This window comes from Citrobacter sp. Cpo103 (assembly GCF_030332605.1).
GTDB classification, from domain to species: domain Bacteria; phylum Pseudomonadota; class Gammaproteobacteria; order Enterobacterales; family Enterobacteriaceae; genus Citrobacter; species Citrobacter portucalensis.
Map to the genome: position 1 here is coordinate 115,344 of NZ_JAOWHO010000021.1, position 109,820 is coordinate 225,163.

127 protein-coding genes and 3 pseudogenes (2 of these 130 cut by a window edge) are annotated in these 109,820 nt (G+C 51.4%); 46 read left to right on the forward strand and 84 right to left on the reverse strand.

The window, feature by feature from the left end:
• Window positions 1–921, forward strand: partial view of a SpoVR family protein gene (locus tag OGX89_RS04735; protein WP_126957293.1) — the 3' portion only. It extends 612 nt beyond the left edge of the window; the window shows 921 of its 1,533 coding nt (coding positions 613–1,533); the start codon falls outside the window, past its left edge; its stop codon occupies window positions 919–921.
• A gap of 102 nt (window positions 922–1,023) precedes the next feature.
• Here the strand turns inward: OGX89_RS04735 and fadR are convergent, their stop codons facing one another.
• Window positions 1,024–1,743, reverse strand: coding sequence for a fatty acid metabolism transcriptional regulator FadR (gene fadR, locus OGX89_RS04740; protein WP_003833559.1), 720 nt, complete (start codon window positions 1,741–1,743; stop codon window positions 1,024–1,026).
• A gap of 236 nt (window positions 1,744–1,979) precedes the next feature.
• On the opposite strand from fadR, the gene nhaB reads away from it, so the two are divergent.
• From nhaB to OGX89_RS04755, 3 genes are all read left to right on the forward strand, one after another.
• On the forward strand, window positions 1,980–3,524 hold the full coding sequence (nhaB, locus tag OGX89_RS04745; RefSeq protein WP_126957295.1) for a Na(+)/H(+) antiporter NhaB: 1,545 nt from the start codon (window positions 1,980–1,982) through the stop codon (window positions 3,522–3,524).
• A 141-nt stretch (window positions 3,525–3,665) separates the two neighbouring features.
• Entirely contained in the window at window positions 3,666–4,196 is a 531-nt protein-coding gene (gene dsbB / locus OGX89_RS04750; protein WP_003844060.1) for a disulfide bond formation protein DsbB, read from the forward strand.
• Window positions 4,197–4,306: 110 nt separating this feature from the next.
• Window positions 4,307–4,648, forward strand: a complete 342-nt coding sequence (locus OGX89_RS04755) for a TehB family protein (RefSeq protein WP_003020940.1) — start codon at window positions 4,307–4,309, stop codon at window positions 4,646–4,648.
• A 29-nt stretch (window positions 4,649–4,677) separates the two neighbouring features.
• On the opposite strand, the gene ycgN is transcribed toward OGX89_RS04755, so the two are convergent.
• The 3 genes from ycgN to OGX89_RS04770 all read right to left on the reverse strand — a co-directional run bounded on the left by ycgN (window position 4,678) and on the right by OGX89_RS04770 (window position 6,239).
• Window positions 4,678–5,124, reverse strand: coding sequence for a cysteine cluster protein YcgN (gene ycgN, locus OGX89_RS04760; RefSeq protein WP_003020944.1), 447 nt, complete (start codon window positions 5,122–5,124; stop codon window positions 4,678–4,680).
• Between the two features lie 92 nt (window positions 5,125–5,216).
• Complete coding sequence (locus tag OGX89_RS04765; protein ID WP_003833734.1) at window positions 5,217–5,876, reverse strand: fumarylacetoacetate hydrolase family protein; 660 nt, start codon at window positions 5,874–5,876, stop codon at window positions 5,217–5,219.
• A 69-nt stretch (window positions 5,877–5,945) separates the two neighbouring features.
• On the reverse strand, window positions 5,946–6,239 hold the full coding sequence (locus OGX89_RS04770) for a YcgL domain-containing protein (protein WP_003833735.1): 294 nt from the start codon (window positions 6,237–6,239) through the stop codon (window positions 5,946–5,948).
• Between the two features lie 126 nt (window positions 6,240–6,365).
• Between OGX89_RS04770 and minC the strand changes: the two genes are divergently transcribed.
• From minC to minE, 3 genes are read left to right on the forward strand one after another with little or no spacing between them, the layout of a single operon-like run.
• Window positions 6,366–7,073: a septum site-determining protein MinC gene (gene minC / locus OGX89_RS04775; RefSeq protein ID WP_003833736.1), complete on the forward strand. Its 708-nt coding sequence runs from the start codon at window positions 6,366–6,368 to the stop codon at window positions 7,071–7,073.
• A 23-nt stretch (window positions 7,074–7,096) separates the two neighbouring features.
• Complete coding sequence (minD, locus tag OGX89_RS04780) at window positions 7,097–7,909, forward strand: septum site-determining protein MinD (RefSeq protein ID WP_003020956.1); 813 nt, start codon at window positions 7,097–7,099, stop codon at window positions 7,907–7,909.
• A 3-nt stretch (window positions 7,910–7,912) separates the two neighbouring features.
• Entirely contained in the window at window positions 7,913–8,179 is a 267-nt protein-coding gene (minE, locus tag OGX89_RS04785; protein WP_003833739.1) for a cell division topological specificity factor MinE, read from the forward strand.
• Between the two features lie 86 nt (window positions 8,180–8,265).
• Here the strand turns inward: minE and OGX89_RS04790 are convergent, their stop codons facing one another.
• Window positions 8,266–9,183 carry a LysR family transcriptional regulator gene (locus OGX89_RS04790; RefSeq protein ID WP_003833741.1) on the reverse strand — a complete coding sequence of 306 codons (918 nt, stop codon included), beginning with the start codon at window positions 9,181–9,183 and terminating at the stop codon, window positions 8,266–8,268.
• Between the two features lie 103 nt (window positions 9,184–9,286).
• Between OGX89_RS04790 and OGX89_RS04795 the strand changes: the two genes are divergently transcribed.
• The 4 genes from OGX89_RS04795 (at window position 9,287) to OGX89_RS04810 (ending at window position 14,427) form a co-directional block, all read left to right on the forward strand.
• Window positions 9,287–10,369, forward strand: coding sequence for a tartrate dehydrogenase (locus OGX89_RS04795; protein ID WP_126317861.1), 1,083 nt, complete (start codon window positions 9,287–9,289; stop codon window positions 10,367–10,369).
• Window positions 10,370–10,620: 251 nt separating this feature from the next.
• Window positions 10,621–12,222: a BCCT family transporter gene (locus OGX89_RS04800; RefSeq protein WP_003833745.1), complete on the forward strand. Its 1,602-nt coding sequence runs from the start codon at window positions 10,621–10,623 to the stop codon at window positions 12,220–12,222.
• 43 nt (window positions 12,223–12,265) lie between these two features.
• On the forward strand, window positions 12,266–13,390 hold the full coding sequence (yeaW, locus tag OGX89_RS04805) for a carnitine monooxygenase, oxygenase subunit YeaW (RefSeq protein ID WP_003833746.1): 1,125 nt from the start codon (window positions 12,266–12,268) through the stop codon (window positions 13,388–13,390).
• 71 nt (window positions 13,391–13,461) lie between these two features.
• Complete coding sequence (locus OGX89_RS04810; protein ID WP_126957299.1) at window positions 13,462–14,427, forward strand: PDR/VanB family oxidoreductase; 966 nt, start codon at window positions 13,462–13,464, stop codon at window positions 14,425–14,427.
• Window positions 14,428–14,476: 49 nt separating this feature from the next.
• On the opposite strand, the gene rnd is transcribed toward OGX89_RS04810, so the two are convergent.
• The 5 genes from rnd to yoaA form a co-directional block, all read right to left on the reverse strand.
• On the reverse strand, window positions 14,477–15,592 hold the full coding sequence (gene rnd / locus OGX89_RS04815) for a ribonuclease D (protein WP_003833751.1): 1,116 nt from the start codon (window positions 15,590–15,592) through the stop codon (window positions 14,477–14,479).
• Between the two features lie 84 nt (window positions 15,593–15,676).
• The gene (gene fadD / locus OGX89_RS04820; RefSeq protein ID WP_126317858.1) at window positions 15,677–17,362 is read right to left on the reverse strand and encodes a long-chain-fatty-acid--CoA ligase FadD; all 1,686 of its coding nucleotides are present in this window, start codon (window positions 17,360–17,362) and stop codon (window positions 15,677–15,679) included.
• Window positions 17,363–17,566: 204 nt separating this feature from the next.
• Entirely contained in the window at window positions 17,567–18,151 is a 585-nt protein-coding gene (locus OGX89_RS04825) for a Slp family lipoprotein (RefSeq protein WP_126957301.1), read from the reverse strand.
• 94 nt (window positions 18,152–18,245) lie between these two features.
• A complete protein-coding gene (gene tsaB / locus OGX89_RS04830; protein ID WP_003833757.1) occupies window positions 18,246–18,941 on the reverse strand; it encodes a tRNA (adenosine(37)-N6)-threonylcarbamoyltransferase complex dimerization subunit type 1 TsaB in 696 nt (231 codons plus the stop codon).
• 58 nt (window positions 18,942–18,999) lie between these two features.
• On the reverse strand, window positions 19,000–20,910 hold the full coding sequence (gene yoaA, locus OGX89_RS04835; protein WP_126957303.1) for a DNA repair helicase YoaA: 1,911 nt from the start codon (window positions 20,908–20,910) through the stop codon (window positions 19,000–19,002).
• 141 nt (window positions 20,911–21,051) lie between these two features.
• On the opposite strand from yoaA, the gene OGX89_RS04840 reads away from it, so the two are divergent.
• Window positions 21,052–21,396, forward strand: a complete 345-nt coding sequence (locus tag OGX89_RS04840; protein ID WP_003020984.1) for a RidA family protein — start codon at window positions 21,052–21,054, stop codon at window positions 21,394–21,396.
• Window positions 21,397–21,402: 6 nt separating this feature from the next.
• Here the strand turns inward: OGX89_RS04840 and OGX89_RS04845 are convergent, their stop codons facing one another.
• On the reverse strand, window positions 21,403–21,582 hold the full coding sequence (locus tag OGX89_RS04845) for a YoaH family protein (protein ID WP_003020986.1): 180 nt from the start codon (window positions 21,580–21,582) through the stop codon (window positions 21,403–21,405).
• 83 nt (window positions 21,583–21,665) lie between these two features.
• On the opposite strand from OGX89_RS04845, the gene pabB reads away from it, so the two are divergent.
• From pabB to pdeD, 4 genes are all read left to right on the forward strand, one after another.
• Window positions 21,666–23,027 carry an aminodeoxychorismate synthase component 1 gene (pabB, locus tag OGX89_RS04850; RefSeq protein ID WP_185879295.1) on the forward strand — a complete coding sequence of 454 codons (1,362 nt, stop codon included), beginning with the start codon at window positions 21,666–21,668 and terminating at the stop codon, window positions 23,025–23,027.
• A 3-nt stretch (window positions 23,028–23,030) separates the two neighbouring features.
• Window positions 23,031–23,609, forward strand: coding sequence for a CoA pyrophosphatase (locus tag OGX89_RS04855; protein WP_126957307.1), 579 nt, complete (start codon window positions 23,031–23,033; stop codon window positions 23,607–23,609).
• A gap of 183 nt (window positions 23,610–23,792) precedes the next feature.
• Window positions 23,793–25,157 carry an L-serine ammonia-lyase gene (sdaA, locus tag OGX89_RS04860; protein ID WP_003833765.1) on the forward strand — a complete coding sequence of 455 codons (1,365 nt, stop codon included), beginning with the start codon at window positions 23,793–23,795 and terminating at the stop codon, window positions 25,155–25,157.
• 130 nt (window positions 25,158–25,287) lie between these two features.
• Entirely contained in the window at window positions 25,288–26,889 is a 1,602-nt protein-coding gene (gene pdeD / locus OGX89_RS04865; protein ID WP_008785025.1) for a cyclic di-3',5'-guanosine monophosphate phosphodiesterase PdeD, read from the forward strand.
• Between the two features lie 6 nt (window positions 26,890–26,895).
• Here the strand turns inward: pdeD and yoaE are convergent, their stop codons facing one another.
• Window positions 26,896–28,455 (reverse strand): CNNM family cation transport protein YoaE, encoded by a 1,560-nt coding sequence (gene yoaE, locus OGX89_RS04870; RefSeq protein WP_008785026.1) that lies wholly within the window; start codon window positions 28,453–28,455, stop codon window positions 26,896–26,898.
• The gene (locus tag OGX89_RS23825; RefSeq protein ID WP_008785027.1) at window positions 28,443–28,652 is read right to left on the reverse strand and encodes a protein YoaL; all 210 of its coding nucleotides are present in this window, start codon (window positions 28,650–28,652) and stop codon (window positions 28,443–28,445) included. The genes yoaE and OGX89_RS23825 overlap by 13 nt, the downstream gene beginning before the upstream one ends.
• Before the next feature lie 262 nt (window positions 28,653–28,914).
• On the opposite strand from OGX89_RS23825, the gene manX reads away from it, so the two are divergent.
• The 5 genes from manX to mntP all read left to right on the forward strand — a co-directional run bounded on the left by manX (window position 28,915) and on the right by mntP (window position 33,119).
• Window positions 28,915–29,877: a PTS mannose transporter subunit IIAB gene (gene manX / locus OGX89_RS04875; RefSeq protein ID WP_003833768.1), complete on the forward strand. Its 963-nt coding sequence runs from the start codon at window positions 28,915–28,917 to the stop codon at window positions 29,875–29,877.
• 58 nt (window positions 29,878–29,935) lie between these two features.
• Window positions 29,936–30,736 (forward strand): PTS mannose/fructose/sorbose transporter subunit IIC, encoded by an 801-nt coding sequence (locus OGX89_RS04880; RefSeq protein WP_003021004.1) that lies wholly within the window; start codon window positions 29,936–29,938, stop codon window positions 30,734–30,736.
• A 12-nt stretch (window positions 30,737–30,748) separates the two neighbouring features.
• Entirely contained in the window at window positions 30,749–31,600 is an 852-nt protein-coding gene (locus OGX89_RS04885) for a PTS mannose transporter subunit IID (RefSeq protein ID WP_003833769.1), read from the forward strand.
• 60 nt (window positions 31,601–31,660) lie between these two features.
• Window positions 31,661–32,119, forward strand: coding sequence for a DUF986 family protein (locus OGX89_RS04890; protein WP_003021010.1), 459 nt, complete (start codon window positions 31,661–31,663; stop codon window positions 32,117–32,119).
• Window positions 32,120–32,552: 433 nt separating this feature from the next.
• Window positions 32,553–33,119, forward strand: a complete 567-nt coding sequence (gene mntP / locus OGX89_RS04895) for a manganese efflux pump MntP (RefSeq protein ID WP_003021013.1) — start codon at window positions 32,553–32,555, stop codon at window positions 33,117–33,119.
• Here mntP and rlmA read toward each other — a convergent pair.
• The 6 genes from rlmA to mgrB form a co-directional block, all read right to left on the reverse strand.
• Window positions 33,116–33,925, reverse strand: coding sequence for a 23S rRNA (guanine(745)-N(1))-methyltransferase (gene rlmA / locus OGX89_RS04900; RefSeq protein WP_003833772.1), 810 nt, complete (start codon window positions 33,923–33,925; stop codon window positions 33,116–33,118). The genes mntP and rlmA overlap by 4 nt on opposite strands.
• A gap of 63 nt (window positions 33,926–33,988) precedes the next feature.
• The gene (gene ftsI2 / locus OGX89_RS04905) at window positions 33,989–35,734 is read right to left on the reverse strand and encodes a peptidoglycan DD-transpeptidase FtsI2/PBP3(PARA) (RefSeq protein ID WP_003833773.1); all 1,746 of its coding nucleotides are present in this window, start codon (window positions 35,732–35,734) and stop codon (window positions 33,989–33,991) included.
• Between the two features lie 219 nt (window positions 35,735–35,953).
• Entirely contained in the window at window positions 35,954–36,163 is a 210-nt protein-coding gene (gene cspE, locus OGX89_RS04910) for a transcription antiterminator/RNA stability regulator CspE (protein WP_001062678.1), read from the reverse strand.
• A gap of 12 nt (window positions 36,164–36,175) precedes the next feature.
• A complete protein-coding gene (locus OGX89_RS04915; RefSeq protein WP_003034983.1) occupies window positions 36,176–36,319 on the reverse strand; it encodes a DUF2627 domain-containing protein in 144 nt (47 codons plus the stop codon).
• A gap of 636 nt (window positions 36,320–36,955) precedes the next feature.
• Window positions 36,956–37,240 (reverse strand): YebO family protein, encoded by a 285-nt coding sequence (locus tag OGX89_RS04920; RefSeq protein WP_003833774.1) that lies wholly within the window; start codon window positions 37,238–37,240, stop codon window positions 36,956–36,958.
• A 74-nt stretch (window positions 37,241–37,314) separates the two neighbouring features.
• Window positions 37,315–37,458 (reverse strand): PhoP/PhoQ regulatory lipoprotein MgrB, encoded by a 144-nt coding sequence (gene mgrB, locus OGX89_RS04925; protein WP_003833775.1) that lies wholly within the window; start codon window positions 37,456–37,458, stop codon window positions 37,315–37,317.
• Between the two features lie 164 nt (window positions 37,459–37,622).
• On the opposite strand from mgrB, the gene OGX89_RS04930 reads away from it, so the two are divergent.
• Window positions 37,623–37,862 carry a YobH family protein gene (locus OGX89_RS04930; protein ID WP_003034975.1) on the forward strand — a complete coding sequence of 80 codons (240 nt, stop codon included), beginning with the start codon at window positions 37,623–37,625 and terminating at the stop codon, window positions 37,860–37,862.
• Between the two features lie 114 nt (window positions 37,863–37,976).
• Here the strand turns inward: OGX89_RS04930 and kdgR are convergent, their stop codons facing one another.
• Entirely contained in the window at window positions 37,977–38,768 is a 792-nt protein-coding gene (gene kdgR, locus OGX89_RS04935; protein ID WP_003833778.1) for a DNA-binding transcriptional regulator KdgR, read from the reverse strand.
• Between the two features lie 174 nt (window positions 38,769–38,942).
• Between kdgR and OGX89_RS04940 the strand changes: the two genes are divergently transcribed.
• Window positions 38,943–40,316 carry an MFS transporter gene (locus tag OGX89_RS04940; RefSeq protein ID WP_126957310.1) on the forward strand — a complete coding sequence of 458 codons (1,374 nt, stop codon included), beginning with the start codon at window positions 38,943–38,945 and terminating at the stop codon, window positions 40,314–40,316.
• A 47-nt stretch (window positions 40,317–40,363) separates the two neighbouring features.
• Here OGX89_RS04940 and htpX read toward each other — a convergent pair whose 3' ends face one another.
• The 4 genes from htpX to msrC all read right to left on the reverse strand — a co-directional run bounded on the left by htpX (window position 40,364) and on the right by msrC (window position 44,786).
• Window positions 40,364–41,245 (reverse strand): protease HtpX, encoded by an 882-nt coding sequence (gene htpX, locus OGX89_RS04945; RefSeq protein WP_003034964.1) that lies wholly within the window; start codon window positions 41,243–41,245, stop codon window positions 40,364–40,366.
• A gap of 192 nt (window positions 41,246–41,437) precedes the next feature.
• The gene (gene prc / locus OGX89_RS04950) at window positions 41,438–43,486 is read right to left on the reverse strand and encodes a carboxy terminal-processing peptidase (RefSeq protein WP_048235216.1); all 2,049 of its coding nucleotides are present in this window, start codon (window positions 43,484–43,486) and stop codon (window positions 41,438–41,440) included.
• 19 nt (window positions 43,487–43,505) lie between these two features.
• A complete protein-coding gene (gene proQ / locus OGX89_RS04955; RefSeq protein WP_003833781.1) occupies window positions 43,506–44,192 on the reverse strand; it encodes an RNA chaperone ProQ in 687 nt (228 codons plus the stop codon).
• Between the two features lie 96 nt (window positions 44,193–44,288).
• Window positions 44,289–44,786 carry a free L-methionine (R)-S-oxide reductase MsrC gene (msrC, locus tag OGX89_RS04960; protein ID WP_003833782.1) on the reverse strand — a complete coding sequence of 166 codons (498 nt, stop codon included), beginning with the start codon at window positions 44,784–44,786 and terminating at the stop codon, window positions 44,289–44,291.
• A 128-nt stretch (window positions 44,787–44,914) separates the two neighbouring features.
• On the opposite strand from msrC, the gene yebS reads away from it, so the two are divergent.
• The 5 genes from yebS (at window position 44,915) to OGX89_RS04985 (ending at window position 50,935) form a co-directional block, all read left to right on the forward strand.
• On the forward strand, window positions 44,915–46,198 hold the full coding sequence (gene yebS / locus OGX89_RS04965; RefSeq protein ID WP_003833783.1) for a membrane integrity lipid transport subunit YebS: 1,284 nt from the start codon (window positions 44,915–44,917) through the stop codon (window positions 46,196–46,198).
• Window positions 46,167–48,800, forward strand: coding sequence for a PqiB family protein (locus OGX89_RS04970; protein ID WP_063940870.1), 2,634 nt, complete (start codon window positions 46,167–46,169; stop codon window positions 48,798–48,800). The genes yebS and OGX89_RS04970 overlap by 32 nt, the downstream gene beginning before the upstream one ends.
• 82 nt (window positions 48,801–48,882) lie before the next feature.
• Complete coding sequence (gene rsmF, locus OGX89_RS04975; protein WP_257681113.1) at window positions 48,883–50,304, forward strand: 16S rRNA (cytosine(1407)-C(5))-methyltransferase RsmF; 1,422 nt, start codon at window positions 48,883–48,885, stop codon at window positions 50,302–50,304.
• Between the two features lie 100 nt (window positions 50,305–50,404).
• Window positions 50,405–50,641, forward strand: a complete 237-nt coding sequence (locus OGX89_RS04980) for a YebV family protein (RefSeq protein WP_029139506.1) — start codon at window positions 50,405–50,407, stop codon at window positions 50,639–50,641.
• 102 nt (window positions 50,642–50,743) lie between these two features.
• On the forward strand, window positions 50,744–50,935 hold the full coding sequence (locus OGX89_RS04985) for a YdfD/YebW family protein (protein ID WP_003833789.1): 192 nt from the start codon (window positions 50,744–50,746) through the stop codon (window positions 50,933–50,935).
• Here the strand turns inward: OGX89_RS04985 and pphA are convergent, their stop codons facing one another.
• From pphA to yobA, 4 genes are all read right to left on the reverse strand, one after another.
• A complete protein-coding gene (pphA, locus tag OGX89_RS04990) occupies window positions 50,936–51,577 on the reverse strand; it encodes a protein-serine/threonine phosphatase (RefSeq protein WP_126957314.1) in 642 nt (213 codons plus the stop codon).
• 412 nt (window positions 51,578–51,989) lie between these two features.
• Window positions 51,990–52,328, reverse strand: coding sequence for a YebY family protein (locus tag OGX89_RS04995; protein ID WP_003833793.1), 339 nt, complete (start codon window positions 52,326–52,328; stop codon window positions 51,990–51,992).
• 20 nt (window positions 52,329–52,348) lie between these two features.
• On the reverse strand, window positions 52,349–53,221 hold the full coding sequence (gene copD, locus OGX89_RS05000) for a copper homeostasis membrane protein CopD (protein ID WP_003833795.1): 873 nt from the start codon (window positions 53,219–53,221) through the stop codon (window positions 52,349–52,351).
• 3 nt (window positions 53,222–53,224) lie between these two features.
• A complete protein-coding gene (yobA, locus tag OGX89_RS05005; RefSeq protein WP_003833799.1) occupies window positions 53,225–53,599 on the reverse strand; it encodes a CopC domain-containing protein YobA in 375 nt (124 codons plus the stop codon).
• A 143-nt stretch (window positions 53,600–53,742) separates the two neighbouring features.
• Between yobA and OGX89_RS05010 the strand changes: the two genes are divergently transcribed.
• The 3 genes from OGX89_RS05010 to exoX all read left to right on the forward strand — a co-directional run bounded on the left by OGX89_RS05010 (window position 53,743) and on the right by exoX (window position 55,422).
• Window positions 53,743–53,973 carry a DNA polymerase III subunit theta gene (locus OGX89_RS05010; RefSeq protein WP_003833800.1) on the forward strand — a complete coding sequence of 77 codons (231 nt, stop codon included), beginning with the start codon at window positions 53,743–53,745 and terminating at the stop codon, window positions 53,971–53,973.
• Between the two features lie 106 nt (window positions 53,974–54,079).
• Window positions 54,080–54,736 (forward strand): carbon-nitrogen hydrolase family protein, encoded by a 657-nt coding sequence (locus tag OGX89_RS05015; RefSeq protein ID WP_003833801.1) that lies wholly within the window; start codon window positions 54,080–54,082, stop codon window positions 54,734–54,736.
• A gap of 23 nt (window positions 54,737–54,759) precedes the next feature.
• Window positions 54,760–55,422 carry an exodeoxyribonuclease X gene (exoX, locus tag OGX89_RS05020; protein WP_003833802.1) on the forward strand — a complete coding sequence of 221 codons (663 nt, stop codon included), beginning with the start codon at window positions 54,760–54,762 and terminating at the stop codon, window positions 55,420–55,422.
• Here the strand turns inward: exoX and ptrB are convergent.
• The 4 genes from ptrB to yebG all read right to left on the reverse strand — a co-directional run bounded on the left by ptrB (window position 55,413) and on the right by yebG (window position 59,073).
• Window positions 55,413–57,467, reverse strand: coding sequence for an oligopeptidase B (ptrB, locus tag OGX89_RS05025; RefSeq protein ID WP_185879306.1), 2,055 nt, complete (start codon window positions 57,465–57,467; stop codon window positions 55,413–55,415). The genes exoX and ptrB overlap by 10 nt on opposite strands.
• An 86-nt stretch (window positions 57,468–57,553) precedes the next feature.
• A complete protein-coding gene (locus OGX89_RS05030; protein WP_003833804.1) occupies window positions 57,554–58,213 on the reverse strand; it encodes a tellurite resistance TerB family protein in 660 nt (219 codons plus the stop codon).
• 94 nt (window positions 58,214–58,307) lie between these two features.
• A complete protein-coding gene (gene yebF, locus OGX89_RS05035; RefSeq protein ID WP_126957912.1) occupies window positions 58,308–58,661 on the reverse strand; it encodes a protein YebF in 354 nt (117 codons plus the stop codon).
• Window positions 58,662–58,782: 121 nt separating this feature from the next.
• Window positions 58,783–59,073, reverse strand: coding sequence for a DNA damage-inducible protein YebG (gene yebG / locus OGX89_RS05040; RefSeq protein ID WP_003833810.1), 291 nt, complete (start codon window positions 59,071–59,073; stop codon window positions 58,783–58,785).
• Between the two features lie 132 nt (window positions 59,074–59,205).
• Between yebG and purT the strand changes: the two genes are divergently transcribed.
• Window positions 59,206–60,384 (forward strand): formate-dependent phosphoribosylglycinamide formyltransferase, encoded by a 1,179-nt coding sequence (gene purT, locus OGX89_RS05045; RefSeq protein WP_126957910.1) that lies wholly within the window; start codon window positions 59,206–59,208, stop codon window positions 60,382–60,384.
• 67 nt (window positions 60,385–60,451) lie between these two features.
• Here the strand turns inward: purT and kdgA are convergent, their stop codons facing one another.
• The 3 genes from kdgA to zwf form a co-directional block, all read right to left on the reverse strand.
• Window positions 60,452–61,093, reverse strand: coding sequence for a bifunctional 4-hydroxy-2-oxoglutarate aldolase/2-dehydro-3-deoxy-phosphogluconate aldolase (gene kdgA / locus OGX89_RS05050; protein WP_003034901.1), 642 nt, complete (start codon window positions 61,091–61,093; stop codon window positions 60,452–60,454).
• Window positions 61,094–61,127: 34 nt separating this feature from the next.
• Window positions 61,128–62,939 carry a phosphogluconate dehydratase gene (gene edd, locus OGX89_RS05055; protein WP_003833815.1) on the reverse strand — a complete coding sequence of 604 codons (1,812 nt, stop codon included), beginning with the start codon at window positions 62,937–62,939 and terminating at the stop codon, window positions 61,128–61,130.
• A 233-nt stretch (window positions 62,940–63,172) separates the two neighbouring features.
• Complete coding sequence (gene zwf / locus OGX89_RS05060; protein ID WP_003833817.1) at window positions 63,173–64,648, reverse strand: glucose-6-phosphate dehydrogenase; 1,476 nt, start codon at window positions 64,646–64,648, stop codon at window positions 63,173–63,175.
• Between the two features lie 364 nt (window positions 64,649–65,012).
• Between zwf and OGX89_RS05065 the strand changes: the two genes are divergently transcribed.
• Window positions 65,013–65,882 (forward strand): MurR/RpiR family transcriptional regulator, encoded by an 870-nt coding sequence (locus tag OGX89_RS05065; RefSeq protein ID WP_126957920.1) that lies wholly within the window; start codon window positions 65,013–65,015, stop codon window positions 65,880–65,882.
• 119 nt (window positions 65,883–66,001) lie between these two features.
• Window positions 66,002–67,444, forward strand: coding sequence for a pyruvate kinase (gene pyk, locus OGX89_RS05070; protein ID WP_003833821.1), 1,443 nt, complete (start codon window positions 66,002–66,004; stop codon window positions 67,442–67,444).
• 46 nt (window positions 67,445–67,490) lie between these two features.
• On the opposite strand, the gene lpxM is transcribed toward pyk, so the two are convergent.
• From lpxM to znuA, 3 genes are all read right to left on the reverse strand, one after another.
• Entirely contained in the window at window positions 67,491–68,462 is a 972-nt protein-coding gene (gene lpxM, locus OGX89_RS05075) for a lauroyl-Kdo(2)-lipid IV(A) myristoyltransferase (RefSeq protein ID WP_126957908.1), read from the reverse strand.
• A 120-nt stretch (window positions 68,463–68,582) separates the two neighbouring features.
• Window positions 68,583–69,902, reverse strand: coding sequence for a murein DD-endopeptidase MepM (gene mepM / locus OGX89_RS05080; protein ID WP_003833825.1), 1,320 nt, complete (start codon window positions 69,900–69,902; stop codon window positions 68,583–68,585).
• 15 nt (window positions 69,903–69,917) lie between these two features.
• Entirely contained in the window at window positions 69,918–70,862 is a 945-nt protein-coding gene (gene znuA, locus OGX89_RS05085) for a zinc ABC transporter substrate-binding protein ZnuA (RefSeq protein WP_063940898.1), read from the reverse strand.
• 78 nt (window positions 70,863–70,940) lie between these two features.
• On the opposite strand from znuA, the gene znuC reads away from it, so the two are divergent.
• Both znuC and znuB read left to right on the forward strand, forming a co-directional pair.
• Entirely contained in the window at window positions 70,941–71,696 is a 756-nt protein-coding gene (gene znuC, locus OGX89_RS05090) for a zinc ABC transporter ATP-binding protein ZnuC (protein ID WP_003833829.1), read from the forward strand.
• On the forward strand, window positions 71,693–72,478 hold the full coding sequence (gene znuB / locus OGX89_RS05095; RefSeq protein ID WP_003833831.1) for a zinc ABC transporter permease subunit ZnuB: 786 nt from the start codon (window positions 71,693–71,695) through the stop codon (window positions 72,476–72,478). Before znuC ends, znuB begins: the two co-directional genes overlap by 4 nt.
• Window positions 72,479–72,556: 78 nt before the next feature.
• Here the strand turns inward: znuB and ruvB are convergent, their stop codons facing one another.
• The 6 genes from ruvB to aspS all read right to left on the reverse strand — a co-directional run bounded on the left by ruvB (window position 72,557) and on the right by aspS (window position 77,813).
• Window positions 72,557–73,567, reverse strand: a complete 1,011-nt coding sequence (gene ruvB, locus OGX89_RS05100) for a Holliday junction branch migration DNA helicase RuvB (RefSeq protein WP_003034872.1) — start codon at window positions 73,565–73,567, stop codon at window positions 72,557–72,559.
• A gap of 8 nt (window positions 73,568–73,575) precedes the next feature.
• Entirely contained in the window at window positions 73,576–74,187 is a 612-nt protein-coding gene (ruvA, locus tag OGX89_RS05105; RefSeq protein ID WP_003034869.1) for a Holliday junction branch migration protein RuvA, read from the reverse strand.
• 80 nt (window positions 74,188–74,267) lie between these two features.
• Complete coding sequence (gene ruvC / locus OGX89_RS05110; RefSeq protein WP_003034867.1) at window positions 74,268–74,789, reverse strand: crossover junction endodeoxyribonuclease RuvC; 522 nt, start codon at window positions 74,787–74,789, stop codon at window positions 74,268–74,270.
• Window positions 74,790–74,823: 34 nt separating this feature from the next.
• A complete protein-coding gene (locus OGX89_RS05115) occupies window positions 74,824–75,567 on the reverse strand; it encodes a YebC/PmpR family DNA-binding transcriptional regulator (protein WP_003833836.1) in 744 nt (247 codons plus the stop codon).
• A 28-nt stretch (window positions 75,568–75,595) separates the two neighbouring features.
• Window positions 75,596–76,039 carry a dihydroneopterin triphosphate diphosphatase gene (nudB, locus tag OGX89_RS05120; RefSeq protein WP_003833839.1) on the reverse strand — a complete coding sequence of 148 codons (444 nt, stop codon included), beginning with the start codon at window positions 76,037–76,039 and terminating at the stop codon, window positions 75,596–75,598.
• A gap of 1 nt (window position 76,040) precedes the next feature.
• On the reverse strand, window positions 76,041–77,813 hold the full coding sequence (gene aspS / locus OGX89_RS05125; RefSeq protein WP_126957906.1) for an aspartate--tRNA ligase: 1,773 nt from the start codon (window positions 77,811–77,813) through the stop codon (window positions 76,041–76,043).
• 287 nt (window positions 77,814–78,100) lie between these two features.
• Between aspS and OGX89_RS05130 the strand changes: the two genes are divergently transcribed.
• The 3 genes and pseudogenes from OGX89_RS05130 to OGX89_RS05140 all read left to right on the forward strand — a co-directional run bounded on the left by OGX89_RS05130 (window position 78,101) and on the right by OGX89_RS05140 (window position 79,260).
• Window positions 78,101–78,667: a hydrolase gene (locus tag OGX89_RS05130; RefSeq protein ID WP_126957904.1), complete on the forward strand. Its 567-nt coding sequence runs from the start codon at window positions 78,101–78,103 to the stop codon at window positions 78,665–78,667.
• Window positions 78,664–78,759, forward strand: a pseudogene (locus OGX89_RS05135) (hypothetical protein); the annotation flags it as partial. The gene OGX89_RS05130 and the pseudogene OGX89_RS05135, both read left to right, overlap by 4 nt.
• A 261-nt stretch (window positions 78,760–79,020) precedes the next feature.
• Window positions 79,021–79,260 carry a DinI family protein gene (locus OGX89_RS05140; protein ID WP_000497460.1) on the forward strand — a complete coding sequence of 80 codons (240 nt, stop codon included), beginning with the start codon at window positions 79,021–79,023 and terminating at the stop codon, window positions 79,258–79,260.
• Window positions 79,261–79,345: 85 nt separating this feature from the next.
• Here the strand turns inward: OGX89_RS05140 and OGX89_RS05145 are convergent, their stop codons facing one another.
• Window positions 79,346–79,756: a hemerythrin domain-containing protein gene (locus tag OGX89_RS05145; RefSeq protein WP_071701222.1), complete on the reverse strand. Its 411-nt coding sequence runs from the start codon at window positions 79,754–79,756 to the stop codon at window positions 79,346–79,348.
• A 191-nt stretch (window positions 79,757–79,947) separates the two neighbouring features.
• Window positions 79,948–80,280, reverse strand: coding sequence for a hypothetical protein (locus OGX89_RS05150; protein WP_174332467.1), 333 nt, complete (start codon window positions 80,278–80,280; stop codon window positions 79,948–79,950).
• A gap of 78 nt (window positions 80,281–80,358) precedes the next feature.
• On the opposite strand from OGX89_RS05150, the gene OGX89_RS05155 reads away from it, so the two are divergent.
• From OGX89_RS05155 to OGX89_RS05165, 3 genes are all read left to right on the forward strand, one after another.
• Window positions 80,359–80,601: a DinI-like family protein gene (locus tag OGX89_RS05155; RefSeq protein ID WP_046671225.1), complete on the forward strand. Its 243-nt coding sequence runs from the start codon at window positions 80,359–80,361 to the stop codon at window positions 80,599–80,601.
• 180 nt (window positions 80,602–80,781) lie between these two features.
• Complete coding sequence (locus tag OGX89_RS05160; protein ID WP_142710267.1) at window positions 80,782–81,003, forward strand: hypothetical protein; 222 nt, start codon at window positions 80,782–80,784, stop codon at window positions 81,001–81,003.
• A 175-nt stretch (window positions 81,004–81,178) separates the two neighbouring features.
• On the forward strand, window positions 81,179–81,775 hold the full coding sequence (locus OGX89_RS05165) for a tail fiber assembly protein (RefSeq protein WP_142710266.1): 597 nt from the start codon (window positions 81,179–81,181) through the stop codon (window positions 81,773–81,775).
• Here OGX89_RS05165 and OGX89_RS05170 read toward each other — a convergent pair.
• The 24 genes and pseudogenes from OGX89_RS05170 to OGX89_RS05285 form a co-directional block, all read right to left on the reverse strand.
• Complete coding sequence (locus OGX89_RS05170) at window positions 81,747–82,166, reverse strand: tail fiber assembly protein (RefSeq protein WP_142710265.1); 420 nt, start codon at window positions 82,164–82,166, stop codon at window positions 81,747–81,749. The two genes, OGX89_RS05165 and OGX89_RS05170, sit on opposite strands and share 29 nt — an antisense overlap.
• A gap of 569 nt (window positions 82,167–82,735) precedes the next feature.
• Window positions 82,736–83,032, reverse strand: a pseudogene (locus OGX89_RS23750) (hypothetical protein); the annotation flags it as partial.
• A 51-nt stretch (window positions 83,033–83,083) separates the two neighbouring features.
• Complete coding sequence (locus OGX89_RS05180; RefSeq protein WP_001515583.1) at window positions 83,084–83,677, reverse strand: YmfQ family protein; 594 nt, start codon at window positions 83,675–83,677, stop codon at window positions 83,084–83,086.
• Window positions 83,674–84,816, reverse strand: a complete 1,143-nt coding sequence (locus OGX89_RS05185) for a baseplate J/gp47 family protein (protein WP_142710264.1) — start codon at window positions 84,814–84,816, stop codon at window positions 83,674–83,676. The genes OGX89_RS05180 and OGX89_RS05185 overlap by 4 nt, the downstream gene beginning before the upstream one ends.
• Before the next feature lies 1 nt (window position 84,817).
• Window positions 84,818–85,255 carry a phage GP46 family protein gene (locus tag OGX89_RS05190; protein WP_001279799.1) on the reverse strand — a complete coding sequence of 146 codons (438 nt, stop codon included), beginning with the start codon at window positions 85,253–85,255 and terminating at the stop codon, window positions 84,818–84,820.
• Window positions 85,252–85,836, reverse strand: a complete 585-nt coding sequence (locus OGX89_RS05195; protein WP_023568807.1) for a phage baseplate assembly protein domain-containing protein — start codon at window positions 85,834–85,836, stop codon at window positions 85,252–85,254. The genes OGX89_RS05190 and OGX89_RS05195 overlap by 4 nt, the downstream gene beginning before the upstream one ends.
• On the reverse strand, window positions 85,833–86,918 hold the full coding sequence (locus tag OGX89_RS05200) for a phage baseplate assembly protein (RefSeq protein ID WP_286560028.1): 1,086 nt from the start codon (window positions 86,916–86,918) through the stop codon (window positions 85,833–85,835). The genes OGX89_RS05195 and OGX89_RS05200 overlap by 4 nt, the downstream gene beginning before the upstream one ends.
• A complete protein-coding gene (locus OGX89_RS05205; RefSeq protein WP_001139208.1) occupies window positions 86,915–88,318 on the reverse strand; it encodes a DNA circularization protein in 1,404 nt (467 codons plus the stop codon). The genes OGX89_RS05200 and OGX89_RS05205 overlap by 4 nt, the downstream gene beginning before the upstream one ends.
• A gap of 343 nt (window positions 88,319–88,661) precedes the next feature.
• Window positions 88,662–90,521: a hypothetical protein gene (locus OGX89_RS05210; protein ID WP_142710262.1), complete on the reverse strand. Its 1,860-nt coding sequence runs from the start codon at window positions 90,519–90,521 to the stop codon at window positions 88,662–88,664.
• Between the two features lie 141 nt (window positions 90,522–90,662).
• Window positions 90,663–90,941 carry a phage tail assembly protein gene (locus OGX89_RS05215; RefSeq protein WP_000807719.1) on the reverse strand — a complete coding sequence of 93 codons (279 nt, stop codon included), beginning with the start codon at window positions 90,939–90,941 and terminating at the stop codon, window positions 90,663–90,665.
• Between the two features lies 1 nt (window position 90,942).
• Window positions 90,943–91,314 carry a phage tail tube protein gene (locus OGX89_RS05220; protein WP_000896638.1) on the reverse strand — a complete coding sequence of 124 codons (372 nt, stop codon included), beginning with the start codon at window positions 91,312–91,314 and terminating at the stop codon, window positions 90,943–90,945.
• A 3-nt stretch (window positions 91,315–91,317) separates the two neighbouring features.
• On the reverse strand, window positions 91,318–92,820 hold the full coding sequence (locus OGX89_RS05225) for a phage tail sheath subtilisin-like domain-containing protein (RefSeq protein WP_001472192.1): 1,503 nt from the start codon (window positions 92,818–92,820) through the stop codon (window positions 91,318–91,320).
• Window positions 92,817–93,014 (reverse strand): DUF2635 domain-containing protein, encoded by a 198-nt coding sequence (locus tag OGX89_RS05230; protein ID WP_000497745.1) that lies wholly within the window; start codon window positions 93,012–93,014, stop codon window positions 92,817–92,819. Before OGX89_RS05230 ends, OGX89_RS05225 begins: the two co-directional genes overlap by 4 nt.
• A gap of 3 nt (window positions 93,015–93,017) precedes the next feature.
• Window positions 93,018–93,563, reverse strand: a complete 546-nt coding sequence (locus tag OGX89_RS05235; protein WP_142710261.1) for an ATP-binding protein — start codon at window positions 93,561–93,563, stop codon at window positions 93,018–93,020.
• Window positions 93,560–93,919, reverse strand: a complete 360-nt coding sequence (locus tag OGX89_RS05240) for a head-tail joining protein (protein WP_000537794.1) — start codon at window positions 93,917–93,919, stop codon at window positions 93,560–93,562. Before OGX89_RS05240 ends, OGX89_RS05235 begins: the two co-directional genes overlap by 4 nt.
• A 4-nt stretch (window positions 93,920–93,923) precedes the next feature.
• Window positions 93,924–94,304, reverse strand: coding sequence for a hypothetical protein (locus tag OGX89_RS05245; RefSeq protein ID WP_001118869.1), 381 nt, complete (start codon window positions 94,302–94,304; stop codon window positions 93,924–93,926).
• A 1-nt stretch (window position 94,305) separates the two neighbouring features.
• Window positions 94,306–95,355, reverse strand: a complete 1,050-nt coding sequence (locus tag OGX89_RS05250; RefSeq protein ID WP_001472190.1) for a major capsid protein — start codon at window positions 95,353–95,355, stop codon at window positions 94,306–94,308.
• Between the two features lie 97 nt (window positions 95,356–95,452).
• Entirely contained in the window at window positions 95,453–95,857 is a 405-nt protein-coding gene (locus tag OGX89_RS05255) for a head decoration protein (RefSeq protein ID WP_001472189.1), read from the reverse strand.
• Entirely contained in the window at window positions 95,857–96,447 is a 591-nt protein-coding gene (locus tag OGX89_RS05260) for a hypothetical protein (RefSeq protein WP_001472856.1), read from the reverse strand. Before OGX89_RS05260 ends, OGX89_RS05255 begins: the two co-directional genes overlap by 1 nt.
• A gap of 1 nt (window position 96,448) precedes the next feature.
• Entirely contained in the window at window positions 96,449–97,315 is an 867-nt protein-coding gene (locus tag OGX89_RS05265; RefSeq protein WP_001052909.1) for a S49 family peptidase, read from the reverse strand.
• On the reverse strand, window positions 97,312–98,949 hold the full coding sequence (locus OGX89_RS05270; protein ID WP_001045359.1) for a phage portal protein: 1,638 nt from the start codon (window positions 98,947–98,949) through the stop codon (window positions 97,312–97,314). The genes OGX89_RS05265 and OGX89_RS05270 overlap by 4 nt, the downstream gene beginning before the upstream one ends.
• Window positions 98,949–99,212: a gpW family head-tail joining protein gene (gpW, locus tag OGX89_RS05275; protein WP_000483309.1), complete on the reverse strand. Its 264-nt coding sequence runs from the start codon at window positions 99,210–99,212 to the stop codon at window positions 98,949–98,951. Before gpW ends, OGX89_RS05270 begins: the two co-directional genes overlap by 1 nt.
• Window positions 99,213–99,220: 8 nt before the next feature.
• Window positions 99,221–101,344, reverse strand: coding sequence for a phage terminase large subunit family protein (locus OGX89_RS05280; RefSeq protein WP_286560032.1), 2,124 nt, complete (start codon window positions 101,342–101,344; stop codon window positions 99,221–99,223).
• Window positions 101,286–101,855 (reverse strand): hypothetical protein, encoded by a 570-nt coding sequence (locus tag OGX89_RS05285; RefSeq protein ID WP_000210383.1) that lies wholly within the window; start codon window positions 101,853–101,855, stop codon window positions 101,286–101,288. Before OGX89_RS05285 ends, OGX89_RS05280 begins: the two co-directional genes overlap by 59 nt.
• A 290-nt stretch (window positions 101,856–102,145) precedes the next feature.
• Here OGX89_RS05285 and OGX89_RS05290 point away from each other — a divergent pair, with 290 nt between their 5' ends.
• Window positions 102,146–102,649 carry a hypothetical protein gene (locus tag OGX89_RS05290; RefSeq protein ID WP_032652440.1) on the forward strand — a complete coding sequence of 168 codons (504 nt, stop codon included), beginning with the start codon at window positions 102,146–102,148 and terminating at the stop codon, window positions 102,647–102,649.
• Between the two features lie 10 nt (window positions 102,650–102,659).
• Here the strand turns inward: OGX89_RS05290 and OGX89_RS05295 are convergent, their stop codons facing one another.
• Window positions 102,660–103,298, reverse strand: a complete 639-nt coding sequence (locus OGX89_RS05295; protein WP_072667361.1) for a hypothetical protein — start codon at window positions 103,296–103,298, stop codon at window positions 102,660–102,662.
• A 198-nt stretch (window positions 103,299–103,496) separates the two neighbouring features.
• On the opposite strand from OGX89_RS05295, the gene OGX89_RS05300 reads away from it, so the two are divergent.
• Window positions 103,497–103,715 carry a DUF1883 domain-containing protein gene (locus tag OGX89_RS05300; RefSeq protein WP_232034713.1) on the forward strand — a complete coding sequence of 73 codons (219 nt, stop codon included), beginning with the start codon at window positions 103,497–103,499 and terminating at the stop codon, window positions 103,713–103,715.
• On the opposite strand, the gene OGX89_RS05305 is transcribed toward OGX89_RS05300, so the two are convergent.
• The 8 genes and pseudogenes from OGX89_RS05305 to OGX89_RS05335 form a co-directional block, all read right to left on the reverse strand.
• On the reverse strand, window positions 103,696–103,923 hold the full coding sequence (locus OGX89_RS05305) for a hypothetical protein (RefSeq protein ID WP_088902172.1): 228 nt from the start codon (window positions 103,921–103,923) through the stop codon (window positions 103,696–103,698). The two genes, OGX89_RS05300 and OGX89_RS05305, sit on opposite strands and share 20 nt — an antisense overlap.
• A 117-nt stretch (window positions 103,924–104,040) precedes the next feature.
• A complete protein-coding gene (locus OGX89_RS23755) occupies window positions 104,041–104,205 on the reverse strand; it encodes a YnfU family zinc-binding protein (RefSeq protein ID WP_213090494.1) in 165 nt (54 codons plus the stop codon).
• 441 nt (window positions 104,206–104,646) lie between these two features.
• Window positions 104,647–104,820, reverse strand: a complete 174-nt coding sequence (locus OGX89_RS05310; protein WP_001100119.1) for a GnsA/GnsB family addiction module toxin — start codon at window positions 104,818–104,820, stop codon at window positions 104,647–104,649.
• A 204-nt stretch (window positions 104,821–105,024) separates the two neighbouring features.
• Window positions 105,025–105,255: a hypothetical protein gene (locus OGX89_RS05315; RefSeq protein WP_000756041.1), complete on the reverse strand. Its 231-nt coding sequence runs from the start codon at window positions 105,253–105,255 to the stop codon at window positions 105,025–105,027.
• Between the two features lie 73 nt (window positions 105,256–105,328).
• Window positions 105,329–105,517 carry a cold shock small protein YmcF gene (ymcF, locus tag OGX89_RS05320; protein ID WP_057069020.1) on the reverse strand — a complete coding sequence of 63 codons (189 nt, stop codon included), beginning with the start codon at window positions 105,515–105,517 and terminating at the stop codon, window positions 105,329–105,331.
• Window positions 105,518–105,527: 10 nt separating this feature from the next.
• Window positions 105,528–105,740: a cold shock protein CspG gene (cspG, locus tag OGX89_RS05325; protein WP_000066494.1), complete on the reverse strand. Its 213-nt coding sequence runs from the start codon at window positions 105,738–105,740 to the stop codon at window positions 105,528–105,530.
• Between the two features lie 379 nt (window positions 105,741–106,119).
• Window positions 106,120–106,284: pseudogene (locus OGX89_RS05330) on the reverse strand (DUF2514 family protein); the annotation flags it as partial.
• 28 nt (window positions 106,285–106,312) lie between these two features.
• Window positions 106,313–106,510 (reverse strand): hypothetical protein, encoded by a 198-nt coding sequence (locus OGX89_RS05335; RefSeq protein ID WP_024174517.1) that lies wholly within the window; start codon window positions 106,508–106,510, stop codon window positions 106,313–106,315.
• Window positions 106,511–106,651: 141 nt separating this feature from the next.
• Here OGX89_RS05335 and OGX89_RS05340 point away from each other — a divergent pair, with 141 nt between their 5' ends.
• Window positions 106,652–106,825 carry a YnfU family zinc-binding protein gene (locus OGX89_RS05340; protein ID WP_213083834.1) on the forward strand — a complete coding sequence of 58 codons (174 nt, stop codon included), beginning with the start codon at window positions 106,652–106,654 and terminating at the stop codon, window positions 106,823–106,825.
• Window positions 106,826–106,900: 75 nt separating this feature from the next.
• Here the strand turns inward: OGX89_RS05340 and OGX89_RS05345 are convergent, their stop codons facing one another.
• The 5 genes from OGX89_RS05345 to OGX89_RS05365 form a co-directional block, all read right to left on the reverse strand.
• Window positions 106,901–107,131, reverse strand: coding sequence for a hypothetical protein (locus OGX89_RS05345; RefSeq protein WP_000990801.1), 231 nt, complete (start codon window positions 107,129–107,131; stop codon window positions 106,901–106,903).
• The gene (locus tag OGX89_RS05350; RefSeq protein ID WP_142710296.1) at window positions 107,128–107,643 is read right to left on the reverse strand and encodes a DUF2514 domain-containing protein; all 516 of its coding nucleotides are present in this window, start codon (window positions 107,641–107,643) and stop codon (window positions 107,128–107,130) included. The genes OGX89_RS05345 and OGX89_RS05350 overlap by 4 nt, the downstream gene beginning before the upstream one ends.
• Window positions 107,640–108,188 carry a lysozyme gene (locus tag OGX89_RS05355; protein WP_115601849.1) on the reverse strand — a complete coding sequence of 183 codons (549 nt, stop codon included), beginning with the start codon at window positions 108,186–108,188 and terminating at the stop codon, window positions 107,640–107,642. Before OGX89_RS05355 ends, OGX89_RS05350 begins: the two co-directional genes overlap by 4 nt.
• On the reverse strand, window positions 108,160–108,438 hold the full coding sequence (locus OGX89_RS05360) for a phage holin (RefSeq protein ID WP_016150433.1): 279 nt from the start codon (window positions 108,436–108,438) through the stop codon (window positions 108,160–108,162). The genes OGX89_RS05355 and OGX89_RS05360 overlap by 29 nt, the downstream gene beginning before the upstream one ends.
• Before the next feature lie 444 nt (window positions 108,439–108,882).
• The gene (locus OGX89_RS05365) at window positions 108,883–109,380 is read right to left on the reverse strand and encodes a hypothetical protein (RefSeq protein WP_000423994.1); all 498 of its coding nucleotides are present in this window, start codon (window positions 109,378–109,380) and stop codon (window positions 108,883–108,885) included.
• Window positions 109,381–109,632: 252 nt separating this feature from the next.
• On the opposite strand from OGX89_RS05365, the gene OGX89_RS05370 reads away from it, so the two are divergent.
• On the forward strand, window positions 109,633–109,820 hold the beginning of the coding sequence (locus tag OGX89_RS05370; RefSeq protein WP_125112475.1) for a hypothetical protein. It continues 760 nt past the right edge of the window; the window shows 188 of its 948 coding nt (coding positions 1–188); the start codon lies at window positions 109,633–109,635; its stop codon lies beyond the right edge, outside the window.

Below are 109,820 nucleotides of genomic sequence, written 5' to 3' on the forward strand. Positions count from 1 at the left end.
CGTGAAGAGTATCTGCAAAGCCAGGTGAATATGTTGTGGCGCACACTGCCGAAGAAAGAGGAAGAGAAAACCGTGGCGGAAGCCCGCCGTTATCCCTCTGAGCCACAGGAGAACCTGCTGTACTTCATGGAGAAGAATGCCCCGCTGCTGGAGTCCTGGCAACGCGAGGTGTTGCGCATTGTACGCAAGGTCAGCCAGTATTTTTATCCGCAGAAACAGACGCAGGTGATGAACGAAGGCTGGGCCACTTTCTGGCATTACACCATCCTGAACCACCTTTATGATGAGGGTAAAGTCACCGAACGGTTTATGCTGGAGTTTCTGCATAGCCATACCAATGTGGTATTTCAGCCGCCCTACAACAGCCCGTGGTATAGCGGGATAAACCCTTATGCCCTGGGGTTTGCCATGTTCCAGGATATCAAACGTATTTGTCAGTCGCCGACCGAGGAGGACAAATACTGGTTCCCGGACATAGCGGGTTCTGACTGGCTGGAAACCCTGCATTTCGCGATGCGCGATTTCAAAGATGAGAGCTTTATCAGCCAGTTCCTGTCACCAAAGGTGATGCGTGATTTCCGTCTGTTCACCGTGCTGGATGACGATCGTCACAACTACCTGGAGATATCTGCGATTCATAATGAGGAAGGATATCGTGAGATCCGCAACAGGTTGTCGTCGCAATACAACCTCAGCAACCTGGAGCCGAATATTCAAATCTGGAACGTCGATCTGCGTGGCGACCGTTCGCTCACCTTACGCTACATTCCGCATAACCGCGCGCCGCTGGATAAAGGACGCAAAGAAGTGCTCAAGCACGTACACCGGCTTTGGGGTTTTGACGTGATGCTGGAGCAACAGAATGAAGATGGCAGCGTGGAGCTGTTGGAGCGTTGCCCGCCAAGGATGAACGGTCTGTAAATCTTATTACCGGAGGCGGTGTAAACACCATATCCGGCCTACGAAGTGCACGTATTGTAGGCCGGATAAGACGCTTTGGCGTCGCCATCCGGCATGGAGCGATTAACGGCCCTGAATAGCTAAGTCGCCCGGCAGGCTCTTCTGCATACGATGCCAAATTTCGCCGCTGTCGTGACCATAGCGGCGCACCGTTTCATACACCTGCTCATGAGCGCCCTGCTCGCAGAGTTCTGACAGTTTACGGTAGAAGCTCAGCGCCAGCGCGCGCGCTTCCGGATTGGCAAAATAATGACGGCCAATGCGGGTATATAATCCTTTCATACCGTTGAGGATCAAACCGTAAATCGGATTGCCGGAGGCAAATGCCAGACCGCGGAAAATGTTATAATCCAGATCGGCAAATGCGTCAGCGTGGTCGGCCACCTGATTTGCCGTCGCCAGAACCTCCTGCGCTTTATCAGGATGCTGGCGAAACGCAGTACGAACAAAGATCGTTGAAATATTGGTACGCACAGACAGCAGATTATCAATCAACTGCGGGACACTCTCGTGATCGAGACGCGCCAGCGTTTCAAGAATATTCAGCCCGGAGGTTTCCCAGAAGTTATTCACCTTCGTCGGTTTGCCGTGTTGAATGGTCAACCAGCCATCTCGCGCCAACCGCTGCAATACTTCGCGTAGCGTGGTACGTGTCACCCCAATAAGTTCGGAGAGTTCACGTTCAGCGGGCAAAATAGTGCCAGGTGGGAAGCGGTTATTCCAGATACTTTCAATGATGTATTCTTCCGCGAACCCAGCCGGGCTTTGCGCCTTAATGACCATAGTAAAAATTCCATTACACAGCAAAACATAGTTACACACATCATACCAGATGGGTATCTTAGCTGATAGCTGACGCAATGAAGAAAAAGTGGATCAAGGCTTCATTTTCCAAATAACGCTACAGTACAGCCAACCTTGTCAGTCTCGTGAATAGCTTGCCTGTACTCCCTCCTCCCGCTAAGCTTTGCGGTCAAACATAAAAACATGATTTCATTTTTAAAGGTAGGGAAATCACCATGGAGCTATCATGGGGCCGCGCGATGTGGCGCAATTTTTTAGGTCAATCACCAGACTGGTACAAACTTGCACTGCTTGTCTTCTTAGTCGTCAACCCGATTATTTTTTTCATCAACCCTTTTATCGCCGGCTGGTTGCTGGTGGCCGAGTTCATTTTCACGCTGGCGATGGCGTTAAAATGCTACCCACTGCTGCCAGGCGGGCTGTTGGCTATCGAAGCTGTCATTATTGGCATGACCAGCACCACGCATGTGCGTGAAGAGGTTGCCGCAAACCTTGAGGTGTTATTGCTGCTGATGTTTATGGTGGCAGGCATCTACTTTATGAAGCAGTTATTACTGTTTATTTTCACGCGTCTGCTGCTCACTATTCGCTCCAAGACGCTGCTGTCGCTGTCTTTTTGTGTTGCAGCCGCTTTCCTCTCGGCGTTCCTCGATGCGTTGACCGTCGTGGCCGTGGTGATCAGCGTTGCGGTCGGTTTTTATGGTATCTACCATCGCGTTGCTTCTTCTCGCGCGGAAGACAACAACATGCTCGATGACAGCCATATCGATCAGCACAATAAAGTCGTACTTGAGCAGTTCCGCGGTTTTCTGCGTAGCCTGATGATGCACGCGGGTGTCGGTACGGCGTTAGGCGGCGTGATGACCATGGTGGGCGAACCACAAAACCTGATTATCGCCAAAGCAGCTGGCTGGCATTTTGGTGACTTCTTCCTGCGCATGTCGCCGGTTACCGTCCCGGTACTGATTTGCGGCCTGTTAACCTGTGTGCTGGTCGAGAAATTACGCTGGTTTGGCTATGGCGAAACGCTGCCGGAGACCGTCCGTGATGTCCTGCAACAGTTTGACGATCAGAGCCGCCAACAACGTACCCGTCAGGACAAAATCAAACTGATTGTCCAGGCGATTATTGGCGTCTGGCTGGTCGTTGCTTTGGCCCTGCACCTGGCAGAAGTCGGATTGATCGGTTTGTCGGTCATCATTCTGGCAACCTCGTTGACCGGCGTCACCGACGAACATGCGATAGGTAAAGCCTTTACCGAATCGCTACCCTTCACCGCGCTGCTAACCGTGTTCTTCTCTATTGTCGCGGTGATTATCGATCAACAGCTCTTTTCGCCGATAATTCAGTTTGTTTTGCAGTCTTCTGAGCATGCTCAACTGACGCTGTTTTATCTCTTCAACGGCCTGCTGTCTTCGATCTCTGATAACGTTTTTGTCGGCACTATTTACATTAACGAAGCCAAAGCCGCACTGGAACAAGGGACCATCAGCCTCAACCAGTACGAACTGTTAGCGGTAGCGATTAATACCGGGACCAACCTGCCTTCCGTGGCTACACCAAACGGTCAGGCGGCGTTCCTGTTCCTGCTGACCTCCGCGCTGGCACCATTGATTCGCCTCTCTTATGGCCGCATGGTGTGGATGGCTCTGCCGTATACTCTCGTCCTGACGCTCGTTGGTCTGCTTTGCGTCGAGTTCACGCTGGTACCGGTGACCGAGTGGATGACTCAAACGGGCTGGTTAGCTACACTTTCATAACAATTAACCGGGCAAATCACTGCCCGGTTTGACTTTTTGCATGATAAATATCCGATTACGCAAATTTTCAATTCCCGCTAGTGGCGCATAAAGTGAATTGGTTTAAACTGCGGTCTCTACGCATGTTGCAGGGAAATGATTATGTTGCGATTTTTAAACCAGTGCTCCCGAGGTCGTGGAGCATGGTTATTGTTGGCGTTAACCGCCTTTGCGCTGGAGCTCGTCGCGCTGTGGTTCCAGCACGTCATGCTGCTAAAACCTTGCGTGTTGTGTATTTACGAACGTAGCGCATTATTCGGCGTGATGGGTGCAGGGCTGGTTGGTGCTATCGCACCAAAAACACCGCTGCGCTATGTGGCGATGATAATCTGGATTTACAGTGCCTGGCGCGGACTTCAGTTAGCGTATGAGCACACCATGATTCAGCTGCACCCATCACCGTTTATGACCTGTGATTTTGCCGCACGCTTCCCAAGCTGGCTGCCACTGGACAAATGGCTGCCGCAGGTGTTTTTAGCGTCCGGTGACTGTGCTGAGCGCCAGTGGTCTTTTTTAACCCTGGAAATGCCGCAGTGGCTGTTGGGGATCTTCGCCGCCTACCTGGTGGTCGCCGTGCTGGTGGTGATAGCACAGCCGTTCAAACCGAAAAAACGTGACCTCTTCGGTCGCTAACAGAGACGCTCCTTCGGGAGCGTTTTTTTTGCCTTAAATTCATTGCCTGCTGGCATCTATAAGATGTATATTAAATACATCTTATAGATGCCACACCAAGGAGATGTCTTATGTCCCATTTACGCATCCCGGCAAACTGGAAAGTTAAACGCTCTACTCCCTTCTTTACCAAAGACAACGTCCCTGCAGCACTGCTTTCTCACCATAACACTGCAGCAGGCGTTTTTGGCCAGCTTTGTGTGATGGAAGGTACGGTAACGTATTACGGCTTTGCCAATGAAGACGCAAAAGAGCCTGAAGTAAAAGTGGTGATTAATGCCGGTCAGTTTGCGACCAGTCCACCGCAGTATTGGCATCGCGTTGAATTAAGCGACGACGCTCAATTCAACATCAATTTCTGGGTTGAAGATGACAACCATGGAGATGAGATGTATCAGGCGAAAAAGTCTTAAGCCTTAACGCCTGCTAATCGATGGGCGGCTTAGTCCGCCCATGAAGGTTTGTTCAGAATATGATCCTGCCAGTCACGCACTTCCGATTCTTTCACCGCAATATGACGTACTGAAATACGTTCACCGTGCATCGCCGCTTTTGATCCCGTCAGCAGTGGATGCCACTCCGGCAGCCCTTTACCTTCCGCTAGCAGACGATACGCACAGGTCATCGGCAGCCATTCAAAGGTAGGCAGATTATCGCGCGTCAGTTTGATACAGTCAGGCTCGTACTCGAATCGACGTTCGTAATTACGGCACTGACAGGTTTTGATATTGAGCTGCTTACACGCGACGTTAGTAAAATAGATTTCGTCGGTGTCTTCATCCATCAGCTTATGCAGGCAGCATTGACCACACCCGTCACATAATGACTCCCACTCGGCATCGGTCATTTCATCCAGGGTTTTACTTTGCCAGAAAGGTATGTCGCTCATCAGGGTATCCGCTATTGCAATAAAGCTGCACCTTATAACCAGTCTGGCACGCTGATGCAAGTTTTGCCGCCCGAAAAGGCGGCAAGAAGAGATTACAGCACGCGTGTCGTCAGCGTTTGACCATGAAAACTGATAGCCAGTTCATCACCGCTGTTTAACGGCCCAACGCCCGCTGGCGTCCCCGTCAACACAACATCGCCCGCTTTGAGGGTAAAGAAACGACTCATGTAGGCAATCAAAGGAACGATTTGATGGATCATATCCGCCGTGGTGCCGTGCTGACGCTGTTCACCGTTGACCGTTAATCCGAGCATCGTATCCTGTGGATCGCCGTTAAACTCCGCCACCGGAATAAACCCTGACAGCGGGCAAGAGTTATCAAAACCCTTCGCTTTTTCCCATGGCTGCCCCGCCTTCTTCATTTTGCCCTGAATATCACGCAGGGTCAGATCCAACGCGACGCCATAGCCCGCGATGGCTTTGCGCACATGTTCTTCCGTCGCCTGACGTAAGGTCGCGCCAATCAAAACAGCCAGCTCAACTTCATGGTGAACCGAACCCATATCAGATGGGATAACCAGCGGCTGACGCAAATCGCACAGCGCGGTTTCCGGTTTAATAAACAGCACCGGCTCTTCCGGAGGCGTTCCACCCATCTCTTTAATATGGTTGGCATAGTTACTCCCTACGCAAACCACCTTACTCACCGGATAATCCAGCAGAGCACCATGCCAGTTATGATGTTGATACATTACTTTCCCCTAACGTAGTTATCAATTTCAGGTACTGCATCGATGGGGCGTGCTGCTGCCGGATGCAGTTTAACGTTTATCGTCTGGTGTATTTTGTTTCGTCGCGGCCAGATGCTGTTTAAGTAAATCTTCTGGCGGCGGTGGTATTTGTAAATAATAGCCCTGCTCGGTGAGTGCCTGTTTTACTTTTTCCAGATCGGCATTAACCAGCTTTTTACGGCCATCAAGCGGCAACATCATTGCCAGCGTCGGCTGACCAAATCCTTTCATCAGTTCTTCAGGAACTCGCGAGAAATCGTCTTTTTTTTCGACATATAAATAGGTCTGGTCACGTTTACTGCTTCGGTAGATCACACAAAACATATCTTTTACTCTGAATTCACGGAATGGTGGCTTGCCTCAATATAATACTGACTATAACATGCCTTATAGTCTTCGGAATATCACCCCGCGCTGGGGATGATAAATAGCAAATTGAGTAAGGCCAGGATGTCAAACACGCCAATCGAGCTTAAAGGCAGTAGCTTCACCTTATCAGTGGTTCATTTACATGAAGCAGAACCCGAGGTTATTCGTCAGGCGTTGGAAGACAAAATCGCGCAGGCACCTGCTTTTTTAAAACATGCTCCCGTAGTGGTTAACGTGAGTGGTCTTGAAAGCCCGGTAAACTGGTCAGCGCTGCAGAAGGTTGTCGCGTCTACCGGATTGCGCATTATCGGCGTTAGCGGATGCAAAGACGCCAGACTCAAGGCTGAAATCGACGAAATGGGTCTTCCTTTACTGACTGAAGGTAAAGAAAAAGCTATTCGTCCTGCGCCCGTTGAGGCCCCGGCTCCCGTCGCTCCGCCACAAAACGTTACTCCCATCACAAAAACACGATTAATAAATGTGCCGGTTCGTTCCGGTCAGCGCATTTATGCACCACAATGTGATCTGATTGTTACAAGCCACGTCAGTGCAGGCGCAGAGCTTATCGCTGATGGCAATATTCATGTTTATGGAATGATGAGAGGCCGTGCGTTGGCAGGCGCAAGCGGTGACCGGGAAGCGCAAATTTTTTGTACCCATCTGACGGCAGAACTGGTGTCTATCGCAGGTGTTTATTGGCTGAGTGATAAAATCCCAGCAGAATTTTATGGCAAAGCGGCACGTCTGCAATTAGCAGAAAACGCTTTGACAGTTCAACCGTTGAATTGATCCCTTTTTAACAAGGAATTTCTATGGCACGCATTATTGTTGTTACTTCGGGTAAAGGGGGCGTTGGCAAAACCACCTCCAGCGCGGCCATCGCTACAGGTTTGGCCCAGAAGGGAAAGAAAACTGTCGTTATTGATTTTGATATCGGCCTGCGTAATCTTGATCTGATTATGGGTTGTGAACGCCGCGTCGTTTACGACTTCGTCAACGTTATTCAGGGCGATGCGTCGTTAAATCAGGCGCTAATCAAAGATAAGCGTACCGAAAATCTCTTTATTCTTCCGGCCTCACAAACTCGCGATAAAGACGCGTTGACGCGTGAAGGCGTCGCGAAAGTTCTGGACGATCTGAAAACGATGGAATTCGACTTCATCGTCTGCGACTCTCCGGCGGGTATTGAAACCGGTGCGCTGATGGCCCTCTATTTTGCCGATGAAGCGATTATTACCACCAACCCGGAAGTCTCCTCTGTACGTGACTCTGACCGTATTCTGGGTATTCTGGCGTCGAAATCTCGTCGCGCGGAAAACGGTGAAGATCCAATTAAAGAGCATCTGCTGCTTACGCGCTACAACCCTGGCCGCGTAAATAAAGGTGACATGCTGAGCATGGAAGACGTACTGGAAATTCTGCGAATCAAGCTGGTTGGCGTGATTCCTGAAGATCAGTCAGTCCTGCGCGCGTCTAACCAGGGTGAGCCGGTTATTCTCGACATCAATGCTGATGCCGGTAAAGCCTATGCTGATACCGTAGACCGTCTGTTGGGAGAAGAACGTCCTTTCCGCTTCATTGAAGAAGAGAAGAAAGGTTTCCTCAAACGCCTGTTCGGAGGATAAGTTATGGCATTACTGGATTTTTTTCTCTCGCGGAAAAAGAGCACAGCGAACATCGCTAAAGAGCGACTGCAGATTATTGTTGCGGAACGTCGTCGTAGTGACGCCGAGCCACATTATTTACCGCAGCTGCGCAAGGATATTCTCGACGTTATCTGCAAGTATGTACAAATTGATCCCGAAATGGTCACGGTACAACTTGAACAAAAAGACGGCGATATTTCGATCCTCGAACTTAACGTGACATTACCTGAAGCGGAAGAGTCTAAATAAGCTCTTTTGTCGCTAAATCATGGTTACGAAAAAGGCAGATTATTCTGCCTTTTTTATTTTCTATCTCTGACTAACCTATCGAGCATTTATTCCAAAGTAAACTTTGGGTAGTTTTCGGCAAAATAGCGGCGCAAATACTCAACCGTAATACGGATTTTTGCCGACGTCGCCAGCCGGGAGACATAAACCGCCCATATATTGGCGGGTTGATAATACTCAGGCAATATATGCACCAGATGTCCGCTGGCAATGTTGTCGCAAACGTCCCACCACGAACGCAAAGCAATTCCCTGCCCATCCAGACACCATTGATGTACCACTTCGCCATGGTTAGACGACAGCGGCCCCGTAACCTTTATTGAGTGTGCGCCCTCTTTATTACGCATTTGCCAGATACCAAACGGATGGTCGCGTTCTTTAATAACCAGGCAGGGAAAAGTAGAAAGATCGTTCAGTTGTTTCGGCACTCCATGCTGCGCCACAAATTCCGGCGAGGCGCACAGAATACGGTAGTTAGTCGCCAGCTTGCGGGCAATCAGGTTCGGCGCGATATCATCCCCGATACGAATATCAAGATCGACGCCCTCATTGACCATATCTACCAGACGGTCTTCAACATCGAACCTCAGTTCTAACTGCGGGTACTCTTTTGCAAGCGCTGACAGCGCCGGAGCGACCACCCGGCGGCCAAAACCAAAGCTACTGATAATTCGTAGCATCCCCTGCGGGATCTGCCTGGCATCGGACAGCTCGTCCATCATCTGATCGACATCCTGCAGGATCCGCTGTGCCCATTCGTAGATCCGCTCCCCCTCTTCCGTGATGGTTACGCGCCGCGTTGTTCGGTGCAACAGCACCACGTTCAGCGTTTGTTCCAACAGGGCAACGCGCTTACTGATAAAAGCCGGAGATACGCCCAGCTCTTCGGCAACGGCGGCAAATCCCGCACGACGGGCAACCAGCATAAAGACGCGTAAATCATTTAACAGCGGCAGATTATTCATGATCTGTGTTTTATGTTTCACCAGTTAGGGGGATTAACTATTAATCAGTCAATTATAGGATACGGGGAAAGTCAATTTTAATGGCGTACAAGTGAGAGCTGCTATGAAGAAAACCTGTCGTATTGCCGCTATCCCCGGAGATGGCATTGGTAAAGAAGTCCTGCCTGAAGGCATTCAGGTGTTGCAGGCAGCCGCCGAGCGTTGGGGGTTGTCACTCAGCTTTGAGCAAATGGAATGGGCCAGCTGCGAGTACTACGCCCATCACGGGAAGATGATGCCGGATGACTGGCATGAGCAGTTACAATCCTTCGATGCTATCTATTTTGGTGCCGTTGGCTGGCCGGAAACCGTACCGGACCACATCTCATTATGGGGTTCACTGCTTAAGTTTCGCCGCGAATTCGACCAGTATGTCAACCTGCGCCCGGTACGCCTGTTTCCAGGCGTACCTTGCCCGCTGGCAGGCAAGCAGCCTGGCGACATTGATTTCTATGTGGTGCGCGAGAACACCGAGGGAGAATACTCTTCACTCGGCGGACGCGTAAGCGAAGGTACAGAACACGAAGTGGTTATCCAGGAGTCGGTCTTCACCCGTCGCGGCGTGGATCGTATATTGCGTTACGCTTTCGAGCTGGCGCAAAACCGCCCGCGCAAAACCCTGACCTCGGCGACTAAATCCAATGGACTGGCCATCAGCATGCCGTACTGGGACGAGCGCGTGGAAGCAATGGCGGCTAACTATCCCGAGATCCGTTGGGATAAACAGCATATTGATATACTCTGCGCCCGCTTTGTGATGCAGCCGGAGCGTTTTGACGTGGTGGTTGCCTCCAACCTGTTTGGCGACATCCTTTCCGATCTGGGTCCAGCCTGTACCGGAACGATTGGCATTGCGCCTTCAGCCAACTTAAACCCGGAACGCACCTTCCCGTCCCTGTTCGAGCCAGTACACGGTTCGGCCCCCGATATCTACGGCAAGAACATCGCCAACCCTATAGCGACTATCTGGGCTGGCGCCATGATGCTCGACTTCCTTGGCAACGGTGATGCCAACTATAAAGCCGCCCACGACGGTATTCTGGCAGCAATTGAGCAGGTTATTGCCAGCGGCCCGAAAACGCCAGATATGAAAGGCAACGCCACCACCCAACAGGTAGGTGAAGCCATCGCTCAGGCACTGCGTTAGAGGTCAAACCACAAAATATGAGCCGCGTCACTGACGCGGCTTTTTTATGCGTTTTATGTCGCCAAAAACCTGCGCCAATTCACCTTTTATTATTTCCGTTCCGTGTTTTATTGCTTCACGTATCGGGCAATTGTTTAATTCATGTAAAGAACAAATAATAAAATTGTTAAATACAAAATCACTAATTCCCTACAGCATGATAACAACGACAGGCTAATGCCATACGCGGGCAACTGTGCCCAGGAGATCCCATGTTGAGCAACGTAAAGAAAAAAGACATGCCGCTGATAGCCATCAGCCTGGTGGCTATTCTTTTCATCGCCGCCACACTTAGTCTCTTCCCTCAGCAGTCTGCACAAGTTGCAAATACCCTTTTTAACGGCGTTACCCGGATGCTGGGTTCCGCCGTGCAGATCCTCGTTCTGATGGCGATGGGTCTGGTCGTCTGGCTGGCCACCAGCAAATACGGCAACATTCGTCTGGGAGAAGGAAAAGCGGAATACAGCACGCTGTCCTGGCTGTTTATGTTTATTTGTGCCGGACTAGGTTCCTCCACGCTCTACTGGGGCGTTGCTGAGTGGGCCTATTATTACCAGACCCCGGGTCTGAATATCGCTCCGCACTCGCAAAAAGCGCTGGAATACAGCTTACCCTACTCTTTTTTCCATTGGGGAATCAGCGCCTGGGCGACCTATACGCTGGCTTCATTAACCATGGCCTACCACTTTCATGTGCGGAAAAACAAAGGGCTGAGCCTGTCCGGAATAATCGCCGCTATCACCGGCGTGCATCCGCAGGGGGTGTGGGGCCGGCTGGTTGATTTGATGTTCCTGATCGCAACAGTTGGCGCGTTAACCATCTCTCTGGTTGTCACCGCCGCCACCTTTACCCGTGGTTTATCTGCTCTCACGGGTTTACCGGATAACTTCACCGTACAGGCGTTTGTTATCCTGTTCTCTGGCGGCATTTTCTGTCTGAGCTCCTGGATTGGCATCAACAACGGCTTGCAACGTCTGAGCAAAATGGTCGGCTGGGGGGCGTTTTTACTGCCGCTGCTGGTGCTGATTGTCGGCCCGACCGAATTCATCACCAATAACATCATCAACGCCATTGGTCTGACGACACAAAACTTTTTGCAGATGAGCCTGTTCACCGATCCACTTGGCAACGGTGAGTTCACCCGCAACTGGACGGTGTTCTACTGGCTGTGGTGGATCTCCTACACCCCTGGCGTGGCAATGTTTGTCACTCGCGTATCCCGTGGTCGCAAAATCAAAGAGGTTATCTGGGCGTTAATCTTAGGTAGTACCGTTGGCTGCTGGTTCTTCTTTGGCGTGATGGAAAGCTACTCCATTCACCAGTTTGTGAACGGTGTGATCGACGTACCGCAGGTTATGGCCACGTTAGGCGGCGAAACAGCCGTACAGCAAGTGTTGATGTCGTTGCCTGCCGGGAAACTGTTCCTGGTGGCGTATCTGGCGATCATGATTATTTTTCTCGCCTCGCATATGGATGCCGTCGCCTACACCATGGCGGCCACCAGCACGCGTAACCTGCAGGAAGGGGAAGATCCGCAGCGTAGCTTACGTCTGTTCTGGTGCGTGGTCATCACCCTGATCCCCTTATCGATTTTATTCACCGGCGCGTCCCTGGAAACCATGAAGACCACGGTGGTTCTGACCGCACTTCCCTTCCTCGCCATTCTGTTGGTGAAGGTTGGCGGTTTTCTTCGTTGGGTACGGCAGGACTATGCCCACGTTCCTGCGCATCAAATTGAAAGTCATCTTCCCGAAACGCCAGTTAACGCCCCCGTTGCGCCACCGGCCGGGACATTACTCAAAGGCGACAATTAAGCGCCAGTAAAAATCCTCTTACTCACAAATTAAAGGTATTCCAATGAGCAATCTGAGCCCTGAGTTTATTCTGCCGCAAAATTTCTGTGCCAACCCGCAGGACGCCTGGACTATCCCTGCCCGGTTCTATACCGACCATCAGGCCTTCGAGCACGAACAAGAGAAAGTGTTTGCTAAAAGCTGGATTTGCGTCGCCCACAGTAGCGAGCTGGCAAAGCCCAATGATTATGTTACCCGGGAAGTGATTGGCGAGAACATCGTGCTGGTACGGGGTCGCGATAACGTGCTGCGCGCGTTCTACAACGTTTGCCCGCATCGTGGTCATCAGCTGTTGAGCGGCGAAGGGAAAGCGAAAAATGTAATTACCTGCCCTTACCACGCATGGGCGTTCAAACTTGACGGCAATCTGGCGCATGCGCGTAACTGCGAAAATGTCGCCAACTTCGACAGCGAAAAAGCGCACCTTACTCCTGTACGTCTGGAAGAGTATGCCGGATTCGTGTTTATCAACATGGATCCGAACGCGGGCAGCGTGGAAGAACAACTCCCAGGTCTTGCAGACAAAGTTATCGAAGCCTGCCCTGATGTGCATGACCTGAAGCTGGCGGCGCGCTTTACGACCCGAACTCCAGCCAACTGGAAGAATATTGTCGATAACTATCTGGAGTGCTACCACTGCGGCCCGGCTCACCCTGGTTTTTCCGACTCGGTTCAGGTTGATCGTTACTGGCATACTATGCACGGCAACTGGACGCTACAATACGGTTTCGCCAAACCGTCAGAGCAGTCATTTAAGTTCGAAGAAGGTGTTGATGCCGCCTTCCACGGTTTCTGGCTGTGGCCGTGCACCATGCTCAACGTTACGCCAATCAAAGGCATGATGACCGTTATCTATGAATTTCCAGTGGATGCAGAAACTACGCTGCAAAACTATGACATTTACTTCACCAACGAAGAGCTGACCGAAGAGCAGAAACAACTGATCGAATGGTATCGCAACGTCTTTCGTCCTGAAGATTTACGTCTGGTTGAAAGCGTGCAAAAGGGGCTGAAATCGCGCGGGTATCGCGGTCAGGGCCGCATTATGGCGGACACCAGCGGCAGCGGCATCTCCGAACATGGCATTGCCCATTTCCATAATCTGGTCGCGCAGGTGTTTCAGGAATAACCAGGGGCTGTAACGACAGACACCGGCGCGTAGTTGAACCGCGCCGGACAGATTTTTTAGGGAGTGCCGCAATGTCTGATTATCAAATGCAAGAAGTCCGGGTCAGTCGGATTGAGACCATTACCGCGCAGGTAAAACGCTTCACCCTAATGGCGACCTCAGGCCAGCCGTTGCCTGCGTTTCAGGGTGGCAGCCATATCATCGTGCAGATGCGCGATGGCGAGAATCTATACAGCAATGCGTACTCGCTGATGAGTTCACCCTTCGATACCAGCGCCTGGCAAATCGCCGTACGACTGGAAGAGGCATCCAAAGGCGGCTCACGTTATCTGCATCAAAAGGTGAAACCCGGCGACACGCTCACGATCTCCACACCAAACAATCTGTTCGCCCTCGCCCCTCAGGCACAACAACATCTGTTGATTGCCGGAGGTATCGGCATCACACCGTTTTTATCGCAGATCCCGGAGCTGGAACACTCTCAGGCAGAATGGCAGCTACATTATTGCTCTCCCAGTCAGGACAACTGCGCGTTTTATGACGAACTCCTGCAGCACCCCAGCGTCGATCGTATTCATCTGCATCTGTCAAGCGCAGGAACCCGCCTTGATTTATCTCGCCTGCTGGCCGATGTCGAACCCGGCACACATATTTACACCTGCGGGCCAGCAGTGCTCAACGATGCCGTCAGAGAAGCGGCTTCCCTCCATAGACTGGACAGCAATACGCTACATTTCGAACAATTTGCGCTGGAAGATAAAAGCGGCGATGCCTTTACCCTGGTGCTGGCGCGTTCAGGACGCGAGTTTGTGGTCCCGGAAGAGATGACCATTTTGCAGGTTATCGAAAATAACAAAGCCGCGCGCGTTGAGTGCCTGTGCCGGGAAGGCGTGTGCGGCACCTGCGAAACAACGATTCTTGAAGGGGAAGCGGATCACCGCGATCAGTATTTCAGCGACGACGAAAAAGCCAGCCAGCAGAGCATGCTCATTTGCTGCTCTCGCGCCAAAGGTAAGCGCCTGGTGCTTGATTTGTAGCGTTGCGAAGGCCGGGTTAGCAATGGCGCAACCCGGCGAGCCTGGTGACTTACTGCGGATATTCCTGCAGCAGCGCGTTGAGACGATCGGACATCAGTTCGCCACGCCAACCGGAAACCAACTCCGGCAGGGTCTGCTGCGGCTTTAATTTCCAGTGCCAGTTGAGTAGCTGGTTGATTTGACGGCGTGAAGCCAGCAGTTCGACGCTAAGATTATGCTCAGTACTCACCTCGGCAACCAGCGCCTTGATGGCTTTGAACGCTTTGCGGTATCCTGGCATATCCATCAAATTCAGCAGCGGCTGTGGCAGTGATTCTTCCGGTAAAGCCTGCGCTTTTTCTACCAGAGAAATCAGCGTTTTGCCATGGAAGCGAATTTCACTGCCGGAAAGGCCGAGGCTGTCCAGTTCACCCAGACTCCCCGGCATATAACGAGCGACCGACCACAGGTGTTCTTCACGCACCACAAAGTTCACTGCCAGATCGCGCTCACGTGCTTTACGCAGTCGCCAGTCAGCAAGCAGTTGCAAGCAGGCCAACTGACGGGTACGCAGCTGCCAGGCGTTAGTGATATCGCGCCATGCGTCTTCAGGCGCCAGAACCTCCTGGCGACGCTGCTGCATTAAGCGGCACTCGTCCAGTGCGGCTGGCAGCCAGCCGCTGGCTTCAGTTTCGACCATCAGTTTTGTGGTGATCGGTAATAGATACCAGACATCAGCCGCCGCGTACTCACACTGACGCTCGGTCAGCGGTCTGGCCAGCCAGTCGGTGCGGGATTCGCTTTTGTCCAGCGCCACCCCCGTAAACTCTTCCACCATCGCGGCAAACCCCCACGACAGCGGACGACCGCAAAAAGCAGCCAGAATTTGTGTATCAATCAACGGCTGCGGCAGTTCGCCAAAAGCGTTGAGAAACACTTCCAGATCTTCGCTACCCGCATGCAGGAATTTGGTGATGGCAGTATCACGCAGAATATCGCGCAGCGGCGACCAGTCGGTGATCCCCTGCGGATCAATCAGAGCAACGTGTTTGCCATCAAACAGCTGGATCAGCCCCAACTGCGGATAATAGGTACGCGTGCGAACAAATTCTGTATCCAGGGCTATCGCCGGAAATTCACGGACGGCTTCGCACAGCGTGGCCAACGCGTCGTCCGTGGTGATCATTTGATAATTCAAATCGTGCTCTCTTAGGTTTGCGCCAAAAAAAACGCCGGATTACCCGGCGTTTTCTACTGGCTGACTTAACGCTCAGCCTTTATTGTCCACTTTGGCACGCGCTTCGTCACGTAATTCTCGTCGCAAAATTTTACCAACGTTAGATTTCGGCAACTCATCGCGAAACTCCACCAGCTTCGGTACTTTATAGCCCGTCAGGTGACGACGACAGAAAGTGACCAGCGCTTCATCGGTTAACGAGGCATCTTTCTTCACCACGAAAATTTTCACCGCTTCACCGCTGCTGCCGGACGGAACCCCAACCGCAGCCACTTCCTGCACGCCAGGGTGTTGCATAACCACGTCTTCAATTTCATTAGGGTAGACGTTAAAGCCGGACACCAGGATCATATCTTTCTTACGATCGACAATACGCAGAAAGCCTTCGTCATCCATCACCGCAATATCGCCAGTGTGCAACCAGCCGTCTTTGATGATTTCGTCAGTGGCGTCTGGTCGCTGCCAGTAGCCCAGCATCACCTGTGGACCTTTCACACACAGCTCACCCGGTTCTCCCGGTGGCACTTCGTTGTCGTTGTCGTCCACCAGCTTGACCTCAGTGGAGGGAACCGGTAAACCGATACTTCCGCTGTGGTAGTCAATATCGTGAGGGTTAACACTCACCAGCGGGGCGCACTCCGTCAGGCCATAGCCTTCCAGCAGATACTGCCCCGTCAGCTTCACCCAGCGTTCAGCTACCGCTTGTTGAACCGGCATTCCGCCACCTGCCGAGAGATGCAGTGACGAGAAGTCCAGTTGCTGGAACTCTTTGTTATTCAGCAGCGCGTTAAACAGCGTATTGACGCCGGTCATCGCGGTAAACGGATACTTCGCCAGCTCTTTTACCAGCCCCGGAATATCACGCGGGTTAGTAATCAGCAGGTTTTGACCGCCTAGCTCAATAAACAGCAGACAGTTCATCGTTAGCGCAAAAATGTGATACAGCGGTAACGCCGTCACCACCAATTCTTTACCCGGATGCAGCAACGGACCGTAGGTAGCATGAACCTGCTCAAGGTTAGCCAGCATGTTGCGGTGCGTGAGCATCGCGCCTTTCGCCACGCCGGTTGTCCCGCCGGTATATTGCAGGAACGCCAGATCTTCCGACACCACTTCGGGTTTCACATACTGCATGCGGTAACCGTTTTGCAGCGCACTGCGAAACGAGATGGCATCCGGCAGGTTATATTTGGGCACCAGGCGCTTGATGTACTTCACGACAAAGTTAACCAGCGTTCCTTTGGCGGTAGACAGCTGATCGCCCATACGCGTCAGGATCACGTGTTGCACAGACGTTTTGTCGACCACCTTTTCCAGCGTATGAGCAAAGTTAGATACGATGACAATCGCCGACGCGCCGCTATCGTTGAGCTGATGTTCCAGCTCGCGAGGCGTGTAAAGCGGGTTAACGTTCACGACGATCATGCCGGCACGTAAAATCCCAAACAGTGCGACCGGATATTGCAGCAGGTTCGGCATCATCAGCGCGACGCGATCGCCCTTTTTCAGCCCCAGGCCTTGTTGTAAATAGGCCGCAAATGCCCGGCTCCGCTCTTCAAGCTTGCGGAAGGTCATCACCTCCCCCATGTTTACAAACGCGGGCTGATCGGCATACCGTCTTACTGAGTGTTCAAAGAGTTCCACCAGGGATTGATAACGGTCAGGATTGATCTCCGCAGGAACACCAGCGGGATAACGGTTAAGCCAAACCTTTTTCAATACATCACCTCTAAAATGCGTATTCGTCGTCATCACAACCCCAGGCAATAAACAAACTGTTAACATAATATTAACTCAGCGTACCAGTTTGTTTATTACACAACGACAAGGTTGCGAAGCACGTCACTATTTATTTTTCTTATATCCACGTTAATGCAGAAACAGCGGACGAGCCGCTGTTTCTTTTACCAATAAAACAAAGAGTTACTCTGTTACTATGGTCTGAACCTGTGCCGGGCCGGGATTGTACCAGCCCCATCCGCCGTAGCCACCGTAAGGCCTGCCACGCGCACCGTAGAACCATGGGTCGATAGGCTGAGGCGGCATGACAATCTGCTGAGTAATATGCCAGCGTTTATAACCGGTTACCTGCATCAACATGAATTTATACGGCGTATTACCGATTTTTCCGTCCACCGTACCGCTAATCGGACCGACGACGGTGACCAGTTGCCCGCGAAAATCCACCGGGTCGAGGAAGCCATTTACATCAGCATATATCCGCCCGCGAGAGGCTTCACCCAGCACTGGACGCGCACCACTATCGAGCGGAACGGTGGCAATTTCCAGACGGGATTTTCCCTGCTGGTTCTGAATATCCACCACTTTGCCGCCGAAACGCGCCTCCTGTCCGACATACAGCTGCGGCGCATTCATCACCCGCACCAGATCCTGCTGCGGCGTCGGGCTCGAACCTTTAATCGCATCCGGAATGGTGACGCAGCCGCTAAGCATTAACGCTAAGGCCCCCGCCAACACACCCTTTATTAACTGCTTTTGCACCGCCATATTGTGACTCCCTTTTCTTAGCTTCTGCCCCGGCCTGTTCACAATGCTGTTCACTGACGACTGTAGGTCTTAGCCGGGGTTCTACTACTAAGATTCATTCTTTACCGGGAAGTTTCTTCCACGCCACGGTGTTACGTAAATAAACCGGCTCAGCGTGTTCGACCGCTACGGTCTCACCCGCAGCCAGCATTTGCGTGGCGACGGGCAGCATGTCTTCAGCCGCTGGAAGCAGCACGTCACCATCGCTGAACGTCAGACCGCTGTCTTTACCAAGCTCAGGCCATGCCGGCCACCCCGTCCCGACCGTCACCCAGTCGCCAGAAAGCTGCAATAAACGCTCATGTACCTGCTCGGGGGTTAACACCGCTTCGGTTTCTTCACCGTGCCAGTTACCGTTGTCATCACGCTGATATTCGGCCCAGTAGACTTCGCCCATTCGCGCGTCAATCGCCGCCAGTACGCGAGTCGCGCCCGACTTACGCCAGGCGCCCTGCGCCATGGTCGCCAGGGTGGAGACGCCGATCATCGGTAAGTTTGCGCCTAACGCCAGCCCCTGAGCAATGCCAATACCGATACGCACGCCGGTGAAACTGCCGGGACCGCGACCAAACGCCAGGGCGTCGATATCGGTTAACGTGAGATCGCCAGCGGCCAGGATTTCCTGAACCATCGGTAAAATTCGTTGGGTGTGTTCTCGTGGGCAAAGCTCAAAGTGAGCCTTGATAGTACCGTCATTCCACAGGGCAACAGAGCACGCCTCTGTGGCGGTATCGATAGCCAGAATTCGCATGGGTGTTTGTGATCAGATCAATAAATTTGGCGCGCATCTTACCACACTCCGTAACAAATTACTCAGCCGTTGGTATGGCAAGAAAGCGAACCGCGCGAGCGATGTCACGCGTCCGTGGAGCAGGTGGAAGACTCGCCAGGAAGGTGGCGCCGTATGGCCGCATAACCAGACGATTGTCGCAAATCACCAGCACGCCGCGATCGTCAGCATCACGTATCAGACGCCCTACCCCCTGCTTCAGTGTGATTACCGCATCCGGCAACTGGACGTCTTCAAACGGATCGCCGCCGCGCAGTCGACAATCCTCCATTCGGGCTTTTAACAGCGGGTCGTCCGGCGAGGTAAACGGCAGTTTATCGATTATCACCAGCGACAGCGTATCGCCGCGCACGTCCACGCCCTCCCAGAAGCTGCTGGTGGCAACCAATAGCGCATTACCTGCGCTGACAAACTGCTGTAGCAGTTGTCCTTTGCTGGTTTCGCCCTGCAGCAGTACGGGAAGCGTCATAGTAGCGCGGAAATGTTCCGCCAGATCGCGCATCATCGCGTGCGAAGTGCACAGCATAAAACAGCGACCGTTGTTCGCTTCGATAATAGGTTGCAGCATGGATGCTAACTGGCGTGCAGCCCCCGGCTGGTTGGTTTGCGGGAGATTACGCGGCACGCACAGCAGCGCCTGGCGCGTGTAATCAAAAGGGCTCGGCAGCAGCATCGACTCGGCATCTTCAATACCCAGTCGTGCGGTGAAATGATGAAGGTCATCGTTTACCGACAGCGTCGCGGAAGTAAAAATCCAGCAGCCCGGCTTTTGTTCCATCACTTCTTTGAATTTATCCGCCACCGTAAGCGGCGTCAGCGCGAGGGTGAAATGGCGGGAGGTGCATTCATACCAGTAGCTGAAGCCTGGCTGGTTGATCTCTTTCAGGCGCTTCAGACGCGCACGATAAAGCGTGGCGCGCTCAAACGCGGCATCCAGCAACGCCGAACGCCCGAGGGACAGCTTCGCCACGTCATAACACAGCTCCAGCGTGTCATCGAGCAGCAAAAACGCGCGCTGTACGCGCTGGTCGGCCAGCAGTTCCCGCAGGTTTCCGCGATAACCCGGCTCACCAAGCTGCAAGCGGAAGTCCTGAGCACTTTGTGCAAGGCGATCGGCGCACTTTTGCAACTGCTGAGTGTCTTTCAGCTCGGTGCGATAGGCAATGGTGATGTCTTTCGCCAGGTCTAACAGCTGGCGACTGGAGAGTGATTGACCAAAGTACTGGCTGGCGATATCCGGTAACTGATGCGCTTCATCGAAGATCATCACATCAGCTTCCGGGATCAGTTCGCCAAACCCGCTCTCTTTTACCACCATATCGGCGAGAAACAGATGATGGTTAACCACGACAACATCCGCATCCATCGCTTTTTTACGCGCTTTAACGACAAAACACTCTTTATACAGCGGGCAGTCGCTGCCCAGACAGTTGTCATTAGTGCTGGTCACCAGCGGCCAGGCCTGCGAGTCTTCCGCCACGCTGACGCAGGTGCTGATGTCCCCATCAAGGGTTTGATTTGACCAGGAGCGCAGCAGAATGACGTCGCTTAACGTTTGTACCGGCAAGTCGCCACCCGCCAGCGCCTGCTGTTCGAGACGTTCGAGGCACAGATAGTTTGAACGCCCTTTCAGCAGCGCCAGTTTACCGGTGAACTTCAGTGCTTTAGCGACAGTCGGGAGGTCGCGGCTGTATAGCTGATCCTGCAACGCCTTCGAGCCCGTGGAGACAATGACCTTCTTTCCGGCACGCAGCGCTGGAGCAAGATAAGCGTAGGTTTTACCCGTTCCGGTTCCGGCTTCTACCACCAGCGGTTGTGATTTTTCGATGGCATGACTGACGGCGATGGCCATCTGCCGCTGTGGTTCTCGCGGTTTAAAACCCGGTATCGCTTTAGCCAACTGACCGTCTGCTGCAAAATCGTCCGTCACACTGCCCCCTGTTCATTTGAACAGGGATTATGTCAGGCCAGCGGGTCTTTCGCCAGTTGAAGAGGTGACGTGGGCACAACATTATGGCAGTCTTGGCGCAACCCAAAGCTATTATGAAAAAACGTAAACGAGGAATGATTTATGACGATTGTGCGCATTGATGCCGAAGCGCGTTGGTCCGACGTGGTAATCCACAACAACACGCTGTATTACACCGGCGTGCCGGAAAATCTGGATGCAGACGCCTTTGAGCAGACGGCAAATACGCTGGCGCAAATTGATGCGGTGCTGGAAAAACAAGGCAGCAACAAGTCACGTATTCTTGATGCCACCCTGTTTTTGGCAGACAAAAACGATTTTGCCGCCATGAACAAAGCCTGGGACGCGTGGGTCGTTGCTGGCCACGCGCCGGTACGTTGTACCGTTCAGGCCGGATTGATGAACCCGAAATACAAAGTTGAGATTAAGATAATCGCTGCAGTTTAAGCGGCGTTATTCGTCTTCATCTTCAAAACGCGCCACGATCCGCTCGCCGGTATGACTGGCGCGTAACTCTTCAGCAACCAGAGCAATGGCTTGTCCGCTGCTCATCCCCTGCGACATCAGCTCCTGAATACGTTCTACCGCTTTTTGCTGCTGCTCATGACTGAGTGAAGGTAAACCTGCAAACATTGTTAACTCCTGCTAAATTGTCTGCGCTAATTATTTCATGCTACCGGGCAGTTAGCCAGTAGAGTAGCAACGAGTCAGGACTGATGAAGACGTTATCTCCCGCAGTAATCACATTACCCTGGCGTCAGGACGCCGCTGAACGCTATTTTTCGACATTAAGCCATCTGCCCTGGGCGATGCTGTTGCATTCAGGTCAAGCCGACCATCCGCATAACCGCTTTGATATTCTGGTGGCGGACCCCGTCACCACGTTGGTTACACGTGCTGAAGAGACCGTAGTGCAGAACGGGCACGCAATCACGCGCTCGCTTGATGATCCAATGACGGTATTACATTCCGCGCTAGCTGCACACAAGATTCACCCCGAGTATCACCCGGATCTGCCGTTTCAGGGCGGCGCGTTAGGTCTGTTTGGCTACGACCTTGGCCGACGCTTTGAATCTCTGCCGACTATTGCTGAGCGCGATATTACGCTACCGGATATGGCCGTTGGCATTTACGACTGGGCGCTGATTGTCGATCACCAGTTGCAGACCGTATCGCTGCTCAGCCATAACGATGTCGAGGCTCGCCTGAAGTGGCTCGATGCGCAACAACCGCCAACGCGTGAGCCGTTTACATTGACCTCGGCGTGGCAGTCCAATATGAGCCGCGCCCGGTACGGCGAAAAATTCCGCCAGGTACAGGGCTATCTGCACAGCGGCGATTGTTACCAGGTCAACCTCGCGCAGCGTTTTCAAGCGCATTACGAGGGGGATGAGTGGCAGGCATTCGTCAAACTCAATCACGCTAACCGCGCCCCGTTCAGCGCGTTTATTCGTCTTGAGGAAGGCGTTATCCTCAGTCTTTCGCCGGAACGTTTTATTCTGCTGGAGAATCAGCATATCCAGACGCGTCCTATTAAAGGTACGTTGCCCAGGCTTGAAGATGCCGATGCCGATCGTGAGCAGGCCCGGCGGCTGGCGAATTCGCCGAAGGATCGTGCGGAGAACCTGATGATCGTCGATTTGATGCGTAATGATATTGGCCGCGTTGCCGTACCGGGTTCGGTACAGGTTCCGGAGCTGTTTGTCGTCGAACCGTTCCCTGCCGTTCATCATTTAGTCAGCACCATTACCGCTCGTCTGCCAGAGTCGTTGCACGCCACCGATCTGCTGCGCGCCGCCTTCCCCGGCGGCTCTATTACCGGCGCACCGAAAGTGCGGGCGATGGAAATTATTGACGAACTGGAGCCGCACAGACGTAATGCCTGGTGCGGTAGCATTGGCTATCTGAGTTTTTGCGGCAATATGGATACCAGTATCACCATTCGCACGCTGACGGCCACAAACGGACAAATTTATTGTTCCGCTGGCGGCGGCATAGTGGCGGACAGTCAGGAAGACGCTGAATATCAGGAAACATTTGATAAAGTGAATCGTATTTTGCACCAACTGGAGAACTGAGACGTGGAATACAGCAGCCTGACGCTTGATGATTTCTTATCGCGCTTTCAACTCCTGCGCCCGCAGGTCAATCATGCCGCGTTAAACCAGCGCCAGGCCGCCGTACTGATCCCCGTCGTACGCCGTGCGCAGCCGGGGTTGCTGTTAACTCAGCGATCCGTTCATCTACGCAAGCACGCCGGACAGGTCGCCTTTCCCGGCGGCGCGGTGGATAGCAGCGATGCCTCGTTAATTGCCGCCGCCCTTCGCGAAGCAGAGGAAGAAGTGGCAATTCCTCCTTCATGCGTTGAAGTGATCGGTGTTCTGCCGCCGGTCGACAGCGTTACCGGATTCCAGGTCACCCCGGTGGTAGGTATTATCCCGCCAAATTTGCCGTATCGCGCAAGTGAAGACGAAGTCTCCGCCGTGTTCGAAATGCCGCTGGCGCAGGCCCTGCATTTAGGTCGTTATCACCCTCTGGATATCTACCGCCGCGGCAATTCACATCGTGTATGGCTTTCCTGGTATGAGCAATATTTCGTCTGGGGAATGACCGCCGGAATAATTCGTGAGCTGGCGCTGCAAATTGGCGTCAAGCCCTGACTATACTTATCTTTACGTGCGCCATAGACAACTTGAAACTCAGGTCACAACATTAGTAAAACCGCGGTTATCTATTAGTTTAATTCATGTGAATAGTTAAGCCGATCGCCGCGTTCCCTCTTACACTATGCGCAGTTATAACATCGTTACTGGAAAGCCCAGTCGCCCTGTAGGAGTATTATCGTGATTAGTCTATTCGACATGTTTAAGGTGGGGATTGGTCCCTCATCTTCCCATACCGTAGGGCCTATGAAGGCGGGTAAACAGTTCGTCGATGACCTGGTCGAAAAAGGATTACTGGACAGCGTTACTCGTGTCGCCGTCGACGTGTATGGTTCACTGTCGCTCACGGGTAAAGGTCACCACACCGATATCGCCATTATTATGGGTCTGGCGGGCAATGAGCCTGCTACCGTGGATATTGATAGCATCCCGGGATTTATCCGCGACGTAGAAACGCGTGGACGCCTGCTGCTTGCGCAGGGTCAGCACGAAGTGGATTTCCCGCAGAATGACGGGATGCGTTTTCACAACGGCAACCTGCCGCTGCATGAAAACGGAATGCAGATCCATGCGTACAATGGCGAAACCGTCATTTATAGCAAAACCTACTACTCAATCGGCGGTGGATTCATCGTTGATGAAGAACATTTTGGTCAGGATGCCGCGGGCGAGGTCAGCGTGCCTTATCCGTTCAAATCCGCGACTGAAATGCTGGAGTACTGCAACAGCACCGGCCTGTCTCTCTCTGGCATGGCTATGCAGAACGAACTTGCTCTGCACAGCAAAAAAGAGATTGAAGAGTACTTTGGCCACGTCTGGCAAACCATGCAGGCCTGTATCGATCGTGGCATGAACACCGAAGGTGTGTTGCCGGGTCCGCTGCGCGTTCCTCGTCGTGCTTCAGCTCTGCGCCGTATGCTGGTTTCCAGCGATAAGCTGTCCAACGATCCGATGAACGTGATCGACTGGGTTAACATGTTCGCGCTGGCCGTTAACGAAGAAAACGCCGCAGGCGGTCGCGTAGTGACAGCGCCAACCAACGGTGCCTGCGGCATCGTGCCTGCGGTACTGGCCTATTACGATCATTTCATCGAGTCCGTCAGCCCGGATATCTATACCCGCTATTTCCTGGCGGCTGGTGCGATTGGCGCGTTGTACAAAATGAACGCCTCAATCTCTGGTGCAGAAGTAGGTTGTCAGGGTGAGGTGGGCGTAGCCTGCTCCATGGCTGCCGCGGGTCTGGCTGAACTGTTGGGCGCGAGCCCTGAGCAGGTGTGTGTTGCTGCCGAAATCGGCATGGAACATAACCTCGGCTTAACCTGCGATCCGGTTGCCGGTCAGGTACAGGTTCCGTGCATTGAGCGTAACGCCATTGCTTCAGTGAAGGCGATCAACGCTGCGCGTATGGCAATGCGCCGTACCAGCGCGCCGCGCGTCTCGCTGGATAAAGTCATTGAGACCATGTACGAAACAGGTAAAGACATGAACGCCAAATACCGCGAAACGTCACGCGGTGGCCTGGCAATCAAAGTTCAATGTGACTAATACTTAATTTTCGCCCATCTGCGACGGATGGGCGAATTTGCCCCCTCTCCCTCGTCTACTGTAATTTTCCCCACTACACTTGCTCTGTTGCTGTTGGCTTCTGTGACCAACGGCTTATCGGGCGGCCCGCATGCAAACAGCACAACGGATCATTAAAAATTATCGCCGGAATCGCTTAATCGTCTGCACAGTATGTGCACTACTGACGCTCATCCTCACATTAACTGTCCGATTTATTTCGGAGCGTAATTTAAATCACCGAAATATCGTCACCTTTGCCAACCATGCTGTAGAAGAACTGGATGACGTGCTTTTACCCTTGCAGACCGGACGTGATGTATTGCTGCCGTTAATTGGCCTCCCCTGCTCAGTGGCGCGTTTACCCTTAAGCAAACATGCCGCAAGACTGCAAACGGTGCGTTCTATTAATCTGATTCAAAGCGGGATCCTCTATTGCTCCAGCATTTTTGGGTATCGCAATGTCCCCATTCGTCAACTACAGCCCGAATTACCCAGCCGGGAACCGCAACTGCTGCTGTCTACTGACCATTCGCTGATTAAAGGGAGTCCGATTCTGACGCAGTGGTACCCGTCCTCTGCTGATGGTGAAGATGGCGTGCTGGAAATCGTCAATATTGATTTATTGTCGTCTATGTTGCTTGAACCGCAGCCGCCGCAGATCACCGATGCCAGCTTAACCGTTGGTAATCGGCATCTACTGTATGATCAAGGTGTGGTCGATACTCTGCCTAAGCTAAATGATGAAAAACGCTACCAGCTGTCATCTCAACATTTCCCGTTTACCATTAGCGTCACCGGCCCCGGTCCCAGTGAACTGGCGATTAAACATCTGCCAACACAGCTGCCGCTGGCGGTGATCCTAAGTTTATTAGTGGGTTACCTGGCATGGCTGGCGACCGCCAGCAGAATGAGTTTTTCCTGGGAGATTAATCTGGCCCTTGCTGCTCGGGAATTCGAGCTATTTTGCCAGCCGCTGCTTAATGCGCAAACCCAGCAATGCATGGGCGTGGAGATTCTTCTACGCTGGAATAACCCACGCCAGGGTTGGATCTCTCCGGAAGTGTTTATTCCCATCGCTGAGGAGCACAACCTGATTGTGCCGCTAACCCGTCATGTCATCGCAGAAACCATTCAGCAAAGACACGTTTTCCCGATGAGCAGTCAGTTTCATATTGGGATTAATGTCGCCGCCAGCCATTTTCGTAACGGCACGCTGCTAAAAGATCTTAATCAGTACTGGTTCAGCCAGCACCCAATCCAGCAGTTGGTTATCGAACTGACCGAACGCGATGCGTTACTGGATGTGGATTATCGGGTCGTACGCGAATTAAATCGGCTTGGCGTAAAACTGGCGATTGATGATTTCGGTACCGGTAACAGCTCGCTCTCCTGGCTGGAAAAACTCCGCCCGGATGTGCTGAAGATCGATAAATCATTTACTTCGGCCATAGGAACAGACGCCGTGAACTCAACCGTCACAGACATCATTATCGCTTTGGGGAAAAAATTGAATATAGAACTGGTGGCGGAAGGCGTTGAAACCCAGGCGCAGGCTCAGCATTTGCGCCGACACGGCGTACATTTGTTGCAAGGTTTTTTGTACGCAAAGCCAATGCCGCTGCGTGATTTCCCAAAATGGCTGGCGGGCAGCACGCCGCCGCCCACCCGACATAACGGGCGACACAGTATGCCCGTCATGCCGTTTCGCTAAACCCGGTTACTCGTCTTCGTCGTGAGCGGGTTGTTCTTTAACAATGCGAACTAAATCCACACGATAGTCATTCGCTTCGACAATCGTAATGCTCAGCGGTGCGACTTCGATAACATCACCTACACGTGGAATATGGCCGTTAGCCGCAATGACTAAACCTGCCACCGTGGCGATGTCTTCGTCTTCATTCACTAACGTATCCACGTCCAGCGCCTGTTGCAACGCATGCAGATCGGTACCGCCTTTGACCAACCAACCACCTGCATCAGCAATAATTTCAGGTGTTTCATCGGCATCAGGGAATTCACCGGCAATGGCTTCTAATACGTCCAGCGGCGTGACCAGACCCTGTACTACGCCAAACTCGTTAGTGACGATAACGAAGCTACCGCGGGCACGACGCAGTACGCCTAACAGATTGATCGGGTCCAGCGTCTCCGGAACAACAATAGCCGGAGAAGCAGAGGCAATCGCCGCCACATCCACACCGTCTTCCAGCGCCACCAGCAGCTCTTTAGCACGCACGATACCGATGATCTCATCCAGTTCGCCACGACACACCGGGAACAGGCTGTGAGGTGAAGAGAGCAACTGCTCGCGAATTTCCGCCACGCTCAGGTCGGCATCAACCCAGCTGATTTCACCACGTGGCGTCATAATGCCGCGTAACGAACGCGACGCCAGGGAGAGGACGCCGTTGATCATATAGCGTTCTTCTTCCACAAACGCGCCTTCCGGGACAGGAACCGGCACCGGGTTATCGGATTCCATCTGCACGCTGGCCTGACGTTTACCGCCCATCAGACGCAGGATTGCATCGGCAGTACGTGCACGCAGCGGCAGCGTCGACTGGTGGCGAATAAAATTACGACGGGCAATCTGGTTAAACAGCTCGATGATGATCGAGAAACCAATCGCCGCATACAGATAACCTTTCGGAATATGGAAGCCAAACCCTTCGGCAACCAGGCTCAGACCAATCATCAACAGGAAGCTCAGACACAGCACCACCACCGTCGGGTGTTGGTTCACAAATCGTGTCAGCGGCTTAGAGGCCAGCAGCATCACGGCCATGGCAATCACTACTGCCGCCATCATCACTGGCAGATGGTTGACCATGCCGACCGCCGTAATCACGGCATCCAGCGAGAACACCGCATCGAGGATGACAATCTGCGTTACGACAACCCAAAAGCTCGCATACCCTTTCGTCTGCCCGGTATCATGTTCACGGTTTTCCAGCCGCTCATGCAACTCTGTCGTAGCCTTGAACAAGAGGAAGATACCCCCCAGCAGCATAATCAGATCGCGCCCCGAGAACGCATAGTCCATTACCGTGAACAGCGGCTTTGTCAGCGTCACCATCCACGAAATCACGGACAACAAGCCCAGACGCATAATCAGTGCCAGTGACAAACCGATTAAACGCGCTTTATCACGCTGTTTCGGCGGCAGCTTATCAGCCAGGATCGCAATGAAGACCAGGTTATCAATACCCAGAACAATTTCGAGAACGACAAGCGTGAGCAAACCCACCCAAATCTGCGGGTCCATTAATAATTCCATGACAAGCTCCTGCTTAAGGAATGACCAAACTGCGCGCTGAGGATCTCAGGCGTTAAAGCGATATGCAGAGAAAATTTGTGGCAAAAAGTGCCAATCTGACAGGCTTGATACGGCCTGAAGGTGAAATGACGTCGGTGACGATCCATATGGTGGGCTACTGCCCTATACTCCTGAGTAATTAAACAGATGCTAAACATAACAGAGAGAAGCTGTTTTTAGCAAAGATTTACCTTCCTTTGCAATAAGTTGTTTCGGAGATATTTTACCCTTCGAAATTTCTTTTTATCGGAAGTTAAATTACGGATCTTCATCACATAAAATATTTTTTTCGATATCTAAAATAATTCACGAAAATCATAGGTTTTTCTTTGTAACCCTTATCTGAATCGATTCGATTGCGGACGACGATTCAAATACATCTTCACGTTGATGTGTTAACGATAATAAAGGAGGTAGCAAGTGACCATTGCTATTGTAATAGGCACACATGGTTGGGCTGCAGAGCAGTTACTTAAGACGGCAGAGATGCTGTTAGGCGAGCAGGAAAACGTCGGCTGGATCGATTTCGTTCCAGGCGAAAATGCTGAAACGCTGATCGAAAAGTACAACGCTCAGTTGGCAAAACTCGATACCAGTAAAGGCGTGCTGTTTCTCGTTGACACATGGGGAGGCAGCCCGTTTAACGCTGCGAGCCGCATTGTCGTCGATAAAGAGCATTACGAAGTAATCGCCGGTGTGAACATTCCCATGCTGGTTGAGACCTTCATGGCGCGTGATGACAACCCAAGCTTTGATGAATTAGTGGCACTGGCCGTTGAAACCGGTAGTGAAGGCGTGAAAGCGTTGAAAGCAAAACCGGTGGAAAAAGCCGCTCCTGCCCCCGTCGCGGCACCGAAAGCAGCAACCCCCGCGAAACCGATGGGGCCGAACGATTATATGCAGATCGGCCTGGCGCGTATTGATGACCGCTTAATCCATGGTCAGGTGGCAACTCGCTGGACCAAAGAAACCAACGTAACGCGCATTATCGTCGTCAGTGATGAAGTTGCCGCCGATACCGTGCGTAAAACGCTGCTGACTCAGGTAGCACCTCCGGGTGTGACGGCGCATGTGGTTGATGTCGCGAAAATGATCCGCGTCTACAACAACCCGAAATATGCAGGTGAGCGTGTGATGCTGTTGTTCACCAACCCAACCGACGTAGAACGTATCGTTGAAGGTGGTGTGAAAATTACCTCCGTAAACATTGGCGGTATGGCTTTCCGTCAGGGTAAAACGCAGGTAAACAACGCAATTTCTGTCGATGACAAAGACATCGAAGCCTTCAAGAAACTCAACGAACGCGGTATTGAGCTTGAGGCCCGTAAGGTTTCTACCGATCAGAAACTGAAAATGATGGATTTGATTGCCAAGGTGAAATAATTCCCTGGCATTTACTTAGTTTTCACACTTAAGTCTGTATAGCAATAGGAGAAGTACAATGGAGATTACCACTCTTCAGATTGTGCTGGTGTTCATCGTCGCATGTATCGCGGGTATGGAGTCGGTACTCGATGAATTTCAGTTCCACCGTCCGTTGGTGGCCTGTACGCTGATTGGTGCCGTTCTCGGGGATATGAAAACCGGTATCATCATCGGTGGTACCCTGGAAATGATCGCCCTGGGCTGGATGAACATCGGTGCTGCGGTTGCACCAGATGCCGCGCTGGCCTCAATTATCTCTACCGTTCTGGTTATCGCGGGTCACCAAAGCATTGGTGCCGGTATCGCGCTGGCTATCCCACTGGCAGCAGCAGGCCAGGTACTGACCATTATCGTTCGTACTATCACCGTAGCATTCCAGCACGCAGCGGATAAGGCGGCCGAAAACGGTAACCTGACGGCGCTCTCCTGGCTGCACGTATCCTCTCTGTTCCTGCAGGCTATGCGTATCGCTATCCCGGCGGTAATCGTAGCGATTTCTGTTGGTACCAGTGAAGTTCAGAGCATGCTTAACGCCATTCCGGAAGTCGTAACCGGTGGTCTGAACATCGCAGGCGGAATGATCGTAGTGGTTGGTTATGCGATGGTCATCAACATGATGCGCGCAGGCTATCTGATGCCATTCTTCTACCTCGGCTTCGTCACCGCGGCATTTACTAACTTCAACCTGGTTGCTCTGGGTGTGATTGGCGCAGTCATGGCCATCCTCTACATTCAGCTGAGCCCGAAATATAACCGCGTAGCCGGTGCACCTGCTGCGGCGGCTGGCAATAACGATCTCGATAACGAACTGGACTAGCAGGTGAGCGAAATGGTTGATATGACTAAAACTACCACCGAGAAAAAACTCACTCCGAGTGACATTCGTGGCGTGTTCATTCGTTCTAACCTGTTTCAGGGTTCATGGAACTTCGAACGTATGCAGGCGCTGGGTTTCTGTTTCTCCATGGTACCGGCTATCCGCCGCTTGTACCCGGAAAACAACGATGCACGTAAGCAAGCGATTAAGCGTCACCTGGAATTCTTTAACACCCATCCGTACGTAGCGGCTCCAGTACTGGGCGTTACGCTGGCAATGGAAGAACAGCGTGCAAACGGCGCAGAGATTGACGATGGTGCCATCAACGGTATCAAAGTTGGTCTGATGGGTCCGCTGGCAGGCGTCGGTGACCCGATCTTCTGGGGTACCGTACGTCCGGTCTTCGCCGCACTCGGCGCAGGTATCGCGATGAGCGGCAGCCTGCTGGGGCCACTGCTGTTCTTCATCCTGTTTAACCTGGTTCGTCTGGCAACCCGTTATTACGGTGTGGCATATGGCTACCGTAAAGGTGTCGATATCGTTAAAGATATGGGCGGCGGCTTCCTGCAGAAACTGACTGAGGGGGCGTCAATCCTCGGCCTGTTTGTCATGGGAGCATTGGTTAACAAGTGGACGCACGTAAACATCCCACTGGTGGTTTCTACTATCACCGGTCAGGATGGTCAGACTCGTGTTACCACCGTGCAGACTATCCTTGACCAGCTGATGCCGGGTCTGGTTCCTCTGCTGCTGACATTCGCCTGTATGTGGCTGCTGCGTAAGAAAGTGAACCCGCTGTGGATCATCGTTGGCTTCTTCGTCATCGGTATCGCAGGCTACGCTGTCGGACTGCTCGGCCTGTAAGACTGTTGTACATCACCGGGGGCTTGCCCCCGGTTTTTCTATTTAGAGGGTTGAGGATTCATGACTATCACGGACCTGGTGCTGGTTCTATTTATCTTTTCGCTGCTGGCGTATGCCATTTACGATCAGTTCATCATGCCCCGCCGTAATGGCCCTACTCTGCTTACTGTCGCCCTGCTTCCCCGCAGCAGAGTCGACAGCGTTATCTTCCTTGGCTTGGTAGCTATTCTTATCTATAACAACATCACCAGCCACGGCGCGCAATTTACCACATGGTTATTATGTGCACTGGTATTAATGGGGTTGTATCTGTTCTGGATCCGTACGCCAAAAATCATCTTCAAGCAGAAAGGTTTTTTCTTCGCCAACGTCTGGATTGAATATAACCGCATTAAAGAGATGAATTTATCTGAAGACGGTGTATTAGTGATGCAATTAGAACATCGAAGATTGTTGATTCGCGTACGAAATATAGACGATCTTGAGAGAATATATAAACTTTTAATTTCAAATCAATAAGTTATAAATATAGCCTGAACTATGTTTTTTATATATCAGCATTAAAATAAACATAGCCAAGGCTATATTTAACTGTCCGCAATGTTATTTATTTTAACGTTTTATTTAAAAATAAATCTAAATGAAAATCGTTTTCAATTAGAAGTCAAATATTATTTCTGCGTTTCTTGTTTTATATTCTCAAAATATGTTAAGGTTGCGCCCGTCGTTGGGGAGTAGCCGATTTCCAGACTCCGGAAATGTACGTGTCAACATACTCGTTGAAAAACGTGGCGCGTACGGACTGAATTTACAGGTTCAGTCAGGCGAGACCATAGGCACATCAACTGCAATGCATATCTGAATGGCGCTGTATTTACAGTGATTCCGGCCTGTATGCATGGTTACTGGGGGCAGTGATGTGTTTTATGGATACCCCGGTCAGGACGCTGTTATGAATCTCACCGCTACCGTTCTTCTCGCTTTCGGCATGTCGATGGATGCTTTTGCTGCATCAATTGGCAAAGGCGCCACACTGCATAAACCCAAATTTTCTGAAGCATTGCGCACAGGTCTGATATTCGGCGCAGTTGAAACGCTTACGCCGCTGATTGGCTGGGGCATGGGTATGTTGGCCAGCAAATTCGTGCTGGAGTGGAACCACTGGATCGCCTTCATTCTGCTGATTTTTTTAGGCGGGCGAATGATAATCGAAGGTTTTCGCGACAACGGTGATGAAGAGGAAGAACCGCAGCGCCGTCATGGTTTCTGGCTGCTGGTCACCACCGCCATTGCCACCAGTCTCGACGCAATGGCCGTCGGGGTGGGCCTGGCTTTCCTGCAGGTCAACATTATTGCCACCGCGCTGGCCATCGGCTGCGCCACATTGATTATGTCCACGCTCGGAATGATGATTGGTCGTTTCATTGGCCCGATGCTGGGCAAACGAGCAGAAATTTTGGGTGGGGTGGTGCTGATTGGTATCGGTGCCCAGATCCTCTGGGCACACTTCCACGGTTAATTCAGACGCTGCCAGACATGAATACTAAAGTCGGTCTGGCAGTCAAACGTCGTTTTCCCCGCTAACGTTTCCCACACCTCCGGCTTTGCCCGCCAGGCGAACGGCGTCATTTGCAGTAACGCAACGGCCTCGCTGCCCTGAAGCTGCATCTGATACCCCAGCGCAATACTCTGTTGCAGAACAAAACCGTCCAGTTGCTCTGTGTGCGGCGCATGCAAACGCACCTCATCATAAATAAGCCCTTTCAGTTCCATTAAATGACGCGGTCCCGGCGTGGCGGTGATAACCCATCCCCCCGGTTTAACCACGCGTGCCAGCTCTTGCGCTTTACAGGGCGCGTAGATCCTGATGATGGCATCCATTGACTCATCTGCGAACGGTAGACGATGGCTGGAGGCAACGCAAAAGGTCACCTGCGGATAGCGTCTGGCTGCGGCTTTAATTGCCACTTTGGAGACGTCAAGACCAAAGGTTGTACAACCCGTCAGCGCGTCGGCAAACGCATGGGTGTAATACCCTTCCCCACAGCCAATATCCAGGATCGCTGCATCTTCTGAAGTCGACTTCTCTTTCAGCACATTCACAATCGCATCACGCAACGGTTGATAGTGCCCGGCATCAAGAAATGCCCGTCGCGCCTGCATCATCTCAGCGCTGTCACCCGGATCGCGCGATCGTTTATGCTGAACCGGCAGTAAGTTGACATACCCTTCTTTCGCCACGTCAAACTGGTGCCGCCCGGGGCAGACAAAACTGTTATTCGCTTGAGTAAGAGGCTGGTGGCAAAGAGGACAGGAAAACGACATGACAACTCCGGCAGGTGACTTAAGGGCGCAAGTGTAACGCGAATTGCGCCCTGGGAAAATAACTTACAGCGACGGCGAGGATACGTTGCTGCCGTGCATCACCAGCAGATGGTCGGAGTCAGCAGGCATGCCATCCGGTTTAACGTTCTCCAGACGCAGGACATCACCCATTATCTGGCTGAAGACAGGCGCAGAGACAGCCCCACCATAATAAGCACCGTTTTGCGGATTATTGATGACGACAACCAATGCGAATTTCGGGTCGCTCGCTGGCGCAACACCTGCCGTGTAGGCCACGTATTTATCGACATACTTACCGTCATCACCAATTTTCTTTGCCGTTCCTGTTTTAACCGCCACGCGATAATCCCTGACCGCGGCTTTAGTTCCCCCACCACCGGGTAACGCAACGCTTTCCATCATATGTTCAACCTGGTGAACCAGCGCCTCCGGCATCACTCGGGTACCGATTACCGGCGGGTCAATACGGGTAATCGAAAGGGGCCGATAGATACCAAAACTACCAATGGTTGCATATACGTGCGCCAACTGCAGCGGCGTTACCATTAATCCATAACCAAATGCAAAGGTCGCGCGATCCAAATCGCTCCAGTAGCGGCGTTGAGGCATTAAACCGCTACTTTCACCGGTTAATCCCAGTCCGGTTGGATCGCCAAAACCAAAGCTTTTATAGGTATCCAGCAATTTTTGGACAGGCATAGCCAATGAAAGGTGCGACACGCCGGTATCGCTCGATTTCTGTAAAATCCCGGTCAGCGACAGTTCCGGGTAAAATCCGACGTCGCGAATGCGATGTCCATCAAGGTAAAAAGGATGGGTATCAATCACGCTGTCGGGTTGTACTATCCCCTGCTGGAGTGCAGTCATGATCACCAGCGGTTTAACGGTTGAACCGGGTTCAAACGTATCGCTAATTGCACGGTTACGAAAATCATCCAGTACCGCGCCATCACGATTATTGGGGTTGAAGTCAGGAAAGCTCGCCATGGACAGTATTTCACCGGTAGCAATGTTGACCAGCACTGCGGCTCCTGATTCCGCTTTATTCCACGTAACGGCATTGTCCAACGCATCTTCGGTGACCGTCTGCAGACGCTCATCGATGCTGAGCTGTAATTCGTGTGCAGGAACAGGCGTAACTTCGGTGATATTTTCGATGACATGGCCAAATTTGTCTTTACGTACCAGACGGGAGCCAGGTTTACCCATCAGTTGGTTATTAAAGCTCTTTTCCAGCCCTTCAATGCCTTGTCCATCAATGTTGGTAAAACCAATGAGATTCGCCGCTACGTGGCCTGCGGGATAGAACCGGCGGGATTCCTCGCGCAGGTTGATGCCCGGGAGATTAAGATCATCGACCCACTCAGCCTGCTGAGGGGAAATTTGTCGTGCCAGATAAATAAAACGTCCGCCAGGATTACTGTTAACGCGTTCCGCCAGCGTACTAAGTGACAAATGCAGAGTCCTTGCCAGAGCCTGCCAGCGTTCGTTGTAACCCACGCCTCCCTTGCTGATGATGGTCTTAGGATCGGCCCATACGGCGTTAACCGGAACACTTACCGCCAGCGGTCGCCCTTCTCTATCTGTAATCATCCCGCGCGGCGAGGCAATAGTTACCTCACGTAACGAACGCATGTCTTCCTGTTTCACCAGACTCGTCGGCGTGACAATTTGCAGCCACGCAACCCGACCCAGCAGCAATCCCAGACTCAATAATATTGCCACACAAAGCAGGGCAAAACGTACGGGAGTAAAATTGCGCGCGTCGCCGTCGTTTTTCTTTTTCACCCGGTCTCCAGCAAGATAGTTTTTCAGGTGTCTGATTTAACGAGAAATGTCGTAAGAAAGCGGGGAAAACTATGCTACGAACATCACGCCTTTGCAACAAAGCGCTAATGGAAGGGCATTTAGAAATATTTAGACGTATTTTGAATTAAAAAGCCCCGCATAGGCGAGGCTTTATATCTGAGATGGTTGCGCATATGCGCTTCAAATCAGTGGTGTCGATCAGATAGCTGTTACGTTAACAGCAGCCGGACCTTTCTGGCCGTCCTGAATTTCGAACTCAACGTTCTGGCCTTCAGCCAGAGTTTTGAAGCCGTTACCCTGGATAGCGGAGAAGTGTACGAACACGTCTTTGCTGCCATCAGCCGGAGTAATGAAACCAAAACCTTTAGACTCGTTGAACCACTTAACTTGACCTTTAATCTTTGCCATTTGCAAAATTCCTTAGAGTATTTTCTTCGCCCGCAGGCATAACATAGATAAAACTGAGACATTACTGCTTGAGGCACTAATATAAGGTTCGGCAGAGAAGCGGTATTCAACGTCAACGTGTTTACTCAGGACTTCTTTACTGAAAATGCCACACATAAACAGAACTGTACCTCGTTTAACCCAAAACGTGTTATCACATACAACGTTAATAATGGCAAGCCATTTTTAAACGTGTCTCGATCGGTCGCACAAATCCCGTCGTTCATCAAACAGCAACTGCACAGTTATGCGCCACACCGAGTAGTGTTATATTCCCGCCGCTCGCCCCATCCCCCGCCTGGCTTGCACCATTGCCGGGACATTTCTACCATAGCTCAATAGCTTCGGTTATTCCAGATTAGCTGTTACAGGGTGTGCCGGATATCATTTTTTATGCTTAGTAATGCATAAAATGTCACAAGCGTAAAAATGAGATCCGCCTTCTGCTTTTGCACCAAAATAATGAAAGAATGATGACAATGCACAAAAAAAGTAAGAGAAACGTTTCGCTGTTAATAAAACGATCGCTATCACAAAAATGACATAATCATATTTTTATCGTATGGGAAATTATATTTATATCAGACCGGGGATAAGATATTAATTGGTTGGAGCATCTGAAAATACTGAGTTTACACGCGTATCAGAGTGCTAATTACACGACATGTACAGAAGAAAATAATCTGGCACGTTGGCGACAGGATGAAACATCTGAGAACAAAAGCAACAGATCCTCATCCTGTCATACCGTTTTTACCGCTCAGCTACCAGGCGGATGATGTCATCATCTTCATCCTTCGCTGTGACCGCAGCAGGCTCTGCCGCTTTTTCAGGTTCGTTCGCTTCGCAAAGGCGACGGAGCAATGCGTTCTGTCTTTTTTGCTGATCTAACAATGCTTCGAGCAGCTCAATCTGCTCATTAGTACGCGAACTTGCCCGATTGACGAAAAACCACAGTACAAGCCCGACAACCAGAATCACCACCGATACAGCCAAAGACGCCAAACTCAACGCGCCAGAATTCAAAACTTCGTTCATTTTATCACCTCAATGTAGACAGCGTAGTTTACCACTGCCGCACAAGAAGGTAATCAACTGTGGCAAAAATGCGCTTACCAGGGAATAAATTTATTAACGGCACAAATACCGCTGAAAAATTGTACATCCTGATCGCACATGATGTTGAACACTTGCGCCCACATCAGTATGCATACCAGCACGACAACTATCAGCACTACCCAGCGAATTTTTTTCACTCCAGCTCCACTCTTCGAATCTACATCTTATGTCTATAAATTATCATGCGTTACCTAAACCCAGCGTTAACTGTATCGGCATTCAATCTTTTTAGGAATGATTCACTTGTTTCATCCCATGTACAGGCTAATCTAATAATAACGAGAAAAGATAAGAGGTTGTAATGCGTCTGATAATCCGCGCTATTGTGTTGTTAGCTCTGGTTTGGATCGGTTTATTACTGAGCGGCTATGGAATTTTGATTGGAAGTAAGGAGAATGCAGCGGGTCTGGGCTTGCAATGCCAATATCTGACCGCCCGCGGAACCAGCACCGCACAATACGTCCACACAAACAGCGGTATCATTGGCCTGTCGGATTGCCCTTTGTTAAGAAAAAGTACGGTCATTATTGATAACGGTTAATATAGCAACAATACATACGCTACGTTATTTGCACCAACTAACTTTATGACTGTTCATAAAAAACCCCAGATACAAAAATACCTGGGGTTTTAACGTTGACGCTATTACGCCAGATTAGAACGGATAGTCGTTATAACCCATTTGTTCTGAAATTTTACGCGCAGCCGTATGCAGCATCGCCACATACTCGTGCAAACGTTCCTCAGAGAAACGCAGCGTCGGAAATGAAATACTCAAGCCTGCAATCACCACACCGAAACGGTCAAACACCGGCACACCGATGCAGCGCAGACCTTCTTCCTGTTCTTCGTTGTCTTCACCGTAGCCCTGCTCACGGACTTTATCCAGCAGTACCAGCAGTTCATCAGTATTGGTAATAGTACGGTCGGTGCTGCGTTTGTACTCAATACCGTCCAGTATTTGCTTCACTTCATCGCGGTCACGCCATGCCAGCAGAACTTTACCGATAGCCGTGCTGTACAGTGGATTACGGCGACCTACGCGAGAATACATGCGCAGATTGTACATGGAGTCGATTTTATGAATGTAGACGATGCTGTCTTCATCCAGTGCGCCAAGGTGTACTGTCTCTTTGGTCAGGCGCGAAAGTTCGCGCATCTGAATATCAGCGCTACGGATAAGATCGACGTTTTGCAACGCGCGAGCACCCAGCTCGAATAATTTCAGGGTCAGTGAGTATTTCTCAGATTCCCCTTCTTGTGCCACATAACCCAGCGTTTTCATGGTCTGCAAAAAGCGATAAACGGTGCTTTTCGACATCATGACGCGTTGCGACAACTCGGTAATACCAATTTCGCGCTCTTCACCCAGCGCCTGCAGGATGCCAAAAACCTTCAGCACGGAAGATACAGAATCGGGTTGTTTATCCAGATCTGCGATTGCCATTTATCACCCCTTTCGAGTGTTTTATAAAAATCAGAACCGGTTTTTATTATAATTTCACGTATCAGCCCTCGCAATCGCTCTTTGCTTACTTAGTTACAAATCTGCGACCTAACGCCTGAATATCAATGCTAAAATTATTATTCTCATCATAAATTCCGACAATATTGACTTCCTATGGAAAAAACTCAGACCGATGGTCTGCCATTGCCCCAGCGATATGGCGCAATTTTAACCATTGTTATTGGCATCTCTATGGCAGTACTCGATGGCGCAATAGCGAACGTTGCCCTCCCCACTATCGCCACCGATCTTCAGGCCTCACCCGCCAGCTCAATCTGGATTGTGAACGCCTACCAAATTGCGATCGTTATTTCGCTGTTATCGCTCTCTTTTTTAGGTGATATGTTTGGCTACCGACGCATTTATAAGTGTGGTCTGGTCGTGTTTCTGTTGGCGTCGCTGTTTTGTGCCTTGTCAGACTCGCTACATATGCTGACGTTAGCGCGCGTGGCTCAGGGGTTTGGGGGCGCGGCGTTGATGAGCGTTAATACGGCATTGATCCGACTCATTTATCCTCAGCGCCAGCTTGGCCGCGGAATGGGTATTAACTCCTTTATTGTGGCAGTCTCCTCGGCAGCGGGTCCGACTATTGCGGCGGCAATTCTCTCTATTGCCTCGTGGAAATGGCTATTTCTGATTAACGTCCCGCTGGGGATCATCGCCCTGCTACTGGCTATGCGTTTTTTGCCCCCCAATTCTTCACGTAACAATAAACCGCGCTTTGATCTGCCCAGCGCAGTAATGAACGCCTTAACATTCGGTTTGTTAATCACGGCACTCAGCGGGTTTGCACAGGGACAGTCGCTAAAATTGATTGGTGCTGAACTGGTGGGGCTTCTCGTGGTAGGGTTTTTCTTTATCCGCCGCCAACTCGCATTGCCAGTACCGTTATTGCCGGTTGATCTGCTACGCATTCCGCTGTTTTCACTCTCTATTTGCACCTCAATCTGTTCATTCAGCGCACAAATGCTGGCAATGGTTTCTCTCCCCTTTTTCATGCAAACGGTTCTCGGGCGCAGCGAGGTTGAAACGGGCCTGCTACTGACGCCGTGGCCGCTGGCAACCATGGTGATGGCCCCACTGGCGGGATATCTGATTGAACGTGTTCATGCGGGTCTGCTGGGCGCGCTGGGCATGGCAGTAATGGCGTGTGGGCTGTTTTCGCTGGTGTTGCTGCCCGCATCACCTTCTGATTTTAATATCATCTGGCCAATGATTTTGTGCGGTGCGGGTTTTGGCTTGTTCCAGTCACCGAATAATCACACCATCATCACCTCCGCGCCGCGTGATCGTAGCGGAGGCGCGAGCGGTATGCTCGGAACGGCGCGTTTACTGGGCCAGAGTACCGGGGCCGCACTGGTTGCGCTGATGCTAAATCAGTTTGGTGACAGCGGAACACACGTCTCGCTGATAACAGCGGGTATTCTGGCTTCGCTGGCCGCAATCGTGAGTGGCTTACGTATCACACAACCGCGAGTTCAGGCATAAAAAAAGCGCGTCTGTCGACGCGCTTTTTATTTTTAGTCTGCTGCCAATTATTTCAGGTATTCACCGCTGCGCAGCGCTTCAATACGTTTGTCCAACGGCGGGTGAGTCATAAACAGCTCACTCAACGATTTGGATTTACCGTTGATGCAAAACGCCATCATGCTGGTCGCTTCCTGCGGCTCATAGCTGGTTTTCAGGCGCTGTAGCGCGGCGATCATTTTTTCACGACCCACCAGTTTCGCTGAGCCTGCATCCGCATGGAATTCACGATGACGTGAGAACCACATCGTAATAATGCTCGCCAGAATACCAAATACCAGCTCCAGTACCGTCGCTACCGCAAAGTAGATTAACGGGTTACCGTTGCTACCCTCTCCCTCATCGCGGTTACCGCCCATAAACCCAGCGGCAATCTGCGCCAGAATACGTGAGATAAAGATAACGAAGGTGTTCACCACACCCTGAATTAGCGTCATGGTAACCATATCGCCATTAGCAATGTGGCTGATCTCATGCGCGATAACCGCTTCGGCTTCATCCGGACTCATGTTTTGCAACAGGCCAGTACTTACAGCCACCAGCGAGGCATCCCGGCGCGCACCGGTAGCAAACGCGTTAATATCTGGCGCATGGTAGATTGCAACCTGCGGCATAGCGATCCCGGCCTGGCGGGCCTGGTTCGCAACTGTATTCATCAGCCAGCGTTCTCTTTCATTGCGAGGCTGTTCGATCACTTCCCCGCCAACGGACTTTAACGCCATCCATTTGGACATCAGCAACGAAATGAAGGAACCACCAAAACCAAACAGCAGTGCCATGATCAACAAGCCTTGAACGCTGCTTGACTGAATCCCTGTCAGGCTCAATACCAGCCCGAAAACGACCATCACAGCCAGGTTCGTCAGCAGGAAGAGCGCGATTCGCATCATAATTTTCTTTTAACCTCAATTTAACAAAACGCACTATGCGATTACCCATATCGTATGGGTCTTATGACTATTTTCAAGCATCCATAGGTGCTAAGTCACCAGAAAGACACAACTTTACATTTTATCGTATCAGACTGACGTCTTCATGCACTTGTTAAAAAAACAGGCACAATTTCTTGTGCCTGTTCGAGGTTATTGACTGGTTGCAGGCTGTTCCGCTGGCTTTTCTTTTTCAAGATGCGCCAGGTCGAGCGCGATTTTTACCGTTTCATCCAGGTATGGATCCGGCTCCTGGTAATCCTTCGGTAGATCGTCCAGTTTCTTCAGCAGCGGTTTGCCTTCACGCTTGAACCGATCGTTAATACGCGCCAGGCGCATTGCGTCATCTTCGTTATTCTCTTTTTCACGCTGAGCGTAATTCAGAGAAGCGATGTTGCGCTTATCCTTCATCGCATTGAAACGCGCAATGTCCTTCATGATGTACTGGAACTCAGGATCGTTCGCAATACGTGCATTGTGCTCTTTCAGCAATTCAGGTCCGAACGGCGTCAGATTATCTGACTTGGTGTAGGTCGCCGCATCAATGCTGTCCCACGGCAGCGCGTTATCTTCAAACTTCTCGCCAGTTTCAGTTTCTTCATTACCTGTCGGCATGATGATATCCGGCGTAACACCCTTACGCTGCGTGCTGCCACCGTTTACGCGGTAGAATTTCTGGATCGTGTACTGAACAGAACCCAGCGCAGGCCATTCCGGACGCAGCATCTGATCGTAAATACGGTTCAGGGAGCGATACTGCTGAACGGTGCCTTTACCGAAGGTGGGTTCACCAACGATCAGCGCTCGGCCATAATCCTGCATTGCCGCAGCGAAAATCTCTGATGCTGAGGCGCTGAAGCGATCGACCAATACCACCAGCGGGCCTTTGTAGTACACAACGCCGTCGGTATCACTGTCTTCACGCACTTTACCGTTATTGTCACGAACCTGAACCACCGGGCCGGAAGGAATGAACAGACCGGAAAGCGAAACCGCTTCGGTCAGCGCTCCACCGCCGTTGGTACGCAGATCTATGATGATGCTGCTGACGTTCTGTTTTTCCAGTTTCTGCAACTGGACTTTGACATCATCAGTCAGGCCTACATAGAAGCCAGGAATATCCAGTACGCCAACTTTTTCTTTGCCGACGGTTTTCACGGACATTTTAACGGCGCGGTCTTCGAGACGGATACGTTCACGCGTTAGCGTCACGGTGCGCGTCTTGGTACCTTTGCCGGCAGGCAGAATTTCAAGGCGTACCTTGCTGCCTTTAGGCCCTTTGATCAGTGCCACGACATCATCCAGACGCCAGCCAATCACATCGACCATGCCCTTGCCCGTCTGTCCGACGCCGACAATACGATCGCCAACGCTGATCGCTTTGCTCTTGGCTGCCGGACCACCTGCCACCATGGAGTTAATGACGGTGTAGTCATCATCCATCTGCAGAACCGCGCCAATACCTTCCAAAGACAAGCTCATTTCAGTATTGAACTGCTCGGTATTGCGCGGAGAGAGATAGTTAGTATGCGGGTCGATTTCACGGGCGAACGCTGTCATCGCCAGTGAGAACACATCTTCGCTGTTGGTCTGTGCCAGACGGCGAATCGCAAATTTGTAGCGGCGCGTCAGCGTTTCGCGGATTTCCGCATCGGTTTTACCGGTCAGCTTCAGGCTGAGTTCGTCAAATTTAACCTTGCCGTCCCACAGCGCATTAAGCTCTGCTTCGCTCTTCGGCCACGGCGCTTTGCTTCGGTCGAGGTTAAAGGTGTCGTTACCGGTGAAATCCATTGGACGTGCCAGTACGCTTAATGCGTACTGATAACGTTCAAATCGGCGTTTTTGCGCCAGATTATAGAGATCGTAAAAGACATCCAGCTTGCCGGTGCGCAGTTCATCGCCGAGGACCGTTTTCTTTTTTGCATACTGTTCGATATCGCTCGCCAACAGCACGTTGTGGCTGTAGTCGAGCAAATTCAAATAGCGGTCAAAAATTTTTGCCGAAAACGCCTGATCCAGATCGAACTGGCGATAGTGTGATCGCGTAAAACGCGACGTCACACGTTCGCTTACCGTCGCATGCTGGGTTTCTTCCTTTAAAACGGGGATTTGATCGGCACGCGTGATGTCTTCCACAGCAAGTGCCTGGCCTGCTAATGCAAGCAGACCAGCTAACGCAGTAAGCCTAAAAAAAGTGTTCATGCCAGGCCTGGCCTCCGTTTCAGAACACCAGGTGTTCTGCGCGTACAATCAAAGACATACCCGAATTCAGCTGTACACGGACGCCATCTTTGGTGATTTCTAATACGGTGGCATCCATCGCATTATTTCCTGCTTTCACCTTCAGAGACTGCCCTACCGTCAGTACTGAAATATCAGATACCGGGGTATGCTGTTCTTCGCGAGGAGCACGCGGTGCTTTTGCTGCTGGTTTTTCAGCGCGAGGTTTACGCTCAGCACCTTCTTTACGACGCGGTGCAGGACGCGGCTTACGCTCGCGACGCGGTGCGTCTTCTTTTTCACCGGCGGCAGCGGCCGCTTCGCGTTTTTTCGCCTGTTGCTCTGCGCGTTGCGCCTGAACACGGGCTTTAGCTTCTTCCAGCTGTTTGCGAGCATGTTCAACATGTTGTTCATCCAGCTCACCACAAGGGTTGCCGTCGAGATCAACACGCGTTGCGCCCAATTTAACGCCATACAGATAGCGCCAGCTTGAAGTATAGAGACGTAAGGCAGAACGGAGCTGAGTCTTGCTGAGGTTCATTTCACCCTCAACACGCTCTACCAGATCCTGAAAAATGCCAATTTTCAGTGGGCGCGCTTCGCCTTCCGCACTAAAACACTGCGGGAAGCGTTCGGCCAGAAACGCGATGACTTCTTTACTGCTATTCAACTTAGGTTGATTTTCCATGAAATTTCCTGATTACAACGGACGTAGCCAACAAGCGCAGGCATGAACAGGCGACATTATAATGACGTCATCAGTAATTGCTACGTTATCCGTTGATTATCCTGCGACGCGCGCAAAGAATTTTTTGTAATCCGTCGTTGCAAGCACGGTTTCAAGCTGTGCCACAAGCGTACGCAGACCTTGTTCATCTTCTTCAGTAAAGCGGCCAAATGCCGTGCTATCAATATCCAGCACGCCTATTATCTGATTGTCGACAGCGATCGGCAGGACGATTTCAGCATTGCTGGCGGCATCACAGGCGATGTGCCCATCAAAAGCATGTACGTCCTCAATACGCTGAACCTGGTTCTGCGCCACTGCGGTACCGCACACACCGCGCCCTACCGGGATCCGCACGCAGGCAATTTTGCCCTGGAAGGGACCAAGCACCAGCGTATCGTCCTCAAGCAGGTAAAAACCGGCCCAATTCACTTCTGCAAGACGCTCGTACAACAATGCGCTGGTATTCGCCAGCGTTGCCAGAAAACTGGTTTCACCTGCCATCAATGCCTGAAAATCACGGTTCAGATCCGTGTATAGCTCTATTTTGTTCATTATATAATCACTTAGTTGTCTTACTTAAAACTGCAGCCTACTAAAATAAACATTAAATGCGTTAATGCTCAAGATCATTCCCGTCATGAGTTAAGATAACATTACTTCAACAATTTGATTCGCGATACATGGCCTTAACGACACCACGCATCACGCCAACTAAAAAAATAGCCATCAGGTCCATCGGTGAGGCACTACCTCGTGCACATTATCATCGCTGCCCTGAATGTGACCTGATATTTAGCTTGCCTAAAATGCGTTCGCACCAAAGTGCCTTTTGCCCACGCTGCCAGGCAAAAATTCGTGACGGACGCGACTGGTCGTTAACGCGACTGGCGGCAATGGCTTTCACCATGTTGCTGCTGATGCCCTTTGCCTGGGGAGAGCCACTTCTGCACATCTATTTATTAGGCGTGCGCATTGATGCCAATGTGATGCAAGGCATCTGGCAAATGACCCGACAAGGTGACCCCCTTACCGCCTCCTTCGTGCTTTTTTGCGTCGCTGGTGCGCCGCTAATTCTTGTGACTTCAATCGCTTATCTGTGGTTTGGTAATATTCTCGGGATGAACCTGCGCCCGGTGCTGCTGATGCTGGAAAGGCTCAAAGAGTGGGTGATGCTCGATATTTACCTGGTGGGTATCGGTGTCGCATCAATCAAGGTTCAGGACTATGCTTTTTTGCAGCCTGGCGTGGGGCTGTTTGCTTTTATTGCGCTGGTGATCCTCAGTATTTTGACGCTGTCGCATCTTAACGTTGAACAGCTTTGGGACCGTTTCTACCCGCAAAGACCGGCTCGTCGGCCCGATGATAAGCTCCGCGTCTGCCTTGGCTGCCATTTTACAGGTTATCCGGACGCCCGCGGTCGCTGCCCCCGCTGCCATATTCCGTTGCGCTGGCGCAGAAATCAAAGTATCCAAAAGTGTTGGGCGGCTCTGCTGGCCTCGATTGTCCTGCTTTTACCCGCTAACCTGCTGCCCATCTCGGTAATTTATGTCAACGGCGGCCGGCAGGAAGACACAATCCTGTCAGGCATAATGTCTTTGGCAAACAGTAATGTCGGCGTAGCGGCGATCGTGTTTATCGCCAGTATATTAGTGCCATTTACCAAAGTGATTGTGATGTTTACGTTGCTATTCAGCATCCACTTTAATTGTGAACAAGGGTTGCGCACCCGTATAAAACTACTGCGTATGGTGACCTGGATTGGCCGCTGGTCGATGCTGGATCTCTTTGTTATCGCGTTAACCATGTCGCTGATAAATCGCGATCAGATACTTGCTTTTACTATGGGACCGGCTGCGTTTTATTTCGGCGCAGCGGTAATATTGACTATTCTTGCTGTGGAATGGCTGGACAGCCGCTTACTTTGGGATGCACATGAGTCAGGAAACGCCCGCTTCGCAGACTGAAGCGCAGATTAAAACAAAACGCCGTATCTCCCCTTTCTGGCTGCTGCCGTTCATCGCGCTGATGATCGCAGGATGGCTTATCTGGGGAAGCTATGAAGATCGTGGCAATACCGTGACCATTGACTTTATGTCTGCGGACGGCATTGTGCCAGGCCGTACTCCCGTTCGCTATCAGGGCGTTGAAGTGGGCACGGTGCAGGATATCAACCTCAGCAAAGATCTACGCAAAATTGAAGTCCGCGTCAGCATCAAATCGAGCATGAAAGATGCTCTGCGCAAAGATACCCAGTTCTGGCTGGTCACGCCGAAGGCGTCGCTGGCTGGGGTTTCTGGTCTGGATGCGTTGGTTGGCGGCAATTATATCGGCATGATGCCCGGTACTGGCGAGGCAGAGGATCATTTCGTCGCCCTCGACACCCAGCCCAAGTATCGTCTGGATAATGGCGATTTAATGCTGCATCTGCGCGCCCCTGATCTCGGATCGCTTAATAGCGGTTCACTGGTTTATTTCCGTAAGATTCCGGTGGGCAGGGTCTATGACTACACCATCAACCCGAACCATCAGGGCGTAACCATCGATGTATTGATTGAACGTCGCTTCACCAATCTGGTGAAAAAAGGCAGCCGCTTCTGGAACGTCTCCGGTGTAAATGCGGATGTCAGCCTTAGCGGTGCGAAGGTAAAACTGGAGAGTCTGGCGGCGCTGGTCAACGGTGCCATTGCTTTTGATTCACCCGAAGACTCAAAACCTGCTGCGGCAGACGACACGTTTGGTCTATATCAGGATCTCGCGCATAGCCAGCGCGGAGTAATCGTCAAGCTTGATTTACCCAGCGGAGATGGACTCAAAGCAGGCTCAACATCGCTGATGTATCAAGGATTAGAAGTCGGTCAGCTCACAAAACTGGATTTAAACCCAGGCGGTAAAGTCACCGGCGAAATGACGGTCGATCCCAGCGTCGTAACGCTACTGCGTGACAACACACGAATTGAGTTACACAGCCCTAAATTATCGTTAAGCGATGTGAATCTCAGTTCGCTGCTGACAGGTAAAACTTTCGAGCTGGTACCTGGCGAAGGCGAGCCGCGTAACCAGTTTGTCGTTATCCCCGCTGAGAAGTCGTTGTTACACGACCCAGGCGTCATGACGTTTACGCTGACAGCGCCGGAGAGTTACGGTATTGATGCTGGCCAGCCGCTAATTCTTCACGGCGTACAGGTCGGTCAGGTGATTGAGCGTACGCTTTCCAGCAAAGGCGTCTCATTTACCGTTGCTGTTGAACCACAGCATCGTGACCTGGTGCAGGGTGACAGTAAGTTCGTGGTGAACAGCCGCGTGGATGTCAAAGTTGGACTTGATGGCGTGGAGTTCCTTGGCGCCAGCGCCAGTGAGTGGCTCAGCGGCGGCATTCGTATTTTGCCCGGAACCAAGGGCGAAATGAAAAAAAGCTACCCGCTTTACGCTAACCTAGAGAAAGCCATTGAAAACAGCCTGAGCGATCTGCCAACCACTACGGTCAGCCTGAGCGCCGAAACGCTACCTGATGTGCAGGCCGGTTCGGTGGTGCTATACCGCAAATTCGAGGTCGGTGAAGTGATTAGCGTTCGTCCTCGCGCCGATGCGTTTGATATCGATCTGCATATCAAACCGGAATATCGCAACCTGTTGACCAGCAACAGCGTGTTCTGGGCCGAAGGCGGAGCAAAAGTTCAGCTTAACGGCAGCGGATTAACCGTACAGGCATCTCCCCTTTCACGCGCGCTTAAAGGGGCGATCAGCTTCGATAATTTAAGCGGTGCCAGCGCCAGCCAACGCAAAGGTGACAAGCGTATTCTGTATGCTTCGGAAACCGCCGCGCGTGCGGTCGGCGGCCAGATAACGCTGCATGCGTTCGATGCCGGTAAACTCGCTGCAGGCATGCCGATTCGCTACCTGGGAATCGATATCGGCCAGATCCAAACGCTTGAGCTGATCACCGCCCGTAACGAAGTTCAGGCAAAAGCGGTTCTGTACCCGGAATACGTGCAGACCTTTGCGCGAAGCGGTACCCGTTTCTCTGTGATCACCCCACAAATTTCGGCAGCGGGCGTGGAGCATCTGGATACAATCCTGCAGCCGTATATCAACGTTGAACCCGGACGCGGTAATCCGCGCCGTGATTTTGAGCTGCAGGAAGCCACCATTACCGACTCTCGTTACCTCGATGGTCTGAGTATTGTGGTTGAAGCACCAGAAGCAGGTTCGCTGAATATCGGAACCCCGGTGTTGTTCAGAGGTATTGAAGTGGGGACCGTCACCGGGCTGACGCTGGGCTCGCTTTCCGATCGTGTGATGGTTGCCATGCGCATTAGCCAACGCTATCAGCATCTGGTACGCAACAACTCCGTGTTCTGGCTGGCATCCGGCTACAATCTCGACTTCGGTTTGACCGGCGGTGTCGTGAAGACTGGTACCTTCAACCAGTTCATTCGCGGCGGCATCGCCTTCGCGACTCCACCAGGTACACCGCTGGCACCTAAAGCACAGGCAGGTAAACACTTCCTGTTGCTGGAAAGCGAACCGAAAGAGTGGCGTGAATGGGGCACCGCCCTGCCACGTTAATGTATCCACTGCTCCGGCGCGAGTACGTACGCCGGAGCAGTTATGCTACACTGCGCACCTGTTTTTTTGCCGGTGGTACCAAGTGGCTTATTTTCCCGACGCCTTTCTGACTCAAATGCGTGAAGCAATGCCTTCCACGCTCTCATTCGATGAATTTCTCGCTGCCTGTCAGCGCCCGTTGCGCCGCAGCATTCGCGTCAATACGCTGAAAATCTCCGTTGCCGATTTCCTCGCGCTGACAGCACCTTACAACTGGTCTCTCACTCCGGTTCCCTGGTGTGCTGAAGGTTTCTGGATCGAACGCGATGATGAAGAGTCAGTGCCGCTCGGCAGCACCGCAGAACATTTAAGCGGCCTGTTTTATATTCAGGAAGCCAGCTCAATGCTGCCAGTCGCCGCGCTGTTCGCCGAAGGCAATACCCCGGAACGCGTAATGGATGTTGCGGCAGCCCCCGGCTCCAAAACCACGCAAATTGCCGCAAAAATGAATAATCGAGGCGCCATTCTGGCGAATGAGTTTTCTGCCAGTCGCGTCAAAGTCCTGCATGCCAATGTCAGCCGTTGCGGGATAGCCAACGTCGCCCTGACCCATTTTGACGGACGCGTATTTGGCGCTGCGTTGCCGGAGTCATTTGATGCCATATTGCTCGACGCACCGTGTTCCGGTGAAGGCGTGGTGCGTAAAGACCCTGATGCGCTAAAAAACTGGTCTGTAGAAAGTAATCTGGAAATTGCCGCGACCCAGCGCGAATTACTCGACAGCGCCTTCCACGCCCTGCGTCCCGGTGGCACATTGGTTTACTCGACCTGTACGCTTAATCGTGACGAAAATGAAAATATCATGCAGTGGTTGATTGAGAGCTATCCTGATGCCGTCGAGTTTTTACCTCTGGGTGATTTATTTCCGCAGGCCGAACGCGCCCTGACGCCGGAAGGATTCCTGCATGTATTCCCGCAGATTTACGATTGCGAAGGTTTCTTCGTTGCGCGTTTGCGCAAAACAGCTGCAATCCCTGCACTACCTGCGCCGAAGTACAAAGTCGGAAACTTCCCGTTTAGCCCGCTTAAAGGACGCGAGTCCGCGCTTGTCACGCAAGCCGCGAGCGCTTGTGGACTGCAGTGGGAAGATAATTTGCGCCTGTGGCAGCGCGATAAAGAGATCTGGCTGTTCCCGACTGACATTGAACCTCTGATTGGCAAGGTTCGCTTTTCTCGACTCGGGATCAAACTGGCTGAAACCCACAACAAAGGGTATCGCTGGCAGCATGAGGCCGTTATCGCCCTCGCCGATCCGAACCACAGCCATGCATTCGAGCTGACCCTTGCCGAAGCGGAAGAGTGGTATCGCGGTAGAGATGTTTACCCGCAAACCGCACCGACGAGTGACGACGTACTGGTTACGTTCCAGCATCAGCCGATCGGTCTGGCAAAACGCATTGGATCGCGACTGAAGAATAGCTATCCGCGCGATCTTGTCCGGGATGGCAAACTCTTTACGGGATAACGCACGTTTTTACTGGCGCTTTTGCTAACGTTGACTACGCTGAAAAATGGACGGCCTAACTGGTCGTACCACAACCAGCAAATTAACGGAGAGCACGATGATGAAAACCAGTGTGCGCATTGGCGCTTTTGAAATCGACGACGCCGAGTTACATGGCGAATCGCCGGGGGACCGAACGTTAACCATTCCGTGTAAATCCGATCCAGATTTATGTATGCAACTGGATGCCTGGGATGCCGACACCAGCGTCCCGGCCCTGTTGAACGGAGAACATTCAGTACTATTTCGCGAACACTACGATCGTAAGTCAGATGCCTGGATCATGCGCCTTGCCTGATTCAAAAAGAACCCGTCGCCAGACGGGTTATTTCTTGGTTAATTTCCCTCACCTATCAACATCTTCTACACTACAGGTATGGCTTTACCATTTGAGGATGGAATGTTCACGCTGGTTCTTTTTGTGTGCTATCTGGATGGCGGTTGTGAAGATATCGTGGTTGATGTCTACAAAACTGAGCGGCAGTGCCTGATATCGATGGACGATCAACGTATTCGTAACGGGGGATGTTTACCTGCGGACGACTACATCGACAGTTTCTGGCACCCGGCCCAGGAATACAGCGATTTTTGATTATTGCAGTTGTACCAGCGTTAACTCGCCGCCGAATACAGCGCCGGTATCAATATAGTGTAGATTCTCGCGATCCAGCCGATGGCGCAACGGCGTGTGGCCAAACCAGAAGTGATCCGCGCCGCGAATCGCACAACCACTGTTCATCAGTCTCGAGCGGTCCCACAGCACGCGCTGTAAATCGATCTCTTTTAGCCACTGATAATCATCATCCGGGTAATCGGCATGAGCAATAACGTGTATACCGTTCTGACAATGCAGCTCCAGAATCCAGGGTAACTGCCAACACCCTTCAAGAGCAAATTTCGCTGCCGGTTGCTCCGCCTGCTCGAACCACGAGCCACCATTCATAAACCACATGAATTGATCCCCCGTCGCCTGCGCGTCCAGCGCCATCTGTTCATGGTTCCCCCTGACCGCGACAATCCAGCGTTTACGCAGTAGTTTCAGACAACGCAAACTGTCTGGTCCACGGTCGATAACATCCCCCACTGAAACCAGCAGATCCTGCCAGGGATCAAAACGGTACTGGCGCAGTTTAGCCATCAGCATCGAGAAGCATCCGTGGATATCCCCAACCACCCAGACGTGACGCCACTGCGTACCGTCGATTCGTTGATAGATATTGCCAGGTCGTCCCATGTCGCCTCCAGATTACAAGGGTACCTGATTATAATTTTAGCAATGATGGTAAAAAAGCCTGGACGATCGTGGGCAGGAGTATGGTATGGTTTATGGAGAATGCAGCATGCAATACGTCGTGTTTTGCCCTGGATGGCATCGCATTCGCTACATAAAAAGAGACCGAATACGATTCCTGTATTCGGTCCAGGGAAATGGCTCTTGGGAGAGAGCCGTGCGCTAAAAGTTGGCATTAATGCAGGCTAAGTTACCCTGCCATTTAAGAATAGATGACAGCGCCAGGTTTTCCAGTCCGCGGCTAAAGTGGCCGGAAAAAAAGGACGTTTGTTACGCATCCAAACGCAAAAACCGCAAGTTCTCCTGCGAGATCCTTGCGGTTTTTTATTGGAAATCAGAGCGCTACATCTGACAATTAACAGAGCTTTTCTGCACGCTCTACAAACGGTGCCAGGCTCATTTTTTCGCCCGGTTTCGCCGGATCATCAATCTGGATAATCTCTATCGGCTTTGCCGTGGTTTTTCCGCTCTCCACCTGCTGTCTGGCGACATCATTCAACGGGTATTGCACCAGCGTACTGGGATTGATGACATACAGCGCGTTACCTGGACGGCAGGTCAGCATCACCTCTTCCCGATTAAACGCCCACTTATCTTTGCCAACCTCAAAACGGCTGACGGTAATGACCTGCGGCGCAGCCAGCGCGGCTCCGGAGCTTGCCAGGAGTAATAAAGAGATAATGATTTTTTTCATGCGTTTCGCCAGTCCATCAATCAGAAAGGTTCGAGGGTTGCAAACAGGCTGACAATCGCCAGAACAACGGCTCCTATACCCCATTCCAGCTTGGTCATCCAAATAAAATAGAGAGTCATGCCGCGGTTATCCTGCCGCATGCGTGGTACCAGAACATACCGATTCACCAGCGCAATCGCCACCATTAGCATGACCAGGGCACCTTTTAACATAAGCAGTCGCCCGTAAGCCATGTGCCAGGGAACAGAAAAACCGACAATAAACAGCGCATTCATAATACCGGTTAGTAAAACACCGATAACGAAAAGATGTCCATAGCGTGAGAAGCGCATCATGGTACTGATGGCCTGTTCCCGCCAGCGACCTTGCGCCATTCGCATACAGTAAAGTACGGGCAGCAAACCGCCGAACCAGGCGGCTGCGCATACCAAATGTAAGGCGTGGTTAACCTGCTGGATTGCGCCAGGGATACCGCTGTGCAGCGTCGCATGTCCGACGCCAGCCAGCAAAATAAACTGCGCAATAGTCAGCATTAACAGTAGTCGCGGCATACTGCGCGGCACCATGATGGTCACCACCAGCGTGACCAACGCGAGGATAATCTGCCATAACCAGACGCCACCAAATTGCGTTTGCAACACGGCGAGCCAAACGTCAGTAGAGACAACATCCCGCCAGCCTGAGCCCATTAACCCACCCTGAATCGCCAGCATCAGCGTCGCGCTGATAAAGCTCCACGTCGCAGCATGCCGTTGCAGACGTAAAAAACGACGCATCATTAAACGACGAACCGAAACGGGAGCCAGCCATGCGCCGTAAAGCGCACAGCCAAACACCAGCATCAAAGCGGTAAAATGGATAAACCGTAGTGCAACCCAGGTAAATGCCAGCATTGGTTATTTCACGCTAAAGGTATATTGCCCCTTCGTCTTGTGACCATCCACGGAGACAACGTGCCAGTCGACCGTATATTTTCCTGCTTCAAGTGTTTGATCAAGCGGAACAATCAGCTGCGTTTTGTCCTGCTCACTGCGCGATGCCTTGCCCGTTTTGATCTGTTCTTTGTTAGGACCGGTCAGCGTTGCACCGCTGAATCCCGGCTCTACGCCTTCAGAAAAATTCAGCGTCAACGCCTGAGGAGATGCCGCAACTTCAGCGTTAGCCGCCGGACTTTGTTTTGTGAGGTGGGCATGCGCCAATGCCGCAGGTGTTGCCAGAACGCTGGCGAGTACGATGAGCGCGTTGCGAAGCATAGATGCAGATGAAGCCATTTCAACTATTCCTTTTTGTTATGTCTAACCTGTAGAGAATAACCTTCTACAATGGTCGAGTCGAGAATCATCATTTCTGTCTTGCCATTAACGCACACTCTTAGTAACTTTGCGCGCCGAAAGACAGAGAAAAGGAAAAGCCCATGAACATCAATCTGGCCAAACTTGAGCAAGCGGAAATGGATAAGGTCAATGTCGATCTGGCTGCGGCTGGAGTGGCATTTAAGGAGCGATACAATATGCCCGTTGTTGCAGAAGTTGTTGAACGCGAACAGCCAGAGCATTTACGCGACTGGTTCCGCGAAAGACTCATCGCGCACCGTCTGGCATCCGTTACGCTTTCACGTTTACCATACGAGCCTAAAGTTAAATAAAACTTATATTACGTTACGATTCCTTACATGACGCCTGCTACAGTATAAGCATATTCTTAATCCACACATTAAGGATGGTTGTAGACACTATGAAAAGGAAATCATTATGTCATACTGGAAAATCGCAGCAGCACAATACGAACCTCTTCACACCTCAGTTACCGAACATGTCGCGCATCACCTGCAATTCATTCATGCGGCAGCTCAATGCCAATGTGAATTGCTGGTCTTCCCTTCCCTCTCATTGCTGGGTTGTGTTGATGAGAATGACGCGCTTCCTGCCCCACCCGATGAAGCGCTGTTAGAACCTCTCGCACATGCCGCAGCGACTTATCGCATGACGATAATTGCGGGACTACCTGTAGAACATAACAACCGGTTCGTGAAAGGCATTGCGCTTTTCTCTCCCTGGATGACTTCGCCATTAACCTTCCATCAGAGCCACGGGGCCTGTATTGCCAGACAGCGAAATGCCATCAGCGTTGTAGATAGCCAACCGGAAGGCATTGATATCGACCCGGCTTTTTCGCTGTTCACCAGCTGCCAGTCAGTCAGTGAACCGGAACTGCTCTCCTCTACATCTCGCCTACAAAGTTTCTCACATAAATTCGCCATCGCGGTATTAATGGCCAATGCGCGGGGTAGCAGTGCGTTATGGGATGAACGAGGTCGATTGATTGTTCGCGCAGACAGCGGTTCGTTGCTGTTAACCGGCCAACGCACGCCACGGGGTTGGCAAGGTGATATCATTCCATTACGCTAGTCGTTTTGGGTCAGGAGCATGGCATGTTGCGCATAATAGATACAGAAACCTGTGGTCTACAGGGAGGCATTGTTGAAATTGCTTCTGTCGACGTGGTTGACGGAAAAATAGTCAACCCCATGAGCCACCTGGTACGCCCTGACCGCCCCATCAGCCCACAGGCGATGGCTATCCATCGCATTACTGAAGCAATGGTGGCCGATAAGCCATGGATTGAAGACGTCATCCCGCAGTATTACGGCAGCGAATGGTACGTGGCGCACAATGCCAGCTTTGACCGCCGCGTATTGCCCGATATGCCCGGGGAATGGATTTGCACCATGAAGCTCTCCCGTCGGTTGTGGCCGGGGATCAAATACAGCAACATGGCGTTGTATAAATCGCGCAAGCTGAGCGTCCAGACACCAGCGGGTCTCCACCATCACCGCGCCCTGTACGATTGCTACATCACTGCGGCACTGCTGATCGACATCATGCAGACGTCAGGCTGGACAGCCGATCAAATGGTCGATATTACCGGCCGTCCCGCCTTACTCACTACTTTCACTTTTGGTAAGTACCGCGGAAAACCGGTATCAGAAGTGGCTGAACGCGATCCGGGCTATCTACGTTGGTTATTTAATAACCTTGACAATATGAGCCCGGAACTACGATTAACGCTAAAACACTATTTGGATCACGCCTGAGCAGGCAGTGTTCCCTGCGCCAGTCCAATCAAAAACGCGTACTCAAGGGCCACGCCTTCGTAAGATTTAAAACGCCCGGATTTACCGCCGTGTCCGGAATCCATATCCGTGCAAAGTAGCAGCAAACGATCGTCCGTTTTCAGCTCACGCAGTTTTGCCACCCATTTTGCTGGTTCCCAGTATTGCACCTGGGAATCGTGTAATCCCGTCGTGACCAGCAGATGTGGGTATGCCTGCGCGGTTACATTGTCATACGGGCTGTAGCTTTTCATATAGGTGTAATACTCTTCGTCCTGCGGATTACCCCACTCTTCAAACTCACCGGTCGTCAGGGGAATTGATTCATCGAGCATAGTGGTTACCACATCGACAAACGGCACCTGAGCAATAACACCATGGAAGCGTTCCGGGCGTTCATTAATGGCGACGCCCATTAACATGCCTCCGGCGCTTCCGCCCATGCCATAACACAACTCAGGCGCGCCATAGCCCATTTTTAGCAGCGCATCACAGACGTCGAGGTAATCATTAAAAGTATTTTTCTTGTGCAGAAACTTACCGTCCTCGTACCACTGTTGTCCTAATTCACCACCACCACGCACATGGGCAATAGCATAAACAAAGCCGCGATCCAGTAAGCTCAAACGGCTGCTGCTGAAATCGGCATCCATGCTGGCGCCATATGAGCCATAGCCATAAACGAGTAACGGATTTTTTCCTTTCAGGAAATACTTTTGATGATAAACCAGCGAAACCGGAACCTCGGTGCCATCACGCGCAGTTATCCATAGGTGTTCGCTACGGTAATTCGCCGCATCAAATCCGGGGACCTCCGTCTGCTTAAGCACACGACGTTCCCCGGTGTCCATATCCAGTTCAAACAACGTGTCCGGGGTGGTCATGGAGGAATAACCATAGCGCAGGCGCGATGTCTCAGGCTCTGGATTATAGGCAAGCCAGGTCACATAAGCCGGATCGTCAAAGGCGATCCCGACCACTTCGCGCGTTTTACGATTAATCTGTCGTAGGCTGGTTAAGCCCCGCTGACGCTCTTCTACCACCAGCCAGTCAGTGAATAGCGTAAAGCCCTCCAGCATCACGTTGTCGCGCGCTGGGATCAGCGTCTCCCAGGCTTGCTCATCACGAACGCGGGTACGATACAGGCCGAAATTTTTCCCCTGACGGTTGGAGCGCAGATAAAAATTGTGTTGATAGTGATCGAGACTGTATTCATGGTCTTTGCGTCGCGCTAAAAAGACCAACGGTTCGGCATCCGCCAGTTCTGCGTCAAGCAGTAAAACCTCACTGGTGGTCGCACTGGCGATATGAATAACCACATAGTGTAGCGAGGTGGTTTTATGCAGGCTGACATAAAAAATATCATCGGCTTCTTCATACACCAGCTCATCCAATGACGATGGCGAGCCGACTGTATGTCGCCACACCTGATACGGCAATAACGTTGTTTCGTGCTTGCGCACGTAATAGAAAGTCTGAGAATCATTCGCCCAGACCAGATCCACTTCGACGTTTTCCAGCACTTCCGGATACCAGTTGCCGCTTTGCAAGTTGCGAAAACGCACGCCATATTGCCGGCGAGAGAGATAATCTTCCGCCAGCGCCATGATGGTGTTATCCGGAGATATCGCCAGTCCACCCAGCGTATAAAACTCGCTGTGTGCCGCGCGCTGGTTCCCATCCAATAGAGTATCCCAATCATCCCACTCTTCACTGAGGGCAGACTGACGCTGATAAATAGCATATTCGCACCCCGGTTCATAAATATGCCGGTAGCGATAACCATTCTTCACATAGGGGGCTGATGCATCCTGAGGCGGGATACGGTCGATAATCTCTTTCAGGACGCGATCCTGCAAAGCCTGCTGCGAGGCCATAACCTGGCGGCCATACGCATTTTCTTGTTGCAGATAATCCAGCACTTCTGGCTGCGAGCGGGTGTCATCTCGCAGCCAGTAGTAATTATCAACACGAGTATCGCCATGCTGCGTCATGGCGTGAGGAATACGAGAAGCTTTTGGTAGCATGTCATTGTTCTTTTGCTTAAACATCCTATAAGGGTGGCAAAAGACAGCAATGATGCAAGCGAAACATGCGCCTTAGCGGTAAGTAATTAACCCGGTAAAGCCTGTTTTTGTTCTTTGAGATCCTGTTCAATGCCTTCACGAACATCCTGCGGGATCTTCAACGCATCGCCCAGCGCATTGAGATAGCTACGCTCCATAAAGTGGTCGATATCAATCGCCGCACAGCTCAGGAAGTAAATTTCCAGTGCTTCTTCTTCGTTACGGATCCCTTGCGCCAGACGCTGAGGATCTAACGGTTGTTCAATAGCACGTTCAATCAGAACGCGGCCCTGCTCTTCCACGCCCGCTTCACGGAGCTGCTGTTCAATGGCCGCTCGTTCTTTGGCATCAATATGTCCATCGCTTTTCGCCGCAAAAACCAGCGCCAGGATCAGACGCTCGGTGCGCTCATCCAGCGGTGAACTTTGTGCGCCAAACTGCGGCTCATCCTGATGCGCAGCGCGAACCTTATCCTTGTATTTGTTCCATAACACGGTACCGGCAACCGCACCGCCGCCCACCAGAAGCGCGCTGGTGCCGTATTTGCTCAGCAATTTTCGTGAAGATTTGTTGGCAACCAGTAATCCTGCCAGACCGCCTAACGCGCCTGGAACCAGAAGTTTACTCAGCCCTTGCTCGCCAGAAGATGACGCGGAGGATCCTTTTTGCCCAAGAAGAGATTGTAGTTGATTCAGCCAATTAGCCATTTTGCCCCTCAAGTACAGACGAATAATCATCAAAGCGTACCCGAGGGGATGTCAGGAAGTGTTCAGGTCATCAAAAGATGTGCAAATACCTGCGTTACTGCGGCTGATACTCGGCCGTTCCGGCTTTGCAGTCGACTTTCACCAGGTAGTGAATATCTGCGCTTTTACCACGAACCGTCAGGGGAACTGACCATTTCCCGTCTTTGCCCGTAATATCGGGCGTGCTAACCCAGGCGACAGGGTCGGCTTGACCGACGCGTTTTTGATCGTCAGCCCAGCGCGCGATGCGATTTTGCTGATAGTCACGTTTCACGCTTGCCGCAATACCGTCAGCATCCAGTCCTTCGCACTTGGGGAACTGAACATTCTTGCTTTCCATATTTGCCGCAAATACCGATACGCTGGCAGACAATAACAGCAGGCTCAATAACGCTCTTTTTTTATACATTCTTTTCTCCTTAATCTCCCCTTCGTCCTTCAGGTTGCCTGCGGCAACGTGAAATAACGTCAGGAATTGCACAATGATTCAGGGAAAAGCATGGTACAAAACGTCAGGAGCGCAAGTCGTTTCAGGCAGCCTGAGTATCATCCTCAGCGTGCGCATCGTTTTCGACAGCCTGTGGCGAAGGCAGCTTGCCGTTTTTCAGAATGGCGCTCAGCACATCTTTTTGCTCAGCCAGCCACAAGGAAAGTGCTTCACGCTGCTCGTCTTCAAGCGCTACCGGCGATTGTTCCAGCCATGTGTCGAGCAGATCTGCTGTATCCAGCATTTTGTCATACGCATCGGCTTCCTTTTTGCTGGTAAACGACATTTTTTCCTCACCTTCCCGAATGACTACGTATTTAACTTCAACCGCCATTTTTGCAGCCTCTTAAATCACCTGTATTTATGTACAGTATATTCTTTTTAAGCCCTGAAATCAACCTGGTAATAAAGACAGACGCAAACGTTTTCGTATATACTGCGCCCAGATAAAACAGGGGATTAATTTATGACGTTATTAGGCACAGCGCTGCGTCCCGCAGCAACGCGAGTGATGTTATTAGGTTCAGGTGAACTGGGTAAAGAAGTGGCGATTGAATGCCAACGCCTGGGTGTGGAAGTCATTGCCGTGGATCGTTACCCCGACGCGCCAGCCATGCACGTTGCCCATCGCTCCTACGTAATTAACATGCTGGATGGCGAGGCATTACGCCAGCTTGTCGAGCGTGAAAAACCACATTACATCGTGCCGGAAATAGAGGCGATTGCCACGGATATGCTGGTCAAACTGGAACAGGAAGGTCAACACGTTGTGCCTTGCGCACGAGCGACCCAACTGACCATGAACCGGGAAGGAATCCGTCGTCTCGCCGCCGAAGAATTGTCTTTACCCACATCATCTTTCCGTTTTGCAGACACCGAAACACGCTTTCGTGAGGCCGTTGCCGAAATCGGCTATCCCTGCATTGTGAAGCCGGTCATGAGTTCTTCCGGCAAGGGGCAAAGCTTTATCCGTTCAGCCGATCAGCTCACCGAGGCGTGGAACTATGCTCAACAGGGAGGCCGGGCAGGTGCCGGTCGGGTTATCGTCGAAGGCGTAGTGAATTTTGATTTTGAAATCACCCTGCTAACCGTCAGCGCCGTTGATGGTGTGCATTTCTGCGCGCCGGTAGGTCATCGCCAGGAAGATGGCGATTATCGCGAGTCCTGGCAGCCGCAGCAGATGAGTGACCTGGCGCTGGCGCGCGCGCAGGAAATAGCCCGCAAGGTGGTACTGGCGCTGGGCGGTCACGGACTGTTTGGCGTGGAGCTGTTTGTCTGCGGTGATGAGGTGATTTTCAGCGAAGTCTCCCCTCGCCCTCACGACACGGGTATGGTGACCTTAATTTCGCAGGATCTGTCTGAGTTTGCCCTGCACGTACGTGCATTTCTCGGTCTGCCCGTTGGCGAAATCCGCCAGTATGGACCTTCTGCTTCCGCCGTTATTCTGCCGCAACTTACCAGCCAGAATATCACATTTGATAACGTACAAGCCGCTGTAGGTGCGGGTATGCAAGTGCGTTTCTTTGGCAAGCCGGAAATCGACGGGAGCCGTCGTCTGGGCGTTGTGCTGGCCACAGCACAGAGCATTGAAGATGCGGTGATATGCGCGAAAGACGCAGCCGCACAGGTGAAAGTCGCAGGATAAAAACCAGACCCGTAGGCCGGATAAAACATTGATGCCGTATCCGACCTACGGTTTACGCATTAACGGCTTACTGCTTCGCGCCTTCTACTGCTTCACGAGCCAGCTTGGTAATACGATCGTAATCACCCGCTTCCAGCGCATCCGCCGGAACCAGCCACGAACCACCGATGCACAGCACGCTTTTCAGTGCCAGGTAGTCACGGTAGTTCGCCGGAGAGATACCGCCGGTTGGGCAGAAACGCACCTGAGAGAACGGACCCGCAATTGCCTGCAGCGCTTTGGTACCGCCATTTGCTTCAGCAGGGAAGAATTTGAACTCTTTCAAACCGTAGTCCATACCCAGCATCAGTTCAGACACGGTGCTGATACCAGGGATCAGCGGAATAGTACCTTCCGTTGCGGCTTTCAGCAGCGGCTCGGTCAGACCCGGACTGATAGCAAACTGTGCACCGGCTTCGGTAACTTCAGCCAGCTGTTGTGGATTCAGTACAGTACCTGCACCAACGATAGCGTCCGGAACTTCTTTTGCGATCGCGCGAATGGCATCCATCGCACATGCTGTACGTAAGGTCACTTCCAGAACGCGCACGCCGCCTGCAACCAGCGCTTTTGCCATCGGCACTGCGTGTTCCAGTTTATTAACCACGATAACCGGTACAACCGGGCCAGTGGTCAGGATTGCTTCTGCACTTGTCTTCCAGTTTTTCATCAGAGTTTTCTCTCGCCTGATTACAAAATAAGTCTTAAAAAGTGATACAGGTTGCGCCCTGTTCCGCACCGGACAGCTTTTCACGCAACGCGCTGAACATTTCACGGCCTGTGCCCACGCGCGATGCGCTGAGGTCAGGAATGTGAGGCTGACGAGAAGCAAGTTCCTCTTCATCAACCAGCAGCGTCAATTCACCTGTCTGTCCATTCACACGAATGATGTCGCCATCGCGTACTTTTGCCAGCAGCCCGCCATCGTAGGCTTCTGGGGTTACATGGATTGCTGAAGGCACTTTACCTGAAGCACCTGAAAGTCGTCCATCGGTAACTAACGCAATTTTGAAACAACGGTCCAATAATACACCAAGTGGCGGCATGAGTTTATGTAATTCTGGCATTCCGTTTGCTTTTGGTCCCTGATGGCGCACAACGACTACGCAATCACGGTCGAGCAGTCCCGCATCGAAGGCCGGCAATACATCATGCTGACTTTCAAAAACAACCGCGGGCGCTTCAATTACCTGATTTTCTACCGGAACCGCCGACGTTTTCATCACCGCACGTCCGAGGTTACCGCTCAGCACTTTGGTACCGCCGTGGTGGGAGAATGGCTGATCGATGGTAGCAATCACATTGCTGTCCAGCGACTTCGCTGCCCCTTCGCGCCAGTCCAGTTCACCCTCGTTGAGCCAGGGTTCCATGGTGTAACGCGACAAACCAAACCCAGCAACGGTGTTCACATCTTCATGCAGCAGACCCGCATTCAGCAGTTCGCGCATTAACACCGGCACGCCACCCGCTGCCTGGAAGTGGTTAATATCTGCCGGACCATTCGGATACAGACGCGCCATCAACGGCACGATATCGGACAGATCGGAGAAGTCGTCCCAGTTAATCAGAATCCCGGCTGCGCGCGCCATCGCAACCAGGTGCATTGTATGGTTGGTTGACCCCCCGGTCGCCAGCAGCGCGACAATACCGTTCACCACTACTTTTTCATCGATCATTTTACCGATCGGCATCCATTCATTGCCGTTACCGGTCAGACGCGTTACCTGACGAGCAGCCGCGGCGGTCAACGCTTCGCGCAGCGGGGCATCCGGGTGTACGAATGAGGACCCTGGCAGTTGCATCCCCATAAACTCCACCACCATCTGGTTGGTGTTTGCCGTACCATAGAACGTACAGGTCCCCGGTGCGTGATAAGACGCCGCTTCGGATTCAAGCAGCGCCATGCGATCGACTTTGCCTTCAGCATACAACTGACGGATACGCACTTTTTCTTTGTTCGCCAGACCACTCGCCATCGGGCCGGAGGGAATAAAGATCGAAGGCAGATGACCAAATGACAGTGCCGCCATCACCAGACCCGGGACAATTTTGTCGCACACGCCAAGGAATAACGCGCCGTCGAACATATTGTGTGAGAGGCCGACAGCAGCCGACATCGCAATCACTTCGCGACTCAGTAACGAAAGCTCCATCCCATCCTGTCCCTGGGTCACACCGTCGCACATCGCAGGAACACCGCCAGCGACCTGGCCTACCGCATTGGCTTCATGCAGCGCTTTACGAATGATGTCCGGATAATGTTCGTACGGCTGATGCGCGGAAAGCATGTCGTTATAGGAGGTAATGATCGCGATATTGTTACGCAGCATGCTTTTCAGCGAGGCCTTGTCATCTGGCTGGCAGGCAGCAAAACCATGCGCCAGGTTACCGCACGCCAGTTGTGAACGATGAACGGTAGTCGATTTCGCTTGTTCAATACGGGCAAGGTAGGCGGAACGCGTGTCGCGAGAACGTTCGACAATACGTTTTGTTACGCGTAACAAATTCGGATTCATAGAGGCTCCTAAAATTTATCTGTCAGAGCGTTGGATCAACAATGTGTTTCAGTTGGGTTAAAAGCAGCTGAATCGCTTGTTAGCCGTAGCTCAGGGGCAAAATCGTTTCAGGCAGTGTAATAAAAAAAGCCCCGCGGGTGAATCCACGCGGAGCTTAAAAGTGCAAAAATTATTCTACAATCTGTGTTAGATCATGTTACCGGTAAAATAACACCTATGGGCTAGATGATATTTTACTCGAATTCGTTCCAGGAACGACCATCACGGGTAATCATGGCCACAGAGGCAACCGGTCCCCAGGTCCCGGCCTGATACGGTTTAGGTGCGTCGTTGTCCATTGCCCAGGCTTCAGTAATAGAATCGACCCACTTCCATGCTTCTTCAACTTCATCTCGACGCACAAACAGCGCCTGAATGCCGCGCATCGTTTCAAGCAGCAGGCGCTCATAAGCGTCGGCCAGATGCGTTTGGTTGAAGGTTTCGGAGTAGCTCAGATCAAGTTTGGTAATTTGCAGGTTATGCTTGTGATCCAGCCCCGGCACTTTGTTCAGTACCTGGATATCGACACCTTCATCAGGCTGCAAACGGATAGTCAGCTTGTTCTGCGGCAGGTCCTGCCAGGATTCTCTGAACAGGTTCAGCTCAGGCGTTTTGAAGTAAACCACCACTTCAGAGCATTTGGTCGGTAAACGCTTACCGGTACGCAGGTAGAACGGTACGCCCGCCCAGCGCCAGTTATCGATATCCACACGGATCGCCACAAACGTTTCCGTGTTGCTGCTCTTATTCGCACCTTCTTCTTCCAGGTATCCCGGAACTTTTTTGCCCTGGGCAAAACCGGCGGTGTACTGACCACGAACTGTCTTTTCACGTACGTTCGAACGATCGATACGACGCAGTGATTTCAGTACTTTCACTTTTTCATCACGGATGCTGTCGGCGCTCAGATCGGACGGCGGAGACATCGCGATCATGCACAGGATCTGCAGCAGGTGGTTCTGGATCATGTCGCGCATTTGACCGGCCTGGTCAAAGTAGCCCCAGCGCCCTTCAATGCCCACTTCTTCCGCCACGGTAATTTCTACGTGGTCGATAGTGCGGTTATCCCAGTTATTCACAAACAGGGAGTTGGCAAAACGCAGTGCCAACAGGTTCAGTACCGTCTCTTTGCCGAGATAGTGGTCGATGCGGTAAACCTGGCACTCTTCGAAATACTCGCCAACCTGATCGTTGATTTCACGGGATGTTGCCAGTGATGTACCCAGCGGTTTTTCCATCACCACGCGGGCAGGCTTAGCATTCAGCTTTGCTTCACCCAGACCTTTGCAGATCGCGCCAAAGGTGCTAGGCGGCATTGCAAAATAGTTGATGGTGGTACGCGATTTTTGATCCAGCATTTTGCCCAGACGCTTAAACGCGGCGGTGTCGTTGACGTCCAGGTTACAAAACTCAAGACGACCGCTGAGGGTTTCCCACAAACTTTCATCAATTTTTTCTTTCATGAAGGTTTCGAGCGCTTCGCGCACAACCTTGGTATAGGCTGCTTTGTCCCAGTCGGCACGCCCAACCCCAATGATGCGGGTATCCGGGTTAATCTGGCCGGCCTTTTCCAGTTGATACAGGGAAGGCAGCAATTTCCGTCGCGCCAGGTCGCCCTTCGCGCCGAAAATGACCAGATCACATGCCTGGGCTGTTTGCGTTACCGCCATGTCATTCTCCTCAATTAAGTGCCTGGTGCTTTTGCCAGACACTGGTTGTAATTTTATTACAGTGCACTGTACTGCTTTTACGTGAATCCGGAAACCGTAAACGCTTATCCAGCCGTGCTGTTACCGCGAACAGCCGCTTTATTGGCGTATAACCCATCAAAATGGATAAAAAAGTCGTCTTTTTCGTACCCATGAAGAAGTATGAAAATCCGACTCCGATCATGTAATGAAAAAAAACAACAACTATTTTGTCCATTTTGCCCCGTTGCTGCACTAGCAGGGGTACTATCTACCAGAGTTACCACTCGATTTCCCCTTATCGTTGAAATCGTTTTTGCCCATGACCCATGAGTCTACCTACATCATGAATATGCTGGAAAAAATCCAGTTAAAACTGGAACATTTGAGCAAGTCAGAGCGTAAAGTCGCCGACATTATTCTTGCCTCTCCCGAGCAGGCAATTCACTCAAGCATCGCTGCGCTTGCTGTAGAAGCCAACGTCAGCGAACCGACGGTGAACCGTTTCTGTCGTAGCATGGATACGCGCGGCTTCCCTGATTTTAAACTGCATCTGGCACAAAGTCTGGCAAATGGTACCCCTTATGTTAATCGCAATGTGGATGAGGATGACAGCGTAGAATCTTATACGGGGAAAATCTTCGAATCGGCGATGGCAAGCCTTGACCACGTTCGTCAGTCGCTGGATAACACAGCGGTAAACCGGGCGGTAGATTTGTTAACCCAGGCGAAGAAAATCGCCTTCTTTGGTTTAGGTTCTTCCGCCGCGGTCGCGCACGACGCGATGAACAAATTTTTCCGCTTTAACGTACCGGTAATCTATTCCGACGACATTGTCCTGCAACGGATGAGTTGTATGAATTGTAGCGACGACGACGTCATTGTGCTTATTTCTCATACCGGAAGAACCAAAAGTCTGGTTGAACTGGCGCAGTTAGCAAGGGAAAACGACGCTATGGTTATCGCCCTCACCTCTCCCGGCACGCCACTGGCGCGTGAAGCCACGCTGGCTATTACCCTCGATGTACCGGAAGATACTGACATTTATATGCCCATGGTCTCTCGACTTGCTCAACTGACCGTGATAGATGTGCTGGCTACAGGATTTACTTTGCGCCGAGGGGCAAAATTTAGAGATAACTTGAAGCGTGTCAAGGAAGCGCTCAAGGAATCGCGTTTTGATAAAGAATTACTCATCAAGAGTGATGACCGCTAAAAGCAATAACAATGTTCTACCCTTTTATCATCCGGGTCGTTCATTTTACCGTTAATGTTTGAGAACGACCGGATTAATGTTCACGCAACACCTAGTTGTTTCAGTCAACGGAGTATTACATGTCCAGAAGGCTTCGCAGAACCAAAATCGTTACCACGTTAGGCCCGGCAACTGACCGCGATAACAACCTTGAGAAGATTATCGCCGCGGGTGCGAACGTCGTACGTATGAACTTTTCCCACGGCTCTCCAGAAGATCACAAACTGCGGGCGGATAAGGTCCGTGAAATTGCCGCAAAACTGGGACGTCATGTAGCTATTTTGGGTGACCTGCAGGGACCTAAAATCCGCGTATCTACCTTTAAAGAAGGTAAAGTTTTTCTTAATGTTGGCGACAAGTTCCTGTTAGACGCCAACCTCGGTAAAGGCGAAGGCGACAAAGAAAAAGTCGGCATTGATTATAAGGGACTGCCTGCAGACGTCGTGCCTGGCGATATCCTGCTGCTCGACGACGGTCGCGTACAGCTTAAAGTGCTGGAAGTTCAGGGCATGAAAGTCTTCACCGAAGTCACTGTCGGTGGCCCGCTGTCCAATAACAAGGGCATCAACAAACTGGGCGGCGGTCTCTCTGCTGAAGCCCTCACCGAAAAAGACAAAGCCGACATCATTACCGCAGCGCAAATCAGCGTTGACTATTTGGCTGTATCCTTCCCGCGCTGCGGCGAAGATCTAAACTATGCCCGCCGTCTGGCGCGCGACGCCGGTTGCGATGCGAAAATTGTCGCCAAGGTAGAACGTGCAGAAGCCGTCTGCGACCAGAATGCGATGGATGACATCATCCTGGCTTCTGACGTAGTGATGGTAGCCCGTGGCGACTTGGGTGTTGAAATCGGTGACCCTGAGCTGGTAGGTATTCAGAAAGCGTTGATTCGCCGTGCGCGTCAGCTGAACCGTGCGGTCATCACCGCCACACAGATGATGGAGTCGATGATCACCAACCCAATGCCGACTCGTGCGGAAGTGATGGACGTGGCTAACGCCGTCCTCGACGGTACCGATGCCGTGATGCTCTCTGCCGAAACAGCAGCAGGTCAGTACCCGGCGGAAACCGTCACGGCAATGGCGCGCGTTTGCCTGGGTGCAGAGAAGATCCCAAGCATCAACGTCTCTAAACACCGCCTTGACGTGCAGTTTGATAACGTTGAAGAAGCGATTGCGATGTCAGCGATGTACGCTGCTAACCACCTGAAAGGGGTCACCGCTATTATCGCTATGACGGAGTCTGGTCGTACTGCGCTGATGACTTCTCGTATCAGTTCCGGTCTGCCAATTTTCGCGATGTCTCGTCATGAACGTACGCTGAATCTGACCTCTCTGTATCGCGGTGTCACCCCGGTTCACTTTGACAGCGAAACAGATGGCGTCGTTGCCGCCAATGAAGCAGTGAACCTGCTGCGCGATAAAGGCTATCTGGTTTCCGGCGATCTGGTGATTGTGACACAGGGCGATGTGATGAGCACTATTGGCTCAACTAACACCACGCGTATTCTGACCGTCGAGTAACGCCAGCGTTTGATGTAAAAAAGCCTCTCGTTTGAGAGGCTTTTTTTTATTTCTTCGGATAGAGATCTTTGCGCTTATAGGGCTCAATCTCGCCGGGTTTACGCGTCTTAAGCAGTTTCAGTATCCAGGTGTATTGTTCGACATGAGGCGTGACAAAAATTTCCACCTCTTCGTTCATTCGTCTGGCAATGGTGTGGTCATCCGCTGTCAGGATGTCATCCATCGGAGGACGGACCTTAATCGTCAGGCGGTGCGTTTTACCGTCATACACCGGAAACAGCGGCACTACACGCGCGTGGCAAACCTTCATCAAGCGACCAATTGCCGGTAACGTTGCTTTATAGGTAGCAAAAAAATCGACAAACTCGCTGTGCTCAGGCCCATGGTCCTGATCCGGCAGGTAGTATCCCCAATATCCCTGACGTACAGACTGAATAAACGGTTTGATGCCATCATTACGTGCATGTAATCGGCCTCCGAAACGACGGCGCACCGTGTTCCAGACGTAATCAAATACCGGGTTCCCCTGATTGTGGAACATTGCTGCCATTTTCTGTCCCTGGGAAGCCATCAGCATCGCCGGGATATCTACGCCCCAGCCATGAGGAACGAGAAAAATCACTTTTTCATCGTTGCGGCGCATCTCTTCGATGATTTCAAGGCCCTGCCAGTCAACCCGATTCTGAATTTTCTCCGGACCGCGCAGGGCCAGTTCCGCCATCATGACCATCGCCTGAGGGGCTGTCGCGAACATCTCATCGACAATGGCTTCGCGCTCAGCATCGCTGCGTTCAGGAAAACAAAGGGATAAATTGATCAGTGCTCTGCGACGTGAGCTTTTTCCCAAACGTCCAACCATCCGTCCGAGCTTTGCCAGAATAGGATCGCGAAATGACGCCGGCGTTAACGCAATCCCAGCTATCGCCGCTACACCCAGCCAGGCGCCCCAGTAGCGCGGATAGCGAAATGATTTATCAAACTCAGGGATATACTCAATATTCTTTTTTTTCGTTTCCATGCTCTTCCAGTGTCTGGTGCGGCGAAAAGTAGATCTGTTGATAGTGTAGCGGCGCACGATGCGCCGTACAAAATAAAAAAAGCCGGCACGCATCGCGTACCGGCTTTATCAGTGTGCTAATTAATCAAAACGTAGCTGAGGCATAACTTCTTTCACCTGCGCCAGATAATCGGTGCGATCCGAGCCGGTCAGACCTTCTGTACGCGGCAGTTTCGCCGTCAGAGGGTTCACGGCCTGCTGGTTGATCCACACTTCGTAGTGCAGGTGCGGACCGGTTGAACGCCCGGTGTTACCTGACAGCGCGATACGATCGCCACGTTTCACTTTTTGACCTGGTTTCACCAATAGCTTACGCAGGTGCATATAACGGGTGGTGTAGGTGCGACCATGACGTACCGCAACATAGTATCCGGCAGCGCCGCTACGCTTCGCTACGACCACTTCACCATCGCCTACCGACAGTACTGGCGTCCCCTGCGGCATCGCAAAGTCGACACCTTTGTGCGGCGCTACGCGTCCAGTCACCGGATTCAGGCGACGCGGGTTAAAGTTCGAGGAGATACGGAACTGTTTCGCCGTCGGGAAACGCATGAAGCCTTTCGCCAGCCCGGTACCGTTACGGTCATAGAACTTACCGTCTTCAGCACGGATGGCGTAATAGTCTTTGCCTTCAGAACGTAAACGCACGCCCAGCAGCTGGCTTTGCTCGCGCTTACCGTCCAGCATTTCGCGAGACATCAGCACTGAGAACTCATCGCCTTTTTTCAGTTTGCGGAAATCCATCTGCCACTGCATGGCCTTAATCACCGCGCTGATTTCAGAGCTGGTCAGTCCGGCCTCTTTGGCGCTGGCGACAAAGCTTCCGCCCACCGTGCCTTTGATACGGCTGTTAACCCAATCGCCCTGCTGCATTTCGCTGCTCATTTTGAAACCTGTCGCAGTGCGATCGTAAGTGCGGGTTTCACGGCGGGACACTTCCCAGGTCAGGCGCTGCAGGTCACCTTCCGCGCTTAACGTCCAGGATAACTGTTGACCAATTTTCAGATTGCGCAGTTCTTTATCGGAAGCAGCGAGCTGACTGATGTCGCCCATATCGATGCCGTACTGATTAAGAATACTGCTCAGCGTATCGCCTGTGGAGACGACATACTCATGCACGCCGGCTTCACCAGACGTTTTGTCATCCAGTTCATCCTGCGGAATGGCTTCGTCTTCCTGCGCGGCCTGATCGATAGGTTCACTGGCCTCAGGCAACAGCGAACGAATCTCGCTTTTTTCCAGCTCGATAGTTTTAACGATGGGTGCAGAATCGGGGTGGTAAACATAAGGCCGCCAGACGGCGACGGCCAATGTCAGTACGGTAAGCGACCCCAGCATAACGCGATGGGGTCGCGGCAGATTATTAAATGCCAGAGCGACAGAGCGGGCTATCTGTTGCACGTATTCACTTCCTCATTAATCTCCTTTCAGGCAGCTCGCATACTGGTTGGCTAATTGGTTCAAAAACGCTGAATAGCTTGTTTTACCCAGTTTGATATTCGTTCCGAGCGGATCCAGCGTTCCCATTCGAACGGATGTCCCTCTCGCGACGGCTTCAACGACCGCTGGCCTGAACTGTGGCTCAGCAAAAACGCAGGTTGCTTTTTGCTCAACCAACTGTGTTCTTATTTCATGTAAACGCTGCGCACCAGGTTGAATCTCAGGGTTCACGGTAAAGTGACCAAGCGGTGTTAGTCCGTAGTGTTTTTCGTAGTAGCCATAGGCGTCATGAAAAACGAAATAACCTTTTCCCTTGAGCGGTGCGAGCTCGTTACCTACCTGCTTATCGGTTGCGGCTAATTGTGCCTCAAAATCCTTCAGGTTGGCGTCAAGTTTGGCTCGACTTTGCGGCATAAGTTCCACTAATTTTTCATGGATTGCAACCGCTGAGGCCCGCGCTATCTCTGGGGAAAGCCAAAGATGCATGTTGTAATCGCCATGATGGTGATGCTCGTCACTTTTTTCACTGCCAGCATCATCGTGTCCATGATCGTCATCGTCGTCATCGGCACCTTTCATGAGTAACGGTTTCACGTCATTGAGCTGCGCAATCGTTACCTGTTTCGCGTTAGGAATATTCTTGACTGACTTCTCCATAAACGCTTCCATCTCAGGTCCAATCCAAACAACTAAGTCCGCGCCCTGTAAGCGTTTTACGTCTGATGGACGCAGTGAATAGTCATGTTCGGAAGCCCCATCAGGCAACAGAACCTCAGTGTCTGTTACCCCGTCTGCAATAGCTGAAGCAATAAACCCCAGCGGCTTGAGCGAGGCCACCACAGCGGCATTTGCTGCCTGTGTTGCACTACCCCAAAGAGCAGCGGATAATGCTGCGAAAAGAAGCGTATTTTTATGTAACATAATGCGACCAATCATCGTAATGAATACAAGAAATGTGATATTATAACATTCTATAACTTCTGCAAGACTAAAATTGATATGACGACTTTGGTTTCACTGGAAAATGTCTCGGTCTCTTATGGTCAACGCCGCGTCCTGTCTGACGTATCGCTTGAACTTCGACCCGGTAAAATTTTAACGCTTCTCGGCCCAAATGGCGCCGGGAAGTCTACGCTGGTGCGCGTTGTATTAGGGCTGGTAGCGGCTGATGAGGGCGTAATCAAGCGTAATGGTCAATTGCGGATTGGCTATGTACCGCAAAAACTGTACCTCGATACTACGCTGCCACTGACGGTAAGTCGGTTTATGCGCTTACGTCCCGGCACCAAAAAAGAGGATATCCTTCCGGCACTGAAGCGCGTTCAGGCCGGGCATCTGATGGATGCGCCGATGCAAAAGCTCTCTGGCGGGGAAACGCAACGCGTCCTGTTGGCCCGTGCTTTATTGAATAAACCTCAGCTACTGGTGCTCGATGAACCAACCCAGGGCGTGGATGTCAATGGGCAGGTCGCACTGTACGACCTTATCGACCAGTTGCGACGTGAACTGGATTGCGCCGTACTGATGGTTTCCCATGACCTGCATCTGGTGATGGCCAAAACCGATGAGGTACTGTGCCTGAACCATCATATTTGCTGTTCCGGTGCGCCGGAAGTGGTTTCTATGCACCCGGAATTCATCTCAATGTTCGGGCAACGCGGCGCCGAACAACTCGGAATTTACCGTCATAATCACAATCACCGCCACGATTTACAGGGTCGTATCGTCTTACGCCGGGGAAATGGTCACTCATGATTGAATTGTTATTACCCGGTTGGTTAGCCGGGATCATGCTGGCCTGTGCCGCTGGCCCACTCGGCTCGTTTGTAGTCTGGCGTCGAATGTCTTATTTCGGTGATACGCTGGCCCACGCTTCGCTGCTGGGGGTCGCCTTTGGCCTGCTGCTGGATGTAAACCCTTTCTATGCGGTTATCGCCGTCACCCTGTTGCTGGCTGGCGGTCTGGTATGGCTGGAGAAGCGCCCTCACCTTGCGATCGATACCTTGCTGGGTATTATGGCGCACAGCGCATTGTCATTGGGGCTGGTTGTTGTCAGCCTGATGTCCAACATCCGTGTAGATCTGATGGCTTACCTGTTTGGTGATTTGCTCGCCGTGACGCCAGAAGATCTTATCTCCATCGCCATCGGCGTGGTTATTGTTCTGGCGATTCTGTTCTGGCAGTGGCGTAACCTGCTGTCGATGACCATCAGTCCTGATCTGGCATTTGTCGATGGTGTGAAGCTGCAACGCGTGAAGCTGCTGCTGATGCTGGTTACGGCGTTAACGATTGGTGTGGCGATGAAGTTTGTCGGGGCGCTGATTATCACCTCACTGCTTATCATCCCTGCGGCGACCGCCCGTCGCTTTGCCCGTACGCCGGAGCAGATGGCAGGGGTTGCCGTTGGAGTGGGAATGATAGCGGTTACAGGCGGGCTGACCTTCTCGGCCTTCTATGACACCCCGGCAGGTCCTTCCGTGGTGCTGTGCGCCGCGCTGCTGTTTATTTTCAGCATGATGAAAAAGCAGGCGAACTAAGCATGCGTTGCCCGGTGGTGCTGCGCTTACCGGGCCTACAAAATCGCCCAGGCCTGATGAGCGTCACGACATCAGGCACTAAGGCATCTGTGGCGGTGTAATGCCAAAATGGTTCCAGGCGCGCACGGTTGCCATACGTCCACGCGGCGTACGCTGCAGAAAACCTTGCTGAATCAGATACGGCTCCAGCACGTCCTCAATGGTTTCACGCTCTTCCCCAATCGCCGCTGCCAGGTTATCCAGTCCTACCGGTCCGCCAAAGAATTTATCGATAACCGCCAGCAGCAGCTTACGGTCCATATAATCGAATCCTTCCGCATCCACATTGAGCATATCCAGCGCCTGGGCGGCAATATCAGCCGAAATCGTGCCGTCATGCTTCACTTCAGCGAAATCACGTACCCGGCGTAATAAACGGTTGGCGATACGCGGCGTACCGCGGGCGCGGCGTGCCACTTCCAGCGCGCCTTCATCGCTCATTTCCAGGCCCATAAAGCGTGCGCTACGCCCAACAATGTGCTGCAGGTCTGCCACCTGATAGAACTCCAGGCGCTGCACAATACCAAAACGGTCACGCAGCGGAGAGGTTAACGACCCGGCGCGCGTCGTCGCCCCGATTAGCGTGAACGGCGGCAGATCGATCTTAATCGAACGGGCAGCCGGCCCTTCACCAATCATGATATCCAGCTGATAATCTTCCATCGCCGGATACAGCACCTCTTCCACCACTGGTGACAGACGATGAATTTCATCGATAAACAGCACATCGTGGGGTTCAAGGTTGGTAAGCATTGCCGCCAGGTCACCCGCTTTTTCCAGTACCGGACCGGACGTGGTGCGCAGGTTAACACCCATTTCATTAGCGACAATATTGGCAAGCGTAGTTTTACCCAGACCAGGAGGACCGAAAATCAGCAGGTGATCGAGAGCGTCACCGCGCAGCTTCGCCGCCTGGATAAAAATCTCCATTTGCGAACGGACCTGAGGCTGGCCAATATACTCTTCCAGCAATTTTGGGCGAATCGCACGATCCACCAGATCTTCAGGGGTAGTGCTGACAGCCGAAATCAGGCGATCTGCTTCAATCATCCGTTACCTCACAATGCCGCGCGAAGCGCTTCACGAATCAGGGTTTCACTGCTGGCATCAGGGCGGGCAATTTTGCTCACCATGCGGCTGGCTTCCTGTGGTTTATAGCCCAACGCCACCAGCGCAGCAACCGCTTCCTGCTCGGCGTCGTCCGTTGTCGGACTTGCCGGAGACGTCAGGACCAGATCCGCTGCTGGCGTAAAGAGATCACCATGTAAACCTTTAAAGCGGTCTTTCATTTCTACAATCAGGCGTTCTGCGGTTTTTTTACCAATACCCGGTAATTTCACCAGCGCGCCCAGCTCTTCGCGCTCCACGGCATTAACGAACTGCTGAGCAGACATACCGGAGAGGATCGCCAGCGCCAGCTTCGGTCCCACGCCATTGGTTTTGATTAACTCTTTAAACAGCGTGCGCTCTTGCTTGTTGTTAAAGCCATACAATAGCTGAGCATCTTCTCGCACCACAAAATGGGTGAAAATAATCGCTTCTTGCCCGGCTTCCGGCAACTCGTAGAAACAGGTCATCGGCATATGCACTTCATAGCCTACCCCGCCCGTTTCCAGAAGGACCAGCGGGGGTTGTTTTTCAATAATGATGCCTCTGAGTCTGCCTATCACGTGACGCTCCTGCGTTAAGGGCTAAAAGGTAATGCGCTATCATAAAAAAAGGCTGGATAGATATCCAGCCTCATTTGTCACTAACGTAATCGACCTCGCGCCAAATTCAGCCTCGACTCGCTCATTTGCATGGCGTTCTGACTGACATGGCAGTGGGTAATGGCAATCGCCAGTGCATCCGCAGCATCCGCTTGCGGATTCGCCGGGAGTTTTAGCAGCGTGCGTACCATATGCTGGACCTGGCTTTTTTCCGCGCTACCGATCCCCACCACGGTCTGTTTTACCTGGCGGGCCGCGTATTCAAAGACCGGTAGATCCTGATTGGTCGCCGCAACGATTGCCACGCCGCGAGCCTGTCCCAGCTTTAGCGCCGAGTCGGCGTTCTTCGCCATAAAAACCTGCTCAATGGCAAAATAGTCCGGCTGAAACTGGGTGATGATTTCCGTCACGCCCGCGTAAATCAACTTCAGACGTGACGGTAGATCGTCGACTTTGGTGCGAATGCAGCCGCTGCCGAGGTAGGTCAGCTGCCTGCCGACCTGACGAATAACACCATAACCGGTGATGCGCGACCCCGGGTCAATGCCGAGAATAATAGACATCACGCATCTCCTGTTATTTTATGGCTTAACCACATCATTCTAAGGTGGCAGCAACCTCATCGGAGATTTCACCGTTGTGGTAAACTTCCTGCACGTCGTCGCAGTCTTCTAGCATATCGATCAGACGCATCAGCTTCGGCGCTGTTTCTGCATCCATATCCGCTTTGGTGGATGGGATCATAGACACTTCAGCTGCGTCCGCTTTCAGACCAGCCGCTTCCAGCGCGTCACGTACTTTGCCCATCTCTTCCCACGCGGTGTAAACGTCAATTGCGCCGTCGTCGAAGGTCACAACGTCTTCAGCACCTGCTTCCAGCGCCGCTTCCATGATGGCGTCTTCGTCGCCCTGTTCAAAGGAGATTACGCCTTTTTTGCTGAACAGATAAGCCACGGAACCGTCGGTACCGAGGTTACCACCCGTTTTCGTGAACGCGTGACGCACTTCCGCAACGGTACGGTTACGGTTGTCAGACAGACATTCAATCATAACGGCTGTACCGCCAGGACCGTAACCTTCATAGATGATGGTTTCCATGTTGGAATCTTCATCACCACCCACACCGCGCGCGATTGCACGGTTCAGGGTGTCACGGGTCATGTTGTTAGCCAGCGCTTTATCAACCGCTGCACGCAGACGCGGGTTAGCATCCGGATCGCCGCCGCCCAGTTTAGCCGCCGTCACCAGCTCACGAATTATTTTGGTGAAAATTTTACCGCGTTTAGCATCCTGCGCTGCTTTACGGTGTCTGGTGTTGGCCCATTTACTATGACCTGCCATAAATAATATCTCCAAAAAGCGCGCCTTTTCAGGCGACGTTAATTACAAACTCTTCAATCGCCTGCCGGTTACTCCACGACTTGGTTAATTGGGCGGCTTCAACCGCATTAACCCAACGATAGGTCAGATGTTCGGTGAACACGATCTTTCGTTCTGAGGGAAGTGCCAGGCAAAACCAGGATTCAGTATTACGTTCAATTCCCGGTGCATAGCGATGACGTAAATGGCTAAAAATCTCAAACTCCACCGTGCGCTGACAGTCAATTAAGGTCAGTTGCTCAGATGCAACATCAATGGCGACCTCTTCCTTTACTTCGCGCATAGCGGCTTGCGACGCGGTTTCACCTTCTTCAAGGCTGCCGGTGACCGACTGCCAGAAATCAGGATCGTCGCGTCGCTGTAACATCAGCACTCTCCCGGTGTCCTTTGCATAAATCACGACTAACACCGAGACAGGCTGTTTATATGTCATATCAGTTATTCTCGGCCTTCTTAACAACCTGAATGCTCAGTTCCGCCAGCGCAGCTGCGTTGGCAAAGCTTGGCGCTTCAGTCATCAGACACGCTGCAGCCGTGGTTTTCGGGAAAGCAATAACGTCACGAATGTTGTCAGTACCGGTCAACAGCATAGTCAGACGGTCCAGACCAAACGCCAGGCCCGCATGCGGCGGTGTACCATATTTTAGCGCATCCAGCAGGAAGCCGAATTTCTCACGCTGCTCTTGCTCGTTAATGCCCAGAATACCGAATACGGTTTGCTGCATGTCGCCGTTGTGAATACGCACGGAACCGCCGCCTACTTCGTAACCGTTGATGACCATATCGTATGCGTTGGCAACCGCGTCTTCCGGCGCTGCTTTCAGCTCAGCGGCCGTCATATCTTTCGGCGCGGTGAACGGGTGATGCATTGCGGTCAGTCCGCCTTCACCATCGTCTTCAAACATTGGGAAGTCGATAACCCACAGCGGCGCCCATTTGGCTTCGTCGGTGATGTTCAGGTCTTTACCCAGTTTCAGACGCAGCGCGCCCATCGCGTCGGCAACCACTTTCTTGTTGTCGGCACCGAAGAAAATCATGTCGCCGTCTTGCGCACCGGTACGTGCCAGAATCGCTTCCACGATTTCTGCGTTCAGGAACTTAGCAACCGGACTGGTGATACCTTCCAGACCTTTCGCACGTTCGGTGACTTTGATGTAAGCCAGACCTTTCGCGCCGTAAATCTTGATAAAGTTACCGTAATCGTCAATTTGCTTACGGCTCAGTGCAGCACCGCCCGGTACACGCAGAGCAGCTACGCGGCCTTTCGCATCGTTTGCCGGACCAGAGAACACTGCAAACTCAACGTCTTTCACCAGATCGGCAACGTCCACCAGCTCCATCGGGTTACGCAGGTCTGGTTTATCGGAACCGTAGCGACGCTCAGCTTCGGCAAAGGTCATGATCGGGAAATCACCCAGATCCACGCCTTTAACTTCCAGCCACAGGTTACGTACCAGCGCTTCCATCACTTCACGCACCTGCGGTGCGGTCATGAAGGAAGTCTCAACGTCGATCTGGGTAAATTCAGGCTGACGGTCAGCTCGTAAGTCTTCATCACGGAAGCATTTTACGATCTGATAGTAGCGGTCAAAGCCAGACATCATCAGCAGCTGTTTAAACAACTGAGGTGATTGCGGCAGCGCGTAGAATTTACCTTTATGTACGCGAGAAGGTACCAGGTAATCGCGCGCGCCTTCCGGCGTTGCTTTGGTCAGCATCGGTGTTTCGATGTCGAGGAAGCCGTGGTCGTCCATAAAACGACGCACCAGGCTGGTGATTTTAGCACGCGTTTTCAGGCGCTGCGCCATTTCAGGGCGACGCAGATCTAAATAGCGATACTTCAGTCGCGCTTCTTCGGTGTTGACGTGGTTAGAGTCCAACGGCAGCGAGTCTGAACGGTTGATGATGGTCAGATCGGAGGCCAGTACTTCAATTTCGCCCGTCGCCATATCGGCGTTGACGTTTTTCGCGTCACGCGCACGCACAATGCCCGTAACCTGGATGCAGAACTCATTACGCAGTTCGGAGGCCAGCTTTAACGCGTCCGCACGGTCCGGATCGAAAAATACCTGCACGATACCTTCGCGGTCGCGCATATCGATAAAGATCAGGCTACCAAGATCACGACGACGGTTGACCCAACCACACAGAGTCACCTGCTGCCCCTCGTGGGACAGACGTAGCTGTCCGCAATATTCTGTACGCATGAGATATCCCTTAACTTTGCCGCAGGCGGATTGTCACCTGTCTCGCAGATGACGAAGTCGCAGCTTTAGCTGAATGTCACAACTGAATGAAAAAAGGCGGCTATTATACTGGAAATTCTGCCGCACGATAAGAGCCTACTGGGATAGACTCTCAGTCCGGTACTGACTGTACGCCTGTTTCCTGGACGGGCATTGCGTAATCTCACAAAAAATAACAAAAATTGTCGCCCCTTTCACACTGATTCGCGATTAAGGTGTAACGGAATTCTTTTATTACTGGAGTGACCATGCTGGAATTGAACGCTAAAACAACCGCCCTTGTCGTGATTGATTTACAGGAAGGGATCCTGCCTTTCGCTGGCGGACCTCATACGGCACAGGATGTGGTTACCCGCGCCGCGCAGTTGGCGGAAAAATTCCGTGCCCACGGTTCCCCGGTGGTAATGGTGCGCGTTGGCTGGTCTGACGATTACGCCGAAACGCTGAAACAACCGGTAGATGCTCATACTCCGGCAAAAGCGTTGCCCGAAAACTGGTGGCATTACCCGGCTGCTTTGGGGAAATGCGCCAGCGATATCGAAGTGACTAAACGCCAGTGGGGAGCCTTCTATGGCACCGATCTGGAATTGCAGCTGCGTCGCCGGGGCATCGATACCATCGTCCTGTGCGGCATCTCTACTAACATTGGCGTGGAGTCAACGGCGAGAAATGCGTGGGAGCTGGGTTTCAGTCTGATCATTGCAGAGGATGCCTGTAGCGCCGCCAGTGCTGAACAACACCAGGGCAGCATGACTCACATTTTCCCGCGCATTGCGCGCGTTCGCAGCGTGGAGGAGATTCTGCAAGCGCTATGATCTATATCGGTTTACCCCAGTGGTCGCATCCAAAATGGGTGCGTCTAGGGATCACCAGCCTTGAAGAATATGCCCGCCACTTTAACTGCATGACGCGGTAATTTTTAAAATCACTAAAGAACGCCCAAGAGCATGTGTTTTCTTTAGGTTAATCAGTGCATTATAAGACGCCTCCATATGAAATTCGGTTAAGTTCATATGAGTTAAAATGTCCCAACCATGCCCCAAAACTGGCATTTATGCCCCATACATGCCCCAAAAACCTTCCTTAAAAAGCTACGTGCCCAACCGTTGACGCTGTATAAATAAACAGTATAAATTGCGTGCAAAATCATTGTTGCTTTGGAGGCGGTATGTTCGTTGAGTTGGTGTACGACAAACGGAATGTTGAAGGATTAACAGGTGCCAGAGAAATAATTCTGAATGAGTTAACAAAGCGAGTGCACCGGATCTTTCCGGATGCAGAAGTGAAGGTTAAGCCGATGCAGGCGAACGGCTTAAACAGCGATGCCAGCAAAAGCGATCGGGAGAAGCTGAACCGCATGCTGGAGGAAATGTTTGAAGAATCCGATATGTGGTTAGTTTCGGAGTAGTGCCAGCTTTTACCAAGTCCTTTTCATACCTTTCTGGATACGGGAAACCAAATTCCCGTATTGGATGAACCATTGCCGCCCTTTTTTAAAGCTGCTCTACCAGCGGATAAAAATTATTATCCTCGCGCTGCATTCGTTCATGCACCTTGCGCAACACTACATTCGCGTCGCGGCGAAATGCCTCGTCACAATTGATAAGCTTATTTGCCGTATTCCAGCGACGGGAAAACTTTTCATACTCGGCAACAATATCAGCCATCTCGCGCTGAAAATTTACGCCCATTGTTTTTAGCTTTTGATCGTTCACCTTTTCCAGATAAGGATATAAAAACTGATCTTCGGCAGAAAGGTGTACTTTAATCACAGAACTCATACTGATAACGGTTTGAGCGATTTCTTGCGCATGAGCCGTCACACCCGCCCGGCTAAGCTCCCTGAGGCGGCTAATTTTATGGATAATCTCGGCATGCTGGATCTTCATTTTATCAATATTCACTGGGGAATCCCTTAATGAGCTTTGCAATTTATAACATATATATTAAATGCATCTTTTAAAATAAGCAATCTGAATTGTTTTTATTAAATTTTATAAATTTACGTTATGTAAATACATAATAAACAAAATTTGAATGCAAATATAAAGAGATCTATTGCCAATCTTCGGAATTTTTCTATCGTACATATGTCTCAAAACTGCGCCAATGCCGCCTCAAGAGATATCGCAGCATCAGTGCTGTTGATAAAGTGCGTCACCCGCCTCATAACCTCAGCCTCTTCAGCTGCATCACCTTCGATCGCTTCGCCGTCATCCGTGATTAACGCTTTCCCCCTAAGCTTCGCAAACTGCGTCCGACCTCCGGACAGAATCAACAGCGCATCACCCTGCTGTGGGCGCGTGACCGGGACGATGATCGCATAACCCGCCGACGTCTCGAGGATGCGACTGTCGGGAGTCATGCATCCACTGGCTGGCGTAACCCGCTGCTCTATATAGTCGGTAGCTGGTGAAGGAAAGCCCATGTTTACGCCCTCTCTTGACTACTGGATAAAAACACAGCATAAATACTGTATATCTATCCAGTAAAGAGGCAATAAGCAATGTTCGTGGAACTCGTTTATGACAAAAGGAATTTTGATGGTCTGCCCGGTGCAAAAGATATCATTCTGGGCGAATTGACCAGGAGGGTTCACCGGATTTTCCCTGATGCTGATGTTCGGGTAAAACCGATGATGACACTGCCGGCGATCAACACTGACGCCAGCAAGCATGAGAAGGAACAGATAAGCCGTACTGTTCAGGAAATGTTTGAAGAGGCTGAATTCTGGTTAGTGAGTGAGTAAAGATTTTCAATGCCCGCCACAGTTACGTATTGATTATGCTGTGGCGGATATTCATTTTCGTAAACGTTCGTTTGGGAGCGGGCGCACCACCGATAGGAATTCCGTTCTTCTGGCCGTCTTCAGTAATGCCGAATGCAGTCATGACTGAGTGGTCAGACATGGTATTTCTCAAGTTTAACGGTGCGTCATTCTCTGCTGCTACTTACCCCAGGCTTGCGCTTGCCGTTCCTGGTCTGGTTCTGCCTGATGCGCGAGGCGATTTCCCGCGAATCTGGGATGATGGCCGTGGCGTTGATAGTGGACGTACGTTGCTATCAGTGCAGGGAGACGCGTCACGAAATATTACCGGTGCAATATCACCTAACGCTACCGGGAAAGATAGCGGTACTTGGCTTGGGGTAAACAATGGATCCGGCGCACTGAAACCAGCGTCATTATCAGGAAATGTTGGTGTCGTTACCAATTCCACGGGGACAGGAGCGTCGGGAATCTCGCTAGATATATCCCGCGTGGTGCCAACTGCCGACGAATTTCGTCCCCGCAATATCGCATTCAATCTTTTGGTAAGGGCTAAATAATGAAACCTGTATTTGATGAAACAACCGGCCACGCAACCACTGCCGGGGATATTAGATGTTATTATTTTGATTCAGAGACAGGGGAATATACCGGCTGGTCTGACGAATTTATTAATGTAGGCGTGAGCATGCCTGGTAACTCAACCGATATCGACCCCGGCGAGGAGGTTGCTGGCCAGGTATCCGTATTTGCTGGTCAGGCCTGGGTGTCTAGACCTGACCAGCGCGGTACCATTGTGTATTCAACAACTGATCTGAGTGAGTCCGTTGTTGATTATATCGGAGATATTAAGCCTGATTTTACTACTATGTCACCCGCAACACCGTTTGATAAATGGGATGGCAGCGAGTGGGTGACAGATATCGAATCGCAGCGGGCATCGGCTATTACACAGGCAGAGAATGAGCGTCAACGACTGCTGGAACAAGCCGATTCTGTAATGCTGGACTGGCGTACCGAGCTGCTGCTTGGTGAAATCAGCGACGCCAACAGGGCTAAACTGTCGGCGTGGCTGGCATATAAGACCAGGGTAAAATCACTGGATGTGACAATTGACCCTGAGCATGTCAGTTGGCCTGTTCCCCCGGAGGCGTAGGCCATTCGATATCCGGAGCACTGGAGATGTCTACCGCTTCCAGTGCATCCAGATAATCCAGCCACAAGTTGTACTGCGCCAGTTCGTCGCCCTTCAGCCGACCAATCGCAGCTTTACCTGGCCACTGTTTTCTGTTCATGAAGTCGTTAGCGACATCTATTCGACGCTGGCGCTCATACTCTGCCGCCTGAGTCAGTTCTTCCTGTGTCGGCACCGGCGCATCCTGCCACACCGGGCCGTTATCGCCGGCAACCATGATTTGAGTTTCTGAACCCGCAATAAACTGGTTGTATACGTCCTGACTAACCTCTGTTAAATCCTCCCCGTCATATTCTTCTGCTGTCGCCTCAAGTAAAAAACCATTCAACGATGGACTGTAAAATATTTTCATCAGTAGCCCTTAACAAAATATTGGAGATGAATTGCTGAGTTAATTAGCGGAACACCTGTTTTAGAATTGCGTACTGCAAACGAAATCGTCGAAGTTGGTCCATTCGAGGCAGAGTATGATGAGAAAATAAAAGGGTCCACATCAGCGGCATAGTTGCCTTTGGACTGATGCGCCTCTGCATAAACAACCCGGTTTAAAAACGTGTCAGGTAATGCGATAAACACATTGCCATCTGCATCCGTAGGTACAGAGGTTTCCCCGCACATAAAACGAAGTCCACCCGGTTGATTACCTACGACAGACGAACTAGTTTTGGAATATGTAAAGTCTGACAGAGCGGCCTTCTGTCCCAGTGCATTGTTTACTGTGGAATAAAAACTAGCGTCGTTATTAATTGCCAACGCCAGTTTTTTTAGTGTGTTCAATGCGGCAGGTGCACCGCCATTCAGATTCGCGATGGCCTGAGCAACAAATGCAGTATTTGCAATACGAAAATCTATTTCAGACTGGGCTGCTGTTGGCACGGACGGGGTACCAGTAAACGACGGGCTGTTGATCGGTGCATAGATTTCTCCAATACGAAGGTTTGTGAGAGCCGTAGAAATCGCCGCTTCACCATCTGATTTGATATCGGCAAATGGGTTTGCACGGCTCAGTGTGAGTTTTTGAATGGCTTTTAAAACCTGAGTCATATCGTTAATGTCGAGCGCCAATCCTGCTGACTCTACGATATGCGCTAACTCTTCCTGCATGGCGTTAAACGCTGCTGCCCGCAGCCTCGTTGCGGCAATACCACCAGCAACACTTCCATCAGTATATTTGCCATCCTGCGTTGCAGTGGCTTCGACTTGCCCGATTCGGAGCATAGTTAATCCTCACTTAGTGTTAAGCGATAAAATCAGAGGGGGAAATATCAGTTATGAATAATTGAAAATGATGTTCAGATGGGATGGGGCAATTTTGTTGATTGAACACTCCAGTTGTTTATTGCCCCACGATGCGAGCGGATCTCCGCAGTAGGACGCGCCAGCAAGCGAATACTTGATCGTTGTTTGTGGCGCATTTATCCGCCAGGTAAATGGCCACTCGTCACCGTTAAGCGCATCACCGCATACTGACATCCCACTCATAGCGGGCCGGAACTGTGTGATAGTGATGGTATAACCAAGAGCTGCAGCCACCCGGATGTAATAATCGCGGTTCAGGCCGCCGGTGCTGATTAACTTTGCCACCACGGCGCGCTGGCGATCGCTGACGCCACCGGATTCACCAATCGCACAATCATCTGGTAACCCCAGAGAGCTTTCCCATTCTGACAACATTACCGTCGCTGTAGGGGGAAAAGCACCAGTAATCAGGCTTTGCGCATCGTTGTCAGAACGCTGAAACGCGCTGCCCAGTGCCCGTAATACCGCAGCCTGTACCGTTTTTTGCGATCTGGGCCACGCCCTGCCCGTCGGCAGCAACGCGCCAAGCGCACCGGCATAATCATTTTTTGAAAAGAGGCTCATACAAAATTCACCCCGCCAAGCACCGGAATTTCGCCAACAGCAAAGGTGATATTGACCATCGGAGAGTTAAGGATATAGCCCGTCGTGCCACTAACACCGCCGATACTCCCGTTAATATCAGAGAGGTAAACTTTCCCGGAACCATCAGGGTTAGCCTCATCAAAAAACAGCGCCGTCAGCGCGTCTTTTATACCCTGAACTGTGGTGCTGTCGGCATTTTTGATACCAGAGATTTCAATATTGATGACTTTCTTGATCGGGGAACATACGAAAACAATGGCAGTGTCTGTCTGCTGCGGATAGATGTGGTCGGCGACAGCGAGCTGGTCTCCGGTGGCTTTAACAGCCCCCCAGTCCTCAAGTTGGGATATTCCATCGGTACCGACCGGAAACCCACCATTGTCATTCCGATCACACATGATATACACGCCAACGGTCCCGGCCCCGTTCAGACGCCGCTTTACCCACGCGCGGGTGACGCCCGAAACCTCAAGCGCCCATTTTTTATAATCGGCGTCGCTTCCACCCTGAGGCGGATTCTGCCATGCCAGCAAGCCACGACTGCGAAAGTCCTCTTCCGTTTCAATATCGGCTCCGCCGGTCGCAGCGGACAGTAACGTTACCTGTGGATCCACGCCAGCAATATTCGCGTCCAGGGTCATTATGGTCCCGGCATCAGCGTTACCGCGCGCGCCTCCACCCGTTACATCACTGGTAATATCCGGCAGGATGGCCGTCACCGCGACGATACCAAATCCATCTGCCTGAATTTTAAGATCTGCATCCGTCCGGTACTGGTATCCGTCCCCGCGGTTAATGATCGAGCCAACAGGGATAATACTGTCAACACTGCCACTAGCCTGTACCGCAGGCGACTTCGCCGCTGCAGCTGGTTTTCTGAATACCTGCTTAAGGGCCATCCACCCGGCGAGATACTCATCGGTAGAGGTAAACGGGTTTGTCTGCAGGGCAATATAGTCAAGGTAGGCGTAATGCAGATGCCCCATCCCCGCATCCATGTCAGCCAGTACCTTCAGGTTCGCGAAGCGCAGGAGCGCACCAACATCCTCAAGCTCCGCCTGCATAAATTTCCGGTTTCCGTCGCGGAGTTCGCTCAGCGTCGGTCGTTTAAACGGCATATTAACGTTGCTCCCATATCCAGTAAAACCTGAATTCCTGCCAGTCCTTCCCCGGTGCCTGATAGCGGATAATGAGATTGAGCCGGTCAGGCAGGACGATCCTGGCAACAGGAATAACCTCGCTGACAACGCCATCAACCTTTAACCAGTTGAGCGCTTCACTCGAGTATTCCTCCGCTTTTTTTGCTACATCCGGGGTCAGTTTTTTCCGCCGTAGCAGCCACAGCCGGGATCCCAGTTGGGATTCCTCCCCAGAATCCCCCCACCAGCCGCGGCGATCGCTATCCTCATAATCATCGTCAGCGCGCGCCAGCCTGTCAGTAAACAGGCTGTCCAGTATTGCAGTCTGTAAATCGTTCCCCGTGGTGAGTTCGCCCAGCCCTTTCTGCCAGTCAGCAAACATCTCATCCACATTCCAGAATGAAGCGATGTCACTCATGTCACCTGATCCTCTGTTTTTTGGCTGCGGATATTGTCATTGCCACTCTGGGCATTTTTAACCACATGATCATGGTCATTATGTGCATCCCGCAGCTCTTTCAGTGTTCGGGTATTGGTTTCACAGTTATCAACAATGTCACCCGTGCACCTCAGGATCGGGGTATTTGCAAGAATCCCCTGGCTGGCATTGATGGTCACGTTAGTGGCGTTATTGACCTCAACATTCTGGCCCTTTGCATCCAGGAAGATCCCCTTCTCCGTCAGGAGAATATTAAGACCCCACTGGTTATACATGACCGTTTCGCCCGCTTTCAGGCCTGTATGACGGAACCCCTGATGGTTGGACGCAATTACCACCGCGCTGGAACGATCACCGCCAATAAAAGCCAGAACCACGTCAGTCCCTGACGGCAGGCCGGATGAAAAACCAAATTCAGCCATCCGCGGTGCGCTGGCCACCTCCAGCGGAGTCTGGTACTGGATTGACTGCACCACCCCACCATCTTTCATAGCCGTGATCCGGCCAATCCCCAGCATGCCGGCGATCCTAGTCGCTGCATGTTTAAATAGTTGCTTCATGTATTGAATCCCGCCAAGTTCTGGTAGAAGGCATATGGCTGAACGGCGAATGCTTCAGGCGGCATCAGCGTCATGCGTGCATGGGTGCCGTAGTCATCGCGCATATAGGTGACTTCTGCCAGTAGCAATTCCGTCTCCGGCAACCGTAAGGTGGGAAGATCAACGGGGATCAATGTGTTTGGTTCCCACAGTTTCCCGTCTTTATCCCGCCAGGAATCGATGGTTACCGAGAGCTGTTTTGAACGTCCGTACCGCCGGTTCATTTCCCAGTCGATCGCACTTTGTGCCTGTTGAGTAGCCATCAGGGTACTTTCCACAATCGATATATGTTTTCGGTACCGCATACGGGCGGCCTCCGGATCTCTCGCCGTTGCCAGAGTCACAGCGTCATAGGCCGTATCAGGCGAATACCCTGCAATTGGAGAAACGCTCATTGATACACCGACATAATCTGAAAACCTGTCAGCCATCGATTTGCGGTAGTATGCCTGCTCGACATTTACCCCTTCGCCTATCCCACTCGCCGCACGACGTGTTCCCACCCGGGTCAGTAACAGGTTTCCATCGGGCTGATCGTAGTAAAGCAGAGCAGACCATCTGGCCACCCGATCGATGACTTCTTGCGGAGACTCACCCCAGTTCAGAGTGAACTGGGGTACCTTCACAAGTTCATCAACATCCGTGGTTACGGTGATGCCGTAGTAGGATGCCAGGCGAGAAGCAATTTCAAGTGCATTACTGGCATTAATGACGTTGTTAGGCCACTCAGCTGAGCAATCCACCAGGTCCTGACATTTGCTCCTGCCCGTGGCGCGGACCTCATGGCGGGAGCGCGATAGTGCGGGTTCCCAGTCATCAACATATCCCGTCAGTGTCAGATCATCTCCGATACGAACTTCACAAGAAATTCCCTCTTCAACGAGTTGACGATCTTCGTTGCCAGGGAAGTAATCCATTAGCCCAAGATCGAAATCAGAGGGAAAACGCTCAATACCCCGCGTTACCCGGACAGAATCCCACCCCTCGATGATTTTGCCGTCGACCGTCAAAGAAACAACATCCAGATCGCTGTCTGCATTCATTGCCTCAGTACCTTCATGGTTGTCGGCATAAACGCCGGATGCGGTACGCGCGCTTCCTGTACCAGTTCATCTGCACGGGTGGCATCCTGGTATAATCGGTTTGCCAGCGTCAGCGCCGGAAGCGGCTGAGCGGTAGTAACCTGCAGAAGCTCGCTCAGACCAGAAGCACGCTCACTCATCGTAGAAAGGAATGCCGATCTGACGGCGAGAAGCGCGTTATACATATCATCGTCCGCGCGGTCTCCAGCCAGAACCAGCGCCGTATCAAGTTGCACAGAAACTCGTTGAGTTAACTCTTCTGCCTCGTCTGTACTGGCTGGTCTGGAGTCCGCAGCGGCACTGGTCATGGCACCAGTACATAGCACAACAATCAGCGTGTTCATGGTCGCCGAAATCGCTTTGCTGCTGTCGGACTGCTGGTACTCCGTGCTGATTGAATTAGCCAGTTTTTCCAGCGCTGTGATTCGGTCATTAACGCTGCCGGCGCTGTTAAGAATTGCGTTTACCACGTCGGCGACGCCCTGGACAAACTCATCAGGTGTGTTGGAGCTGCTAAGCTGGCTCGACCTGTCGGTAACATTTTTCCGGTCCATTACCGACTGGGCTGTTACCTTGTCAGCCAGTGCTCTCTCATCATCCACATCAGCAACTGACGATTTGCCAGCAACAGCAGAGGAACTACCGCCCACAGAGCCTTTACTGTAACGTCCGTACCGGGTATTCCCGAACGTGGAGTTCAGGACATTGCTGAGATTCGTGACCTGACTGATGGTGCTGTCAACCATGTTAGTCCAGAACGTGACCGTGCCTCTGATGGTGTTTATAGCCTGTGTGACACCGCGGATTTCACTCTTAACCCTGGCAATCGTGCTCAGCACAGCAGTGCTGACCAGTTTCAGATAGTTGGTTTTCACCGTGGCGCCTGCAACGGTACTGCCCGTGACAGCAAACACTTTAAGCCCTGATTCAATTGCCATCAGGGTAAATTCAAATACTCGCCCGTTCTCCATCGAACCGGAAATACGCAAACCATTCTCAGGGATGGAAACCGTTAATTCGCCCAGTGTCGGATGGACAAGCGTACCGCTACCTTTTTGTTCACAGGCTTCAATCAGTGACTGGCGCTGCGTGATAGCATCGCCGCCGCCGTAAACCTGGCTGTTCTGGATCAAGAAACCGCGAATAACAAATCGCCGTGTTGCCCGCCCGATATCCTCTATCCAGGCTGTATCACGGTAGGGATATTCATGTACCGCCTGGCGTCGGCCGTGGCTCCCTTCCTCAGCAACAATTGCAAATGGCACACCTCTGAATGAGCTGGGCCGTAACTGCCCCTGCCAGTCATCGCTGGTATCTCCCCCCAAAAGAGAAGTTATTGCGTCCTGGATAATTGACGGCATCACGCCTCCGGAAATAAAAAAACCGCCATGTCGGCGGTTTACATATGCACTGAAATGACTTATCTATTTATCGCTGGATCCATTACGGTCAAGAGATTCGGCGATCCTATAAAGATGCTCAGTCGCCTTGAATGAGTTCATTAGGAACTCATAAAGCACACGTAAAAGCAATGCACTTACCACCGATATCGTAATCACCGTGAAATTCATTGAGACAACAGAAAAAACGAGGAAAATGCCAATTACCAGGTAAACAAGCGCAAAAACCTTTGGAGTCTAAATGGCTTTTGCTCCAAAAACTTTTTCATTCATAACTTCTTCCTTAACGAAATGACGACAGTGATCAGTAATTCATGGCCGTTGTTATTCTGCCATTATTTTCCGCATTATAGGTTTTACGCTCCCCCTTATCATTGACCATCGTGATTTCAAGCTTGAGAGACTGATCGGACATGGCCTCCTTAAACGACCGCGCCAGATTTTCACTAAGGGCAACTTCATCACTTTTCCCTTGTTGTGTTCTGAGTATCGTGGGTTCTTGATCCACGCCGCGTGATCCAGAGATAATGTCATACCGCTGCTGGGCCAGCACATCCGGATTTCTCTTCCCTGACCACCGATCATCAGTAATGGCGGTCTGGATGGCGTTTAGCAGTTGTTCCTCAGTATAAGGTTGTGCGCCATTCTCATGTTTAATCATGGCTGCCATTATCGTTTTTAATGTTTCCGGATCGTGCAGATTTACTTGCTCTTTGGCTCCATATCCAGTGGCTTTTGAGACGGAGTCAATATATGCACGAGTATTATTCTCTGATTGCGGAGCATAGGTATGAATAATCCCATCCAGAGTATTATTCCCCCTGTCACCATACAACATCAGCTGTCTCGCCATTGCAGCTCTTCCGTCGGCATCATTCGCAAAGGTAGAAAATCCGCCATTTTTACCCGTTGCGTTTGCTGCAACCCTCAAATTACCGGGATTATTATTTCTGAAGCCAATTGCGTTATTCCTTGTTTCCCCGTAAGGAACATTGCCGCGTGCAACGTTGGATTGTGGCTGGCTGATAGCGGATAAGTCATTCTGCAATTGAATCGCAGAATCGGTCGCGCGGTAATTCGCATCGTACCGCTTTCTTACAGCATCAGTCATGAAACCCGCGTCAACCTGCCCACGTTCACTGCGGGGTAAGCTGTTATAAAGTTCCTTATCGTTCTGAATGCGCCGTAGTTTCTCAGCATCATTGCTGTTGATAAAACCGAGAGCATGAGACAGCCCAGTAAAATCACCATTAGTGAACAGATCGGTAACACCTTCAAGGCCGTCTTTGACTGAACCATCCGAAAGAATGGTCTTAAGTGCCTTGTTTTTTGAACGTTGCCACAGACCATCCCAGGATGCGCTGAGCTCATTCATAGTGCCGTTCACTTCACTCAATTGCTGATTTAGTGCCGGATCCACAGTCAGACCAAATTCATCCGATTTCGCCAGCAGCTTTTTCATGCGCTCACCGTCACGCATTAGCGCCAGCAATTCGGGCGTCAGCCCAAGTGCATCAGCGGCGGACTTCTGCTGTTCAGGTCGCAAGGTTGGAAAAATTTTTGCGATAGACTCCAGTGTTTTAAGGGTATTTACTGAACCATCGCTGTTTTTTTGGATTTGAGCACCAATTTGCGCCATCGCTGCCATAACCCCCTCGTTTTTACCACTGGCAGCCTCATTGAATGCTTTGAAAATACCTTCTATTGATGCATTAGCGCTCTCGCTGTCTGCCCCAAGAATACGCATTGCCCCGGAAAGTCGGGTAAAATCGTCAACGCGCATTCCCGCATTTTTTGCCGAGACATCAAGATTATAGGCCTGACGGGATGCCTCCCGAAATCCATAAGCGACCTGTTTCAGTCCGTAGCCGGCAGCACCGGCTAACCCCAGCGCCCCCATCTTCCCCGTGAGCTCCCCCACCATTTTCAGTGGGGGAACCATGTCGCCAATAAACTGCACGTTATCCCGCGCGCTCTTCGACATATTCTCGAGGCGAGAAATAAAACCGCTCAGTCCGTCGGCTGTTTCCTGACCGCCTAACTTGAGCCCTTCTTTAGTTTTATCTAGCTTCGGCTCCAGGTCACGGACAGCCTCATTAATGCGGTCTATAGCCTCGCTAACCTGGTCGCTGGCCACCAGCTCAAAATCAAAAGAATTACTCATCGTCTTCAGGTTTCCTAAGCTTGTTTATCCGGGATGCCTGCGCCACCCACCATTTCAGCCGGGCGCGGGTCATTCCCCACGCCCTGTCCTCAGACCAGCGGAAATAGAAGGTGACGTCAGCGGCCATTTCCTGCCAGGTTGTCAGGGCTTCCAGGTCAAAAAACTGAGCAGATACTCCTCACACTTACGGAAGTCGAGAAAATCCATCGGCTGCAGTACGCTTTCACGCGTACCGGAAACCAGCGCAATAAGCAGGCGCATCGCCGCGAGCGACGTTGACGCAGCCTGTTTCTCATAAAACTGCTCAGCCTGGCTTAGCGTGGGTGCTTTCAGCTCCAGCTGCGTATAAGTGGTCTTCTCCGCAGCATCATCCAGCGCTACGGTTAATGGAATGGTTTTAACGCGTTCAATCTCAGCCATCTTAGTTCTCCGTTACGTCGCGGCCTTCCCAGCGAACATCAAATACTGCATCTTCGCTTTCCACTTCCTGGACGTTGACCGTCCAGAGTGAACGGCCAATGATAGTTTTCCCGTTAGCCAGCTCGGCGATCACGTTGACGTTCGTCTGCTGGTTAAAGCCCTGCACATTCGTTCCGCCACTGTCACGCAGTCGGGCAGAAATGTATGGCGCCACAGGTTTTTCCTTATACCCGTGCACACCATCCATCCCTGTCAGGGTGGTACGGTTTACGGTGGCAGCCTGGTATTTAAACGAGCCCTCCACCATTACCGTCACACCGTTAACAGTGACATAGGCGGTTCCCGCCAGGCGGTTAGTAGTATCACCTGCCATCGTTTAAGCTCCTGTTGATTCAGCCCGAGTGCGGAACTGATTGAGCAGCGCGAAAATGCGCAACTGGTTCATGAGGGTTCCCGGCCACAGCACATCGACGCGGTTCGGATTTTTGGCGTTCTGCTCGACGATGATATTTTTTGCGAATGCCTCCGCATCCTGCGCATAACCGTTCCATACCAGAGTCTGGTACTCGGCAATCTGATCGGCCTTGATAATGTTCGGCGTGACGATCGCCGCGCCAGGTGCAAATCGGGTTCCATCCGCAGCAAGCTTCATACGGCCAAACTTGCTGGTCACCGCTGTGCGCAGGTAGCGGGTCACAAACATCAGGCTGAACAGCGTCTCCACTTCCAGATAACTGTCATCTGCATCGCCATAGCTGTTTTTCTGGTAGGTGGTGATCAGGTTTTCAATGCGCACCGTGCCATCGTCATCGACCGTAAATGTCGAAATGCCGCTGTACAGCAGATTGTTACGCTCGGTCAGCTCAAAGCGATCCTGCAGTTCTGGCGCAAGCACCCCCTGAACAGCGAGCGACTGTAGCGGGCGGCCGGGGTCATTACGCAGACTCACCGCAGCTGCGCCGGTGTAAGCTGCAGACCATGCCCAGGAAGGGGACGGCGATTTATTTACGCCCAGCAGGGTCTCATGCTGGTTATTGCGCAGCTCACCTTTGGTACCGAGCTGGGCGTAAGTCCCGGTGGTGGTACCAAAGGAATGGCCATAAAGCTGCTTGTCCCATGCCCAGCGACCGCCAGTGTCTGACAGGAACTCCTTCATCACATTCAACGAGGTTGTATCGTCGTAAGGGTTGATGATGAAATCGAATGTCCGATCCTGCAGGTTTGCCAGCTCGCCGGTAATATCCGGAGCCCCGACTCCGTTAGACATAGCAGTAATCGTCAGTTCCAGGCCTGCAGGTGTGGACTCGCCTCCAGGTAAGCCGAGGAAGTTCAGGCGAATGTCGATCCCATTACCCGTAGCACCAAGATTCTTCGCGGTCAGGGTTACGGTATCCGTAGTCGCACTGGCGGTTACAGGTAGCGTGGTTTTTGCGTTAATCGCCGCGGCCAGAGAGGTGGCGATCGCTGCCACCGTATCTGTTGCTACAACGGTCAACTGAATGCGCTCACCAGCAATATAAAGGGAGATCACTCCGGTTGCCGTCGGTGCGCTGCTCACTTTAATGGTGCCGGTTGCAGCCACCATGGAATCGGAGTCTTCCTCCAGCGGCAGGATCCAGACTTCGGCTGCGGTATCATTTTTCTGATACGCCGCCATCATGGCCTGCAGAATTCCCCCTTTTCCTGTCAGCTCACCGACGGTATCCGAAGAGGAAACTCGCTGCGGAATACCAGGGGGGGTTGAGCCGGTACTGAGCATCCCACCGATAAGCAGGGTGCGCTGCGTGGCAGTGGCGTTATTCGCCATTGAGTTATCAAACTCAACGAAGAAAAGCCCTACCCGCAGGTTATCGGGAACACGAGCGAAAGGTACGGTCATTCATTTTCTCCCGCTTTTTTAGGTAATGATTGTTTCTCTGGCGCGCCCTCATCCTTTTTAGAGAGGATCACGTCCCCATCGCTCAGACGGCGACGCCAGAAAATATTGTCAGGTACTTCAGCACCCTCTTTAGGCAATGGGATGCCCTTGACGGGGCAGCGAACGCTGAGCCCGTTGTTCGGCTTAACAAACATGGATTACTCCTGAAGATTGAGGCTGATACCCGGTTTAACTGTGCCGTCTGGCATGTCGACCGCAATATCCATGCCCTCAAGGGGAACCGACTGGACAGGATAAAAATCTTCCGGCCCCTGGTAATGCTCTATGTCGATCTCGAAAAGAAGCTGCCCCATATGGGCCTCTCCTTCTGAATCAACATTGATGGTTGAACGAACTTCCGCGTATTTCTGAATATTCCGCGTCAGTTCGTAGCTGTTGATCACCGCGCGCTCCACCTGCTCGCGAAGGCTTTCAAGCGCCAGCTCTGCCCGCATGGCTCCATCATCCACTGTATTGCCGTCATACTCCTGAACGCGCCCAGTGATCCTGACAGTGGTGAGGGTGGTAAAAGCAGGGGTATTACGCCCCTGTGATTTTTTCTGTTCAAAAGGCGTCTGAACCAACAACACAGGATACATATCTGGTGAAGTTGACCAGTCGCGTGGAGAGAATACGCGGTCGCCCGCGCTGGTTGCCCCGGTTAGTGCAGTGACAACCATTTGCCGTATCGCTGCTGAATTCATCGCGGTTTTACCACATTGAGGACAAGACGAGATCCGCCATGACTGTCGGGTTCGACGTTTGACACAACAAATAACTGATTGATGATGTGACCACCGACCGTCTTTATAAATACCCGGTCAGATACAGCAGGTTGCGATTTACCCAGCTTGCGAAATTCAGCATCGCGCACACCCAACATCGGGCTGGAGGTGTTAATTTCTGAATCGCCATCAAGGTTTTCAGCAACCTGCGCATAACCACGGTCAAAAATCCCGTTAATTGTAAAAGGAGTACCGTTACGTGGACGGTACTCGTGCTCATCGCCAAAGACATCATGCAGCGGACTCAGAAGATGAGAATCCCAGTCCACGCCCATGTCATTACCCTGTCGTAACTGAAACTGATGGCTGAGAAGCAAGAACTCGCTTACGAAGCACATCAACATCAGCAATAACGCCGGACTGCAGAAGACGCTCAGCATCTTTGCCGGTTACAGGGATGCGCATATTTTCGCGGTACATCTCCCCGTCATGACGAATGCAATTCCCTTTCAACACCACATACTCCTGCGATTCAGTGTCTCCGGATTTTTCGTCACCACCATCGTCATCAACAGACAATTCGGCATCATCTGTTTTGCTCAAAGGCTGTTTTTCCTGGGTGTTATCGCCAGCATTCAGGTCGTCAACGCTCAGGCCGTCTTTGGCAGATCCTTCTGCATTCAGATCATCAGCCAACCCGGTATTAGGTTGTTTTGCCATATCAGACCACCGTTGCGCAGAGGGATGCATTTACCCGGCTCGGAATAACCAGCGGGGAGGATTGCATCAGGATAAGACGCTGGGCTGGATCTTCTTTCACCCAGGATTTTGGCGCATAAGCCAGCGGACCGTAGTTGAAAGCCGGGTCCAGGATAACGCCAAAGGCGCGGGTACCCATCAGATCGGCACCACTCATAATGACAGCGCCATCGGGGATCATAGGCTTCTCGACGTTATCCAGCGGGTCAATAAACCAGTCGTTATATAACCAGAGGTCAAAGTTACCCCAGCGCCCTTTATAAATTGCGCCCTTCATTACCTGTGGGCCGGCGTTAATCTGGTTACCAAACGGGCTCAGCGCCGGGAATGTAATGGCGTTATCCTTGATGGTGGTATCCAGTCGGAATGCACGCCATGACTTATTCGTAAAGACCAGATCCGTGGCGACAGAGCCGGACTCTTTCAGGAAAGTAGTCTGCCAGATTTCAATGTCATCTGATGGCTGGGTATTGGTAGCGCCAGCTGCAACGGTCAGTGGCCATTTATCCGAGCCGCTAAGAGTGATGGTCAGATCCGAAGCACGCCCGAAATCCACCACCTTAGTTTCATAGCCCTCCCCGGCGACGGTTACGGTCCCAGACACCAGCGCACTCGCCGCCATCCATTCCAGACGACGGTTGATCATGTCAATCTGGTCAGTCATTTCAAACTGAAGGTTCAGCATTTCGCGCTCGGCAGCGGTATATTCCCCGCCAATACGCTCACCAATCTGGCGGCGGATAGGTTTGCGCAGGTCCGGCGCGCGCTTATCTTTGATGTATGCCGGTTTGAAGGTATTGGTCTGGTATTTACGGGATTCGACCAGCTTACCTTCCACCAGCGGGGAGACGAACGGCGCCATACGACGCAGGCCGACATCAACATCAATCGCCACTTCTTCAGTCTCGTAAGTCACTACATTCGGGAAGAAGCGATCGAGCAGCCAGTTCTGACTGGTTTTCAGGTTAGGAACAACCTGCACCAGCACGCTGGTATCAAAAATATTTTCCATATTCAGTCTCTTGATAGTGCCAGCCGCAGCTGGCAAAAAATTTAAACGAGCCAGCCCCTGCCGGTTAAAGCATTCGTCAGGAGAGCCGTGGGGGAAATCAGGAGGTGGTTACAGGTGCCTGGTCACTGTCTTTCAGGAAGATAGCCAGCGGTCGGAGCGCTTTTTTCAGGTCAGCGGTCGTCCAGGAGTTATCAAAAATAATTCGGTGCTGGTTGAATTCCCCCATCAGATACAGGCCGCCGTTCTGATCGGAAGACGATGCATCAACATCATCAACCAGAATAGCAACGGGTAACTGACTGCCATCTTCAGCCGTTTTCACACATTGCGTGTATTTCCCGCTGGCAGCCACCAGGCCCAGGACAGTACCACGCTTAAAGGCACCGCCCGTAATGATCCCGGTGTCAGTCACCAGCTGGAGCGTGCCAGCGACAAGCTGATCCGGAACAAACAGCGCGCTCTTCATGCCAGGCGCAAACGCATTCTGACCAAACTGATCCATTATTTCTCTCCTCTTGTGGAGTTGTAGAGGCCGGTCATTTTACTTACCAGCGCAGACTTTCCGGTCTCTTTCTGTCCGCTATCCGGATTAAGCCGGACCTGGTGGCTTTCCTGCATACGCTGATCGAGAGAGCGTTTACGGGATGGCTGAGATGCGGCTGCGGCCGGAGCCGAAGAGGCTAGGACATTAATTGCTGCCGCAGAACTCATCCCGGTATTGAAAGCCAGTGACGCGGCCAGTGAAGGATTCGCAGCTGCATGCTTACTGCCGAAAATACGGGCGCAGCGTTTACGCTCAGCAGCGCGTGCATTTTTTACCGCCTTACTCTCTTTGCGATCGTCGTCGCCGTCGTCTTCAGAATCATCATCTTCTGACGCATCCGGATCATCGCCGTCATCTTCAGCATCATCGTCGCGTTCGTCTTCTTCCGCGTCGTCGTCGCGCTCATCATCATCGGCATCATCTTCGCGCTCGTCCTCTTCCGCGCGACGGGCTTTCGCTTTTTTGGCTTTTTTATCCTCTTCTTCCTCAGAAGCGGAAGGGCCAAGACCAATGAGGTGAGCAAAACTAAACGTCTTTTTCTTTGCCATTTCAGGCTCCTGTTTTTTCAAGTAAGTTTTTGAACGCAGCGTCAGGAGGACACACCTCATCAGCCAGTCCAATTTCAACGCCATCAGCAGCCATAAAACAGGCGGCCTGGGTACTTTTTATAACCTTTGCGCTAATCCCCCGGTTTCTGGCAACAGTGTTCACAAACAATTCGCCCATGGTGTTAATGTCCTGCTGGATGGCGGCCAGCGCTTCATCTGACAACTCTCTCAGCGGCGAACCTTCAGCCTTGCGGGATCCATAGGTGATGATCGTAACTTTAAGACCGTCATCTTTAATCCGCTGCGTCCAGTCAAGGTGCATGGTGATCACACCCACAGAACCCACTCCGCCGGTGCGCGGAACAGAAATCCGGTCCGCTGCACTGGCAATGGCATACGCAGCGGAATAAGCGCTTTCCGTCAGAATGGCATGGATAGGCTTTTTCCCCCGGGAGCCGTAAATGACATCAACCAGATCGAAGCATCCAGCGACCTCGCCGCCGGGTGAGTCGATATCCAGGCAAATGCCCGAAATGTCGGGATCTTCCATCGCAGTAAGAAACGCCTGACGAATGCCGTCATACCCAGTCATTCCACTGTACGGACGCAGACTGCCCAGTTTTTGCACCAGCGTTCCGCATATCGGGATGACGGCGACACCCAGCACATTGTCATAACCCGGATCACTACGGGATTCACGTCCCCGGTTATCGTCATATCCGTACCAGTCATCCTCCATGGCAAGAGAAGATTCGATTTTACTGATACCAAATCGGTCCATTACGGATGCCATGATGACTTCGGCTTTACTCGGGTGCAGCGCCAGCGGGGTGTTAAATAATCGCTGGGCCAGATGGGGTAGATTCACTTTTCCTCCGGATCGGTAATGGTCTGGCTCGCAAACTGGTCAGCCTGTGCCCAGCTCGGAAGCGGTAATCCGCGTTTAAGACATGACTCAATTTCTCTCTGGCGCTGATCAAGCACTTCTTCCCAGTCTTCACCGACGTTTTCACCCACCTCAATCTCGAGGGTGGAAAGTCCGGCATCCAGACCAAGAATGGCGCCTTTTTTCTCTGCAACCGGATCCACCCAGCCGCGCCCTGGCCCCATCCAGCGCGCGCGAGAATACGCGGCTCTGGCGTCAACAAAATCAGGTGCGCCTGCGGGCAGGGGTAAATCCTCATTGTCGTGAACTTCTTCAACAAAGGCGGTGAGAATGGGCTGAGCGAAGCCGGTAGAAAAATCGTCCCGGCGGCGAGTCAGTGTTTTCCATGCCTCCAGCAACGAGGAGCGTGCAGAGCTGTAGTTAACGTCAGACCAGTCCTGGGTGACCTGCTGTGGGGACAACCCTGTTCCTGAAGAAAAATTACGGAGAACAGCAGATTCGAAGACTTCAAAATTGCTGTAGGGCCGCGCCGCGTTAACCGTCGTGATTTTCTCACCAGGATAAAGAATGGGCATTCGGGCACCATTCTGAAGTGTCAGACGCCGATCGTTATGGAACTCAACACGCCCGTCCTGATAAGTGCCTAACTCCGACTCGTCATAGGTCTCGCCCAGGGCAGACTGAACCATCGCAGGGTCATAGGGTGACTCAATGTAAGCGGCGAATATGGCATTAAGAATTGCTGCCTCAAGCTCACTCTGGTCATACTTCACCAGCATTTTCAGACGCTGAATAACCGGAGTCAGGATGCCGTTACCGCGGTGCTGCGCGCCACGCTCATGATCAAAATCGTGAACCACATGCGGGCGGCCCCAGTCAGTTTCACGCGGGATACGCTGCCACGTCATGGTTTTAGCCCCGCTCCACCAGTCACCGATATGGGCCTCCCTGATGTGGTAAGCAACCGGCGCACCGTCCGCATCAATTTCAACGCCACCACGGACATTTGGCATATCGAAATTCTGCTGAGGATTACTGAGGCGGTCAGGATCGACAATCTGTACCGTGGTGGCGTAACGCCCTCTTCCGGGACCAAGCCTGTCAGTTCTGTACTGGAGAATGGCCAGAGCATCCCCGTCAATAAGCTTGTGACGAAATCCCAGGCGTAACATCTGCGACACGGTGAGTTTTCGTTCAACATCACAATACCGGCCAGGATCGTTACTCCAGGTCCGCCAGTGCCCGTCCAGTGCTTTTCCGTACTCTTCCGCCCAGGACGCATCAAACGCCTTGTTTCCGGTGATCATTCTGAGAACACGGTAATCGGGTTTCATGATGGGGCGGAAGTTGGCACCAACCGCATTATCCAGCAGACGTGTGACCGCACCGTTTGCCCAGCCGTCATTACGGACCAGATCGCGTGCGCGGGACACGATGCGATCCCGGTAAATGTTAATTTCATTGTCCGGGGACCACAGCGCGGGTTGCCAGTTCGCCAGTTGATCGCTGAAAGAGTCAGCTGCGTCATAAGGTACGCGGCTCCCCCCCACCAGCATAGAGGGACGCTGCTGTCGCAACGGCTGCCCATCAGAGCCCAGTATCTGTACTTTATTCATCAGAATCTAAACCTCGCTGGTTTCCGGGGACGAGAGATAATCCCCAGTTGCGCCTGCAGAAGTTGAATCAGGGCCAGCAGATCAGCCAGGGTGCTTTGCTGATAGGACACTGATCGCGTCCCGTCTCCCTGCGTATAGGAAAACGAAACACCGTGGCTCCCGGTTGCTAAATCAATGTACGCCTGCTGAGCTTTCGCAAGCGCATCCCTGAGCTGATCGTCAGTCATTGCGCCGGCAAGCAGGCTGGTGTTCCGGTTGAACATGATTTTCCTTATTTCGGCAGGAGTTGCGATATTCGCTTACGTTTGACCGGCGCTGGTTCTTCAATAACCGCACCCGGCAGCTCGTAATTGATTTTTTCTTCCTGTCCAACTAGCGCTGGCAGGAACTTATCCGGATCGGCTTCGAGGTTGGCGGCCCGGACGTTGAGTTTTAACCCCATATGTTTGAGACCGCACAGCGCGGCATAGCTGTAAACGAGGCAGTCAAGCGCTTCGTTAGCTCGTCCTGGTATTGCTTCCCAGATACTGTACCGCTGCCCGGAAATGACTTTGTAAACCAGTCGCTCCGCCAGCAGCTGATTGAAGTACCCGAGATCGCGATCGTCAGGAAAATGCATATAACCCGCAGCGGCGGCGCCAGGTTTGGGTGGCTCAAGATGCAGGCGACCGCGTATCACGTCTTTCGCTGAGTTAACCCCCAGAATGACAGGGCGGAAACTGGCTTTGCTTTTCGATGATGGTCGTTTGGTCGGCCAGACAGGATTGCGTTTGCCTCCCTGTGCAGACTCCCCCTTAATTGCCCAGACACGACGGCCAAGACGCTCTTTGGCGAATTCGTATACCTTCTGCGTATGGTGGCCGCCGGAGTCCATGCACGTTGCCATGATATTCAGGCCGCGCCCGTCACCACGTCGCCAGATCTGTTTCAGGTATGCATCCAGTCGCTTCCAGGGTTCTTCCGTCTCAAGGTCACCATAAATAACGTCATGCGCGACCGACCACGATTCTTCATCTCTCCCCCAGCCGGTGATCGTAATTTCGAAGCGATCGTCCTGGGTATCAACTCCAGCTGTTAACAATGCCACCCCGTCCGGAACGACGGCCGGAAATATTTCCCGGCGCGCCAGCAGAACATCAACAGGGAGCTGTTTCCCATGATTAGGTCGGTGCGGAAGCCCCATCTGGGTATTCCACCACGCCTGTTCCTTATCCGGATCGCCCTTCGCATCGATATATTTTTTCGCAATATCCGACGGCTTATCTTTTTGCCAGGGGCTGAAAAGCTTGGATGCCTGGTACCCCGCGTGGTGGTTATCGACTGCCTCCTTTCCACAGGAGGGGCAGATTGCGCGATAGACCGCATGCCGTTCCGACTCTGACCATTGCCAGACCTTTTCAACGCTGCCCTCGTCTGCCGCCCGCCAGGCAAGGTCATAATCCATCAGCGGTGAGTGCCGCTCCCCGCAGCACTCAAATGGGCGCGTCTGATGCCATCGAATAGTTTGCAGAGCTCTGAGGCGCTGTCCTTCGGACCAGCCACTACCACAGCATTCGCAATAGAGCATCGCCGATTTAGTCAGGTGTTTATCTCCCTCTTTCGGCCACTGAACGTGTTTGAAAAAGTCGGGGAACTGGCGGTGGCCACAGTGCGGGCAAACCACAGATGCCCGGCGCTGATCGGAGTCGGCGTAGCTGTCAGCAATGCGGCTCTCATCCTCCACCGTCGGCGAACAGGCGCGTACAGACAGCCAGGTCAGGCCAAATGTCGCTGTACGCTCTTCGGCCAGCGCAATTGGATCGCCTTCGCGGGTTATCGGGTACTTGTCCACTTCATCCGCCAGCAGGACACGAATCGGACGACGCGCAAGGTTATCAGGGCTACCAGCACCCGCCAGCGCCAGAAATCCGCCAGTGAACGCCTTGTAAAGAATGGTTTCTTTCGAGCTTTTCTGTTTCGAATCACCGATGATTTTACGCAGTACCGGCGTCACCCTTACCAGCGGGCTAATACGCTCTTTCGAAAACTGTTCAGCGGCTTCTTCTTTCGGCTGCAGCAGCAGTATCGGACAAGGATCGAGGTGGGCAAAATAGCCAAAAAGGTTTTCCAGCAGTGCTGTCTTCATCAACTGGGTACAGCACATTACAGTGATGATATGAACCCCGGACTCCGTCGCGGCAAGCATCGGTCCGCGGGCAATTTCTACCGTCGATGTTTCCCAGTTTCCCGAAGTGCTCCCAGCCTCTTTTGCCAGCTTACGATAGTCATCTGCCCACTGCGGCACACTGATACGCGGCGGGGGTGTCCAGCCTTTGCGGACGCTTAATTCAAGACGCTCAATCTTCTGCCGGGTTAAACTCTGGCTCTCCGAGGACTGAGATGTGTTTGTGGACATGTTCAATCAGCACCTCTGTCATCCTGTCCGCCGGTACATCCAGATCAGCAGCCATTAGCGGCGCCACCCTGGACGGCCAGTTAAGCCAGGCATCACGCTGTTGGCGAAAGGCGTTGAATAAAACCTCCTCGGCTGCTGTCAGCTCAATAAGCTGGCCGCTGTCTTTTTCATACTGCAGCTTTGCCTGCAGGGCCATGTAATTCTCGCGGATACGTCCCGCTTCCTCTCTCGAAAGATCTGCCCCTTCAGTGAGCATTATCTGGCGGACAGTTTTATTGATTTCATCACCGTCATCATCGTTATCGCTAACGACGGGAGTTTTCTTTTTCTTCGCGTTCGAGGCGCGCGGGTCTTTGCCATCGCGGTTTTTCTTCAATGCCGCATCGCTGGCCTCTACGTCAATCAGGTCTCCGTCCATCACAATGAAGCGCCCGGCTTTAATCCACCGACCAATTGTTTTGCGATCCACACCTGAATGTTGTGCGTACTGACTCTGGTTCATCGTGGTCATGGGACATCACCTGGGACATTTTCTGGGGTGGGACATTCGCCTGGGACATTTTTGCCATGTCCCACCAGAATGTCCCACTGGAATAAACTGGAATAGCCAGAGCTGGCGAGGTGTCCGTAATGATCGCCAGAGGTGGGACATGGGACACAAATCTGAAAGTTGTAGCTAGGAAAACACCGCGGCGCGCAATGCCCGTGCCTTACAAAAGTCTCAGGAAGGACCCATTTTTTTAATGGCTTCGACCATTCGCTCCGACTATGATTATTCCTATTCAATACAAGGAGAATGTAATGGGTAACAATATAATCAAAATAACTTTCGTAGCCGCAGTGCTGGCATCACCAATTGCTCATGCCCAGTGGGTAACTAATACTGAAGATGACCTTTTCTCTGGTGGTAAGAAAGCAATGATGCTTGGCGAGGTTTCATCCGACAATGGCGCCATTGTGTTTGACTGCACTAAAGAAAAGCTATCGGCGGCATACGTTGAAATGGATAAAAGCACCGAATCACTATCAGAGGTACCAATGGACCTGATAATGAAGGTCGACGGGAATACCGCAGTGAAGCTCGATGCTACCCTTTCAAGACGTAATGTTCAGAGCCTCCAGATTCAATCGGATGACACGGACCAACTGAAAACAGTGCTTAAGCAGCTTCAGGGGGCGAAATCCAAAGTGTTAGTTGGTGTGCAAACAAAGGATGGCGGAAACCAGCATTCCATGTCAGCCAATGTTTCTGGATCGACAACTGCAGTAAACAGCTTCATAAAAGCTTGCGAAATTAACTTATAAGTTACTGCTTTTATTTTGCCGTCCTGATGGCTTCTGCTATCGCCTGATTTAAAGCAGACGGTAGCAGTGCGTTCGCCATGGTACGGGCCCTATCCATATACCCCAGCACTGGAGTCACAGGTAGCGCATCACCAAACCGGATCAAAAGCTTTGGAGAACGCTGTTTGCGTTTCGGTCTTCGCGTCCCGTTAGCGGAACGTTTGGCCCGTCGCTTCTTAGCTTTCATCGGCTTCTTACGCTGCCAGACAGCGTTAACGCCATCAACCTCACCTACGAATACATTTTCCTTTGCTTTAAGCTGTGAGAGCTTATTACGCGGCATGTTGCCGTATTTGTTTAGCTTAACGTTCTTGGGATTTAATAGAGCCTGGCTATTGAGCTTGTGCTCTCCGCCAAACTCGAATGGTTCCAGATAACCAGCAGCGGTATCACGGACAAAAACCTTTGCGGTCAGATTGTTCTTTCTTGCCGCCACCGAACCAACTGATTTAACGGTAAACGGCGTGGGGCTCTCCAGATGTCGTTCGAATGCCGTCTTCTGAGCCAACTCAATCTGGCGTACAACTTTTGTCATCGCCTGAGCTGTGGCAAACGGGATTTGCTTTTGCAGTTGCTTTAACTGGTTTGATAAATCCTTCAGTGTTGCCATATCAGTCACCTGTATTTACTGCCTATTCTTCAGCATTATCGATTACAGTTACTGTCTGAATATCAGGATGTTACTTATCGTTGAGTCTGGGTAAGGTAATGGCTCAGCCCGTCAGCGGTGGGACGTTGGCGTACCAGCCTTGAGAGGAGTGCTGATTGCCTCTTGATAAGGAGACTTATGCAATTTCTTCACAAACGAATGCACCTGAATGCAGGTGATGTCGTTGTTGTTGACTGCTCGCACCAGTGCAACATCCTTCTCACTACCGACAGTAACTTCAATAGTTATAAAAATAACCGGGGTTTTCATCATCATGGTGGTGGTGGTTTCTTCGAGAGACTTCCGACCCGGTTGGTTGCGCCTCAGCCTGCAGGGCCAAGAGATATCTCAGATGAGATTAGGGACATGCTTCATTAATTATTTTAGTAATATCTGCGGCTAACTTATTCAGCCAACCTGAATTAATCCGAATGCCAGCCATCACATTTGCAGATGTGGTGGCTTTTTTATTTCGCTTATGTCTTTTCATTTTTTCCCTTTTTTGTATCGCCCCTTTCAGGCCGGCCTTCGGTGTGCGCGGTGGCATATTCACTCCGATAAAAATATTGAGCATTATCGCAGGCACTCAGTAATTCCTGCTGTAATACCCGTCGTGATGACCATTAAAAAAGCCACTCGAAAGTGGCCTTTGTGATGGCAATAAAAAACCGCCCGTAGGCGGTTATATTCAGCAGGTCGCATGTTATCTGTGAATGACAAACAGCGATTTACATTTAGGGCAAAGTAACGCCTGTTGTTGGCGTACTTTCGTGGTCGAGTGTGTGGATTTATGTCCGCATATCGGGCACATGACAGTCGTATTGGCTGCAAGCCCAACACGCTGCATTGCATAATCGAAAAATGACATGGTGGTTAACCTTTCAATGAATGGGGCTTATTATACCATGCATAGCTCAATTATTAATCAATCATCATCGCATGCTTGATGCCATTTAACTTTGTCGCAGGCACTCAGTGAATGTCTGCTGTAATGCCTGCTCAGCCAAGTTGAAGCACACCGTGTTCTTTTGAATCAGAGAATGCAACAAACCCAGTGTATTCGGGGATAGTGTTCCGTCATCAGCATCAAATGCTGAAATGGTTGCGTGAAGAATCAAAAATGCTCCAAATCCCGCGCCGCTGCTGCCCCTCGATGGTCAGAATCGTCAAGGAGGACCCGTTAAAAGGTAAGCAGAAAATCTGTGGTTAGAAGTGAAGGCTTTGACAACGTTCTAAATTTTATGACAGAAATAAAAAAGCATTACCTTTCAAGATAATGCTTTTTCACTCGAACTGAGTCTTATAACAATTAGATTAATGTGATTTTAATATCATAGCTTTCAAGCCCAGTCATTTTTTCACGAGCATTAAACTGGATATCGGAAACTTCTTTTCCTGTCTTTTTTTTGAGTTCAATAATTTTTTTTGTGATGAATTCAGAAATATCCGCTTCAGTTTTTCTTTTTAAATCTTCGACGTTCATTGTTTACCTCTCTTGATCTCTAACGTATCAACGCCAGGCATGTTACATTCCCCGTAGAGCACTTGTATAAGCGCTGATATGTTTAAAAGATAGAATAGAAAGACTCAATTATCAATAGTTTGCAGTACAATCTTCATGCAAAAGAGCTCGCGACCACACAAACCACTGTACTAAAATCCGGGTCGGTCACGAAACAACCAGATCTCATTTCAAAAGCTTCGAGGCTGCCTCGAGGATCTCTTCTGAACTGACATCACGATCAGAGGCTACATAAACTATTTTATGGTCTCCTGTCAGAGATGGAAATCCCGCTGACATCACGGGTAGGTGTGCTTTTTCCCCATTGGGAAACTCACGCATTATCGTAGTAATACCTTTCATTACGGTTACAACAACTGCTGGTTCTGCATTAAAAAAAACGATGACTTTTTTCATAATTTTACCGTGATGTCTCTTACAGAGATTGTCGGTTCAGCATACAAAAAAGGCTCCATAAGGAGCCTGAAATTTATTTTCTGAATTCTAACGAAGACTGACCAGAACGAATGTACAGTGCAATATTATCAAATGTAATCATTGTTGATTTGCAAAAAATACATTTTGCTCCGAAAGGATTTTTTTCAGTAACATCAAAGTTTGACGTTCGGTACTGAGATCCGTGGCAACACGGACATCTGAAGTGAATATTATTAGTAATAACAGTTACCTTATACAGCCACGACATTAACTGCCGTGGGGCCTTTAGGTCCCTGTTCAACACTAAATTCAACTTCCTGATTCTCATTCAACGTCTTGAAATCATTACTCTGGATAGCAGAGAAGTGAACAAACACATCTTTACTACCATCTTTTGGAGTGATAAAACCAAAACCTTTTTCAGGATTAAACCATTTAACTAAACCAGTCATTTTATTAGACATAAACATTACCTTTATTGAGTAAGCCCTTGGGCAGAATGGTCCGAAAAAAAATTATCAGAGAGAAAAGCTAACAAGGAAATCTCAACAGGAACAAGGAATAAAATTATTACAGCGACTGCTTCAGATAAATTCGTTACAAACCAGACATTCATTAACGCATGATTAACCAGACATAGCAAGGTTTAGTTTTGTAAGTAAATCTCAGTGGGTTTTGATCTTAAAAATTAATTTAAATAGCTTAAATCGAAAATTATGTCATGCTGCGTAAGACCTTTATCTATCACCCTAAGTTGTCAGGGATTTTGACTCAAGGAAGAGTCGTATTTCCTTCATAGTAAAAATTCACAAATTTATCCACGAAAACCGTCAACATCTTAATTTATAGAGCTATTATTTTTCCTCTACGGTTCATTGTTAGTATTTTTACGGACTCATAAATCCGCTCACATGTCATTCCTGCTCGGTAGTTTTCATCAGCGCGTTCAGCATGGTATCGAGCTTCTTCTGCCAGGCTTCCTGGCATGTCTACGAGCATTGTGGTGTCATGGCGGATGGAAAGTTATGTTGATTCGTTAGTTATCGAGCTGTAGAACGCTATGCTCTAGCGACTCGGAATAGGCAATCAGCCCGGTGTACTCAGGGATAACCTCGCCATCATCCGCTTCGAACTCAGGGATTGTTCCGGTAGTGATGGTATATTGTGGCTGGCCATCTTCTTTTGCGAAGGCAGCCAGGTCTTCAATCTGCTTAGCTGTAAGAACTACTGTAATGCTCATTCCTCAGTTGTTAAAAAGCCCCGCTATTGCGAGGCTTGATTGATTATGGCTAACGACTACATCGTAACGGTTATAAAAGAAGCTATTAGCCAACATGTGGTGTATGGTTGTTAACCGCCCACCAGGACAATCAACATGTCGATACTCAAAGATATCAAGATGCGTACTTTACGCCATGTGAAAAGTACTTGTCCTCATTGCTCCCGCCAGTCAAAGCACAGTCTGTCGAGAATAAAAAACAATATAACGTTAATTTGCCCCTTCTGTGGAAACATCTATCTTCCATCGGAAAGCAAACCAATAAAGTAACTGATTGACTACCAAATAAAACTCATACTCTCAGAATGTGGCAAAGCAGACATAACCTTTTATTGTTGTTCTCATTTAAGAGAATGTAACACCCAGAGTGGAGAGGTTTTTTTTCTTCTCCACAATACGGCGATCAAGTTCAGCCACTGCATGCGGGCGTATGGCATCAAGAAAGGCGTTATCCTGATAGGTAGACTGGATTGTCACACCAAGTCCGGCACCACTTTCCAGTATGCTTTTCTGAAGTTGTAGTTCTTTTATATCGTTATTGAGGTAATACGCTTCACTTAGGTTTTCTGCGTTCATCTTCTAACCCTGTTGTTGTTTGACTGCCTCACTGAGTCGTAAATGCGCTCACACGTCATTCCTGCCCGGTAGCTTTCGTCAGATCGCTCAGCATAATATCGAGCTTCTTCTGCAAGGCGTCCGAGCATGTCGGCGAGCACTGCGGCGTCGGCTCCGGCTGTTTTGCTTCTGACGGCAGTGGCAAGATCTGCGGTGTGCTTTGCGGCGTCCAGGCGAGTGGCAAGCTTTGTTGCTTCGGTACGCAGCTGGTTAACAGTGGCAGACAGGCCAGCAGCAGTGGCAGCGGATTTAGCGGCTTGTGCTTGTGCATCTTTTACAGCCTCATCACGGGCAATAATACGCCCTTGTTCAATCATGCGAGCGGCGGTCTGTGCGTTCGCTGTTTGCGATGATTCTACGCTGTCACGCTCGGCCCACTTCTTTTCCCAACCGCGGCTGCTCCATACACTACCCGCGAAGAATGCAACGGCCACCAGCAACAAAATAACAATGAACTGATAGCGCAGGCTCACTGGTCTATCCCCCAGCACGTCAACGCGCTTTCCTGGTCTCGCCGTTCAACCTGACCATAGCAACCGTTCTTCTGCCCTTTGGTCAGACGACAATCGCGACCACCGTCTTTTATCCACCAGCGGATCGCTTCACAGGCACCTTCACGGTCGCCAGCATTTATTCGCTTATAGAACGTAGATGGGAAACATTTTCCGGGACCGATGTTATATGGGCAGAAAGACGCGATCCCGGCTTTCTGTGGTTCGGTCAGTGGTACTTTGATATTTCGGTCAACCCACGCCAGTGCCTTATCACGCTCAATGGCGTTTACCTGATCGCATTTCTCAGCAGACAGCTTCATGCCCTGAACTACTGGCTTACCATCAACCATCGTGGCGCCACGGCAAATAGTCCAGATGCCGGAGCCATCCTTGTATGCGGTCAGACTGTTGCCTTCTTTCTCATCCAGAAACTGATCGAGAATCACGGGCGCGGAAGCCCCCGCAAGAATTAAACCAACGACCGCTGCACTCAGTTTATTCTTCAGCTTTGGTGGCATAGCCATTGCGCCGATCCTCCCGTTCTTTCCAGCGGAAATACCAGTTCACTGCACAGGTGATAACGGTGCATGCGATACCGACAATAATTGCCCAGTCGCTCAGGCTTAACCCTGCAATTCTGTCGGCCAACATCCAGGACACCTCTTTTGCTGTTTTAGCTGTTTCGGCATATGCCTTCGCTGATACACCGCAGCCGGCAAGCGTGGTTCCTGATCCATATGAAAGTCTGCTGTAAATGGTGCTCATTCTGGTCATAGCCTCACCTCCGATTTTTCGGATGGCGCTGTGTGTGATGAAAAGGTCAGGCTTCACGGGCTGGATTTATCAACAAAGCACGTAGCGGATGATTCCCGTGAGCCTGAAATAGAAAAGGCCACGCAAATGCGCAGCCTGTAACCAGAAATCAATATTGTCTTTACATCAATTTTTCTTAAGGTTAAATTCTTCTGACAAGTTGATGAAAGACAACTTGAATATTAGCTATTTGTTCTCTGTTATGCCCGCAACCCAATGCGGGCTTTTTTTCGCCCTGCTAAAAGTTCCACCGTTGTGAGCCTTTTTGCTATGCAATAATGGATGCGTGGTGCCGGGTGTCTCCCGGTGATCCTTTGGCTGACAACCCATGCCTCACGAACATTTCACAACGGGATATAGAAAAGGCCGTGCATTTGCATAGCCCTGAAAGATGTTTATGCTTTATTAATTCGCTGGAATATCTGGCATGGCGCGATCCATAGAAGAGCTAATTAACGCCTTAATAGCGTTGCATACCTGATAAAATCCACCCAGCTGAGATGAGACAGAAAAACGGGAGACGTCGTCTCCTGAGCCTACTTCAGCATAAAATGATGAGTTCTCATACCAGAGTGAGATGCTTACGCCCTGCCTGTAGCCACCTGTTAGCGGAGAATCATCAAGAGTGGTTGCAATCACGAAATTCAAGTGGTAACGGCTGTCCATATTGAGTTGGGGGATTAAGACAGGAAAGAACTTCCCCTCCTCCTCCCAAATACCAATGTCCACATAAGGCCATCTTGTTCCGTCAGAACCAGTCCACTCACGAGATGTAAGATCAAGAGAACCTGAATACTCTCGTAGTAGTTCGCTCGCCTTCTCCTGAAGTTTATCCTGTAACTTCCATTGCGCCTCGACCAGTTTAGTGCGTTTTTCTTTCAGATCCTTAAATGTTAATTCCATGCCACTCTCCAGACAACTTTTGAAAGGAATCTGCATAGTAACTCACCCTGAAAGCACATGGTTATATTTCACTTACACTGAGTGCGAAAAACAAAAACCCCACCATTTCTGGCAGGGCTTCGATTGTTAAGCTGTGTGTCGAAGTGACCACTCTTAACACGTTACATCACTTTTTGCGGACCGCGCTAATGATCTTCTCAATTATTTATAGTATTTTTCGTCCGTTTATCAGAAATTCTCATCGGATTGATAATGACTACAGAAGATAAGAAGAAAACTCGTCGCGTAAGAGTTGGCTTTTTCACTGGAAATGGAAGTAAAAAAGACGGTCTGTCTACAGCGAAACTTGCATTCGAGCAAATGACAAACACGACTCCGATTACATTCCCTTTAGTGGTGACAGCAGAAACCCAAAACCGCGGTTTAAAACTTGTCATTCT

Excerpts from the sequence above, each read along its gene's own strand:
- OGX89_RS05255 (WP_001472189.1), bottom strand. The coding sequence starts at position 95,857 with ATGGATCAGTTTGGTCAGAATGCGTTTGCGCCTGGCATGAAGAGCGCG.
- OGX89_RS05205 (WP_001139208.1), bottom strand. The coding sequence starts at position 88,318 with ATGCCGTCAATTATCCAGGACGCAATAACTTCTCTTTTGGGGGGAGAT.
- OGX89_RS04845 (WP_003020986.1), bottom strand. The coding sequence starts at position 21,582 with ATGTTTGCAGGTTTACCTTCACTCAGTCATGAGCAGCAGCAAAAAGCG.
- OGX89_RS04980 (WP_029139506.1), top strand. The coding sequence starts at position 50,405 with ATGAAAACCAGTGTGCGCATTGGCGCTTTTGAAATCGACGACGCCGAG.
- OGX89_RS05240 (WP_000537794.1), bottom strand. The coding sequence starts at position 93,919 with ATGGGCGTGGACTGGGATTCTCATCTTCTGAGTCCGCTGCATGATGTC.
- OGX89_RS05030 (WP_003833804.1), bottom strand. The coding sequence starts at position 58,213 with ATGGCTAATTGGCTGAATCAACTACAATCTCTTCTTGGGCAAAAAGGA.
- exoX (WP_003833802.1), top strand. The coding sequence starts at position 54,760 with ATGTTGCGCATAATAGATACAGAAACCTGTGGTCTACAGGGAGGCATT.
- OGX89_RS05260 (WP_001472856.1), bottom strand. The coding sequence starts at position 96,447 with ATGGCAAAGAAAAAGACGTTTAGTTTTGCTCACCTCATTGGTCTTGGC.
- OGX89_RS05210 (WP_142710262.1), bottom strand. The coding sequence starts at position 90,521 with ATGAGTAATTCTTTTGATTTTGAGCTGGTGGCCAGCGACCAGGTTAGC.
- pdeD (WP_008785025.1), top strand. The coding sequence starts at position 25,288 with ATGCAAACAGCACAACGGATCATTAAAAATTATCGCCGGAATCGCTTA.
- prc (WP_048235216.1), bottom strand. The coding sequence starts at position 43,486 with ATGAACACTTTTTTTAGGCTTACTGCGTTAGCTGGTCTGCTTGCATTA.
- OGX89_RS05285 (WP_000210383.1), bottom strand. The coding sequence starts at position 101,855 with ATGACCACGATGAACCAGAGTCAGTACGCACAACATTCAGGTGTGGAT.
- OGX89_RS05315 (WP_000756041.1), bottom strand. The coding sequence starts at position 105,255 with ATGAAAAAAGTCATCGTTTTTTTTAATGCAGAACCAGCAGTTGTTGTA.
- rnd (WP_003833751.1), bottom strand. The coding sequence starts at position 15,592 with ATGATCACCACGGACGACGCGTTGGCCACGCTGTGCGAAGCCGTCCGT.
- purT (WP_126957910.1), top strand. The coding sequence starts at position 59,206 with ATGACGTTATTAGGCACAGCGCTGCGTCCCGCAGCAACGCGAGTGATG.
- OGX89_RS04755 (WP_003020940.1), top strand. The coding sequence starts at position 4,307 with ATGTCCCATTTACGCATCCCGGCAAACTGGAAAGTTAAACGCTCTACT.
- OGX89_RS05150 (WP_174332467.1), bottom strand. The coding sequence starts at position 80,280 with ATGGGCTTTCCTTCACCAGCTACCGACTATATAGAGCAGCGGGTTACG.
- yebF (WP_126957912.1), bottom strand. The coding sequence starts at position 58,661 with ATGTATAAAAAAAGAGCGTTATTGAGCCTGCTGTTATTGTCTGCCAGC.
- OGX89_RS05010 (WP_003833800.1), top strand. The coding sequence starts at position 53,743 with ATGAACATCAATCTGGCCAAACTTGAGCAAGCGGAAATGGATAAGGTC.
- gpW (WP_000483309.1), bottom strand. The coding sequence starts at position 99,212 with ATGTTCAACCGGAACACCAGCCTGCTTGCCGGCGCAATGACTGACGAT.
- OGX89_RS04790 (WP_003833741.1), bottom strand. The coding sequence starts at position 9,183 with ATGAATAATCTGCCGCTGTTAAATGATTTACGCGTCTTTATGCTGGTT.
- minE (WP_003833739.1), top strand. The coding sequence starts at position 7,913 with ATGGCATTACTGGATTTTTTTCTCTCGCGGAAAAAGAGCACAGCGAAC.
- OGX89_RS04825 (WP_126957301.1), bottom strand. The coding sequence starts at position 18,151 with ATGGCGGTGCAAAAGCAGTTAATAAAGGGTGTGTTGGCGGGGGCCTTA.
- pphA (WP_126957314.1), bottom strand. The coding sequence starts at position 51,577 with ATGGGACGACCTGGCAATATCTATCAACGAATCGACGGTACGCAGTGG.
- OGX89_RS05300 (WP_232034713.1), top strand. The coding sequence starts at position 103,497 with ATGCACCTGAATGCAGGTGATGTCGTTGTTGTTGACTGCTCGCACCAG.
- kdgA (WP_003034901.1), bottom strand. The coding sequence starts at position 61,093 with ATGAAAAACTGGAAGACAAGTGCAGAAGCAATCCTGACCACTGGCCCG.
- OGX89_RS05185 (WP_142710264.1), bottom strand. The coding sequence starts at position 84,816 with ATGCCGTTTAAACGACCGACGCTGAGCGAACTCCGCGACGGAAACCGG.
- dsbB (WP_003844060.1), top strand. The coding sequence starts at position 3,666 with ATGTTGCGATTTTTAAACCAGTGCTCCCGAGGTCGTGGAGCATGGTTA.
- nhaB (WP_126957295.1), top strand. The coding sequence starts at position 1,980 with ATGGAGCTATCATGGGGCCGCGCGATGTGGCGCAATTTTTTAGGTCAA.
- OGX89_RS04770 (WP_003833735.1), bottom strand. The coding sequence starts at position 6,239 with ATGTTTTGTGTGATCTACCGAAGCAGTAAACGTGACCAGACCTATTTA.
- OGX89_RS05355 (WP_115601849.1), bottom strand. The coding sequence starts at position 108,188 with ATGGCTATGCCACCAAAGCTGAAGAATAAACTGAGTGCAGCGGTCGTT.
- OGX89_RS05245 (WP_001118869.1), bottom strand. The coding sequence starts at position 94,304 with ATGGCAAAACAACCTAATACCGGGTTGGCTGATGATCTGAATGCAGAA.
- OGX89_RS05115 (WP_003833836.1), bottom strand. The coding sequence starts at position 75,567 with ATGGCAGGTCATAGTAAATGGGCCAACACCAGACACCGTAAAGCAGCG.
- OGX89_RS05345 (WP_000990801.1), bottom strand. The coding sequence starts at position 107,131 with ATGAACGCAGAAAACCTAAGTGAAGCGTATTACCTCAATAACGATATA.
- pyk (WP_003833821.1), top strand. The coding sequence starts at position 66,002 with ATGTCCAGAAGGCTTCGCAGAACCAAAATCGTTACCACGTTAGGCCCG.
- znuC (WP_003833829.1), top strand. The coding sequence starts at position 70,941 with ATGACGACTTTGGTTTCACTGGAAAATGTCTCGGTCTCTTATGGTCAA.
- OGX89_RS04795 (WP_126317861.1), top strand. The coding sequence starts at position 9,287 with ATGAAGAAAACCTGTCGTATTGCCGCTATCCCCGGAGATGGCATTGGT.
- OGX89_RS04800 (WP_003833745.1), top strand. The coding sequence starts at position 10,621 with ATGTTGAGCAACGTAAAGAAAAAAGACATGCCGCTGATAGCCATCAGC.
- OGX89_RS04765 (WP_003833734.1), bottom strand. The coding sequence starts at position 5,876 with ATGTATCAACATCATAACTGGCATGGTGCTCTGCTGGATTATCCGGTG.
- msrC (WP_003833782.1), bottom strand. The coding sequence starts at position 44,786 with ATGAACAAAATAGAGCTATACACGGATCTGAACCGTGATTTTCAGGCA.
- proQ (WP_003833781.1), bottom strand. The coding sequence starts at position 44,192 with ATGGAAAATCAACCTAAGTTGAATAGCAGTAAAGAAGTCATCGCGTTT.
- OGX89_RS05230 (WP_000497745.1), bottom strand. The coding sequence starts at position 93,014 with ATGTTTGTTAAGCCGAACAACGGGCTCAGCGTTCGCTGCCCCGTCAAG.
- OGX89_RS04940 (WP_126957310.1), top strand. The coding sequence starts at position 38,943 with ATGGAAAAAACTCAGACCGATGGTCTGCCATTGCCCCAGCGATATGGC.
- OGX89_RS04810 (WP_126957299.1), top strand. The coding sequence starts at position 13,462 with ATGTCTGATTATCAAATGCAAGAAGTCCGGGTCAGTCGGATTGAGACC.
- aspS (WP_126957906.1), bottom strand. The coding sequence starts at position 77,813 with ATGCGTACAGAATATTGCGGACAGCTACGTCTGTCCCACGAGGGGCAG.
- OGX89_RS05365 (WP_000423994.1), bottom strand. The coding sequence starts at position 109,380 with ATGGAATTAACATTTAAGGATCTGAAAGAAAAACGCACTAAACTGGTC.
- OGX89_RS05155 (WP_046671225.1), top strand. The coding sequence starts at position 80,359 with ATGTTCGTGGAACTCGTTTATGACAAAAGGAATTTTGATGGTCTGCCC.
- OGX89_RS05235 (WP_142710261.1), bottom strand. The coding sequence starts at position 93,563 with ATGAATTCAGCAGCGATACGGCAAATGGTTGTCACTGCACTAACCGGG.
- OGX89_RS05195 (WP_023568807.1), bottom strand. The coding sequence starts at position 85,836 with ATGAAGCAACTATTTAAACATGCAGCGACTAGGATCGCCGGCATGCTG.
- OGX89_RS05360 (WP_016150433.1), bottom strand. The coding sequence starts at position 108,438 with ATGACCAGAATGAGCACCATTTACAGCAGACTTTCATATGGATCAGGA.
- OGX89_RS05270 (WP_001045359.1), bottom strand. The coding sequence starts at position 98,949 with ATGAATAAAGTACAGATACTGGGCTCTGATGGGCAGCCGTTGCGACAG.
- OGX89_RS05200 (WP_286560028.1), bottom strand. The coding sequence starts at position 86,918 with ATGAATGCAGACAGCGATCTGGATGTTGTTTCTTTGACGGTCGACGGC.
- OGX89_RS23825 (WP_008785027.1), bottom strand. The coding sequence starts at position 28,652 with ATGTTTAGCATCTGTTTAATTACTCAGGAGTATAGGGCAGTAGCCCAC.
- znuB (WP_003833831.1), top strand. The coding sequence starts at position 71,693 with ATGATTGAATTGTTATTACCCGGTTGGTTAGCCGGGATCATGCTGGCC.
- yebG (WP_003833810.1), bottom strand. The coding sequence starts at position 59,073 with ATGGCGGTTGAAGTTAAATACGTAGTCATTCGGGAAGGTGAGGAAAAA.
- minC (WP_003833736.1), top strand. The coding sequence starts at position 6,366 with ATGTCAAACACGCCAATCGAGCTTAAAGGCAGTAGCTTCACCTTATCA.
- rlmA (WP_003833772.1), bottom strand. The coding sequence starts at position 33,925 with ATGTCGTTTTCCTGTCCTCTTTGCCACCAGCCTCTTACTCAAGCGAAT.
- OGX89_RS05250 (WP_001472190.1), bottom strand. The coding sequence starts at position 95,355 with ATGGAAAATATTTTTGATACCAGCGTGCTGGTGCAGGTTGTTCCTAAC.
- OGX89_RS05290 (WP_032652440.1), top strand. The coding sequence starts at position 102,146 with ATGGGTAACAATATAATCAAAATAACTTTCGTAGCCGCAGTGCTGGCA.
- OGX89_RS05165 (WP_142710266.1), top strand. The coding sequence starts at position 81,179 with ATGAAACCTGTATTTGATGAAACAACCGGCCACGCAACCACTGCCGGG.
- yeaW (WP_003833746.1), top strand. The coding sequence starts at position 12,266 with ATGAGCAATCTGAGCCCTGAGTTTATTCTGCCGCAAAATTTCTGTGCC.
- nudB (WP_003833839.1), bottom strand. The coding sequence starts at position 76,039 with ATGACATATAAACAGCCTGTCTCGGTGTTAGTCGTGATTTATGCAAAG.
- OGX89_RS04995 (WP_003833793.1), bottom strand. The coding sequence starts at position 52,328 with ATGAAAAAAATCATTATCTCTTTATTACTCCTGGCAAGCTCCGGAGCC.
- lpxM (WP_126957908.1), bottom strand. The coding sequence starts at position 68,462 with ATGGAAACGAAAAAAAAGAATATTGAGTATATCCCTGAGTTTGATAAA.
- OGX89_RS23755 (WP_213090494.1), bottom strand. The coding sequence starts at position 104,205 with ATGTCATTTTTCGATTATGCAATGCAGCGTGTTGGGCTTGCAGCCAAT.
- tsaB (WP_003833757.1), bottom strand. The coding sequence starts at position 18,941 with ATGCGAATTCTGGCTATCGATACCGCCACAGAGGCGTGCTCTGTTGCC.
- mntP (WP_003021013.1), top strand. The coding sequence starts at position 32,553 with ATGAATCTCACCGCTACCGTTCTTCTCGCTTTCGGCATGTCGATGGAT.
- cspE (WP_001062678.1), bottom strand. The coding sequence starts at position 36,163 with ATGGCAAAGATTAAAGGTCAAGTTAAGTGGTTCAACGAGTCTAAAGGT.
- OGX89_RS05140 (WP_000497460.1), top strand. The coding sequence starts at position 79,021 with ATGTTCGTTGAGTTGGTGTACGACAAACGGAATGTTGAAGGATTAACA.
- ruvC (WP_003034867.1), bottom strand. The coding sequence starts at position 74,789 with ATGTCTATTATTCTCGGCATTGACCCGGGGTCGCGCATCACCGGTTAT.
- ptrB (WP_185879306.1), bottom strand. The coding sequence starts at position 57,467 with ATGCTACCAAAAGCTTCTCGTATTCCTCACGCCATGACGCAGCATGGC.
- OGX89_RS05015 (WP_003833801.1), top strand. The coding sequence starts at position 54,080 with ATGTCATACTGGAAAATCGCAGCAGCACAATACGAACCTCTTCACACC.
- OGX89_RS04985 (WP_003833789.1), top strand. The coding sequence starts at position 50,744 with ATGTTCACGCTGGTTCTTTTTGTGTGCTATCTGGATGGCGGTTGTGAA.
- edd (WP_003833815.1), bottom strand. The coding sequence starts at position 62,939 with ATGAATCCGAATTTGTTACGCGTAACAAAACGTATTGTCGAACGTTCT.
- cspG (WP_000066494.1), bottom strand. The coding sequence starts at position 105,740 with ATGTCTAATAAAATGACTGGTTTAGTTAAATGGTTTAATCCTGAAAAA.
- ruvB (WP_003034872.1), bottom strand. The coding sequence starts at position 73,567 with ATGATTGAAGCAGATCGCCTGATTTCGGCTGTCAGCACTACCCCTGAA.
- OGX89_RS05130 (WP_126957904.1), top strand. The coding sequence starts at position 78,101 with ATGCTGGAATTGAACGCTAAAACAACCGCCCTTGTCGTGATTGATTTA.
- pabB (WP_185879295.1), top strand. The coding sequence starts at position 21,666 with ATGAAGACGTTATCTCCCGCAGTAATCACATTACCCTGGCGTCAGGAC.
- htpX (WP_003034964.1), bottom strand. The coding sequence starts at position 41,245 with ATGATGCGAATCGCGCTCTTCCTGCTGACGAACCTGGCTGTGATGGTC.
- OGX89_RS05065 (WP_126957920.1), top strand. The coding sequence starts at position 65,013 with ATGAATATGCTGGAAAAAATCCAGTTAAAACTGGAACATTTGAGCAAG.
- fadR (WP_003833559.1), bottom strand. The coding sequence starts at position 1,743 with ATGGTCATTAAGGCGCAAAGCCCGGCTGGGTTCGCGGAAGAATACATC.
- copD (WP_003833795.1), bottom strand. The coding sequence starts at position 53,221 with ATGCTGGCATTTACCTGGGTTGCACTACGGTTTATCCATTTTACCGCT.
- OGX89_RS04970 (WP_063940870.1), top strand. The coding sequence starts at position 46,167 with ATGAGTCAGGAAACGCCCGCTTCGCAGACTGAAGCGCAGATTAAAACA.
- OGX89_RS05340 (WP_213083834.1), top strand. The coding sequence starts at position 106,652 with ATGTCGATACTCAAAGATATCAAGATGCGTACTTTACGCCATGTGAAA.
- OGX89_RS05220 (WP_000896638.1), bottom strand. The coding sequence starts at position 91,314 with ATGGCAGGTGATACTACTAACCGCCTGGCGGGAACCGCCTATGTCACT.
- OGX89_RS04920 (WP_003833774.1), bottom strand. The coding sequence starts at position 37,240 with ATGAACGAAGTTTTGAATTCTGGCGCGTTGAGTTTGGCGTCTTTGGCT.
- OGX89_RS05295 (WP_072667361.1), bottom strand. The coding sequence starts at position 103,298 with ATGGCAACACTGAAGGATTTATCAAACCAGTTAAAGCAACTGCAAAAG.
- yebS (WP_003833783.1), top strand. The coding sequence starts at position 44,915 with ATGGCCTTAACGACACCACGCATCACGCCAACTAAAAAAATAGCCATC.
- OGX89_RS05170 (WP_142710265.1), bottom strand. The coding sequence starts at position 82,166 with ATGAAAATATTTTACAGTCCATCGTTGAATGGTTTTTTACTTGAGGCG.
- OGX89_RS04890 (WP_003021010.1), top strand. The coding sequence starts at position 31,661 with ATGACTATCACGGACCTGGTGCTGGTTCTATTTATCTTTTCGCTGCTG.
- yobA (WP_003833799.1), bottom strand. The coding sequence starts at position 53,599 with ATGGCTTCATCTGCATCTATGCTTCGCAACGCGCTCATCGTACTCGCC.
- OGX89_RS04915 (WP_003034983.1), bottom strand. The coding sequence starts at position 36,319 with ATGTGTGGCATTTTCAGTAAAGAAGTCCTGAGTAAACACGTTGACGTT.
- yoaE (WP_008785026.1), bottom strand. The coding sequence starts at position 28,455 with ATGGAATTATTAATGGACCCGCAGATTTGGGTGGGTTTGCTCACGCTT.
- OGX89_RS05310 (WP_001100119.1), bottom strand. The coding sequence starts at position 104,820 with ATGAACGTCGAAGATTTAAAAAGAAAAACTGAAGCGGATATTTCTGAA.
- OGX89_RS04930 (WP_003034975.1), top strand. The coding sequence starts at position 37,623 with ATGCGTCTGATAATCCGCGCTATTGTGTTGTTAGCTCTGGTTTGGATC.
- OGX89_RS04840 (WP_003020984.1), top strand. The coding sequence starts at position 21,052 with ATGACGATTGTGCGCATTGATGCCGAAGCGCGTTGGTCCGACGTGGTA.
- kdgR (WP_003833778.1), bottom strand. The coding sequence starts at position 38,768 with ATGGCAATCGCAGATCTGGATAAACAACCCGATTCTGTATCTTCCGTG.
- OGX89_RS05280 (WP_286560032.1), bottom strand. The coding sequence starts at position 101,344 with ATGTCCACAAACACATCTCAGTCCTCGGAGAGCCAGAGTTTAACCCGG.
- zwf (WP_003833817.1), bottom strand. The coding sequence starts at position 64,648 with ATGGCGGTAACGCAAACAGCCCAGGCATGTGATCTGGTCATTTTCGGC.
- OGX89_RS05190 (WP_001279799.1), bottom strand. The coding sequence starts at position 85,255 with ATGAGTGACATCGCTTCATTCTGGAATGTGGATGAGATGTTTGCTGAC.
- OGX89_RS04885 (WP_003833769.1), top strand. The coding sequence starts at position 30,749 with ATGGTTGATATGACTAAAACTACCACCGAGAAAAAACTCACTCCGAGT.
- OGX89_RS05225 (WP_001472192.1), bottom strand. The coding sequence starts at position 92,820 with ATGACCGTACCTTTCGCTCGTGTTCCCGATAACCTGCGGGTAGGGCTT.
- OGX89_RS05180 (WP_001515583.1), bottom strand. The coding sequence starts at position 83,677 with ATGAGCCTCTTTTCAAAAAATGATTATGCCGGTGCGCTTGGCGCGTTG.
- OGX89_RS04880 (WP_003021004.1), top strand. The coding sequence starts at position 29,936 with ATGGAGATTACCACTCTTCAGATTGTGCTGGTGTTCATCGTCGCATGT.
- OGX89_RS05215 (WP_000807719.1), bottom strand. The coding sequence starts at position 90,941 with ATGGCTGAGATTGAACGCGTTAAAACCATTCCATTAACCGTAGCGCTG.
- minD (WP_003020956.1), top strand. The coding sequence starts at position 7,097 with ATGGCACGCATTATTGTTGTTACTTCGGGTAAAGGGGGCGTTGGCAAA.
- ycgN (WP_003020944.1), bottom strand. The coding sequence starts at position 5,124 with ATGAGCGACATACCTTTCTGGCAAAGTAAAACCCTGGATGAAATGACC.
- znuA (WP_063940898.1), bottom strand. The coding sequence starts at position 70,862 with ATGTTACATAAAAATACGCTTCTTTTCGCAGCATTATCCGCTGCTCTT.